104 protein-coding genes and 3 tRNA genes (2 of these 107 only partly in view) are annotated in these 112,398 nt (G+C 59.3%); 56 read left to right on the forward strand and 51 right to left on the reverse strand.

What is annotated here, in order from left to right:
- From ribB to rpiB, 6 genes are all read right to left on the reverse strand, one after another.
- Positions 1 to 320, reverse strand: partial view of a 3,4-dihydroxy-2-butanone-4-phosphate synthase gene (gene ribB / locus ACLIRY_RS02485; RefSeq protein WP_413203754.1) — the 5' end (the start) only. 799 nt of this gene lie to the left of the window's left edge; only the first 320 of its 1,119 coding nucleotides appear in the window; the start codon lies at positions 318 to 320; the stop codon falls past the left edge of the window.
- 46 nt (positions 321 to 366) lie between these two features.
- Positions 367 to 957 (reverse strand): riboflavin synthase, encoded by a 591-nt coding sequence (locus ACLIRY_RS02490; RefSeq protein ID WP_413203755.1) that lies wholly within the window; start codon positions 955 to 957, stop codon positions 367 to 369.
- Between the two features lie 7 nt (positions 958 to 964).
- Positions 965 to 2,086, reverse strand: a complete 1,122-nt coding sequence (gene ribD / locus ACLIRY_RS02495; protein WP_413204185.1) for a bifunctional diaminohydroxyphosphoribosylaminopyrimidine deaminase/5-amino-6-(5-phosphoribosylamino)uracil reductase RibD — start codon at positions 2,084 to 2,086, stop codon at positions 965 to 967.
- A 73-nt stretch (positions 2,087 to 2,159) separates the two neighbouring features.
- Positions 2,160 to 2,618, reverse strand: coding sequence for a transcriptional regulator NrdR (gene nrdR / locus ACLIRY_RS02500; RefSeq protein WP_413203756.1), 459 nt, complete (start codon positions 2,616 to 2,618; stop codon positions 2,160 to 2,162).
- Positions 2,619 to 2,789: 171 nt separating this feature from the next.
- Positions 2,790 to 4,082, reverse strand: coding sequence for a serine hydroxymethyltransferase (glyA, locus tag ACLIRY_RS02505; RefSeq protein WP_413203757.1), 1,293 nt, complete (start codon positions 4,080 to 4,082; stop codon positions 2,790 to 2,792).
- Between the two features lie 82 nt (positions 4,083 to 4,164).
- Complete coding sequence (rpiB, locus tag ACLIRY_RS02510) at positions 4,165 to 4,617, reverse strand: ribose 5-phosphate isomerase B (protein WP_413203758.1); 453 nt, start codon at positions 4,615 to 4,617, stop codon at positions 4,165 to 4,167.
- Positions 4,618 to 5,133: 516 nt separating this feature from the next.
- Here rpiB and ACLIRY_RS02515 point away from each other — a divergent pair.
- Positions 5,134 to 5,550: a MucR family transcriptional regulator gene (locus ACLIRY_RS02515; protein ID WP_413203759.1), complete on the forward strand. Its 417-nt coding sequence runs from the start codon at positions 5,134 to 5,136 to the stop codon at positions 5,548 to 5,550.
- Between the two features lie 302 nt (positions 5,551 to 5,852).
- Here the strand turns inward: ACLIRY_RS02515 and malQ are convergent, their stop codons facing one another.
- The 4 genes from malQ to ACLIRY_RS02535 all read right to left on the reverse strand — a co-directional run bounded on the left by malQ (position 5,853) and on the right by ACLIRY_RS02535 (position 15,719).
- Positions 5,853 to 8,060 (reverse strand): 4-alpha-glucanotransferase, encoded by a 2,208-nt coding sequence (gene malQ, locus ACLIRY_RS02520; RefSeq protein WP_413203760.1) that lies wholly within the window; start codon positions 8,058 to 8,060, stop codon positions 5,853 to 5,855.
- Between the two features lie 39 nt (positions 8,061 to 8,099).
- The gene (gene glgX / locus ACLIRY_RS02525) at positions 8,100 to 10,274 is read right to left on the reverse strand and encodes a glycogen debranching protein GlgX (protein WP_413203761.1); all 2,175 of its coding nucleotides are present in this window, start codon (positions 10,272 to 10,274) and stop codon (positions 8,100 to 8,102) included.
- A complete protein-coding gene (gene treS / locus ACLIRY_RS02530) occupies positions 10,274 to 13,606 on the reverse strand; it encodes a maltose alpha-D-glucosyltransferase (RefSeq protein WP_413203762.1) in 3,333 nt (1,110 codons plus the stop codon). The genes glgX and treS overlap by 1 nt, the downstream gene beginning before the upstream one ends.
- Positions 13,607 to 13,706: 100 nt before the next feature.
- Positions 13,707 to 15,719 (reverse strand): alpha-1,4-glucan--maltose-1-phosphate maltosyltransferase, encoded by a 2,013-nt coding sequence (locus ACLIRY_RS02535; RefSeq protein ID WP_413203763.1) that lies wholly within the window; start codon positions 15,717 to 15,719, stop codon positions 13,707 to 13,709.
- 605 nt (positions 15,720 to 16,324) lie between these two features.
- Here ACLIRY_RS02535 and ACLIRY_RS02540 point away from each other — a divergent pair.
- Positions 16,325 to 17,095, forward strand: coding sequence for a PhoH family protein (locus tag ACLIRY_RS02540; RefSeq protein ID WP_413203764.1), 771 nt, complete (start codon positions 16,325 to 16,327; stop codon positions 17,093 to 17,095).
- A 96-nt stretch (positions 17,096 to 17,191) separates the two neighbouring features.
- Here ACLIRY_RS02540 and ACLIRY_RS02545 read toward each other — a convergent pair whose 3' ends face one another.
- The gene (locus ACLIRY_RS02545; protein ID WP_413203765.1) at positions 17,192 to 18,019 is read right to left on the reverse strand and encodes an MBL fold metallo-hydrolase; all 828 of its coding nucleotides are present in this window, start codon (positions 18,017 to 18,019) and stop codon (positions 17,192 to 17,194) included.
- Positions 18,020 to 18,175: 156 nt separating this feature from the next.
- Entirely contained in the window at positions 18,176 to 18,913 is a 738-nt protein-coding gene (locus ACLIRY_RS02550; RefSeq protein ID WP_413203766.1) for an S-adenosyl-l-methionine hydroxide adenosyltransferase family protein, read from the reverse strand.
- 120 nt (positions 18,914 to 19,033) lie between these two features.
- Here ACLIRY_RS02550 and ACLIRY_RS02555 point away from each other — a divergent pair, with 120 nt between their 5' ends.
- Both ACLIRY_RS02555 and ACLIRY_RS02560 read left to right on the forward strand, forming a co-directional pair.
- The gene (locus ACLIRY_RS02555; RefSeq protein ID WP_413203767.1) at positions 19,034 to 20,299 is read left to right on the forward strand and encodes an MFS transporter; all 1,266 of its coding nucleotides are present in this window, start codon (positions 19,034 to 19,036) and stop codon (positions 20,297 to 20,299) included.
- Positions 20,300 to 20,347: 48 nt separating this feature from the next.
- Positions 20,348 to 21,517: a M20 aminoacylase family protein gene (locus ACLIRY_RS02560; protein WP_413203768.1), complete on the forward strand. Its 1,170-nt coding sequence runs from the start codon at positions 20,348 to 20,350 to the stop codon at positions 21,515 to 21,517.
- Between the two features lie 4 nt (positions 21,518 to 21,521).
- On the opposite strand, the gene ACLIRY_RS02565 is transcribed toward ACLIRY_RS02560, so the two are convergent.
- The 5 genes from ACLIRY_RS02565 to ACLIRY_RS02585 all read right to left on the reverse strand — a co-directional run bounded on the left by ACLIRY_RS02565 (position 21,522) and on the right by ACLIRY_RS02585 (position 27,829).
- A complete protein-coding gene (locus ACLIRY_RS02565) occupies positions 21,522 to 22,820 on the reverse strand; it encodes an MFS transporter (RefSeq protein ID WP_413203769.1) in 1,299 nt (432 codons plus the stop codon).
- Between the two features lie 48 nt (positions 22,821 to 22,868).
- A complete protein-coding gene (gene glpX / locus ACLIRY_RS02570) occupies positions 22,869 to 23,894 on the reverse strand; it encodes a class II fructose-bisphosphatase (protein ID WP_413203770.1) in 1,026 nt (341 codons plus the stop codon).
- 92 nt (positions 23,895 to 23,986) lie between these two features.
- Complete coding sequence (locus tag ACLIRY_RS02575; RefSeq protein ID WP_413203771.1) at positions 23,987 to 25,297, reverse strand: homoserine dehydrogenase; 1,311 nt, start codon at positions 25,295 to 25,297, stop codon at positions 23,987 to 23,989.
- Positions 25,294 to 26,520: an LL-diaminopimelate aminotransferase gene (locus tag ACLIRY_RS02580; protein WP_413203772.1), complete on the reverse strand. Its 1,227-nt coding sequence runs from the start codon at positions 26,518 to 26,520 to the stop codon at positions 25,294 to 25,296. The genes ACLIRY_RS02575 and ACLIRY_RS02580 overlap by 4 nt, the downstream gene beginning before the upstream one ends.
- Positions 26,521 to 26,914: 394 nt before the next feature.
- Positions 26,915 to 27,829, reverse strand: coding sequence for an OmpA family protein (locus tag ACLIRY_RS02585; protein WP_413203773.1), 915 nt, complete (start codon positions 27,827 to 27,829; stop codon positions 26,915 to 26,917).
- 637 nt (positions 27,830 to 28,466) lie between these two features.
- On the opposite strand from ACLIRY_RS02585, the gene ACLIRY_RS02590 reads away from it, so the two are divergent.
- The 5 genes from ACLIRY_RS02590 to ACLIRY_RS02610 all read left to right on the forward strand — a co-directional run bounded on the left by ACLIRY_RS02590 (position 28,467) and on the right by ACLIRY_RS02610 (position 32,975).
- Positions 28,467 to 30,266 (forward strand): PHA/PHB synthase family protein, encoded by a 1,800-nt coding sequence (locus ACLIRY_RS02590; protein WP_413203774.1) that lies wholly within the window; start codon positions 28,467 to 28,469, stop codon positions 30,264 to 30,266.
- 152 nt (positions 30,267 to 30,418) lie between these two features.
- The gene (locus tag ACLIRY_RS02595) at positions 30,419 to 30,772 is read left to right on the forward strand and encodes a hypothetical protein (protein WP_413203775.1); all 354 of its coding nucleotides are present in this window, start codon (positions 30,419 to 30,421) and stop codon (positions 30,770 to 30,772) included.
- Positions 30,773 to 30,933: 161 nt separating this feature from the next.
- Complete coding sequence (locus tag ACLIRY_RS02600; RefSeq protein WP_413203776.1) at positions 30,934 to 31,488, forward strand: hypothetical protein; 555 nt, start codon at positions 30,934 to 30,936, stop codon at positions 31,486 to 31,488.
- Between the two features lie 521 nt (positions 31,489 to 32,009).
- Positions 32,010 to 32,588, forward strand: coding sequence for a YcjF family protein (locus tag ACLIRY_RS02605; protein ID WP_413203777.1), 579 nt, complete (start codon positions 32,010 to 32,012; stop codon positions 32,586 to 32,588).
- A 210-nt stretch (positions 32,589 to 32,798) separates the two neighbouring features.
- Entirely contained in the window at positions 32,799 to 32,975 is a 177-nt protein-coding gene (locus ACLIRY_RS02610; RefSeq protein ID WP_413203778.1) for a hypothetical protein, read from the forward strand.
- Positions 32,976 to 33,524: 549 nt separating this feature from the next.
- Here ACLIRY_RS02610 and ACLIRY_RS02615 read toward each other — a convergent pair.
- The 3 genes from ACLIRY_RS02615 to ACLIRY_RS02625 all read right to left on the reverse strand — a co-directional run bounded on the left by ACLIRY_RS02615 (position 33,525) and on the right by ACLIRY_RS02625 (position 37,419).
- Entirely contained in the window at positions 33,525 to 33,947 is a 423-nt protein-coding gene (locus ACLIRY_RS02615) for a DUF2141 domain-containing protein (protein WP_413203779.1), read from the reverse strand.
- A 718-nt stretch (positions 33,948 to 34,665) separates the two neighbouring features.
- Complete coding sequence (locus ACLIRY_RS02620) at positions 34,666 to 35,595, reverse strand: exopolyphosphatase (RefSeq protein ID WP_413203780.1); 930 nt, start codon at positions 35,593 to 35,595, stop codon at positions 34,666 to 34,668.
- Between the two features lie 882 nt (positions 35,596 to 36,477).
- Positions 36,478 to 37,419: a DUF1289 domain-containing protein gene (locus ACLIRY_RS02625; protein ID WP_413203781.1), complete on the reverse strand. Its 942-nt coding sequence runs from the start codon at positions 37,417 to 37,419 to the stop codon at positions 36,478 to 36,480.
- A gap of 234 nt (positions 37,420 to 37,653) precedes the next feature.
- Between ACLIRY_RS02625 and ACLIRY_RS02630 the strand changes: the two genes are divergently transcribed.
- The 3 genes from ACLIRY_RS02630 (at position 37,654) to ACLIRY_RS02640 (ending at position 41,140) form a co-directional block, all read left to right on the forward strand.
- The gene (locus ACLIRY_RS02630) at positions 37,654 to 38,691 is read left to right on the forward strand and encodes a cysteine synthase A (protein WP_413203782.1); all 1,038 of its coding nucleotides are present in this window, start codon (positions 37,654 to 37,656) and stop codon (positions 38,689 to 38,691) included.
- Positions 38,692 to 38,714: 23 nt separating this feature from the next.
- Positions 38,715 to 39,569, forward strand: a complete 855-nt coding sequence (locus ACLIRY_RS02635) for a sulfurtransferase (protein WP_413203783.1) — start codon at positions 38,715 to 38,717, stop codon at positions 39,567 to 39,569.
- A gap of 494 nt (positions 39,570 to 40,063) precedes the next feature.
- The gene (locus ACLIRY_RS02640; RefSeq protein ID WP_413203784.1) at positions 40,064 to 41,140 is read left to right on the forward strand and encodes a glycosyltransferase family 4 protein; all 1,077 of its coding nucleotides are present in this window, start codon (positions 40,064 to 40,066) and stop codon (positions 41,138 to 41,140) included.
- Positions 41,141 to 41,346: 206 nt separating this feature from the next.
- On the opposite strand, the gene ACLIRY_RS02645 is transcribed toward ACLIRY_RS02640, so the two are convergent.
- Complete coding sequence (locus tag ACLIRY_RS02645) at positions 41,347 to 41,643, reverse strand: hypothetical protein (RefSeq protein ID WP_413203785.1); 297 nt, start codon at positions 41,641 to 41,643, stop codon at positions 41,347 to 41,349.
- A 410-nt stretch (positions 41,644 to 42,053) separates the two neighbouring features.
- Here ACLIRY_RS02645 and metC point away from each other — a divergent pair, with 410 nt between their 5' ends.
- From metC to ACLIRY_RS02660, 3 genes are all read left to right on the forward strand, one after another.
- The gene (metC, locus tag ACLIRY_RS02650; protein ID WP_413203786.1) at positions 42,054 to 43,223 is read left to right on the forward strand and encodes a cystathionine beta-lyase; all 1,170 of its coding nucleotides are present in this window, start codon (positions 42,054 to 42,056) and stop codon (positions 43,221 to 43,223) included.
- A gap of 4 nt (positions 43,224 to 43,227) precedes the next feature.
- Positions 43,228 to 43,680: a phosphoribosyl-AMP cyclohydrolase gene (gene hisI, locus ACLIRY_RS02655; RefSeq protein ID WP_413203787.1), complete on the forward strand. Its 453-nt coding sequence runs from the start codon at positions 43,228 to 43,230 to the stop codon at positions 43,678 to 43,680.
- Between the two features lie 108 nt (positions 43,681 to 43,788).
- Complete coding sequence (locus ACLIRY_RS02660) at positions 43,789 to 44,880, forward strand: CobW family GTP-binding protein (RefSeq protein WP_413203788.1); 1,092 nt, start codon at positions 43,789 to 43,791, stop codon at positions 44,878 to 44,880.
- A gap of 292 nt (positions 44,881 to 45,172) precedes the next feature.
- Here the strand turns inward: ACLIRY_RS02660 and ACLIRY_RS02665 are convergent, their stop codons facing one another.
- Entirely contained in the window at positions 45,173 to 46,162 is a 990-nt protein-coding gene (locus ACLIRY_RS02665; RefSeq protein WP_413203789.1) for a nucleoside recognition protein, read from the reverse strand.
- Positions 46,163 to 46,305: 143 nt separating this feature from the next.
- Between ACLIRY_RS02665 and ACLIRY_RS02670 the strand changes: the two genes are divergently transcribed.
- The gene (locus ACLIRY_RS02670) at positions 46,306 to 46,770 is read left to right on the forward strand and encodes an Lrp/AsnC family transcriptional regulator (RefSeq protein ID WP_413203790.1); all 465 of its coding nucleotides are present in this window, start codon (positions 46,306 to 46,308) and stop codon (positions 46,768 to 46,770) included.
- Here the strand turns inward: ACLIRY_RS02670 and ACLIRY_RS02675 are convergent.
- The gene (locus ACLIRY_RS02675) at positions 46,762 to 47,652 is read right to left on the reverse strand and encodes an urea carboxylase-associated family protein (RefSeq protein ID WP_413203791.1); all 891 of its coding nucleotides are present in this window, start codon (positions 47,650 to 47,652) and stop codon (positions 46,762 to 46,764) included. The genes ACLIRY_RS02670 and ACLIRY_RS02675 overlap by 9 nt on opposite strands.
- Positions 47,653 to 47,926: 274 nt before the next feature.
- Positions 47,927 to 49,042 carry an acetoin utilization protein AcuC gene (locus ACLIRY_RS02680; RefSeq protein ID WP_413203792.1) on the reverse strand — a complete coding sequence of 372 codons (1,116 nt, stop codon included), beginning with the start codon at positions 49,040 to 49,042 and terminating at the stop codon, positions 47,927 to 47,929.
- Between the two features lie 164 nt (positions 49,043 to 49,206).
- On the opposite strand from ACLIRY_RS02680, the gene ACLIRY_RS02685 reads away from it, so the two are divergent.
- Both ACLIRY_RS02685 and ACLIRY_RS02690 read left to right on the forward strand, forming a co-directional pair.
- Positions 49,207 to 50,115: a PRC-barrel domain-containing protein gene (locus tag ACLIRY_RS02685; protein ID WP_413203793.1), complete on the forward strand. Its 909-nt coding sequence runs from the start codon at positions 49,207 to 49,209 to the stop codon at positions 50,113 to 50,115.
- A gap of 139 nt (positions 50,116 to 50,254) precedes the next feature.
- Positions 50,255 to 51,502, forward strand: coding sequence for a class I SAM-dependent methyltransferase (locus tag ACLIRY_RS02690; protein WP_413203794.1), 1,248 nt, complete (start codon positions 50,255 to 50,257; stop codon positions 51,500 to 51,502).
- An 86-nt stretch (positions 51,503 to 51,588) separates the two neighbouring features.
- On the opposite strand, the gene ACLIRY_RS02695 is transcribed toward ACLIRY_RS02690, so the two are convergent.
- Genes ACLIRY_RS02695 through ACLIRY_RS02705 form a run of 3 tightly spaced genes read right to left on the reverse strand, consistent with a single transcriptional unit; the run spans position 51,589 to position 53,841 of the window.
- The gene (locus ACLIRY_RS02695; RefSeq protein ID WP_413203795.1) at positions 51,589 to 52,392 is read right to left on the reverse strand and encodes a metal ABC transporter permease; all 804 of its coding nucleotides are present in this window, start codon (positions 52,390 to 52,392) and stop codon (positions 51,589 to 51,591) included.
- Complete coding sequence (locus ACLIRY_RS02700) at positions 52,382 to 53,293, reverse strand: ATP-binding cassette domain-containing protein (protein ID WP_413203796.1); 912 nt, start codon at positions 53,291 to 53,293, stop codon at positions 52,382 to 52,384. Before ACLIRY_RS02700 ends, ACLIRY_RS02695 begins: the two co-directional genes overlap by 11 nt.
- Positions 53,290 to 53,841: a Fur family transcriptional regulator gene (locus ACLIRY_RS02705; RefSeq protein WP_413203797.1), complete on the reverse strand. Its 552-nt coding sequence runs from the start codon at positions 53,839 to 53,841 to the stop codon at positions 53,290 to 53,292. Before ACLIRY_RS02705 ends, ACLIRY_RS02700 begins: the two co-directional genes overlap by 4 nt.
- 110 nt (positions 53,842 to 53,951) lie before the next feature.
- On the opposite strand from ACLIRY_RS02705, the gene ACLIRY_RS02710 reads away from it, so the two are divergent.
- Positions 53,952 to 54,959 carry a zinc ABC transporter substrate-binding protein gene (locus ACLIRY_RS02710; RefSeq protein WP_413203798.1) on the forward strand — a complete coding sequence of 336 codons (1,008 nt, stop codon included), beginning with the start codon at positions 53,952 to 53,954 and terminating at the stop codon, positions 54,957 to 54,959.
- A 50-nt stretch (positions 54,960 to 55,009) separates the two neighbouring features.
- On the opposite strand, the gene ACLIRY_RS02715 is transcribed toward ACLIRY_RS02710, so the two are convergent.
- Positions 55,010 to 55,219: a dodecin gene (locus ACLIRY_RS02715; protein WP_413203799.1), complete on the reverse strand. Its 210-nt coding sequence runs from the start codon at positions 55,217 to 55,219 to the stop codon at positions 55,010 to 55,012.
- A gap of 112 nt (positions 55,220 to 55,331) precedes the next feature.
- On the opposite strand from ACLIRY_RS02715, the gene ACLIRY_RS02720 reads away from it, so the two are divergent.
- The 7 genes from ACLIRY_RS02720 to ACLIRY_RS02750 all read left to right on the forward strand — a co-directional run bounded on the left by ACLIRY_RS02720 (position 55,332) and on the right by ACLIRY_RS02750 (position 61,642).
- Positions 55,332 to 55,715: a RidA family protein gene (locus ACLIRY_RS02720; RefSeq protein WP_413203800.1), complete on the forward strand. Its 384-nt coding sequence runs from the start codon at positions 55,332 to 55,334 to the stop codon at positions 55,713 to 55,715.
- 156 nt (positions 55,716 to 55,871) lie between these two features.
- Positions 55,872 to 56,126, forward strand: a complete 255-nt coding sequence (locus ACLIRY_RS02725; protein WP_413203801.1) for a glutaredoxin domain-containing protein — start codon at positions 55,872 to 55,874, stop codon at positions 56,124 to 56,126.
- A 456-nt stretch (positions 56,127 to 56,582) separates the two neighbouring features.
- Positions 56,583 to 58,262 (forward strand): 2-isopropylmalate synthase, encoded by a 1,680-nt coding sequence (leuA, locus tag ACLIRY_RS02730; RefSeq protein WP_413203802.1) that lies wholly within the window; start codon positions 56,583 to 56,585, stop codon positions 58,260 to 58,262.
- A 92-nt stretch (positions 58,263 to 58,354) separates the two neighbouring features.
- Positions 58,355 to 59,539 carry an OpgC domain-containing protein gene (gene opgC, locus ACLIRY_RS02735; RefSeq protein ID WP_413203803.1) on the forward strand — a complete coding sequence of 395 codons (1,185 nt, stop codon included), beginning with the start codon at positions 58,355 to 58,357 and terminating at the stop codon, positions 59,537 to 59,539.
- Between the two features lie 85 nt (positions 59,540 to 59,624).
- Entirely contained in the window at positions 59,625 to 60,176 is a 552-nt protein-coding gene (locus ACLIRY_RS02740) for an N-acetyltransferase family protein (RefSeq protein ID WP_413203804.1), read from the forward strand.
- 427 nt (positions 60,177 to 60,603) lie between these two features.
- Entirely contained in the window at positions 60,604 to 61,017 is a 414-nt protein-coding gene (locus ACLIRY_RS02745) for a DUF2000 domain-containing protein (protein ID WP_413203805.1), read from the forward strand.
- 13 nt (positions 61,018 to 61,030) lie between these two features.
- Positions 61,031 to 61,642 (forward strand): LysE family translocator, encoded by a 612-nt coding sequence (locus tag ACLIRY_RS02750; protein ID WP_413203806.1) that lies wholly within the window; start codon positions 61,031 to 61,033, stop codon positions 61,640 to 61,642.
- Between the two features lie 12 nt (positions 61,643 to 61,654).
- On the opposite strand, the gene ACLIRY_RS02755 is transcribed toward ACLIRY_RS02750, so the two are convergent.
- From ACLIRY_RS02755 to ACLIRY_RS02775, 5 genes are all read right to left on the reverse strand, one after another.
- Positions 61,655 to 62,455 (reverse strand): helix-turn-helix domain-containing protein, encoded by an 801-nt coding sequence (locus ACLIRY_RS02755; protein WP_413203807.1) that lies wholly within the window; start codon positions 62,453 to 62,455, stop codon positions 61,655 to 61,657.
- A 497-nt stretch (positions 62,456 to 62,952) separates the two neighbouring features.
- A tRNA-Arg gene (locus ACLIRY_RS02760) sits at positions 62,953 to 63,029 on the reverse strand.
- 54 nt (positions 63,030 to 63,083) lie between these two features.
- The gene (locus ACLIRY_RS02765; RefSeq protein ID WP_413203808.1) at positions 63,084 to 63,380 is read right to left on the reverse strand and encodes an ETC complex I subunit; all 297 of its coding nucleotides are present in this window, start codon (positions 63,378 to 63,380) and stop codon (positions 63,084 to 63,086) included.
- 70 nt (positions 63,381 to 63,450) lie between these two features.
- A tRNA-Pro gene (locus ACLIRY_RS02770) sits at positions 63,451 to 63,527 on the reverse strand.
- 114 nt (positions 63,528 to 63,641) lie between these two features.
- Positions 63,642 to 64,151, reverse strand: a complete 510-nt coding sequence (locus ACLIRY_RS02775; protein WP_413203809.1) for a DUF192 domain-containing protein — start codon at positions 64,149 to 64,151, stop codon at positions 63,642 to 63,644.
- Positions 64,152 to 64,605: 454 nt separating this feature from the next.
- On the opposite strand from ACLIRY_RS02775, the gene ACLIRY_RS02780 reads away from it, so the two are divergent.
- On the forward strand, positions 64,606 to 65,442 hold the full coding sequence (locus ACLIRY_RS02780; RefSeq protein WP_413203810.1) for an ABC transporter ATP-binding protein: 837 nt from the start codon (positions 64,606 to 64,608) through the stop codon (positions 65,440 to 65,442).
- On the forward strand, positions 65,439 to 66,185 hold the full coding sequence (locus tag ACLIRY_RS02785; protein WP_413203811.1) for an ABC transporter permease: 747 nt from the start codon (positions 65,439 to 65,441) through the stop codon (positions 66,183 to 66,185). The genes ACLIRY_RS02780 and ACLIRY_RS02785 overlap by 4 nt, the downstream gene beginning before the upstream one ends.
- Positions 66,186 to 66,385: 200 nt before the next feature.
- Here ACLIRY_RS02785 and ACLIRY_RS02790 read toward each other — a convergent pair whose 3' ends face one another.
- Both ACLIRY_RS02790 and ACLIRY_RS02795 read right to left on the reverse strand, forming a co-directional pair.
- Positions 66,386 to 67,459, reverse strand: a complete 1,074-nt coding sequence (locus tag ACLIRY_RS02790; protein WP_413203812.1) for an OmpA family protein — start codon at positions 67,457 to 67,459, stop codon at positions 66,386 to 66,388.
- Positions 67,456 to 67,902: a FecR domain-containing protein gene (locus tag ACLIRY_RS02795; RefSeq protein WP_413203813.1), complete on the reverse strand. Its 447-nt coding sequence runs from the start codon at positions 67,900 to 67,902 to the stop codon at positions 67,456 to 67,458. The genes ACLIRY_RS02790 and ACLIRY_RS02795 overlap by 4 nt, the downstream gene beginning before the upstream one ends.
- Positions 67,903 to 68,105: 203 nt before the next feature.
- Between ACLIRY_RS02795 and ACLIRY_RS02800 the strand changes: the two genes are divergently transcribed.
- The 14 genes from ACLIRY_RS02800 (at position 68,106) to ACLIRY_RS02865 (ending at position 80,492) form a co-directional block, all read left to right on the forward strand.
- Positions 68,106 to 69,068: an ABC transporter substrate-binding protein gene (locus ACLIRY_RS02800; RefSeq protein WP_413203814.1), complete on the forward strand. Its 963-nt coding sequence runs from the start codon at positions 68,106 to 68,108 to the stop codon at positions 69,066 to 69,068.
- A 126-nt stretch (positions 69,069 to 69,194) separates the two neighbouring features.
- Entirely contained in the window at positions 69,195 to 69,674 is a 480-nt protein-coding gene (locus tag ACLIRY_RS02805) for a Na+/H+ antiporter subunit E (protein WP_413203815.1), read from the forward strand.
- A 3-nt stretch (positions 69,675 to 69,677) separates the two neighbouring features.
- Complete coding sequence (locus tag ACLIRY_RS02810; protein ID WP_413203816.1) at positions 69,678 to 69,968, forward strand: monovalent cation/H+ antiporter complex subunit F; 291 nt, start codon at positions 69,678 to 69,680, stop codon at positions 69,966 to 69,968.
- Positions 69,969 to 69,989: 21 nt separating this feature from the next.
- The gene (gene mnhG, locus ACLIRY_RS02815; protein WP_413203817.1) at positions 69,990 to 70,385 is read left to right on the forward strand and encodes a monovalent cation/H(+) antiporter subunit G; all 396 of its coding nucleotides are present in this window, start codon (positions 69,990 to 69,992) and stop codon (positions 70,383 to 70,385) included.
- The gene (locus ACLIRY_RS02820; RefSeq protein ID WP_413203818.1) at positions 70,382 to 70,987 is read left to right on the forward strand and encodes a DUF4040 domain-containing protein; all 606 of its coding nucleotides are present in this window, start codon (positions 70,382 to 70,384) and stop codon (positions 70,985 to 70,987) included. The genes mnhG and ACLIRY_RS02820 overlap by 4 nt, the downstream gene beginning before the upstream one ends.
- Positions 70,987 to 71,403 carry a Na(+)/H(+) antiporter subunit B gene (locus tag ACLIRY_RS02825; RefSeq protein WP_413203819.1) on the forward strand — a complete coding sequence of 139 codons (417 nt, stop codon included), beginning with the start codon at positions 70,987 to 70,989 and terminating at the stop codon, positions 71,401 to 71,403. Before ACLIRY_RS02820 ends, ACLIRY_RS02825 begins: the two co-directional genes overlap by 1 nt.
- The gene (locus tag ACLIRY_RS02830) at positions 71,400 to 71,768 is read left to right on the forward strand and encodes a cation:proton antiporter subunit C (RefSeq protein WP_413203820.1); all 369 of its coding nucleotides are present in this window, start codon (positions 71,400 to 71,402) and stop codon (positions 71,766 to 71,768) included. The genes ACLIRY_RS02825 and ACLIRY_RS02830 overlap by 4 nt, the downstream gene beginning before the upstream one ends.
- Positions 71,765 to 73,261, forward strand: coding sequence for a monovalent cation/H+ antiporter subunit D family protein (locus ACLIRY_RS02835; RefSeq protein WP_413203821.1), 1,497 nt, complete (start codon positions 71,765 to 71,767; stop codon positions 73,259 to 73,261). The genes ACLIRY_RS02830 and ACLIRY_RS02835 overlap by 4 nt, the downstream gene beginning before the upstream one ends.
- Entirely contained in the window at positions 73,258 to 74,769 is a 1,512-nt protein-coding gene (locus ACLIRY_RS02840; protein ID WP_413203822.1) for a monovalent cation/H+ antiporter subunit D family protein, read from the forward strand. Before ACLIRY_RS02835 ends, ACLIRY_RS02840 begins: the two co-directional genes overlap by 4 nt.
- On the forward strand, positions 74,766 to 75,050 hold the full coding sequence (locus tag ACLIRY_RS02845) for a hypothetical protein (RefSeq protein ID WP_413203823.1): 285 nt from the start codon (positions 74,766 to 74,768) through the stop codon (positions 75,048 to 75,050). The genes ACLIRY_RS02840 and ACLIRY_RS02845 overlap by 4 nt, the downstream gene beginning before the upstream one ends.
- The gene (locus ACLIRY_RS02850; RefSeq protein WP_413203824.1) at positions 75,040 to 76,731 is read left to right on the forward strand and encodes a Na(+)/H(+) antiporter subunit D; all 1,692 of its coding nucleotides are present in this window, start codon (positions 75,040 to 75,042) and stop codon (positions 76,729 to 76,731) included. Before ACLIRY_RS02845 ends, ACLIRY_RS02850 begins: the two co-directional genes overlap by 11 nt.
- Before the next feature lie 559 nt (positions 76,732 to 77,290).
- On the forward strand, positions 77,291 to 78,277 hold the full coding sequence (locus ACLIRY_RS02855; protein ID WP_413203825.1) for a TRAP transporter substrate-binding protein: 987 nt from the start codon (positions 77,291 to 77,293) through the stop codon (positions 78,275 to 78,277).
- A gap of 152 nt (positions 78,278 to 78,429) precedes the next feature.
- Entirely contained in the window at positions 78,430 to 79,128 is a 699-nt protein-coding gene (locus tag ACLIRY_RS02860; protein ID WP_413203826.1) for a TRAP transporter small permease, read from the forward strand.
- Positions 79,125 to 80,492 (forward strand): TRAP transporter large permease, encoded by a 1,368-nt coding sequence (locus ACLIRY_RS02865; RefSeq protein ID WP_413203827.1) that lies wholly within the window; start codon positions 79,125 to 79,127, stop codon positions 80,490 to 80,492. The genes ACLIRY_RS02860 and ACLIRY_RS02865 overlap by 4 nt, the downstream gene beginning before the upstream one ends.
- A 288-nt stretch (positions 80,493 to 80,780) precedes the next feature.
- Here the strand turns inward: ACLIRY_RS02865 and ACLIRY_RS02870 are convergent, their stop codons facing one another.
- Entirely contained in the window at positions 80,781 to 81,203 is a 423-nt protein-coding gene (locus ACLIRY_RS02870; RefSeq protein WP_413203828.1) for a hypothetical protein, read from the reverse strand.
- A gap of 425 nt (positions 81,204 to 81,628) precedes the next feature.
- Between ACLIRY_RS02870 and ACLIRY_RS02875 the strand changes: the two genes are divergently transcribed.
- Positions 81,629 to 82,696, forward strand: a complete 1,068-nt coding sequence (locus ACLIRY_RS02875) for a ChaN family lipoprotein (protein ID WP_413203829.1) — start codon at positions 81,629 to 81,631, stop codon at positions 82,694 to 82,696.
- Here the strand turns inward: ACLIRY_RS02875 and ACLIRY_RS02880 are convergent.
- Complete coding sequence (locus tag ACLIRY_RS02880) at positions 82,677 to 83,300, reverse strand: Panacea domain-containing protein (RefSeq protein ID WP_413203830.1); 624 nt, start codon at positions 83,298 to 83,300, stop codon at positions 82,677 to 82,679. The genes ACLIRY_RS02875 and ACLIRY_RS02880 overlap by 20 nt on opposite strands.
- 205 nt (positions 83,301 to 83,505) lie before the next feature.
- Here ACLIRY_RS02880 and ACLIRY_RS02885 point away from each other — a divergent pair, with 205 nt between their 5' ends.
- The 3 genes from ACLIRY_RS02885 to ACLIRY_RS02895 all read left to right on the forward strand — a co-directional run bounded on the left by ACLIRY_RS02885 (position 83,506) and on the right by ACLIRY_RS02895 (position 87,421).
- Positions 83,506 to 86,769 carry a YdbH domain-containing protein gene (locus tag ACLIRY_RS02885; RefSeq protein WP_413203831.1) on the forward strand — a complete coding sequence of 1,088 codons (3,264 nt, stop codon included), beginning with the start codon at positions 83,506 to 83,508 and terminating at the stop codon, positions 86,767 to 86,769.
- A 103-nt stretch (positions 86,770 to 86,872) separates the two neighbouring features.
- A complete protein-coding gene (locus ACLIRY_RS02890) occupies positions 86,873 to 87,088 on the forward strand; it encodes a YnbE family lipoprotein (RefSeq protein ID WP_413203832.1) in 216 nt (71 codons plus the stop codon).
- Between the two features lie 27 nt (positions 87,089 to 87,115).
- The gene (locus ACLIRY_RS02895; RefSeq protein WP_413203833.1) at positions 87,116 to 87,421 is read left to right on the forward strand and encodes a DUF1318 domain-containing protein; all 306 of its coding nucleotides are present in this window, start codon (positions 87,116 to 87,118) and stop codon (positions 87,419 to 87,421) included.
- A 353-nt stretch (positions 87,422 to 87,774) separates the two neighbouring features.
- Here ACLIRY_RS02895 and ACLIRY_RS02900 read toward each other — a convergent pair whose 3' ends face one another.
- A complete protein-coding gene (locus ACLIRY_RS02900; RefSeq protein WP_413203834.1) occupies positions 87,775 to 88,185 on the reverse strand; it encodes an MAPEG family protein in 411 nt (136 codons plus the stop codon).
- A 118-nt stretch (positions 88,186 to 88,303) separates the two neighbouring features.
- Between ACLIRY_RS02900 and ACLIRY_RS02905 the strand changes: the two genes are divergently transcribed.
- Positions 88,304 to 88,927: a TetR/AcrR family transcriptional regulator gene (locus ACLIRY_RS02905; RefSeq protein ID WP_413203835.1), complete on the forward strand. Its 624-nt coding sequence runs from the start codon at positions 88,304 to 88,306 to the stop codon at positions 88,925 to 88,927.
- Between the two features lie 482 nt (positions 88,928 to 89,409).
- On the opposite strand, the gene recJ is transcribed toward ACLIRY_RS02905, so the two are convergent.
- The 3 genes from recJ to ACLIRY_RS02920 all read right to left on the reverse strand — a co-directional run bounded on the left by recJ (position 89,410) and on the right by ACLIRY_RS02920 (position 94,481).
- Complete coding sequence (recJ, locus tag ACLIRY_RS02910; RefSeq protein WP_413203836.1) at positions 89,410 to 91,212, reverse strand: single-stranded-DNA-specific exonuclease RecJ; 1,803 nt, start codon at positions 91,210 to 91,212, stop codon at positions 89,410 to 89,412.
- Positions 91,213 to 91,537: 325 nt separating this feature from the next.
- Entirely contained in the window at positions 91,538 to 93,622 is a 2,085-nt protein-coding gene (locus ACLIRY_RS02915) for a methyl-accepting chemotaxis protein (protein WP_413203837.1), read from the reverse strand.
- Positions 93,623 to 93,926: 304 nt separating this feature from the next.
- Positions 93,927 to 94,481 (reverse strand): RBBP9/YdeN family alpha/beta hydrolase, encoded by a 555-nt coding sequence (locus ACLIRY_RS02920; RefSeq protein WP_413203838.1) that lies wholly within the window; start codon positions 94,479 to 94,481, stop codon positions 93,927 to 93,929.
- 358 nt (positions 94,482 to 94,839) lie between these two features.
- Between ACLIRY_RS02920 and ACLIRY_RS02925 the strand changes: the two genes are divergently transcribed.
- From ACLIRY_RS02925 to ACLIRY_RS02935, 3 genes are all read left to right on the forward strand, one after another.
- On the forward strand, positions 94,840 to 95,094 hold the full coding sequence (locus ACLIRY_RS02925) for a hypothetical protein (protein ID WP_413203839.1): 255 nt from the start codon (positions 94,840 to 94,842) through the stop codon (positions 95,092 to 95,094).
- A 524-nt stretch (positions 95,095 to 95,618) separates the two neighbouring features.
- On the forward strand, positions 95,619 to 96,665 hold the full coding sequence (gene dusA, locus ACLIRY_RS02930) for a tRNA dihydrouridine(20/20a) synthase DusA (protein WP_413204186.1): 1,047 nt from the start codon (positions 95,619 to 95,621) through the stop codon (positions 96,663 to 96,665).
- A gap of 49 nt (positions 96,666 to 96,714) precedes the next feature.
- Entirely contained in the window at positions 96,715 to 97,149 is a 435-nt protein-coding gene (locus tag ACLIRY_RS02935) for a bacteriohemerythrin (protein WP_413203840.1), read from the forward strand.
- A 220-nt stretch (positions 97,150 to 97,369) separates the two neighbouring features.
- On the opposite strand, the gene ACLIRY_RS02940 is transcribed toward ACLIRY_RS02935, so the two are convergent.
- Both ACLIRY_RS02940 and ACLIRY_RS02945 read right to left on the reverse strand, forming a co-directional pair.
- A complete protein-coding gene (locus tag ACLIRY_RS02940) occupies positions 97,370 to 98,161 on the reverse strand; it encodes an enoyl-CoA hydratase/isomerase family protein (RefSeq protein WP_413203841.1) in 792 nt (263 codons plus the stop codon).
- Positions 98,158 to 98,898, reverse strand: coding sequence for an NAD(P)H-dependent oxidoreductase (locus tag ACLIRY_RS02945; protein ID WP_413203842.1), 741 nt, complete (start codon positions 98,896 to 98,898; stop codon positions 98,158 to 98,160). Before ACLIRY_RS02945 ends, ACLIRY_RS02940 begins: the two co-directional genes overlap by 4 nt.
- Positions 98,899 to 99,999: 1,101 nt before the next feature.
- Here ACLIRY_RS02945 and ACLIRY_RS02950 point away from each other — a divergent pair.
- The 3 genes from ACLIRY_RS02950 to ACLIRY_RS02960 all read left to right on the forward strand — a co-directional run bounded on the left by ACLIRY_RS02950 (position 100,000) and on the right by ACLIRY_RS02960 (position 101,045).
- A tRNA-Glu gene (locus ACLIRY_RS02950) sits at positions 100,000 to 100,075 on the forward strand.
- Between the two features lie 190 nt (positions 100,076 to 100,265).
- Positions 100,266 to 100,595, forward strand: a complete 330-nt coding sequence (locus tag ACLIRY_RS02955; RefSeq protein WP_413203843.1) for a hypothetical protein — start codon at positions 100,266 to 100,268, stop codon at positions 100,593 to 100,595.
- 30 nt (positions 100,596 to 100,625) lie between these two features.
- Positions 100,626 to 101,045, forward strand: a complete 420-nt coding sequence (locus tag ACLIRY_RS02960) for an EAL domain-containing protein (RefSeq protein WP_413203844.1) — start codon at positions 100,626 to 100,628, stop codon at positions 101,043 to 101,045.
- A gap of 205 nt (positions 101,046 to 101,250) precedes the next feature.
- Here ACLIRY_RS02960 and ACLIRY_RS02965 read toward each other — a convergent pair whose 3' ends face one another.
- Complete coding sequence (locus tag ACLIRY_RS02965) at positions 101,251 to 101,832, reverse strand: hypothetical protein (RefSeq protein WP_413203845.1); 582 nt, start codon at positions 101,830 to 101,832, stop codon at positions 101,251 to 101,253.
- Between the two features lie 408 nt (positions 101,833 to 102,240).
- On the opposite strand from ACLIRY_RS02965, the gene ACLIRY_RS02970 reads away from it, so the two are divergent.
- Positions 102,241 to 103,920, forward strand: a complete 1,680-nt coding sequence (locus ACLIRY_RS02970) for an ABC transporter substrate-binding protein (RefSeq protein WP_413203846.1) — start codon at positions 102,241 to 102,243, stop codon at positions 103,918 to 103,920.
- 23 nt (positions 103,921 to 103,943) lie between these two features.
- Here ACLIRY_RS02970 and ACLIRY_RS02975 read toward each other — a convergent pair whose 3' ends face one another.
- Positions 103,944 to 104,318, reverse strand: a complete 375-nt coding sequence (locus ACLIRY_RS02975; protein ID WP_413203847.1) for a flagellar basal body rod C-terminal domain-containing protein — start codon at positions 104,316 to 104,318, stop codon at positions 103,944 to 103,946.
- An 11-nt stretch (positions 104,319 to 104,329) separates the two neighbouring features.
- Positions 104,330 to 104,767 (reverse strand): hypothetical protein, encoded by a 438-nt coding sequence (locus tag ACLIRY_RS02980; protein ID WP_413203848.1) that lies wholly within the window; start codon positions 104,765 to 104,767, stop codon positions 104,330 to 104,332.
- A gap of 558 nt (positions 104,768 to 105,325) precedes the next feature.
- Here ACLIRY_RS02980 and ACLIRY_RS02985 point away from each other — a divergent pair.
- Entirely contained in the window at positions 105,326 to 105,850 is a 525-nt protein-coding gene (locus tag ACLIRY_RS02985) for a glycine cleavage system protein R (protein WP_413203849.1), read from the forward strand.
- Positions 105,851 to 106,459: 609 nt separating this feature from the next.
- Here ACLIRY_RS02985 and ACLIRY_RS02990 read toward each other — a convergent pair.
- Positions 106,460 to 107,227, reverse strand: coding sequence for a Crp/Fnr family transcriptional regulator (locus ACLIRY_RS02990; protein ID WP_413204187.1), 768 nt, complete (start codon positions 107,225 to 107,227; stop codon positions 106,460 to 106,462).
- Between the two features lie 156 nt (positions 107,228 to 107,383).
- The gene (locus ACLIRY_RS02995) at positions 107,384 to 107,989 is read right to left on the reverse strand and encodes a TetR/AcrR family transcriptional regulator (RefSeq protein ID WP_413203850.1); all 606 of its coding nucleotides are present in this window, start codon (positions 107,987 to 107,989) and stop codon (positions 107,384 to 107,386) included.
- Positions 107,990 to 108,156: 167 nt separating this feature from the next.
- Here ACLIRY_RS02995 and ACLIRY_RS03000 point away from each other — a divergent pair, with 167 nt between their 5' ends.
- Positions 108,157 to 108,621, forward strand: coding sequence for a PaaI family thioesterase (locus tag ACLIRY_RS03000; protein WP_413203851.1), 465 nt, complete (start codon positions 108,157 to 108,159; stop codon positions 108,619 to 108,621).
- Between the two features lie 166 nt (positions 108,622 to 108,787).
- Here ACLIRY_RS03000 and ACLIRY_RS03005 read toward each other — a convergent pair whose 3' ends face one another.
- From ACLIRY_RS03005 to ACLIRY_RS03015, 3 genes are all read right to left on the reverse strand, one after another.
- Complete coding sequence (locus ACLIRY_RS03005) at positions 108,788 to 109,342, reverse strand: two-component system response regulator (protein ID WP_413203852.1); 555 nt, start codon at positions 109,340 to 109,342, stop codon at positions 108,788 to 108,790.
- Positions 109,343 to 109,524: 182 nt separating this feature from the next.
- Entirely contained in the window at positions 109,525 to 110,430 is a 906-nt protein-coding gene (locus ACLIRY_RS03010) for a hydroxymethylglutaryl-CoA lyase (RefSeq protein WP_413203853.1), read from the reverse strand.
- Positions 110,430 to 112,398: the 3' portion of an acetyl-CoA carboxylase biotin carboxylase subunit gene (locus tag ACLIRY_RS03015; protein ID WP_413203854.1), read on the reverse strand. 23 nt of this gene lie beyond the right edge of the window; only the last 1,969 of its 1,992 coding nucleotides appear in the window; the start codon falls outside the window, past its right edge; it ends in the stop codon at positions 110,430 to 110,432. Before ACLIRY_RS03015 ends, ACLIRY_RS03010 begins: the two co-directional genes overlap by 1 nt.

Below are 112,398 nucleotides of genomic sequence, written 5' to 3' on the forward strand. Positions count from 1 at the left end.
TCAGCCGCAGAAATCCCTGTGGTCACTCCTTCCTTGGCCTCAATGCTCACCGTAAAGGCCGTGGAATGCCGCGAGGTGTTCTGTTGGGACATCAGAGGCAGATTCAACGCCTTGCAGCGGTCTGCCGTCATGGCCAGGCAGATCAATCCCCGGCCGTGTTTGGCCATGAAATTGATGGTCTCCGGGGTGGCCATCTGGGCAGGAATGATCAGGTCGCCCTCGTTTTCCCGATCTTCGTCGTCGACCAGGATGAATATGCGTCCCTCGCGGGCGTCCTCAATGATCTCTTCCGGCTTGGCCAGATATTCGCGGTACGGCACGGCGGTTATCCCGTTCTGTTTCTTCGGCGACGGATCGACTGTCCGATCAATCGTCGGGGTTCATCAGGCGCGCCACGTAGCGGGCCAGCATATCGATTTCCAGATTCACCTTGGATCCGGGCTTCAGGGACCCAAATGTGGTTACCTCGAAGGTATGAGGGATGATATTCACCCCAAAGACGGCCCCCTCGACCTCGTTGACCGTCAGGGACACCCCGTCGATGGCAACGGATCCCTTGGACGCGATATATTTCTTCAACTCTTCGGGCACTTGAAAGCGGACGCGGTGACTTTCCCCGTCCGGTGTGATGTCGAGAACCTCACCCACACCGTCCACATGACCGGAAACGATATGCCCACCCAGTTCATCCCCCAGCGCCAGCGCCCGCTCGAAGTTGACCGGCGAACCCGCCACCCAGGATCCGAGGGTTGTCTTGGAGAGAGTTTCACCAGAAGCCTGGACGGTGAACCACCCTGCTCCCTTCTCGACAACCGTCAGGCAGCAACCACAGCAAGCGATAGAGGCGCCAATGGCAACCTCGTCCATGTCGTAGCTGCTGTTGAAGGTGAAACGGGTATCGCCATCCTTGGCGATCTCCTTCACGGACCCCAGGTCGGTGATGATGCCGGTGAACATGGACCTTTTACTCCGTCTCCGAAAGGGAAAACTCGATAGGGGAAAGGGGGGCCGACGCCGCAAAATGCTCCACCAGATCCCCCCCCGCGACACAGCGGGCGCGGGCGGAGAATTGGGCGGAATCCCCCAAATGGTCAACCCCGAAAGCGGCAATGGCCCCCTTCCCGTCACTGCCGATCACCAGGGGCGCCCGGAACCAGACCAAATGATCGACCAGTCCGGCAGCAAGAAAAGCCCCGGCAAGGTCGCCTCCCCCTTCGACCAGAAGGCGCGTAACGCCCTGGTCTGCCAGGGCCGACAGCGCGGCGTCCACCCGGGGCCGCCCCACGTCATCCCCAGCCACAGAGAGCACTCGAGCCCCCTTTTTTTCCAGGTTGGAACGGCGATGCACCGACGCCTCAGGCCCGGTCACGACCCAGAGCGGGATCCGGTCGGCGGACCGGACCAGGGCTCCATTCACAGGTATACGGGCATGGCTGTCAAAAACCACCCGAACGGGCGAACGGTCCTCCAACCCCGGCAATCGACAAGTGAGCGTAGGATCATCGGCGAGCACGGTACCGACACCCACGGCGATGGCATCATGGGTTGCCCGCAAACGGTGCCCCCGCTGCCGGGCCTCGGGGCCAGTAATCCATTGGCTATGCCCCGTCGCCGTAGCGATGCGCCCGTCAAGGGATGTTGCTGTCTTCAGGGTCACCAGAGGGCGCCCCTTGATCCGGCATAACAGGAACCCTTGGTTCAAATCCCTGGCTTCCGCCTCCCTCACGCCGGTGCGAACTTCAATGCCAGCCGCCCTCAGCCGGGCAAGACCCTGGCCCGAAACCCTCTCATCCGGATCAATCAGCGCCACGACGACCCGGAACACACCTGCATCGATCAGGGCATCGGCGCAAGGCGGGGTCTGTCCATAGTGGCTGCAGGGTTCCAGCGTAACATGGGCCGTAGCCCCCCTTGCCAGCGGACCGGCTTGGTCCAGAGCTTCTCGCTCCGCGTGAGGCCGCCCGCCAGGTTGAGTCCAGCCCCGTCCCACGACCCGACCGTCTGGGGAGACCAGAACGCAGCCCACCGAAGGGTTGGGCCAGACTCGACCAAGTCCCCGGGCAGCCAAACCCAAGGCCACACCCATCCAGTCTTCGTCCGTCGGTCCCTCGATTCGTCCATAAGGGGAAGCCACGCCGCTTGGTCCTATCACCCCAAGGCTATTCCGTCAGGCCACCCAGGGTTTCGACGAATTCCTCGAAATCCTTGGCCTCGCGGAAATTTTTATAAACCGAAGCAAAGCGTACATAGGCCACAGGATCCAGCCCACCCAGGCTTTCCATGACCATTTCACCAATGAACTTGGAATTGATCTCCGTCTCGCCAGAGCTCTCGAGCCGACGCTGGATGCCACTGACAATCCGCTCGATCCGCTCCTCGTCAACGGGCCGCTTACGACAGGCAATTCGGATGGACCGAGCCAACTTCTCCCGATCAAAGGGAGAGCGCTGCCCATTCTTCTTAACGACGACCAGATCCCGAAGTTGAACCCGCTCGAAGGTGGTGAAGCGCGATCCGCAAGCGGGGCAGAACCGCCGTCTACGAATAGCGGCATTGTCCTCCGTTGGGCGCGAGTCCTTCACCTGGGTATCACCATTGCCGCAGAACGGACATCGCATGGGTCGGACCTTTGTATTGATTTTGGACAGAAGGGAGGAGTGGAAACGCGACCTCCACTATTCCTTGTCCCTGTTATTCTGAGTGTGGGGCGTCAACGGAACAACCGGTTCCCTCTTTTCCTCGCCCCACACCGCACATGATATCACATCCCATATCGGGAATCGGGTGACTTATAGCTCACCATATATGGGAAAGCGACCGCAAAGGGCCTCAACTTTTTCCCGAACGGCGGTTTCAACCGCACCATTGTCTTCCGGATTCACAGCCAATCCATCAAGCACTTCAACGACCATTTCGCCAACTTGGGTGAACTCCTCCGCGCCGAAGCCCCGGGTGGTGCCTGCGGGGGTTCCCACGCGAATACCAGAGGTCACCGAGGGCTTTTCCGGATCGAAGGGAATGCCGTTCTTGTTTGTGGTAATACCCGCATTCTCCAAACTGCGTTCGGCGACATTCCCGGTCAGCTTCTTAGGCCGCAGATCGACCAGCGCCACATGGGTGTCCGTGCCACCGGACACGATGTCCAATCCGCCTTTGGCCAAGGTGTCCGCCAGAATTTTGGCATTGGACACAACGGTTTCAGCGTAAACCTTGAACTCTGGCTTCAGAGCTTCACCGAATGCCACGGCTTTGGCCGCAATGATATGCATCAGCGGACCACCCTGCAGGCCCGGGAAGACCGCTGAGTTGATTTTCTTACCCAGATCCGGATTGTTGGACAGCACCATGCCCCCCCGGGGACCACGCAGGGTCTTGTGGGTGGTGGTCGTCACAATGTCGGCGAACGGCAGCGGGCTGGGGTGCACACCGGCGGCGACCAGACCGGCGAAATGGGCCATATCGACCATCAGAAGGGCGCCCACCTTGTCGGCAATCTCGCGGAACTTCTGGAAGTCGATATGCCTGGGATAGGCAGACCCGCCGGCAATAATCAGCTTGGGTTTGTGCTCGGTGGCCAGGGCCTCGACTTCGTCAAAGTCGATCTGAGCATCCTGCTGGCGCACACCATACTGGATGGCGTTGAACCATTTCCCGGACATGGCGGGCTTGGCGCCATGGGTCAGGTGACCGCCTGCAGCCAAGCTCATGCCCAGGATGGTGTCGCCAGGCTGGACCAGGGCCAACATCACCGCCCCATTGGCCTGAGCGCCTGAATGGGGCTGAACATTGACGAATTCGCATCCGAACAATTTCTTGGCGCGGGAAATGGCCAGATCTTCGGCCAAATCCACTTCCTCGCACCCACCATAGTAGCGGCGACCGGAATAGCCCTCGGCATATTTGTTTGTCAGAACACTGCCCGAGGCCTCAAGCACCGCCTTGGAAACAATGTTCTCCGACGCAATCAGCTCGACCTGCCTTTGCTGACGGGACAACTCACCTTTTAGGGCGGCGCTCAAGTCGGGATCGCTTTCAGCGACGGAGGAAGAAAAAAATCCGGTCCAGGGTGTATAGGCGCTCATGGCTGTTCATCCATTACTGTCTGGTGGGCCGCCGGGGAGCGGCTAGAAGCTGCATGCAAACAGGGGGGGCGGGTGGAGAGCCTCAGCTCAACTTGGCCAAGCGTCGTCCATGGCGGCCGCCCTCAAATTCCGTATTCAGAAAAATATCGACGCAGTCCTTGGCGATTTCTGGACCTGTCGTCCGTCCACCAAGAACCAAAACATTGGCGTCGTTATGCTCGCGGCAGAGGCGCGCGCCATAGGCATCGTGCACCAGCGCGCCCCGCATGTCCCGGTGCCGGTTGACGGCAATGGAAATACCTATCCCTGTACCGCACATCAAGATTCCACGTTCGGCCTTCCCCTCACGTAAGACCTGAGCCAAGGCATCGGCGTAATCAGGATAGTCCACCGACTCCGTTCCATGCGTCCCAAGGTCGATCACCTCGATTCCCTTGGTCTTCAAGTGGGTCGCAATCAGAGATTTCATGTCTAGAGCACCGTGATCGCATGCCAGTGCAACGACGCGAATGGGAAAAGAGGCCTCTTGGATCATGAAAATGCCTTATCCTAGTGCAGCACATTATCTCGCCTATCCACGCGGGAGACGGATCTTGGCCCATCTGCCACGGGGACGCGGATTGTATCGCCCGTTCTTGCGAACATGAAGGGGGTCTTACCACGGCTCGAAAAGTTTTCCAACTGCAGCCATGACCTCCCTATTTCCCTTAAGATTCTTCTGGATCGCAGCGAAATACATGGCCCCTTATTTACTTCTGCATCCAGCGATGCCTTTTCCCCTAGTCGTGGAGTACGCGGAACCCTGTCAAGGCCACACAACAACCTAATGTCTGTATGTCTATTGTTAGTTCTATGGGAATCCTTAAGTAGAAATTACTGAATTGGCAGGAGGGACAATTGACAGGACTAAAAACTTGGTGCAAACATCAAACACCTAGTCAATTAATCAATGGTCCAACCCACAAGGACGCTGATTAGGGCAGGGCAATCAAGGAGAGTGACTTTCTTTCTTCGCCCCGAGGGACAGAGCAACAAAGAGACAACGAAACCGATGCATGATATCAATGAAGCCTTGAGCAAGGACGATATTTTGAAGCTCGCCGTGAATGTTGTGTCGGCCTATGTGAGTCAGAACTCCGTACCGGCCAGCCAAATTCCCGAGCTGATCCAGACAACGTTCCGGACACTGAACGCACTGGAACCCGATGCTGCGGAAGCAAAAACTGAAACGCTTAAGCCTGCAGTTTCAGTCAAAAAATCCATTACACCGGAATATTTGATCTGCTTGGAAGACGGTAAAAAGCTAAAGATGCTTAAACGCCATCTTCGGACCAATTATGATCTCACTCCGGAAGAATATCGGGCAAAGTGGAGCCTTCCCAGCGACTACCCGATGGTAGCGCCCAACTACGCGGCACAACGGTCTGAATTTGCCAAGAAAATTGGGCTCGGTCGCAAGAGCCACTAGAGAGCTCCGAGATAAGGCACTCTAATAGCCAGCTTCTTGGATCAACCTAACAAACAAAAGGCCACCCCCGTTTGAGGTGGCCTTTTGTTTGTTATTTCCAACGGCAAGCGACAGTGACTCGTCTTTTTTAGGCGATAGCCAAGCCCATTTGGGGGAAAATGCCCCCAAACCCCCATTTCTCTTTTAAAAATAAGAGCCCGGGGTCTGGGGCCTTTCGGCCCCAGTGGGGGACTGGGCAAAGCCCCGTGACGGGAAAACATCCCCTGTCGTGTACACGATTACGTCCAATACTGACGTTTTCCTTACGCTCGTTCGCCTTCAGGCCCACGACCAAAGTGGGCCTGAATTTGCGCGATCCGGGTTAGACGCTCATCTGATTCCAGGGATTCCACCGTTAGGGGAACCCGAAGACGCCAATTCGGGTGCTCGTCAACGGTGCCCGGCAGGTTCGCCTGTTCCCGCATTTCCAAGACATCCTCCAACTGGGTCAGGGCCAGGATGCTTGGCGTCCGAGCCAGCCATTGGGTAACCGCAGGCACCAATTCCGGTGGCGGCTCAAAGCCTTCCATCGGCGTTAAGGGCGTCCCCTGACCGGCCAAGGCCTCGGCAATCCGGGGGCGGTCTCCGTGGCGCGCCCATCCTTCCGCGTCCCGAGAGGCATCATTGGGCCACAGTTGCAATCGGTTCTTCCAAGCCAAATCCCGACCATCCCAATAGCCACAGAGGGTAGGCAAGTCATGGGTTGAGGCCGCGACCATCGCCAGCCGGGGATAGGATTCCGGTGGTGTCAAAGCTCCCCCTTCCCCCCGTTCGAAGAAAAACAGACGATAGGACAGGATCCCGGTTTCCGCCATGCGGTCCCGGAATCCGTTGGGGACGGTTCCCAAGTCCTCGCCAATGACAAGGCACCGCTGACGGTGGCTTTCCAAGGCGAGGATCGCGATGAGATCCTCCATGGGCATGCTCAGATAAAACCCTTCGTACCCCTCCATGCCATTGGGCACACAGAACAGACGCATCAACCCCAGAACATGATCGATGCGCACGGCTCCAGCATGACGCATATTGGCGCGAATCAGGTCAACGAAAGGTTGGTAGGCCTGTGCTCGCAAACGCGCCGGGTGGAAGGGGGGAAAGCCCCAGTTCTGCCCCTTGGCGTTCAATGGATCCGGCGGAGCGCCCACACTGATTCCTTCGGCCATCAGGTCCCCGAGAATCCAGGAATCGGCCCCTGTCGGGTCCGCACCCAAAGCCAAATCCCGGTAGAGTCCCAAGGTCTGTCCGGACCGAGCACAGGCGCTCGCCACCAGCGAGAGCTGGCGGTCAGCCTCGAATTGGCACCATCGATAAAAGGTCAGGCGGTCGGCATTTTCTTGGGAGAAGGCCGTACAGGCGGCACTTCTGGCGTCATGAAACGCCTCTGGCCAGCTCCGCCAGGACCATGCGCCCTCTTTGCCGTGGACCTCGGACAGGGCCTCGAACAGGGCGAAGCGACGCAGGGGTTCTCCCCCTTCCTTGACAAAAGCGCTAAAGGCCAGCCCCCGGGCGGTGCGACGCCCCAGGTGCTTGACCAGGAAGACTTGAAACAGCGCTTCAAGGGCTGACCATTTATGGGAGGCGACCCCCTCCAGATCGACATAATCCGGTTCCCGCAAGGCCCCCAAGTCCTGCTCCAGGGCACCGACTCCCTGGGCGTCCGGATATTCCGGCACATCGGAGATGGCGATGTACAAAGGGTTGAGGAACAGGCGGGAATTGGGGGAATAAGGGCTGGCATGGTTTGGCCGGGCGCGGAAGAGTGCATGCAAGGGATTGATCCCCAGGGTGCCCCCCCCTTGACGTCCAACGGTCCGAGCCAGGGCCGCAAGCGCGCCGAAATCCCCGATCCCCCAATCGGTCTCCGAGCGCAAACCATGAACTTGAGCCGACATCCCCCAGATTCGAGGCCCATCTTTTGCCTCCCATCCTTCAGGAAGCCAGCAAGTGGAGGGGGCGACGATCAGGGGGATCATGACCGGATCACGCCCCGGAGCGCTAATCTGGAGTTGGTGGTATCCGGGCTTTGGGGCCAGGGGAATATCCAACAGACGACGGCGGCGCCCCCCTTCGCCTTCCTCAATGACCGTCAGGGCTTCCAGATCGAAGACACCTTTTTCTTCGACGCCCCCGGTCTCCGCCTCGGGGAAAATCGTCCATTCTCCTCGACCCTCCGTCTCAGGCCAAACGATGGGCAGGGAGATGGGATCACCGGTCAGGACATGAACGAGACAGGGGGGCAGCGGAGCACCCCAGGAGTCCTCTTCGATCCGGTTCAGAGCCTCGGCAATGGCCCCCTCATCCCTATTCAATGGGACCCCCAGAGCCGAGAGTCCCGCCCGCAAGGCATGGTCAGGCGTCGTCATCAAGGCGCCAAAAGCATCGTGATAGCTGTCGATCAGACCGACCCGTTCCGCCAGTTCCCGCAAGGGATCACCCGCTCCTTGGACATCACCGTCCCATCCATCGGTCATGGTGCCCCCTCCCCTCCCCGTCACAAATACAAACTATCATTACAACTTTGCCTTTCCCCAGGGTCCCACCGGCTGCTCGTCCCCGGACCCCGGTTCCCGACGGAACAGACAAACCGAGCGACTGTCCATCACGTAAACCTCTCCATCCGCCGGGGGTGGGGCGGTTTCCGCTCCAGGACAGGCCGTATCGAGCAAGGGTGCCCAATAGGTGCCCGCATCAATGCTGGGCAGAACCAAGTCAACGGGGTCTTCGCGGGCGTTCATCGCCATCAGGAAACTATGGTCTGCCTCTGGCTCTCCCATGGCGGTCAAGAAATACTCCCCCGCCTCTCCCCGGATCAGGAAAGCCAAGAAACGGTGGTTCGGATCGTCCCAATCACTGTCACTCCGTTCCGTGCCATCCGGCTTCAGCCAAGTGATGTCCTTGATCTCCGTTCCCCTCAGTGGCGCCCCGTGGAAAAAGCGATTGCGGCGAAAGACCATGTGGGAGCGACGCAGGCGAATCAACCAGCGCACAAGGTGCAATAACTCGCGCCCTTCGGTCGAAATGGCCCCCCAATTGATCCAGGAGACTTCGTTATCCTGGCAATAGGGGTTGTTGTTGCCCTTCTGGCTCCGCCCGAACTCATCCCCGGCGACCAGCATGGGCACCCCTTGGGAGAGCAACAGAGTGGTTAGAAAGTTACGGACCTGCCGCTGACGTAGAGCCCGGATTTCGGGGTCGCTTGTCGGCCCCTCCTCCCCATGATTCCAAGAAATGTTATTGTCTGTTCCGTCCCTGTTGTCCTCCCCATTGGCGATATTATGCTTGCCATTGTAGGAGACGAGATCGGCCAGGGTGAAACCGTCGTGGGCAGTGACGAAATTGACACTGGCCCAGGGGCAACGCCCCTTGCGATCGAACAGATCCGAGGAGCCGGTCAGCCGTGTGGCCAATTCCGGCACCTGCGCCCCATCCCCCTTCCAGAACTTCCGAACCGTATCTCGGTACCGGTCGTTCCACTCGGCGAATCCCGGTGGGAATCCTCCAACGCGATAGCCCCCCTCCCCCAGATCCCAGGGTTCGGCAATCATCTTGGCAGTGGAGAGGATGGGATCCTGCCGAATGGTTTCCATGAAGACCGAATGGGGGTCGAAGGCGCCGTGGTCCCGGGCCAGGGTTGTCGCCAGATCAAAGCGAAACCCATCGACATGCATCTCCTCCACCCAATAACGCAGGGAATCCATAACCAATTGCAGGACCCGGGGATGGCGCATATTCAGCGAATTGCCGCAACCGGTACTGTCCGAATAATAGCGTTTGTCTTCGGCCAGACGGTAATAACTGGCGTTGTCAATGCCCCGGAAGGACAGGGTTGGCCCCAGGTGGTTGCCTTCGGCAGTATGGTTGTATACCACATCCAGAATGACCTCGATCCCCGCGTCATGCATGACTTGGACGAAGGTCTTGAACTCCCCCAGTTTACCACTCGCCAGATAGGCGGGATTGGGGGCGAAATATCCAAGGGAGCTGTATCCCCAATAGTTCGACAACCCCTTCCTGGCGAGGAACCGGTCGTTGATGAAGGCTTGGATGGGTAACAATTCCACTGCGGTGATGCCCAGGGCCTTCAGGTATTTGACCACCGCTTGGGTGGACATGCCCGCAAAGCTTCCTCGAATGTCCTTGGGAACTTCGGGATTGCGGATCGTGAACCCCTTGGTGTGCAGCTCGTAAATGATGCTTTCATGCCAGGGTGTATTGGGTCGGCGGTCGTCCCCCCAGGTGAACGCCGTATCCACCACCACGCATTTGGGCATGAACCGGGCGTTATCCCGGGTGTCGAAGGTCAGGTCTTCCCGCGCCGCACCCACATGATAGGCATAATGGGCATCCGTCCATTCCAACCGTCCCGACCAGGACTTCGCATAGGGGTCGAGCACCAGCTTATTGGCATTGAAGCGATGACCATCCTCGGGTGCATAGGGGCCGTGGACCCGGTAGCCATACCGCTGGCCCGGTCGGACATCGGGCAAATAGCCGTGCCAAATCTCGTCGGTATATTCGGGCAGGGGAACCCGGGCCACCTCCGCCCCATGGTCCCCATCGAAAAGGCAGAGCTCCACCTTTTCCGCGTTCTCCGAGAAGAGGGCAAAATTGACGCCCCGCCCATCCCAAGTGGCCCCCAGGGGATAGGCGCAACCGGGCCAAACCCGGTGCGGGAAACGGCCCATCAGGCGATCCCCTCTCCACTTTGCCCGTCTTCGCCATCCTCATCCAGGGGCCAGTCGACAAGGCGGGCCACTCCCTGAATGGGAATATGCAACCAAGTCGGTCGGTTCGCCGCCTCGTAGGCCACCTCGTACAGAGCCTTCTCCAAAGTAAAGAGGGCAAGCATCCCTTCCAGGGACTCGGCTTCATGGGGAACAGAGGGGCAAGCGGCGATCCCCAGACCATAGCCCACCATGAAGGCCTGGAGACACCCCGCTTCCCATTGGGCAGCCAGCCCCGCCAGATCGACACGGCTTTCCCCGTGGGTTTCCAGGTTGGCGGCAACTGCGGCGCAGGCCACGTAATTGAACGAGCGGACCATCCCCGCCACGTCCTTCAGCGGAGATTGCTTGGCCCGTCGCTCCGACAGCCCGCGGATGGGCTCTCCTTCGAAGTCCAGGATTTGGAAGTCGTCCTTGACCACGACGACCTGCCCCAGGTGCAAATCTCCATGGTATCGGGTTTTCACCAGCCCTTCGGGCAATGGAATCGGCGTTTCGATCAGAGCATCGACGGCTTGCCATTGGTCAACCATCGCCGTCACCTTCCCAACCATGTCAGCGGGAAGCGTCGGCAAGGCACGGATCAAAGCAGCGCGGGCCTGGATGGACTGACTGCGGATCTGGCTCCGCCAGAATTCCATGTCCGCCTCGGTCACCGGTTCGGGGGCGAAGGCAGGGTCGGTGGTCTCCATGGCCAGGGCCTGGTGCAATTCCGCAACCCGTCGCCCCAGGGTCTCGGCCAGTGAAAAGGCCAATCCATGGGGAGAGGTTTCGGTATCGAAGGGAAAGGCGTTCTCCTCATCATAGTTGACCAGGGTCCGTTCCTCGAGGAAACGCTTCAGATAATCCATGAAGTATTCCCAGCCATCCCCCTGATTTCGAACGAAACCTTGAAGAACAGCCAGGGCCGTTTCATGGCCATTGGCATCCACCAACTCCATGGACCCCAACAGCGGAGGCGCGTTCTCGAACCCGGCCACATCCGTCAGGAAGCGGCCAATTTCCACCTCGGGATGGGTGCCCGCCTCAATCCGACGATAGACCTTCAACACCATGTCCGGTCCAACGAGCATAGAAGTATTGGATTGCTCTCGCCCCAACCGTTCGACAAGGTCTGATCCAGGAATCTCATATTCTTCCAGCGCCCTCGTGGGGGTAAAGCGCATCTGCCCGCCCCCTTGAGTGGGGACAACCAGACCATCGGCCATGGCGCGTACGACGGCTGCGGAAAAGCCCGTGCCGGCCATAGCGTCGTGCAGGGCGCCCACCCGATTGAAGCGGCGGACCCGTCCCAAGGTGAAGGGCAGCACACTCGGGAGGGGATCCTCCTCTTTGCTTTCCCAGCTCACCTCCAGGGGCATTTGATAGGATTGGCCTCCCTCTCCACCCTTGAACTCCGCCTTCAGCAGGGTGATCAGCCAGCCCATCTCTCCCCCATTGGGCAGAATCGCCTGATCGATGCTATCGACCCGGTCAACCGTGAATTCCTTACCGCTAAACCAACGTTGATTGGCCAGGAAGTCGGGCAAAATATCGTGGGAGAGGCGCTTGGCGTTGTCGTCCTTGGACAGGCTCGCCCACCCTTCGGACAGGACCAGGGTTTGAAGTTCGGGCAAGGCATTCACATAGGGTTCGTGCCAGCTCGGCCCTTCTTCCCCCTGGGTCAGGTGGAACCAGTAGAAACCATAGGCCTGCAAGGTGATGAAGTAGTTCAGTTCCCCGATGGGAGGAAAAGGGCTGTTGCCCAACATCTCCACGGGCACCCGCCCGACGAACTCAGACAAGTCGAGTTCCACCGGCTGGGAGGCCCGGGACAGGTTCGCCACGCAAAGGATCACTTCCCCATCGTATTCCCGCAGATAAGCCAGCACCTTACGATTGCCGGGGTAAAGGAAACGCAGGACTCCCCGACCAAAGGACTGGTGGCGCTTGCGCACGGCGATCAGACGACGCATCCAGTTGAGCAACGAGGAAGCGGACCGGCTTTGGGCCTCCACATTGACTGCGTTATAGCCATAGACGGCGTCCATGATCGCGGGCAGATAGAGCGACGCCGGATCGGCCCGGGAAAAGCCGCCATTTCGGTCCGGAGACCATTGCATGGGGGTCCGCACCCCATCCCGGTCGCCCAGGAAAATGTTGTCCCCCATGCCGATTTCGTCACCGTAATAGACAATAGGGGTGCCGGGCATGGACATGAGCAGACTGTTCATCAGTTCGATCTTGCGCCGGTCGTTCTCCAGCAGGGGAGCAAGACGGCGACGAATGCCCACGTTGATCCGCGCCCGGGGATCAACAGCATAGAAGTTATACATGTAGTCCCGCTCACGGTCGGTGACCATTTCAAGCGTCAGTTCGTCGTGATTGCGCAGGAAGATCGCCCATTGGTTGGACTCGGGGATCTCCGGGGTCTGGCGCATGATATCTGTGATGGGATGGCGGTCTTCCTGGGCGAGGGCCATGTACATGCGGGGCATGACCGGGAAGTGAAACGCCATGTGGCATTCTTCACCATTGCCGTCCCCGAAGTACTCCCGCACATCCTCGGGCCATTGATTGGCTTCGGCCAGCAGCATACGGCCCTGGAAGTGCGCATCGAGCCAAGCCCGCAGACGTTTCAGGATCAAATGGGTTTCCGGCAAGTTCTCATTGTTCGTCCCTTCCCGCTCGACCAGATAGGGAATGGCGTCCAAACGCATGCCGTCCACGCCGCAGTCCAACCAGAATTTCATCACCTTGGTGATCTCGTCGAAGACCCGGGGATTGTCCCAGTTCAGGTCCGGCTGGTGACTGAAGAAGCGGTGCCAGTAATAGGCCTTGGCCACCGGATCCCAGGCCCAATTGGAGGCCTCCGTATCAGTGAAGATGATCCGGGTGTCCTGATATTTCTGGTCCGTTTCCGACCAGACGTACATATTGCGCGCGGCACTGCCGGGCTTGGCCTCCCGGGACTTTTCGAACCATTTGTGCTGGTCGCTGGTGTGGTTGATGACCAGTTCTGTAATCACCTTGAGGCCCCGATCGTGGGCAGCTTTCACGAACTGGCGGAAGTCCCGCATATTGCCATAACGCCCATGGATCGACCGATAATCGGCGATGTCATAGCCATCATCCCGGAGGGGAGAGGGGTAAAAGGGCAGAATCCAAACGGCGGTCACCCCCAGGTCTGACAGATAATCCAGCTTGTCCGTGAGACCGGCGAAATCGCCGAAACCATCTCCGTTCGAATCGAAGAAGGCCTTCACATGAAGCTGGTAGATGATGGCATCCTTGTACCAAAGGGGATCATTCATGGCTGGGACCTGAAAGCTACGGGGAGATGGAAGAAACGGGGCGGAGTCGGCATTGGCATGGGGGCTTTTCGCCCTCTAAAATCATAGGATAACGCGGAAATCATAGGGTAACGCGGAAGATGGCGGCAGGATTAACATCCGGGTCAAAGCGCCAGTGATGGGCGCTGCCTGTCCACTCCAGATGGGACCCCGACAGCAGTTCTTCCACATGGAAGGGTTGATCATCGCGGAGTCCCATTTCGAACAGTGGCAACCAAAGCAGTCCTTCCTGGACGGCGTGGGGATCCAGGTTCACGGCCACAAGGATGATATTGGACCGATCCTCTGTCGCCTTCCAATAGAACAGAATCTGGTCGCTATCTGCCCTCAGGAAGTTCAGATTGGTGAATTCGTGGAGGGCCGGATTCTCGTTGCGGATCCAATTCACCTTTGCGATGAAATCCTTGATATTGCCCGGTCGATTCCAATCCCAGACCTTGAAGTCGTACTTCTCGGAATTGTTGTACTCCTCCTTTCCCGGCACCGGATCGTTCTCGCACAACTCATAGCCGTTGTAGATGCCGTAGACACCTGACAAGGTGGCCGCCAGAACCAACCGCGACATGAAGGCCGGACGCCCCCCCGTTTGCAGATGGAAAGGCAGGATATCGGGCGTATTGGCGAAGAAGTTGACACGCATGTATTCGGCGCAATCGGTGGTCGTCAGTTCCGTCAGGTATTCGGTGAAATCGGCTTTGGTAATCCGCCAGGTGAAATAGCTGTAAGATTGGGTGAAGCCCACCTTGGCCAACATTTTCATCATGGGGGGACGGGTGAAGGCCTCGGCCAGGAAGATGGCTTCCGGATGCTCGGCCTTGATGGCGCCGATCACCCATTCCCAGAAGGGGATGGGCTTTGTATGCGGGTTGTCGATGCGAAAGACCGTAACGCCCTGGTCCGCCCAGAACTTAAAGACCCGGTACAGCTCCATCCAAAGGGCATCCTGATGGTCACCCCAGAACTCCACATTGACGATATCCTGGTACTTTTTTGGGGGGTTTTCGGCGTATTTGATGGTGCCGTCTGGCCGAAATTTGAACCAGTCCGGATGATCCTTGATCCAGGGGTGATCAGGGGCGCATTGGATGGCAATATCCAGCGCCACATCCATTCCCAGTTCCTTGGCCCGGCCCACCAGATGGCGGAAATCCTCCAAACTGCCCAGTTCCGGATGAACGGCCATATGCCCCCCCTCCTCCGCACCGATAGCATAGGGGCTTCCGGGGTCATGGGGGCCTGCATTCAGGCTGTTGTTGGGGCCCTTGCGGTGCATCCGCCCGATGGGATGGATCGGCACGAAATAGAGCGTATCAAAGCCCATGGTCCGCACGTCAGGCAGACGGGCCTCGCAATCCTTGAAAGTGCCCCATTGGCCCGGAACCCCGCTTTGGGAGCGGGGAAACATCTCGTACCAAGCGGCAAAGCGCGCGCTGGGGGGGTCAACGATCACCTCGAAGACAGGGTCCTGGACCACCGCCTTGGAGCGATCCGGATTGCGCATCATCACCGCATGGACTTTCTCCGACAGCAACACCGTGGCCCGACCGCCTCCGCTTTCCAGGGCCTTGGCGTCGGCCAGATAGCGGGCGAGCATGTCCCGATCCGGACCGGTTGCGCGCGACAGGGCGGACTCCAGCAGGTGCATGCCTTCTATGGCTTCCAGGCTCACGTCCTGCCCGGCATCCCTCTTCACGGTCATCTCGTGGCGCCAGGAGCCCCAATCGTCGCCCCAGGCCTCCACGGCGTATTCCACCCGCCCCAGGGTTTCCCCTGGGACAAAGGTCACAGCCCACTGGGCGAGACCATGATTGATGGGTTCAAGGGGGATCTCGGACCAGATCTGGCTGCCTTTCAGGCGCCACTTGACCACGGCACGCAGGGCGCCATGCCCTTCCCTGAAAATCACCGCAGACAGGGCAATGGGCTCGCCCACCACCCGTTTGATTGGGTAGCGCCCGCCATCCACGGCGGGCCGGACATCTTCAATCACAATGTACTTGCTGACGGTGGTCATCCCGGGGGGCATTGGTCTTCCGTTCGTTAACATTTCCAGAAAAGGGCGGAACCAAGGCATAAGACGCAGACAAGCACCCAGAAAAGGGTGCGGCCCAGCGTTAAAGAACACAAAAGCTTCCCCAACGGCGGGTGCTCTCCCAACGGTAGGTCAGCAGGGTTTGTATCGCAACGCCGTAAGTCGGGATGGGTTCCCAATTGGGAAAAAGGTTTCGTGACCAAATGGCCCTTAGGGGCGAATATGGTAGACATAGACGCAAGTCAGCACAACAGGCTTCCATATATGGTAGGTGTGAGAATCCAATCACACAAAAAAAATAGGTGACTCCCTCGGAAAAGCTGGTACCGTTTTTTTGCAGATGCGCAGTTTGGTTCCCCGCAGTTTGATTCCCCAGTGGGAGAAATGGACATGGCGGCTTACAAAGGGATGTGGATGCACCGGGGTCTTCGTCCGGCAACCACAACCAGCGCTCCACCGCCACAAGCACCGGCTTCCACGGCAGGCATGGACACCACCCCTCCGCGCATCGCATCCCGGCGCTTCGCGTCTTCTGTGAACCGCCGTCTCCCCAGCCCCTACAGACGCTTCCCTTTTGGAAGCGTTTTTTTATGCCCGATTCCGTGGGGGTCCCCCGTTCGATGACTCCGACCCGAGGAGAAGCCATCATGGCTAAACGTTCCCGCGCCGTCGCCGTCGCCTTTCCAACAAACCGTAGCTCTCACCGTCAGACGCCCAGTATGGAGGAACGCAGATCCGCTCCGCTTCACCCCCTGGGAGTCGGGTGGGACCCCATTGACGAGCGCCGCGACCAGAGCTTCAAGCGCAAGGTCCGCCCCCATAACGAGAACCAACGCGCGTTGATGGAAGCCATGGCCGAGACCACCTTGACTCTGGCTGTTGGTCCGGCAGGAACGGGCAAGACCTACCTGGCCATCGCTGCGGCCGTTGATGCCCTGGAAGCCGGCCAGATCGACCGGGTCATCCTATCGCGTCCCGCTGTCGAGGCCGGAGAGAACCTGGGCTACCTGCCCGGCACCCTGGAAGACAAGCTGCTGCCCTATCTGCGGCCTCTGTATGATGCCCTGTCAGACCGCCTGGGCGGGAAGCGCCTGAAAGGCTATTTGGCCGATGGCACCATCGAGATCGCCCCCATCGCCTACATGCGGGGCCGGACTCTGAATAACAGCTTCGTGGTCATCGACGAGGCCCAGAACTGCACCTACGGCCAAATCAAGATGCTTTTGACCCGCCTGGGCTGGCATTCCCGAATGGTCATAACCGGTGACCCCGATCAGTCCGACCTGCTCCCCGGAGTCTCCGGTCTGGCCGACATCGCCAATCGCCTGAGCGCCCTGGAGGAAATTTCCGTCGTCCGACTGACTCAACAAGACGTCGTCCGCCACCCCATCGTGGCCTGTATGCTCCAGGTGTTGTAACCCCCACCCCCGATTCCGACAGGCGAAAGACCCAGAAACGAGAAAGCCCCAGACTTCAGTCCGGGGCTTTTCCACAATCTGTCCATGAGGTCGGTGTTACCCCTCCAGATCAATCACCATGCCATCGCGGGCGACCATGCAGCCCTCCCAGGTCGCCTTGGCCGTCTTCTCCAAGTGCTCCATGAAAGAATCATCGTGGTCGGGATCATGGTGGAAAATAACCAGATTGGACGCACCAGCCGCCTTGCAGAGACGCATCCCCTCTTCCCAGGTGGAATGGCCCCAACCGACCTTGGCGGGAAATTCCTCTTCGGTATAGGTGCTGTCGTAGATGACGTAATCCGCCCCTTCAATCAGGGAGAGGATATTCTCGTCCGGTTTTCCCACCACATGCTCCGTATCGGTGATGTAGCAGAGCGAATGCCCCTGATAATCAATGCGATAGCCCGTGGCGCCGTTTGGGTGATTGAGAGGCGTTGTTCGCACTTTGATATCTTCGAACAGGGTAAAACCCGCCCCAGCCTCGAAATCGACGAAGGTTTTTTGGGAGTGGAGGTTGGCCAGAGGCACGGGAAACATGGGATCCGACATCTGGCTGGCCAGAAGATTTTCAATCCCACCATTGCCATGCAAATGGCCCGCATAGACATCCAGCTTCACGTTAGGGTTATAAGCTGGCGTAAAAAAGGGAAAGCCAAAGATGTGGTCCCAATGGGTATGGGTCATCAAAAGGGCGAAGTGATCCACCCCTTTGTTGTCGGGTGAGGCCCCCAAATTCCGCAACCCGGTCCCGGCGTCAAGAACGACATGGCGACCATCCAACACAACCTGAATACAGCTCGTGTTGCCACCATATTGCACATGGTTGGGAGACGGACAGGCAATGCTGCCCCGTACTCCCCAAAACTTTATAAAACGGCTCATCCGCACGGAATTCCCGAACAGCTGGTCTCCGACCGCGAAGGATACACGGACGGACTGACAGTATTAACCGCCATACTACCGCTAAATTGCCGCCCAAAATACTGATTTTTTTCGCCAATCGAGATCGTTTCTCCGATGCCCCTCCCATGGAACCCTTTAAACTCCTGTGACATCGATAGGACTCCCCGGTTTTAAACCTAGACTTTCATCTGCCCTTCCTTGGTTGACGGCAACCTCAATCAGACCATTGGAGTTCACATGGTGGAAGGCGCTTCCGACCGGGGCTTCACCAAAGGTGCGCAAACGGGGCAACAGCCTACCCGCAGCGCGGATTACCGCGCCTTCGGGTAGGGCCGCAGCTCTCAGCCCCGTCATAGCGTTGCCGTAGCCGTCCATGTAGACGACCTCCGCCAGGTCGTCTGGCCACTCCACTCGATCGAGGCTCTCTGGCACCAGGGAAACTATCCCTTCGGGTAGGTGGCCTCGGGCCAAGTCAGCCGCAGCTGGAGCAAAAATATCCCGACCATGGAAACAAGCCGAGGCCGTGGCGGGCGGATCGGGCAAACGCCAGGCCCGAACCTCTCTGGCCCGCCGGACCAAAGGCGCGAACAAGCCATTGTCCGGCCCCACCAGCCAAAGGCCATCTACCTGGACCAGAATCCCGGCCCGATCCGTGCCCACGCCCGGATCAACCACACCGACGACGATTGCAGGGCGGGGTAGGACTCCCAAATGGGCAGCCAGAACATAGGCCGAGGGTTTGGGTTGGAATCGGGGCAAGTCCGTGAACAGGTCGACGACCACGGCCTCCGGTGCCTGTTGTGCCAGGACAGCGCGCATTTGCCCCATATAGGGGCCTGTGGATCCGAAGTCGGTGGCGAGCGCAATCAGCATCGGATGTCTTCCTTTCCCCATCGGAGCTGGTTAGCTTAAGGTTCAGGATGCTGAACCGAAACACAAGATTGCCTTCCCATTCCATATTTCCCCCATCCCCTGCCCCGAATGGTACTTCCCATGAGCGCGACCGGCCCAGAAACCCGGGACCCCCCTTTGATGACAGCCCTGCGGGTCTTTCTGCCCTTTGCTGCAGGGTATTATCTTTCCTATGTTTTTCGCACGGTCAACGCGGCTATTGCGCCCAATCTGGTAGCCGACCTCGCCCTGGACCCTGCGGCCCTGGGATTGCTGGGAAGCGCCTATTTCTTCTCCTTCGCCGGCTTTCAAATTCCCTTAGGGGTCATGCTTGATCGCTTTGGTCCCCGGCGGATCCTGGCAGCCCTCCTGGTGCTCGCTGCCCTTGGGTCCTGGGCGTTTTCCCGGGCAGAGACCCTGGAAGGCCTGATTCTGGCCCGCTTGTTGGTCGGCCTGGGTGTTTCTGCCTGCCTGATGGCCTCCTTCAAAGCCTTCGTTCTCTGGTTCCCCAGGCAGCGCCTGCCCATGATCAACGGATTCGCCATGGCCGCAGGGGGATTGGGCGCCTTGTCGGCGACCGCCCCGGCGGAGGCCTTGGCCGCTGCCCTGGGCTGGAGAAGTATATTTTCGGGGTTGGCCCTCCTCACCCTGACCATTTCCCTGATCGTCCTGCTGATTGTCCCGGACCGAAAATCCGACCATGCCCCCGAATCGCTGTCCACGGCCCTGCGTGCCCTGCGCAACGTGGTTTCCTCGCAGATATTCTGGACCATCACGCCCCTTGCCGTCGCCTCGCAGGCGGCCATGATGTCGCTTCAGACCCTCTGGGCCGGCCCCTGGCTGACCAGCGTTGCGGGTTTGGAGCCAAGGGAAGCCGCCGGGGTCCTGTTCTGGGTCGCCGTGGCCATGGTCGGTGGGTTCCTGGGTCTGGGCACCCTGGCCGAGCGGTTGAGTCGTCGGGGTATCCCCCCCTTGGCCGTGGCCGTGACCGGAGCAACCATTTTCATGGCCGTCCAGGCAGGCCTGCTGTTTCAACCTTCGGGATTTTTGGGGGTTACCCTCTGGGTTCTCTTTGGCTTTTTTGGGACCACGGGAATCCTGTTCTACGCTGTCCTTTCACAGGCCTTTCCCATCCATCTGGCCGGTCGGGTCAATGCGGGAATCAACGTCCTGGTCTTCATCAGCGCCTTCGCTGCCCAAGCGGGGGTCGGTTTTATTATCAAGGCCTTCCCCGCACCGGAAGGGACAACTTACGCCCCCATGGGCTTTGCCTTGGGCATGGGACTGCTCTTGGTCCTCCAGGTTCTGGCCCTGGGTTGGATGACCGTCTCACGGCAAGCGCTTGGCGCGGACGCGCGACTTCCCTAAATTGGTGATATGCTCCCCTCACGTTCACTGTCCTAGGAATTCTGCGCCATGACTTCCGTCCCCACCGACCTGCTTCAGGATCTGACTCTGCTGACGGACCGCATGACCGCTTGGCGTCGAGACATCCACGGCCATCCGGAACTCGCCTACAAGGAGCACCGGACGGCGGCCCGGGTGGCGGAATTGCTGCGGGAATTCGGTTTCGACGAGGTCACCGAGGGCGTGGGTGGGACTGGTGTGGTGGGGCTTCTCCGACAGGGAGATGGCCCCATGCTGGGTCTGCGCGCGGACATGGATGCCCTGCCCATCGAAGAATTGAACGACTTCGACCACCGCAGCCAGAACAGCGGCGTGATGCATGCCTGCGGCCATGACGGCCATACGGCCATGCTGCTGGGTGCAGCCCTGTCCACGGCCCGAAACCGGCGGTTCAAGGGCTCCGTCGCCTTCATCTTCCAACCGGCCGAGGAGGGATTGGCCGGGGCCAAGGCGATGATCGACGACGGCCTGTTCGAGCGCTGGCCGGTGGAAGCTGTTTACGGCCTGCACAATCTACCCGGCCTGCCTGCGGGGCAGATCGCCGTCTCCCCGGGTCCCCAGTTGGCGGCAGCCGATAAATTGCTGATCGAAATCCGCGCCAAGGGCGGCCATGCTGCGGCCCCGGATCTGGGACGGGACCCTGTTCTGGCAGGAAGCGCAGCCGTCCAGGCCCTGCAACAAATCGTCTCCCGCAACCTGTCACCGGCGGAAACCGCCGTCATTTCAGTAACCTGCTTCAACGCGGGCGAGACCTTCAACGTCATCCCGGACAACGCCATGCTCAAAGGAACTGTGCGCTATTTCACGCCGGAAACCGGCGACATGGTCCGCAATCGTATCGTAGAGGTTCTGGAGGGCGTGGCACTGGCCCAGGATGTATCCATCACCTTGGACCTTCAGCGGGGATATCCTCCCACCATCAACAGTGTGGCCGAAGCCGATTTCGCCCGCTCCGTCGCCACTGCAGTTCTGGGGGAGGACAATGCGCCCGCGCAGACTCCGCGCATGTTCGCCGAAGATTTCTCCTTCATGCTTCAGGTGAAACCTGGCGCCTATGGCTTTATCGGCAATGGAGGAAGTCCCGGGCTGCACAATGCCCGCTACGATTTCAACGACGAGATCCTCCCCGTCGGTGCGGCCTACTTTCGCGGCTTGGTGGAAACGGCCCTAAAAGCCTGAAAGATCAAACTTTTACAGAGTCTTTTTTCCACAGGGGATAGCAACCGACCAACCCTAAAATCGGCCCTGGCAGCAACACCCAGGCCACCGATGCGCCCAGGGAGGAGACCAAGGCCGTGGTCAGGGCAATGGCCACCACCGTAATGGTAAACCCGATGGAATTTTGAATCGCCAAGGCTCCCCCCACCAAATGGGGCGGGCAAGCCTTCGCCGATAACGCCGAAAACTGAGGCGAATCCGCCGGAATACTGATCCCCCAGACCAGAAGAAGCAGGGCCAGCCCGAGGGGCGGCAGGACATCGCCGAACAGTGCAAAGAGAAGACAGCTCAAGCCGGAAACGGACAGGGCCACTGCGGCGACCCGGGCACCGCCCACACGGCGGGAGATCATGCCCCCCAGAAAACACCCAACGGCACCGATGGCGATAACCGCGAAGGACAAGCCCGAAACACCCAACCAAGCGAGACTCGGATCCTCCGCCGCCCGAATCACCAACAGGGGCAACAAGGTCCAGAACGCATAAAGCTCCCACATATGCCCGAAATAGCCCAGGGCCGCCGCCCGAAAGCGGGGGATTCCAAAGGCAGTGATCACCTCCAACCGTGGTGTGCCGGGCGCTTTCTTCACCTGGCGTAGATGGGGGCCCTCTCCAAGCCACCCCACCATCCCCGCAGCGCAAAGCGCCAGGATCGAGGAGGCCAGGATCACCCAGCGCCAGGAAAAATCCGCGCCCAAAAGACGGTTCAAATGGGGTAAGGCCGTCCCAAGAACCAGCATGCCCACCAGCAGGGCGAGCGCAGATCCGGCCCGGTCCGGCGCCCAAGAAACAATCAGCTTCATCCCTAGCGGATAGATTCCAGCAAGGCAGATACCGACAAGGAAGCGGAGAAGCAGGCCGCTGGCCATGCCATCGGACCCGAGAGCGAACAGAGCGTTGCACAGGGCGCCGACCAGAGCGCTCCCCGCAAACAGTTTCGCCGCAGACACCCGATCGGCAAGCCCCGACAGAGCGACAAAAAGGGTTCCCAGGATGAAGCCAAGCTGAACGGCGTTGGTCAACCAGCCGATGTCAGAGGCCCCCAGATCCCAGGCCCGCATCAGGTCATCGGTGGCGCTATTGGCGCTGAACCAAAGGGAGGAGCCGAACAACTCGGCAATCGCAATCACCCAAACCGGATCGACCAGGGGGCTGGATTGCTCTTTTCCCTGCTGCCCCAAGGGTCCATCCAACTGGCCCACCATATGCCCCCTCCCCATCTGTTTGATCTCATTGACCAAACAGATGGGGGCTTGGGAGTCCATGCGCCAGCCTTTCAGGACCCGATCACGACCAAGGTCGAAGGTCCGCCCCTATTCGGTTTCGCTTCGGGTGAAGTCGTGGCGGGTGTTGATCAGTCGGACCGTTCCAGTCCGCGAGCGCATGACAATGGTTGAGGTCTGGGCGCTGGTTGCCTGTAAACGCACCCCGCGCAGCAAGGCCCCGTCGGTTACGCCGGTCGCGGAGAACAGGGCCTCGTTGGGCACCATATCGGCCATGGTCAGGATCCGGCTCGGGTCCTTGATCTCCATCTTGGCGATTGCCGCCCGGTCGTCATCATTGCGGGGCATCAGCCGCCCTTGCAGAAAACCGCCCAGACAGCGCAGTCCCGCAGCCGCCAGAACCCCTTCGGTCGCACCGCCGGAGCCCATGTACATATCCACACCGGATTCCGCTAGAGCGACGGAAACGGCCCCGGACACGTCTCCGTCAGAAATCAGCGTGATCCGTGCTCCCACCTCGCGGATCTCAGCGATCAGATCCTCGTTCCTCGGTCGGTCCAGGACACAGACCAACAGAGCCTCCACGGGAACCCCCTTGGCCTTCGCCACGGCACGGACGTTCTCTGTGACGGAAGCATCCAGGCTGACGGCCCCTTCCGGTACGCCGGGGCCAACGGCGATCTTGTCCATGTAAATCGGGGGAACGGCCAGCAGTCCGCCTTCCAGGGCAACCGCCATACAGGCTGCAGCATTGGGGGCCCCCATCGCGCAAATGGTCGCCCCTTCCAAGGGGGTCAACCCCACATCGACCCGACGGCCCGTACCGTCGCCCACAGCCTCCCCAATGTGGAACAACCCCTCGCTGGGGTCAATCTCACCCCCTAAGGTGACCTTGCCGGTCATCGGGACGGTCGCAAGAGCCACACGCATGGCCGTTGACGCAGCCAGATCTGCGGCCCGCTCGTCTCCCCGTCCCATGTACCGCGCCGCAGCCAAGGCGGCCGCCTCGGTTACGCGGGCCACGTCCAGGGCCAAGTTTCGATCCAAGGCCTGGGCAACGGCAGGGTCTTCCAGGGGATCCATCATGGTCTTCTGTTCCAGGGTCTGTGAAGGCATGGGGGTGTGCCTTTTCTGCTTCGCTCTCTTGGCGAGGGTGGCCGGGGCGAGGGTGGGCGGGGCGAGGGTAGGCGGCGACTGGAGACGAACGCTCAGAAGGTCTCGATCCGGATAACCCGGGGCGGTTCGACCATGGCGTCGATGGCGCCGATCCGCTCCAGCGCGCGGGTCATGGCCCCCTCTTCCGTATCATGCAGGGTCATGACCACCGGAACGGTTTCGCCGGGATCCCGGGCACGCTGGACGATGGTCTCCATGGAGACCTTCTCGTCACGCAGGGCGGCGGCAACCTCGGCGAAGACACCCGGCCGGTCGACCACCATCAAACGCACGTAATAGCGCCCCACATGGCCCTCGGGCTTTTCCTTCGGCAGGGCTTTCAAGTCTCCCACAGGAACACCGAACACGGGAGTGATATTCCCCCGGGCGATGTCCACCAGATCCGCCACCACCGCCGATGCGGTGGGACCGGCGCCCGCACCGCGTCCTTCAAAAACACTGCGGCCAACGAAATCGCCTTCGGTCACCACGGCGTTATAGACACCGTCCACATGGGCCAGGGGCGCATTCAGCGGGACCATCACCGGCGAAACCCGCTGTTCGATACCACCGCCCGCCCGCCGATGAGCCATACCCAACAGCTTGATGCGGTACCCCAATTCATTGGCGAAATCGATATCCAATGCGGAAATATGGCGGATGCCCTGGATGCTCAGGGCCTCCAGATCGACCGGCACCCGATAGGCCAAACTCACCAGAATGGCGAGCTTATGGGCGGCGTCAATTCCATCGATATCGAAGGTGGGGTCCGCCTCGGCATAGCCCAGTTCCTGGGCCTCGGACAGCACGTCCTCGAAATCCCGCCCGGTCTCGCGCATGGTCGTCAGGATATAGTTGCAGGTCCCGTTCAAGATTCCGTGCAGGGCATGGATGTCGTTGGCCGCCAACCCTTCCCGCATGGCCTTGATAATGGGGATACCGCCGGCCACCGCAGCCTCATAAAGCAAGCCCAGGCCCTGTGCCTCGGCCTGTTCCGCCAGGGTCGCGCCATGGTGGGCGAGCAGGGCCTTGTTGGCGGTCACCACATGGCGCCCGGAGGCCAGAGCCGCCTCGCAGACGGCTTTGGCCGGACCATCGGAGCCACCAATCAGCTCCACCACCACGTCGACATCGGCGGTCTTTGCCATCTCCACAGGGTCGTCGAACCAGGCAAAAGAGGACAAATCAACGCCCCGATCCCGAGTCCGATCCCGGGCCGAGACTGCAGACACCACCAGGGGCCGCCCGGCCCGGGCGGTCAACAGGGTAGCCTGATCGGCCAGGACACGCAGGGTCCCAGCTCCAACAGTTCCCAAACCGGCGATGGCGACTTTCAGGGGAGGCAGATCTCGGGCAGCGTTCATTCGACTTTACTCTTGCTTTCTGGGTCGGCCGCAGACAGGGCCTCCAGGGGTTCGGCCATGAAGGCCTTGATGTTCCGCACGGCTTGGCGGATGCGGTGTTTGTTCTCAACCAGCGCGATACGCACATGCTGGTCCCCATGTTCACCGAAACCGACACCCGGCGCCACGGCGACCTGGGCTTCGCGCATCAGCAGCTTGGAAAACTCCAGCGACCCCAGATGGGCATAGGCCTTGGGGAGGGGGGCCCAGGCAAACATGGTGGCCGGCGGAGAGGGCACATCCCACCCTGCCTGGGCCAACCCATCAATCATCACGTCTCGGCGGGCCTTGTACAAGGCCCGGATTTCCGCCACGCAGTCCTGGGGACCGTTCAGAGCCGCCGTCGCGGCAACCTGGATGGGGGTAAAGGCACCGTAGTCCAGATAGGACTTGATCCGTGTCAAGGCGCTGATCAAATGCCTGTTTCCTGCGGCGAAACCAATGCGCCAGCCGGGCATGGAGTAGGTCTTGGACAATGAGGTAAACTCGATGCAGACGTCCTTTGCGCCGGGCACCTGTAACACAGACGGTGGGGGCGTATCGTTGAAATAGATCTCGGAATAGGCGAGGTCGGATAGAATCCAGATGCCATGGTGGCGGCAAAAATCAACCACCTGTCCGTAGAAATCCAGGTCCGCCACATAGGCCGTGGGGTTGGAGGGGAAGTTCAGCAAGACGGCCACCGGCTTGGGTACGGAATGGCGCACACCCCGCTCCAGGGCCTCCATGAACTCCGGCCCCGGCTTGGCCGGAACATGGCGAACGGACCCACCGGCAATAATAAAGCCGAAGGCATGAATCGGGTAGCTGGGGTTCGGGGCCAGAACGATATCGCCCGGGCTGGTAATCGCCTGGGCCAGGTTGGCCAGACCTTCCTTAGAGCCCAAGGTGACGACCATCTCGCTTTCCGGGTCCAGATCCACATTGAACCGACGGGCATAATAGTTGGTCATCGCCTTACGCAGTCCGGGAATTCCCCTGGACATGGAATAGCGGTGGGCACGCGGGTTGGAGGCCGCCTCGCAAAGCTTTTCGACAATATGCTGGGGCGTGGGCTGGTCAGGGTTGCCCATTCCAAGGTCGATGATGTCCTCTCCAGCGGCTCGAGCGCGTGCCTTCATTGCGTTCACTTCGGCGAAGACATAGGGAGGAAGGCGCTTGATCCGGTAGAAATCGTTCTGCATCGCTTGCGGGTCCATAAAGGGGGCTGAGGTGGAAAACCTCGGTACGGCACCAATGCCGGTGAATCGAGTCCGATTCATGGCGCTCGTCACCCAAGGGGGTCCTCTTTTATCCCGTCCCGCCACAAGACGCGACGAAAACCCGACAAGACCCAGCCAAAGTCAGGGCGATTTGCGCTGGTTACTTTTGATAGGTAAGTTTGTCGCCATCTGTCCCAGCTCACATTGGAGCCGGAACAAAAGGGGAGGCCATCGGACTCTTCCCAACCGAACCATAGGCAATGTAAGCCGGTCCGATGTCGACAAACGGCAGTCCAAGACCTGTCAATCACCACCCCGGGGAGACTCCCTGCGAAGAACGCACCCCTCAAGGTTGGCCGAATAAAGAGGAGACGAGTTAGTAGTCCAGGAAAACCTCGGTTCGCCGGTTAAAGGCCTCTCCCGAGGGCATGACCTCCTGGTATTCCTTCTGTTCATCGGCAACACCGCCGACGAAAATCTGACCACCAGGAACACCGGCGTTCATCAGGGCCCGGGCAACAGAATCAGCTCGCTGGGCAGAGACACGTAAATTGACCAGGGTATGATGAGACGGATCCATGTCTGCGGTCCGGCTGGAAGAATGGCCAATCACGCGCAACACGCCCCCATATTGACGCTGGTAGGCAGCGATCTCACGGACAACGCTCAGATCATTGCTATCCAACCGCGCCGAACTGGCAGCAAAATAGATCACCCCAACCTTGGAAGACACACCCACGCCAATACCGTTATATTCGGACAGGGGACGGGGTCCAGGGGACGCCATCATGTCCCGACCTGATATATAGCCAAGCGCCTGCTGGTGGACACCAGAGCCGTCTATAACCGTGGTGCCTCCAGCAACGGGTCCCGGAATGGTCCCTGTCATGGGCGGAACCGTGGGCGACGTCACAACACGCGGGCTCGTCGGCGCCATGGGAGTGCCCGCAGTAATATTCGAACCCACCGTGGTCGGTGGTGCAGTCGACTCTGGGCCGGGTCCGCTGATTTCCTGGGACGCGCGGCGCGTGCCATCCTGCGCATAGCGGGCCGCCTGCCGGTCAGCAACCAATCCCTGGGTAACGCTGCTCAGTTCCTCTGTGGTCGGCGGCATCGGTCGTTGGTCAGGCACCTTGTTCACATCGGGAAAATCACCCGCAGCGGTGTCGGCGTTTTGAGCCGCAGGACTTCCGGAAGAGGAACATCCTCCGAGTACAGCCGTCCCCAGCATTAACAGCCCCGCCACCGCGATGGACATCGCCGTTTTCGAAACACCCGAGTCCTGTCGCATGCTTTCCGATTTCCCTCGCCTCATGACCCTAAAAAACTCCCCGAGTTTCGCTTTTCCGGCTCTCCCATGGAAGCGGTGTAGCAGGTCCAGCCGCCCATTTGAACCGAAACCCCTTGTATGCCAACCATTTTAATCGATTTGACCCTTAACACATTCCTGATGAATACGGTATAGCCTAGATGGCGCTTGGGATGGCGAGCGGTCCCCAAAGCCGCGTCATAGTGGAATGTTGTAGTATTTTGGGCCCAAAGTACGTGAACGACTGCCCAAAGCTTGTGCAGATTGAGGTGATGGCTCGTTTCGATCACCTTAGGGACGGTTTCAATCACCTTCGGCGGAAGGAATCCGGTTCTTCAATGAAGCCCAATTTGACGCAATTGATCACCGGTCGCGACGGTCGTTACACCCCAAATCCCCGTCCACGAATCAGCTGGAGGGTGGATGCTATTCCTCATCGTCACCGTCCATACCCCGGTCCTTTCGCCTGGGCCGAACGCGAACCCTGGGTCGAGGCTCGTTCGATCCAGTTTCAATCAGCCGAGCGGCGGACAAGGCTTAAAAGTCGGTCCCCCGGATTCCCGGAGTAACGTTTCCCGGTGCCTGGGTGCCGCTCAATCCGATCAAGGACCCTCATACCATGGCCGATCATCAGGGCAGCGACCTCAAACTTCCCGACCCTTCGAAACTGGGCAAGACGATGGCGGACATCGCCGAAGTCAGTCAACGCCTCGTCACGGAATTCCTCTCCAATCAGGCCAGCCAATCCAGCGGGTCCATGGGCGACCCCACGAACATTGGCGGCGCCTTCTTCGAAATGACGACCCGAATGATGAGCGACCCCGGTCGTATCGTCGAAGCCAACATGACCCTTTGGCGGGATTACATGACGCTTTGGCAGAACGCAGCGGTTCGAATGATGGGGGGCGAGGCGCCGACCATCGTCCAGCCCGAACAGGGGGATAGACGCTTCAAAGACGACGCCTGGTCAGAGAACGAGGTTTTCGACTACATTAAACAAACCTACCTCCTTTCTTCCCGCTACATTCAACAGGTCGTCCACGGGACCGAAGGCCTGGACAAGCATACGGCGGAGAAAGTCGACTTTTACACCCGTCAGTTTGTCGACGCCATGGCGCCGTCCAACTTCATGGTGACCAACCCGGAAGTCATCCGTCAGACCATTGAAAGCGGCGGTGACAACTTGGTAAGAGGCCTGGAAAATCTGCTTCACGACTTGGAGCGGGGCAAGGGTCAACTTCGCATTTCGATGACTGACGAGAACGCCTTTGAGGTCGGGGTCAATGTTGCTACCACGCCAAGCAAGGTGGTGTATCGCAACGACTTGATGGAACTCCTGCAATACGAACCGAGCACCGAACAGGTCAACAAACGGGCCCTGCTGATTATTCCGCCCTGGATTAACAAGTTCTACATCCTCGACCTCCGTCCGAAGAACAGCTTCATTAAATGGGCTGTTGATCAGGGGCACACGGTCTTTGTCGTATCCTGGGTGAACCCTGATGCCTCCCTGGCCAAAAAGTCCTTCGAGAACTATATGCTTGAAGGCCCGCTTGCAGCCCTCGACGTGATCGAGAGTATCACCGGAGAAACCTCCACCAATGTTATCGGCTATTGTCTGGGCGGTACCCTGTTGGGGTGCACGCTGTCCTATCTGACCAGCAAAGGACAGGCTGGCCGCATCGCCTCGGCCACTCATTTCACCACCATGCTCGACTTCACGGATCCAGGAGAACTGGGTGTTTTTATCGACGACGACAGCCTGGATTACCTGGAAGAACAGATGAACAAGCGAGGTTATCTGGATGGTTCCGAAATGGCAGGGACCTTCAACCTCCTTCGGGCCAACGACCTGATCTGGTCCTTCGTGGTCAACAACTACCTGCTGGGCAAGGATCCCTTCCCTTTCGACCTGCTTTATTGGAATTCGGACAACACCAGGATGCCTGCAGCCATGCACAGCTTCTACCTGCGCAAGATGTATCAGGAGAATGCGGTGAAGGATCCCGGCGGGATTACCCTCGATGGCGTCCCCATTGACCTGAGCAAGGTGAAGACCCCTGCCTATTTCATCAGCGCCCGGGAGGATCATATCGCCCCTTGGAAATCGACCTTTGTCGGCTCCCAACTCTACTCCGGTCCGGTGAAATTCACGCTTTCTGCCTCCGGGCATATCGCCGGTGTTGTCAACCCCCCCGCCGCAAACAAATATTGCTTCTGGACCTACAATCGAAAGGTCAAAGATCCCGACGCATGGCTTCAAAAAGCCACCCAAACCGAGGGGTCTTGGTGGCCTGATTGGAACACTTGGGTCAGCAAATTCGCGGGTGGCCAAGTTCCAGCGCGTAAACCGGGAGACGCGGGCACCGAAGTGCTGTGCGACGGACCAGGTACCTATGTCAAAGTTCGGGTCGTTTAGATTAAACCGCCTTAAATCGAAATCGATTTAAGGCGGATAATTTGACCTACAATCCGTATACTTAGAGTATCGCATAGGGCGGAAATCCGGTTTCCACTTTGCCGCGCGACACTCCAGGTCTCTTCTGCTTTCTCCAATGAAGGACACCGCCCATGGCTCACCATTCCTTGCCCCGCATTCTGGCCGTGACTGTCCTCTCTCTGGCCATGACGCCCCTTTTCCAGACGGGCGCGGCCAGCGCACAAAGCCCCGAAGACCTGCTCGCCACCTACCAAACCAGATGCACCAGCGAAGCTCACCGGGAAGCAGCCCGAAAAGGTCCCCAGGAGGCCATGGACCACGGCACCCTCTGCGATGACTTGGCCAAGCGCATTCAAACCGGGTTGAAACGACAGGAAACCGGTGCGCAGGCGTCCCCTCTCGCACGTCCGAATCCGACGGTCTGGCCGGATTCAGGCCTTCCCCCCTCTCCGGGATCCCCCTTGCCCGTACCGAATCCCGAATAGTCCGCCGGGGGAGCATCCGTATCCGGTCGGGAAAATTTAACTTTTGGTAACCGCTTTTACAATAAGCTCGCCCCATATGGGTCTCCTGAAGCACGTCACGTTATGGTGCGTTAAGACGAGGCGTGAAATGGGATCGGTGAAACAATGGGGAGATGGGAACCATGCGTAGGACGAGCACCGAACTGTCCCAACCGGACGGACACCGATCCAGCCACCTTTCCTTTCGGGGATGGGCGTTCCTACTCATTGGCGCTGCCTTGGCTCTATCGGCTTGCGCTGGCAGTCCAGAATTCCGCGCTGTCACCGCAGATGGCCTGTCCGAGACAGCGACCGCTGGACGTGATGCACGGGATCGGGCTGAAGCCGTGGACCTTGCCCAAGGTGTCCTTCCACGGAAAGACTTGGCATTGGCCTATGTCTATCAAGAGCCCGGCATCCCACTGATCGATGAAAACCTCAGCCTGGACGGGGGTACCCCTGTGCCCTTGCGGGTCAATCAATATCGCGTTTGGGAACTGGAACCCGGAACCCATCTTCTCGAAGCCTGGAGGGGCAACCGCCGCTTAGGCAGTCGATCCCTTCGACTGCGACCCGGAGAAGTGATTTTCTTCAAGTTCGCAGTTAAGAACAACCTGGGCGGAAAACTCTACCTCGTCCAGGCGGGTGACCAAGAAGGTCGGATTTTTGTCCGCTCCGCCAATTTCGGCGCTCAATAGAGGGTCCCGCTCTTTCCATTGTCCATCTGCCTCCGGTCTTTCTTCGGACCGGAAAACCGATTCCCACGTTTCCGCTCGATATTTTAATCAAATCGCCAGAACCCAAGAGTTATGGTGATTTCCCCAAAAACTACCCGACGGTCAAAGGATAAAAGACCCCAGATATCAATATCTTGTTTCCCACTATTCCACCGTTTTTGTCCTCTAACTCACTTCTATTCGGCCATTAACAAACAACACCGCTTTATAAGAAAACCCAATGTGCGCGCGAGCCTCCTTGACTTTCTGGGACGGCACTGAAAAACTGTCAATACGTTTGGGTAGGGGTCTGTTTTCCTTTTTGAACCCTTCGGTCCTGATATGATGCAGGGCTTGTAAGCGCCCCTCACGCGTCTCCTGACCTCCGGCAGGAAGTCATTAGTCTTTCCTCCGAACAGCCGACTTGCAGGGGCGCGCCGCGCCATAAGCAAACCGGACGGCCCCCGTCCAGGAACCATATATTTAGAACAGGATCAGAAAACATGACCAAAAAGGCTGAAACCACCGCAGAAACACCCGCCGAGGACACAGCTTCTGAGGACACGAACACGAAGGAAACAACCATAGAGGAAGGCGCTCCCGCACTCACAGGGGATGAGCGACTGCACCAGGCCCAACGGTTGGTGCGCCGCGCCTCTGTCTGGGGCTTCGGCGCCGGCTGCATTCCCTTACCCCTGGTTGATCTCGCCACGGTGACCGGATTGCAATTGAAGATGATTTCCAATCTATCGAACCTCTACGGCATCCCATTCCGCGACCATACTGCGAAGAACATCGTGGCTGGACTTTTGGGTAGCATTCTACCAAAAACTCTCGCTACTGGCAGTGTTGGCTCCCTACTGAAGAGCGTTCCCCTGTTCGGGAGTGCCCTTGGCCTGCTGTCCATGCCCAGCTTCTCGTCTGCAGCGACCTACGCCATTGGACAGGTCTTCATCAAGCATATGGAATCCGGTGGCACTCTGTTGGATTTTGACGTGGACAAGATGCGCGGTTACTTCATCGCCGAGTTCGAAGCCCAAAAGGCAGAGACAACCAGCGAGCCAACCAAGGTCGCCAGTTAAATATCCAATGAAGGGCAGCCCCCTTCCCTTGTCCAGCTCCGCTTGACTCAATTTAGACTTGTGGTATGATCGTCCCATTGGCCCGGGTCTATGAACACCCGGGTCGACTCTCCTCTGCTATAGCGCGTGAGATCTAAGCTAAGGGCAAAAGATTTCGGCAAAGCCACCATTAGCTGTTCGTTGCCTCTTCCACGCATCAGGAGCCGATCCATGGGCCTCCCTCTTCTTGTCTATGTCTGCCTTTCGATCGTGATGGGGGTAATTGGTCGCAAAACGGCCATCGGTTTCGTTGGTTTTTTCATCCTCAGCTTGGTCATCACACCACTGGCGACCTGCATCATTTTGCTCATAACCTCCCCTCGCTCGGACCATCTGCCCCAACGCTGAAGCCCCCTTCCCATCCTCTCCGGTTTCCGGTCATCTTTCCGGCAGCCGACGGTTTCTTTGAGCCACCAGATAGCCCCCCTCTGCCTAGTGGGTTTTTTAGGTGGAACCTTGCTCTTTTGATTTTAATGTCGCGAGGATTGTAAGTGTGGGTCGGTCTTGTCACAAGCCGAACACGTCAATAGCGGCAAGGATTCTGTGGATGAGCCCCTTTCGTCGGTTGCCTCTACTGCAACCAATGGGGCTAACTTTTGTCGGCCTCGAGTATTTTGCGCAAAAATGACCACCGGTTTTGCATATGAAAATGCGATGAAACAAAATCTTAGGGCACTTTGTGTAATTAACGACACAGTTCACGACAGTGTCTGGTTTTTTTGAGCGATTGCCCAAACCCATTTGGGGGAAAATGCCCCCAAACCCCCATTTTTTCTTTAAGATGATAGATGCTTGTGGCGTTTCGACCCCAATGGGGGGAACGAACGGGGCAGAGCCCCATGACTGGAAAGCACCCCTACCGTATACCGTGATTTACGACAAACTCAATCAGGCAAGCTAATAGCGCATTTTCGCAATGATCAGCTTAGGCGCCCGACCAGTCACCGTCAGGGCCGCCTCCTCAAAGCTCGGCGGACCGAGAAGGACCTTAGCGTCACGGGAAAAGCCAAAGCCCTCCATGGGGAGACCCAACAAGCTTTGATCGAAAACTCCGTTATTGTTTTGATCGTGGAAGAACGCAATCGCATAGCGCCCTTCCGGCAGGTTGGTGAACAGGGCTTCAGTCTGATTGCCATGCGGGTGGACGGTGACCTTGCGAATCACCCCATCTCTCTTGGGAAACCGATCGGCTTGATCATAGAGAGCCAAGCGTACCACCCCATCGTCTGACTTCAATCCCGTAATCGCCACCACCAATGTGCTATCGCTCCGTCCAGCGAAGGCCACAGCGGAGTCTGCAAGTACTGACAGACAAAGCATGAGAGCTAAAGTAACGATCGATATCAGCTTTGAAACACGCATAGTTCCAAGACCTTCGCAGCATTTTTTCATCTAGGAGTAAGGCGTGGTAGCACCGTTCCTCCACCATGACAATACGGCAAGATTCAATGGAGCCATGTTTCTAATGCAAATCCCTTCAACCGAGAAAACACGAGAAAAATCAAAATCTTATTAAAATCTCAAACCACATCCACACGATACACGACAGTGTCTCGTGTTTTTTGGGCGATTGCCCAAGCCCATTTGCGGGTAAATGCCCCTAATCCCCCATTTTTCCTTTAGAAATAATGGCCTGGGGTCTGGGGCCTTTCGGGCCCCAGTGGAGGACGGGGCAAAGCCCCGTGACGGGACGACACCCCCTGTCGTGTACTGTGACGCGAGACTCGCCCCTTTTTGCAAGAGTCGCCATTTGTCTGTTTGAAGGCTTGCACGCGACCGTGAGGTATCTAATGCCCAGAAGACGATACAGATCTGGACTTGCCGTAGCCGCAATCGCAGCGTTCGGCGCTGGAGGTCAGACGCATCACCCAACCGTCCCCGTGGTCGCTACGCTCCCACTTAAAGGTCGCCCCGCACTTTTGACAAACTTGATCATTGGGCCGCAAAGTCCGACGGCCCCCTCCCTTTAAATGCCCGGCCACCGCAACGCGGCCCACCGTTCTAGGGTCTATGGATATTGGTTTGGCCATCTTCGCCCTCATCCATCGGCCGTGATGCTGGCGATCAATTCGGCGAGCACAGCTTCAGCCCTATCATTACTTACTTGGCAGGTTCCAGCAGCATCATGACCGCCCCCCCCATACTTGAGGGCCAAGGCTCCAACATTGGTCTGGGATGACCGATTCAGAATAGACTTACCGATTGCAAAGACCGTGTTTTGCCGGTCCCGGCCCCACATCACATGAATGGACATGCTGGCTTCAGGGAACAAAGCGTAAATCATGAACCGATTGCAGGCGTAGATTGGGTCCTCGCCCCGCAAGTCGAGAACCACCAAGTTGTCGTATACAGAAGTGTTTCGCACGATCTGATGTTCGGCCTTTTCCCTGTGCTCCAGGAACAGATGGACCCGTTCCTCCACATCGGGAAGGGACAAAATTTCATCAATGGTGTGGTGGCGGCAATAGACAATCAAATCCATCATCAATTGATAGTTCGAGATGGTGAAGTCCCTAAAACGCCCCAGCCCCGTGCGCGGATCCATCATGAAATTCAGTAGGGTCCAGCCATCCGGCGCCAGAATTTCTTCCTCCGAATACTGTGCAGAATCCGCTTTATCCACGGCCTCCATCAATTCATCTGAGACGTCGTGGAAACGCTCCTTGCCTCCGAAATAATCAAAGACAACACGAGCCGCAGAGGGGGCATTCGGGTCGATAATATGGTTTTCCTTGGGGCCAACGCGGACCGTTTCGGACAAATGGTGGTCGAAACACAGATGCACGCCATCCACATAGGGCAGGTTCGTGGTGATGTCCCGAGAAGAAATCTCGATTTTACCGTCCTGCATATCCTTGGGATGAACGAAGGTAATACCGTCGATCATATCCAAATCTCGCAGCAGCATCGCCGCCACCAAACCGTCGAAATCACTGCGCGTCACCAGCCGGTATTTCGGTTGATCCATCGCCCCCAACGTCCTCACCTACATTTGTTTCAACGACAGCACCCGCCATTCTTAGGCGACTCAGCCCCAAGGAAAGCGACACGCACGGATGCCATACTCTCTCGATAGGGATCCCAGACCGCCCCGAACACGACAACCTGCCCCTACCCGTCAGGGTATCGCGCCGTCGCCCGCCCCACAATGCCAGATTACGTCAGGGCCAGATTACCTCAGGACAGGCTTACCTCAGAACCAGAATTACGGCGGTCAGAAGAGGACGGTTCACTTACGAGACCATTTGTACCCGACGCGGGCTATTTTAGAATCGCCCATGGTCTCGATTGAAAACCCCCCAAATTCGCCGCATCATGCTATTGAAGGTTGGCAAGCGAACAGCGGCCTACCCTATCCCCCCGGGGAGGAATAGAGGGAAGCAGCAACGCCCAAACCAAATGCCTTGTGAAACAAAGGGGGTTATCGTGTGGCCTTTTGGCGCGCGCGGATCGTCATACAAGCGGTTCGACATTCAACCCGGTGACCAATTCACGAAAAGTGATGGGCGCTTCCATTCCATATGGATCGTCTTGCAAATCGTCGAGCTTCCGGATGTCCCCCCCCATGCCCGTTTATCGCGCCAAGGGGAAACGGCACGGGGAGGGTACCGGACCATATCGGTTTTAGCCCTCATGGACCCCTCTTTCTACCTGCGCATCCCGCGATAGCCGGTATGTGGATGATGGCTGGATGGCTGACTTTCACTGACCAAAACACCCTAGATCAAATGCTTAGAGTATCGCGTGGACCGGAAAACCGGTTCCCACTTTTCCTCTCGATACTCTAACCACCTCCAGCGGTCTCTTGATTCGGCTCGTCGCCTCTCTCAGTCACACGCCATAATCAGAGCTATTGAGCGGCAACCTTCGCCGAGGGAACAACCTCGGGAATCGCTTCAGACAAGGTCAGGGAGATCAACCGGTAGAGCGTTTCTGGAAGGTGCGAATCCGTATCGATTGCCGCCCCCTTGGCGATCAACTCGGGATCCAGGTGGCTATGGGGACCGACCGGTGTCTCCCCATCAATGGCCGGGATGGGGCTCCACACTTCAACTCGCCCCATGCGGGTCAGAAGGACACGATGAGGGGACGCCCTGCGTAGGGTGTCAAGGACTGTGCGGTCTTCACCAAGGACAGGCTTGCCCTTCTGCTGACGCAACAGGGCCACAAGCCCCGCCTCCTCCACCCGAACGCAATAATCGATATGCGGCAATCCCAACCCCAGGTCAAAGAGAACACCCTGCCGGTCTCCCGTCCGCAGTGCTTCCACGTCCGGCCCGATCTCGCTCAAGACGCGGCGGTTGGACATGGCCGCCTTCCGAGTATAAAGGCACAGATCAATCCGTCCAATCAGCCCTTTTGCGTTCGCTTGGCCGATCATCTTGATCTTCTGGGCGCCATGGTCCAGGACCACCCGGACGCCCCCCTGCCCCCCCCGGACTTCCCCGCCATATTCCCAAAGGCGCGCCGTCAACAAAGAGCCATCCTTCCCATTGAATTCGACCGCAGCGCCTGGCACGCCAATGGACCATTGGGCCTGGGCATCATCCAAAGATCCCAGGATGATCCGGTCCAGGGTTGCCATGGGATACCCGAGAACGGGGACGCCATATCCCGTTTCCTCGCGACGCTTGCGCAGAGCCCTGAAGGCGTCAAGCTTTTGTTCGCCATCGTAGGACGGCCAATCCTTGATCTCCGCAGCGGACCGGCCACAGCCTATGCAAAGGGAGCCGTCCGCGTTCATTTTACAAATTCCGATACAGGGGGAGGGCATGGGACCAAGCATGATCATTCCTTATAGAGGACGGCGCGAAAGGAGGACGCGCGAAAGCAGGGAGGGAGGAAGTGCCGTTGTTCGCTTTTCCTTGGCCGTCATATTGGGTTTACAGGGCCGCTTGCAAACCTTTCTCGACAAAAAGCACCCTGCCCCTTGATCCCGTACCCCAGATCGGGGGACAAAGACTCAATGGGCATCCATAAGCGAGGCCCTGAAATGGCAAAAACAGGAAGACGGGGCAAACGGCTCATGGATATACGGGACGGCTTTTTGGGCGCTATCGGTGGAACGCCCCTCATCCGGCTGGATTGGGCATCCCGCATGACCGGGCGAGAGATTCTCGGCAAGGCCGAATTCATGAACCCCGGCGGCTCGGTCAAGGATCGGGCGGCGCTCGCCATCATTCGCAATGCCCTGGACTCCGGCGCCTTGAAGCCGGGCGGTACGATCGTCGAAGGCACTGCGGGCAACACGGGTATCGGCCTGACCCTGGTGGCCAGCGCCATCGGCTGCAAGACCGTCATCGTCATGCCCGAGACCCAAAGCCAAGAAAAGAAGGATACATTGCGTCTGATTGGCGCCGACCTGCGTCTCGTCCCCGCCCTACCCTACAAGGACCCAGGCAACTACGTCCGGTATTCGGAGACCCTCGCAAAGGAACTGGGCGCCTTCTGGGCCAACCAGTTCGACAACACAGCCAACCGGGAGGGCCACCGGACCACCACCGGAGCGGAGATCCTCGCCCAAACGGAAGGCAAGTTAGATGCCTTCACCTGTGCCGTTGGCACCGGTGGAACGCTGACCGGAGTGGCCATGGCCCTGAAGGCCCATGACCCGGGCATTAAGGTGGTCCTGGCAGATCCCATGGGCTCTGCCCTCTATTCCTGGATCAAGACCGGCGAGCTCAAGTCCCAGGGTGACTCGGTCACCGAGGGGATCGGTCAGGGACGGATCACGGCGAACTTGGCGGACCTGACCGCAGATGATGCCGTCCAAGTCACCGACGAGGAGGCCCTGGAAGCGGTTTTCGCCATGGTCAAGGAAGACGGCTTGGTCCTGGGGGGGTCCGCGGGCGTGAACGTCGCAGCAGCCATGAAGGTTGCCCGAACCCTGCCTGAAGGCTCCCGGGTCGCAACCATCCTGTGCGATGGGGGGCAGCGCTACCAAAGCAAGCTATTCAATCCGATCTTCTTGAAGGAAAAGGGACTTCCCCTTCCCGACTGGCTCGACGGATCCTCTTCGCCCTCATCCAACCCCGCCCCTCCCCCCTCGCCTGATGTATCGTGACTGCTTAGCGGAAGGACTATTCAATGACCTATGCCAATCCCGACGCCCTGGTTTCCACCGCCTGGCTGGAGGAACACCTGAATGCGCCGGATGTCCGCATCGTCGACGCCACCTATTTTATGCCCACCTCCGGTCGTGACATGCGCGCGGAGTTCGAGGCCTCCCACATTCCCGGTGCCGTCCATTTCAACATCGACGAGGTGGCAGACAAAACGAAGGCCAAGTCCCATGCCCTGCCCACCGCCGAGATCTTCTCCTCGGCCTGCCGATCCCTGGGCCTGGGCGACGGCCAGCGGATCGTGGTCTATGACAAGAGCGGCGGCGCCATGGCCGCCTCTCGCGTCTGGTGGCTGATGCACCTCTTCGGCCACAAGGATGTATCCCTGCTCGACGGAGGCTTTGGCGCCTGGGTGTCCGAGGGGCGCCCCATTGACGACCTGCCCCGCCCGCCCAGCCGTCGCCATTTCACCCCTCGGGTCAACACCACTCTTGTGCGAGACGCCCAGCAGGTGCGCGCTACCCTCGGAAAATCGGGGGAACTGGTGGTGGACGCCCGCTCCCCGGGTCGCTTCAACGGCACCGATGCCGAACCCTGGGAGGTCGCCCGCGCCGGTCACATTCCCGGTAGCGTGAACCTGCCCTTCGGCGCGATCCAAACCAAAGAGCACGGCCGCTTTGCCGACGCTGAAACCATCAAAGCCACCTTCGAGCAGGCCGGGGTCGACCTGGACCGCCCGTTGATTGTCAGCTGTGGATCAGGTGTCACCGCCTGTGTGTTGGCCCTGGGGGCCTATCTGATCGGCAAGGAAGACGTGGCAATCTACGACGGTTCTTGGGTGGAATGGGCCAATCTAAGTGACTACCCCATCGAAAGATGACAAAGCCCGAAATTCGAACCAAATAGTAGAAACACCCCCTTGCCCTTCCCGTTTACGATCCCCACTTCTAATCCAGGAACTGGGTACAAACGGGTGGAAACTCCCGCACCAGACACCAACGGCATAACCGGCCCCATCCCGCCCAAGGATAAGAGAATGGCCGGGCAGGCGTTCCGCTTCCCCCCCGCCATGATAGCGGTGCGCCCATCCTGAAAGACCCGCCCCGAGCGGGTCTTTTTTCGTGCGCCAATACCGAACTGCAAAGGGTCACGGACCCTTTGATCCCATTGGTAAAAAACGAATGGGGGTTCCGGGGCCTCAGGCCCCGGTGGGGGGCGGGGCAAAGCCCCGCGTTTTTCAGTTTCTCAAAGAGACAGTGTATTACGAGAGTAAAACGGGGCCATCTTGACTCAAGCCGATCCAGTTCCACACGATGCTCAACCTGTTGACACTTTGATCTAGACATATAATTGAGAGAAGGAGGGGCTGCACCATTGCAGGTTCTATCAACCACGCACGAATTAGGCATCAACGGGGCCAGCTTGGCCATTCCCGAAATTGCGGCCCGCTTGACCACCCGAGGGGATCGGATTGACGTTCTGGTTCCCGAAGAGGTGACGGGACCGCTTCAAGGCCTGATCGAATCGGCTGGCGGGCGCGTCATCAGGGCGGCAAACATCAAAACAGGCTATGACGTAGCCCTCGTCAACACGATCCTGAACGCCCAGATGGTGTCATCCATGGCCCCCCATATGCCTGTTGTCTGGTATATCCATGAAGCGGAGGCGGGTTTCGATTGGCTGTTGAAGAACAGTGAAGGCGCTGCCGCCTTCCAGGCCGCCACCCATGTGATCCTGTACCATCCCCATTGCCGGGACACAGTTTTCGCCCCCTTTCTAAGGCACTTTCCCCAACATGCCGTCAGCATCATTCCATCGGGCGCGGACATCCCTCCTCCAGATGCTCCCGTACCCCGGGCGCATGAGAAAGATGGGCGGGGGATCCTTTTCGTTGGCACGCCTTATAGTCGCAAGCGTCCCGTGGACCTCATGAGCGCGTTCCTCGCCTTTTGCGATGGCGCTCCGCCCCTTCGGATCGTTGGTGACTCCAGCTATCTGGACCCGGACGCCCGCCCCCTTTTGAAACGGGCGCCCGACCGGTTCCAATTCCTGGGGGTCCTCGATTGGCCCGCGCTCCGCGCGGAATACGAGCGGGCAAGCATCCTCAGCCTCCCCTCCGGTTCGGAATCCATGGGGCGGGTGACCATGGAAGCGGCCTTACATGGCTGCGCCTTGGTCCTCTCGGACCTGCCCGTGCACAAGGGGGTTTGGCGCGATGGAAAGTCGGCCCTGCTCCACAGCGTTGGTGACCAGCCCAGCCTCGGCTTGGCCCTACGCCGACTTCTGGATCACCCAGAAGACCGGATCCGCTTAGCCGAAGCCGCCCGAATGGTGGCCCTGAATTATCCCAAAGAGCAGTCCTTGGACCGGGTTCTGATGGTTCTGGATCGGGTGACCCGCGCCCACCAACTCAGCCAACCGCGCTCCTCCGCCCAAAACGGGGTGCGATGAAATGGGCACCGGGCGGAAGGCAGGTTTCCCGCGTGAACCACATTTCACGTGACAGGCTCCAGAATGAAACGGGATCAGCTTGCGTCAAGCTGGCCCCGTTTCCCTCTCCTTCGATCAGTATTAGAGTATCTTCAAGGCCAAGTTTGGGCGCAAAGCGACCCAACTTGATCTCGGAGTACTCTAACGGACCAGTTGATCTCAGGGGCCTATCCCACGGCCTGGAAAGGTTCTGAACGCCCCTCAGAGTTCCCTTCCATACCGAGCCCGAACGCACCCGTACAGGCAATAGAGCCGTCGGGAAAACGCCAGCGCTTCTGGGCCGCACCACCCGATTGGGTGTGGTCGGTGTCTTCCATCAAACCACCAAAGCCAAGGGCAATTTCATCGGCGTGGGCGGCGACCGTCTCGGGCGCCATATCCCTTCGCCAGTTCGCGCCAAACCGTGTTGCCATCGTAAGCGTGAACAGGTTGAACGCGTGGTACGAAGTCGGTGTCACAGCCATCGTCCGAATCCTTGAGTTGTTGAGCCCAAAAAATCCAGACGCCTCCTCATTTCCTTTCCGACCGGGTTCCAGACGGTCTGCGAAACCCGCCGGTCGATGTTCAATCAGTGTCCCGAGGACCGAATTGGCTCCGGTTCGGTTGATCATTGTTGCGTCGCACAATACACAGGGAAGCCGGTTGGCACTATGAAAATGCGCCGCAAGATCGGAAAACCCTGTTCAGCGTGGCAGCGCGTGATATTTTAGACACAAAATCACGCCTTTGGCCCATCTCTAAGATTGTTTCGCGCCTGGGAATTCCCCATATGGCTTGGGAGTTTAGGCTCCCTTAGAGTTATCAATGGTCTTTTGGCGTTCGATTTCCTCTGGCCTTTTCCCCATCTGAGTCCCCTTTATCCCTTCGAGGCCCCATGAAAAAAGATACAGCGGTCACCCATGCCGGACGCGATCCCGCCCGTTTCGACGGGGTGGTCAACACGCCCGCCTACCGGGCGTCCACCGTGATCTTCCCCACGGTGGCGGACCTGAAGGCCGCCCATGGCAAGAAGTACGAGACGACATACTACGGTCGCTATGGCACCCCCACCACCCAGTCCTTGGAAGCGGCGGTGGCGGAGATCGAAGGCGCAACCCATTGCGCCGCTACCAGTTCAGGCATGGGCGCAATCGCGGGAGCACTCTTGAGCTTCCTGAAGGCCGGCGACCACCTGTTAATGGTCGACACGGTCTATTGGCCGACCCGGCGGTTCTGCAATGACTTCCTGAAGCGCTTTGGGGTGGAGACCACCTATTACGATCCCCTGATTGGAGCGGGAATCGCCGAATTGATGCGCCCCGAGACCAAAATCGTCTTCTGCGAGGCGCCGGGCTCCCAGACCTTCGAAATGCAGGATATCCCGGCCATCGCCGCCGCCGCCCACGCCGGTGGCGCGCTGGTTCTTCTGGACAACACCTGGGCTTCGCCCTTGTACTTCCAGCCTTTTGACAAGGGAGTGGACATCTCCATTCAGGCGGGGACCAAGTACATTGTCGGCCATTCCGATGCCATGCTTGGCACCATCTCCACGGTCGAAAAAGAGCAGTTCCTGACCATTAAGGACACCCTGGGCTCCTTCGGCTACGCCACGGGGTCGGAAGAGGCCTACCTGGGCCTGCGAGGCCTGCGCACCCTCTCGGCCCGCTTGGAGCGGCACCAGCGCTCGGCCCTGACCATCGCCCAATGGCTCCTGGACCAACCGGAGGTGGCGAAAGTCCTTTACCCCGCCCTGCCCGGCGATCCGGGCCATGCTATTTGGAAACGGGATTTCTCTGGTGCCTCCGGCCTGTTCGGCGTGCTTCTGAACCCGGCACCTGAGGAACGGGTCACCGCCATGCTGGACGGCATGACGCATTTCCTCATGGGGTATTCCTGGGGTGGCTACGAAAGCCTGATGATCCCCACCCATACCTCCATCGACCGCACGGCGACCCAATGGACCCACGATGGCCCCTCGGTCCGCCTGCACATTGGTCTGGAGGATCCGGAGGACCTGATCACCGATCTTCGTGCGGGATTTGATCGCCTGTCGGGGAAGGCCTGATCCCATGACGGAGGCGCCTCTGCCCGAAAAAAAACAGCCCAAAGCCCCCCTAAAGGATGATGCACCCGTCTGGTCTCTGGTCCGGTTCAACGGAGACGGTCTGGTCCCGGCCATCGCCCAGCGCCTGGAAACCGGCGAGGTCCTGATGATGGCCTGGATGAACCGGGAGGCCCTGGCCGAAACCCTGGCTACGGGAAAGGCCTGCTACTGGTCCCGTAGCCGGGGGAAACTCTGGCGCAAGGGGGAAAGCTCCGGCCAGAGCCAAACCGTAAAGTCGTTGCGACTGGACTGCGACGGAGACACCATCCTGCTGGTGGTGGAGCAGGACGGCGTCGCCTGCCACACAGGGCGGAGCAACTGCTTCTTCAACGAAGTGAACGCTTCAGGCGACATCAAGGTCATCGCCGAGCCCCTGGTGGATCCAGACGACCTGTATGGCACCGGAAGCAAGCATTAAGTCGTACTCGACTTCTTACCCATGTTTGGTTGGGATGAGGGGATGGAGAAGCGGTCCCCTTCCCCCGCATCGACGAAAACAAACCGCTCACAGATTGGATCCACACCCATGAGCCTCCTTCCCGTCACCGTTCTCACCGGCTTTCTGGGCGCGGGGAAATCCACCTTGCTGAACAAGCTGCTCCGGCACCCGGATATGGGGGAGACGGCGGTGATCATCAACGAGTTCGGTGAAGTGGGCCTGGACCACCTGCTGGTCAGGCGGGTGGACGAGGACGTGGTTCTGCTCAATTCGGGCTGTCTCTGCTGCACGGTGCGTAGCGACATGGTGGACGCCCTGCGCGAGTTGTTCCTGAAGCGGGTCCGCAACGAGGTTCCGGAATTCCAGCGGGTGGTGATAGAGACCACGGGCTTGGCCGACCCGGCACCGATCATCCACACCCTGATGACCGACCCCCTGGTGGGTGCCCATTTCCGCATGGACGGTGTGGTGACCTTGGTGGACGCGGTGAACGGTGACAACCAACTCGACCGCCAACGGGAGGCCGTAAAGCAAGCCGCGGTGGCCGATCGGATTGTGTTGACCAAAACGGATATCGCCACAACGGAAGCTGTCGAGGCCTTGCGCAACCGTCTCCACGCGCTCAATCCGGCGGCACCTCTCCTGGAAGCCGTCTCCGGCGAGATCGATCCATCGGCATTGATTGATTGCGGTCTGTTCACAACAGAGGACAAGGCGCCGGACGTAGCCCGTTGGCTGAACGAGGAAGCCTACGCGGAGAAGGCCGAGGAGGGTCATGGGCAGCATGACCACGATCATGGGCATCACCACCACGGCCATCACCACCACGACGTGAACCGACACGATTCCCACATTTCCTCTTTCTGCGTCACTGTCGACGACCCCATTGAATGGGAGCTCTTCGTCAGTGCCATGGAGCTGCTGATTTCCAGCAAGGGAGAGGACCTTTTGCGAGTCAAGGGCATCCTCAACGTAGTAGGGCAGGAGTACCCCATCGCGGTGCACGGCGTGCAGCATGTCTTTCACCCTCCGGTCCCCCTGCCCGAATGGCCGAGCACGGAGCGGGCTTCCAAAATCGTCTTCATCACCCGTGACCTGGACAAGGAGACCGTGGACAGCCTGCTTGGGGCCATTTTGAGCGGGCGGATGTCCATGGCCTCCGGCGTCGAACCAGCCTAGAGCATGTTGCGTGAATCACATTTCACGCAACATGCTCTGGAGCCTCTTCGAGGCCATGGTACATGACAGTCGGTACTTTCCAGTTACGGGGCTTTGCCCCGTCCCCCCCCCTTCTTTGGCGAGACTCGGGCCGAAAGGCCCCAGACCCCGGGATAAAGAAAAAGGGGGATTTGGGGGCATTGGCCCCCAAAATGGGCTTGGGAAATCGCCCAAAAAAGACGAGTCGCTGACGTGTACCCTGGGTCTTGGCCCAAGGTGATCTCGGAATACTCTAGCCGAATCTTGGGCATCGCTAAACGGTCACCACAGCACGTCCGTCCCGGGAAAAGAACACGCGATTCACCACACCTTGGGGAAGCAGGCCGTAGACCCGGGCCAACCCAGCGATAACGACCAGACTAAAAATCACCCGGAAGACCACAACACCGCTCCAATGGGCGCCAAGGGCCATGATAAACAGACTGTCTTCGATCAGGCTATGACAAAGGCCCAGCAGGCAGACGGAGAGGAACAGGTCCTTGCGGGGAATGGTTCCCGCTTGCCCTTCCTTGATAATCAAGGCACCGCCATAGGACAAACCCAGCAGAATGCCCACCATCGTCAGGGGCATGGCTCGGCCACCAATGCCCACGGCCCCTAGAACCGGAGCAAGCAGGTTGGTCAGCATGCGGGTCACACCGGTTTTGTCCATCACCCGCAGCAACAGAACCAATCCCACGACGATGGCCAGGATGATCCCCAGGGTATGTAGGCTGGCCAAGGCCCAGTCACCCCAGCCCTGTTCGGTGGCCGGAGCTCCGTTCCCGGACAGCAGGGTCAATGTCACGGGCTCCTGGAGCCAGTTCAAGCTCCGGTAGAACAGGTTCATCAGGGCGCCACAGGCCAGGGCGCCGAGAACCCGTAGCAGGGTCGAGAACACGAACCCCACCCCCGCCCGTTGGGAGACTCGTTGCTCCAGGGGGATGGAATGGGCAATCAAGACCATGGTTCCGATGATGGTCATCTGGGCGGTTGTCAGCGTGAGTTCAGGCAGGATTCCCAACAGAACCGCCGTCCCGCCGTAGATATTCACCAAAAGCACCGTGGCCCATACCAACCCCAGTTCCGAGGGAAGGCCGACCAGCGCCATCAGCGGCGCAAACACGCGGGCCAGGATGGGAAGGACACCCAGCTCGACGAGAATCCGCACGGCAACCATGACGGGGATCATGACCTTCGCCAGCGTCCAATAGACCCCCAGCCCCTCGATCAGGGTGGCACGAAGAAAACGGATCAGGGACATGGGAGACCTTTCAGAAAGCGGGACCAGAGAGCAGCGTTTCAAACCGGCGAAATCATAGATCCACTCCCTTGAAATAGGTGGTCAAAATCTCCGCCATGACGCACCATTTCACCACAAAATCCAATTCTATGGAGAAATCCTGCATGGATGCCTTGGACCGTCGTTTGCTGGACGCCTTGCAACGGGACGCCTCGGTGACAAACGCGTCCCTGGCCGAGCTCTGCGGCCTCTCGCCCTCAAGCTGTCTGCGGCGGGTCCAACGGTTGAAGGCAGAGGGATATCTGAGCGGCACGGTGGCCCTGGCCGACGCGGACCGCCTGGGACGGGGCTTGACGGCGATTGTCGAGGTCGTTCTGGAACTGCATGCCAAATCGAAGCGTGGAAAATTCCTCGAGGTCCTGGAGCGGGAGGCTTCGGTCACCCAGGCCTGGACGGTGACCGGTGATCCGGACATGGTGCTGATCCTGCGCTTGAAGGACATGAAGGAATATGCAGAACTGGTAAACCGGGTCTTCGACACGGATCCCAACGTTCTGCGCTTCCGCACGCTCTTCGTGATGAGCACCCATAAGGATACGACGGTTATCCCCACCGACGCCCTACCGTGATCCCCCCTCCTCCTTCGCCAGACCGGTCCCATGGGTGCGGTCATAGGCGGAAACAGGCGGAGAGGCCCACCCCTCCGGCAGCGCTGCGGGTTTCAGGATCTCCACCACCAGCGGATAACAGGCCGCAACGTCGGAGGAATGAACGGTGGAGCAATCCCCGCCAGGACAGGCAGACAAGTCGCCGAGCAAGTCGATTTCGGCGAATATCTCGAGGTAATCACCGGGGCGGACGGGGCTGGCCTTCATGAAGTACTGACCGGTATCCTTGAGGAATCCGGTACACATGAAGACATTGAGCACATCATGGACATGTCCCTCGGCCTCGGCAAGGGACAGACCGAGGTGCTCGGCCAAGGCCCGGGTCAGGTTGGAATGGCAGCAGTGGTGGTACTGGCCGCCATCGCTGAGCAGGGCATGGGTATAGGGGTCGCAGCGGGTGCCGATGACGTCATGGCAGGCGCCGCCAAAAGCGTCAAAGCCGTACCAGTCCAGCGTATCGTGAATGATGGTGGCCATGGGCCGAAGGTGGGGAAAGGACGAATAGAGCCGATCTCCCAAGCCCACATGGGTGCCGTTCAACGCACGGGTCTTGCCGGAATAAAAGCGCTCGGACAGGTCCTTGGCATTCCAGAGATTAAGGTCGCCCACCTGCGGTCCCTCGACGGAGCGAATCCGAAAGACATGGCCCGCAGGCACGGAGAAGCAGCGCGCGTCGCGAGGAGGGACCGTGACCGACTCGACGAGGGTCAGACTGTCACGAAGGCTGCGGTAGGCGGAGAGATCCGGCTGCGGCAGGGTTTCCGTGGGGTAACAGACGACAGGTGCGACAGCTTTACGGGCGGCAGCGTCAGCGGGTGGGGGGGTGAGTGGGGTGGGTTTCATACAGTCACATCCTAGTTGGTACTTACAGTGACTAGATCATATAGTTAGAGAGGAATGAGACGGAAAACCGCACACACTTTTCCTCATTCCGCTCTAGTTATACCCCGTCTTCTTGAAAGACCGAAAAATGCGGGGCATTGCCCCGCCCCCCAACCGGGGCCTGAGGCCCCGGACCCCCATTTGGGATCAAAGGGTTCGGGACCCTTTGCGGGTTTGGGCAGAGCCCAGAAACTGCGAAGCAGGTTTTCCGGATGTTCGGGGACACAGAGTATATCTAGGTTTTAGAGTGCTCCATCACCCTACCCACGACCTGCTTGACCTCATCCCGCACGGGTCCCGGATTGGGGGGATCAACCAGAGTGGTGAACCAATGGTCTGGCGGAGTCCGACCCCGCCGATGGTTCCAATGGAAGCCGCGCAACAGGGCCTCCGCCTCAAACGGCAGGTCTTGGGGAAAGGTCTGGCCCGTGGCCGTACCCCAGATCCCGGCCCAACAGCGGGCCACGGACCAGGGATTATACCCCCCTCCCCCCAGCAGGATCACCCGGGGCGCCAAGGGGATCAGGTTCGCCACCGCCCGCCACAGCGCCCCATTAGACAGCATCATCCGGGATTGGGGGTCATCGGCCAATCCATCCGCACCACATTGCACCACCAAAGCTTGGGGCCGCCAAGCCGTAACCAGGGGCACCACCGCATTGTCCATGACCCAGGCGTGTTCGCTGTCATTCAACTCCGTGGGCATGGGCAGGTTGCGGGCCCAGCCGCCGCCCCGGTCTGTTTCGGGACCCGTGCGTGGCCAGCGATCCCGTTCGTGGATGGACAGGACCAACACCCTCTGGTCCCCATGAAACGCATCCTGGACCCCGTCCCCATGGTGAGCGTCCAAGTCCACATAAGCAACGGGACCGATGCCCGCGTCCAACAGAGCCAGAATCCCGAGCACCGGGTCATTGAGGTAGCAAAAACCACTGGCCCGATCTGCTCGACCATGGTGCGTGCCACCTGCGGGATGGTGAACCAAACCACCCTGCCGCACAAGCTCCACCGCCTTGAGGGTTCCCCCGCAAGAGGTGGCCGGACGCCGATACATTTCCGGATAAATGGGATTGCCATTGACCCCGATATTATGACGCTCCCGAATGGCCTCCGGTACGGCCTGAGCGACCTCCGCAGCCTGCAAGGCCGCCACATAGGCCGGATCGTGAAAGCGGGCCAAGGCCTCCGGCGGAGCCTGGGGGCTCTCCACAAATTGGGACTCGGGCAACCACCCCAGTGCCCGGACCAGATCCATACAGGCGGAAACCCGGGGGATGCTCAGGGGGTGGGTCCTCCCATAGCGGGAGTCCCGGTAGATTTCATGGGCAATGAACAAGGGTGTCTTGAGCATATCCGTCCAGAAATGGGGAAGAGAAAGCCGTGTCGCAACAGATCGATTCACAGAGGATCGGAGCAGGCTTGGTCGAGCGGTCCCCTATCCGGCCTTAACTCCGCCTCGAACATGGGGCAGGATGTCGGTTCATTCCCATCCTATTCCAACAGGATCTCGGCTCCATGCGCCTTCCTCTCGCTTTTTTCCTCACCCTTCCCGCTCTGGCGTTTTCCGTTGTCGCCCCCGTCACGGCCCAAACGCCGGACGCCGAGCAGCCACCCGGCGCGGAGGATAGCTTGGACTCTCTGCCCTCCCTGGATGGTCCCATGTCCGTCCAGGACCTGTTGGGTTTGCCCGTGCGGACCTATGGCGGCGCGCCACCGGTCGCCGTGGTGGACGACCTACTGATCACCGCCGATGGTATGGTGGACAAGTTGGTACTGGACGATGGAACCTTCCTGCAGATGGGCTTGAACGGCAAGCGGGTAGCTTTGCCCTATACCGCCGCCATCGCCGTACCGGGGCCGGACGGCCGACCCGCCTATTTGCGGATCAACATCGCCAAGGCCTACGGACAAGTCATCAAGGAATTCCTCTATGAGCTGATCTCTCCCAAAGACTACGCCGTGAAGTCTATTATGGGCAGCCCCGTTTCCGCATCGGACGCTCCGGGAGCGGCCAGGCTGACCGGACTGACCGTCACCCAGCAGGGTCAGGTCACACAGGCGGAATTGGATCTGAACCCAGGCTCGACCCTCACCCCCTGGCCGGTCACCTTGCCCTTTTCGGACCTCAAGGTTTTCAGGCCCGGTCCCATGGAGCAAACGCGCCTGTCCACGCCCCTGACCCTCGACCAATTGCGGATCCACGGCGCGTCCAGCTCAAGTGGCATTACCGACCTCGTGACCACGCCAGCCGATCCGGCCACCCCACAGGGAACACCCCCGCAGGCAGCAGCTCCCTTTGAAAACGCCCCCCCTGTGACCGAGACACTGCCCTTGGACGCTCCCATCTCACCGCCGGGGTGGTCACCGGCTCCGGGGGTCCTCCTTCCCGAAACGCCTCCCTCGGACGTACCCCCCATGCGTTAACTGCAACGACGACGTGAAACCGTAAATTTCCATCTGGAAATCCATAGCAAGCCTTTAAACTGATCGGTCACATTCTTACATTAGGCAGGTTTAGGGAAGGGGACACCTCGCAACAATTCTTGGCGGGAGACCTAAAGCAATGTTCTTCGCGCGCTTTCTGAAAAACCGGCTGCGCGCCGGCCGTCTTGTCATCCGGGATGCCCATGGTGCCGCCCATGTCCTGGAAGGTCCCGAGCCCGGGCCGGACGTCGCAATTCACCTCACCGATCCCAAGCTCCACCACCGTTTGTTTCTGAGTCCTCACCTCGCCGTGGGGGAAGCCTATATGGACGGAACACTGGTTATCGAAAAAGGGGATCTGAGGAGCTTCATGGAGTTCCTGGGCCTCAATCTGGCGGCCATCGACAGCCAACCCTTGATGCGCCTGCGCCAAAGGATATCAACGGCCCTGCGCTGGGTGGACCAGTATAATCCCGTGGGGCGAGCCCAACGCAATGTCGCCCACCATTACGACCTGTCCGGCAAACTCTACGACCTGTTCCTGGACGAAGACCGCCAGTATTCTTGCGCCTACTACACCCCCGGAACCCACTCTCTGGAACAGGCCCAAGCGAACAAGAAGGCCTTGATTGCTGCCAAATTACTTTTGAAACCGGGTCAGCATGTCCTGGATATTGGCTGTGGGTGGGGCGGCATGGCCCTCTCCCTGGCCAAGGAGCATGATGTCCAAGTCACCGGTGTGACCCTGTCCAAGGAACAACTTGCCGTCGCCCAAGAGCGCGCTTGGAAGGCGGGGTTGGCCGATCGGGTCACCTTCCGCCTGCAGGATTACCGGGAACTGACCGAAACCTTCGACAGGGTCGTATCCGTGGGTATGCTGGAGCACGTCGGCGCGGGCCATCTGGAAGAATATTTCGCCAAGGTTCGCGATCTGCTCCACGAAGATGGCATCGCCCTGATTCACTCCATTGGCCGCATGGAGCCCCCGGGGTCGACAAATCCCTGGCTTCGGAAATACATTTTCCCCGGCGGCTACACACCGGCCCTCTCCGAAACCATGGCCGCCGTGGAAAAGGCGGGTAACCTCTACGTCACAGACGTGGAAATCCTGAGGCTTCACTACGCCCGAACCCTGGCGGCTTGGCACAAACGCTTCGTGGACCGGTCGGAGGAGGCAGAGGCCCTTTATGACATCCGTTTCCGCCGTATGTGGGAGTTCTATCTGTTGGGATGCGAGATCGCCTTTCACCATTGGAACCAGATGGTCTTCCACCTGCAGATCGCCCGACGGCAGGAGGCTGTGCCGCTGACCCGAGATTACTTACTGGACTCCCTGCCCAGGGATCCCGCTTCCAGCCATGGCCCGGACTGCCTGGCCGCTGAATAGACCGCATGCCACGCCAGGGCAATCCGCTACCGACCCCGCGCCCCCGCGCTTGCCCTGGCTTTCCTCCCGCTCATTCCTCAGGCCTCTCAGGATGCGCGCCAGATATGACGCATCCGACGCCCCAGGGCGACCAGGATAAACACCATCAAAGCGCCCACCACAATGGAGGGGCCTGCAGGTGTGTCCCACTCCAGGGAGCCGAACAGCCCCAGCCCCACGGCCAGGGCGCCCACCAGTCCGGCGCCGATGGCCATGGCTTCCGGTGTGCGCGCCCAGGCCCGGGCCGTTGCAGCGGGGATCAGCATCAGGGCCGTCACCAACAGCACGCCCACCACCTTCATAGCCAGAGCTACAACCAGGGCTACCAGGACCATCAGCACGAGCCGTAACTTGTCTGCGGGAATGCCTTCAGCCCGGGCCAGATCCTCGTCCACCGTCGCGGCCAACAGGGGCCGCCATAGTAGGGTGAGCAAACCCAGTTCCAAAGCCGCACCGCCCCAGATCCAGGCCAGATCGGTTCGGGACAGGGCCAGGACGTCGCCGAACAGCATCCCCATCAGATCCACCCGGATACCCATCAGCGCCACCAGGACCAGCCCCAGGGCCAGGGAGGAATGGGCCATCACCCCCAGGGCCGTATCCGCCCCCAGCGCCCGAGACCGGGTCATCCGGGCCAGAAGACCGGCAAGGACCAGTGTCACCATCACCACCCCCACCATGGGCGGCAGGGAAAGGGAAAAGCCGAAGGCCACCCCCAGCACCGCCCCATGGGCCATGGTGTCGCCGAAATAGGCCATGCGCCGCCAGGACACGAAACAGCCCAAAGGACCGGCCACCAGGGCGATTCCCAGTCCTCCCAGAAGAGCGCGGATCAGGAAGTCATCCAACATGGCCGGACTCCTCCTCTCGCTGGCCGAGGGCCGCAACCTCGCCTTGGGGGTGGGAATGGGAACAGGTGCGATGGACAGGGTCATGCCCGCAACCACCGGACACCCCAGACCCAACCCCAGACTCAGGCCCCGACTCAGATCCCGACTCCGACAGTGGATCGTGGGCGTGGTCGTGGTGGTGGGTATAGAGGGCAAAGGCCCGGGCCTGGGCGCCAAACAGGTCGTGGAACGCCGGATCCCCCGCGACCGCCTGGGGTGCCCCCGTGCAACAGACATGGCCGTTGATACAAAAGACCCGATCCGTCGATCCCATGACCACATGCAGATCGTGGGAGATCATCAGGACACCGCAATGGTGTTCCTTGCGCACCCGATCAATCAACTCGTACAGGGCCGCCTCCCCCAGGTGATCGACCCCTTGGGCCGGTTCGTCCAAGACCAGCAGGTCTGGCCGCCGGAGCAGGGCCCGGGCCAGGAGAACCCGCTGGAACTCCCCCCCCGACAGGCCGTCAACCGAGGCTCCAACCAGATGTTCAACCCCCGTTTCCGCAAGGGCCTCCCGCACCCTTTGGCGGGACGCCCGTTGGGTCAGGGTCATCAGGCGCCCCACGGTCAGGGGCAGCACCGGATCCACCTTCAACTTCTGGGGAACATAGCCCACCCGTAACCCCGGTGCCCAAGTCACCGAGCCCCGGGTCAGGGGCACGAGACCAAGAAGGGCCTTCACCAGCGTCGTTTTACCCGCCCCATTGGGACCGATCAGCGTGACCACTTCCCCCCGGTGGACGGACAGGGTGACGTCGCGCAGAACCTCTCGCCCGCCCAGGGTCACCGCCACATCCTGCAGAGTCGCCAGATGGTCACCGGTGGCGGTGGCAACCAATGCCTCAAGGGAGATCACGATGCCGCCTCCCCGGAGCGGCAATGAACACAAAGGCCCGGCACTTCGACGATCGCCGGTTCCGGCGCGAAATCAACGGCGATCGCCGCCTCCCTGAGGATGTGATTGACCCCTGTATCCGTCAGTTCCGTTACCGATCGGCAGCCCCGGCAAATGAGGAATTGGGCGCCATGGTCCTTCCGGGGATGGGCGCAGGCAACGAAGGCGTTCAGGCTGGTGATACGATGGACCAACCCCAGCTCCACCAGAAAATCCAAGGCCCGGTAGATGGACATGGGGGCCGGACGCGACTGGCCCGCTGCGGCAAGGCGCTCGATGATATCATAGGCCCCCAAGGCCCCATGGACCGAATCCCGCAGCAGAATCTCCAGCACTCGGGAACGCGCCGCCGTCAAACGGGCGCCCTTGTCCTCGCAGCGGGCCTTGGCCTCGGCCAACCCCCGGGTGAGGCAAGCCCCGTGGTCATGGCCCGGAGGGGGCGGCGCGGCCACAAAAGGCCGATCATCGGAAACCGGCGGAACCGGCTGCGTCGGGTCGGAAGGGGTCACGGAGCACCTTTTTCGTGATGTTATCACATAACTATCTTGAACAACGTTATAACGTATCATATAGAAGAGCGCCAGCGAAGCCTCCTTCTCCTTAGTCAAAAGGTCTCGACATGCTGTCCTTCCGCGCTCTCTCCCTTGCCACCCTGTCCGTCCTCGCGGCCCAACCGGCCCTCGCGGCGAAGGGAGGTGTTCCAACCGTGGTAGTGGATATCGCGCCGCTTCAAGGCTTGGTCGCATCCGTGATGGGGGACCTGGGCGAACCCCATCTGCTGATTCCCACCGGAGCGTCGCCCCATGACTACGCCCTGCGGCCCTCCGACTCCCAAAGCCTGAGCGGGGCCGATCTGGTGGTCTGGGTGGGTCCGGGGCTGTCTTCCTTCCTGGTCAAACCCCTGGAAACCCTGGCAAGCAAGGCCGAGTCCCTGGAAATGGAAGATGTGAAAGGGGTGACCCTCCTCCATTACCGCGACTTGGACGGCGAGGATGAGGACGACCATGATCATGATCATGAAGACCACGACCATGAAGACCATGCTGACAACGACCATGCCGAGGATCATGCGCAGGACGAAGGCCACGGCCACCACCACCATGTCGGTGATGTGGATCCCCACATGTGGTTGGCACCGGACAATGGGCTTGCGTTGATTTCAGCCGTTGAAACCGCCCTTTCGGATCTGGATCCGGCCCATGCGGCCACTTATGCCGCCAATGCCGAGTCCACGCGTGCCCGGATCAGCACGCTGAAGTCCTGGATGGAAGGTCAGCTCAAGCCCGTAGCAGACAAGCATTTCATGGTCTTCCACGACGCCTATCAATACCTTGAAACCCTTGGGGGCCCCAAGGCCGTGGGCGCACTCACCCTGTCGCCGGAGGTCGCCCCCGGCGCAAAGCACCTGTCCGAAATTCGCGAGCGTCTGTCGACGCAAGACGTGAGCTGTGTCTTCGCCGAGCCCCAGTTTCCCACGGCCCTGGTTGATCAGGTCATTGAGGGCACCAGTGCCCGGGGCGCGGTTCTCGACCCTCTGGGCGCCTCGATTCCCGTCGGTGCCGGGCATTACGAAGCCACCCTTCGGAATTTGACCGAAACCTTGGTGGATTGCCTGTCTGGAAAGTAATGAAGGCAGACAAACCCAGGACAATCGGGGTCCCCCGATTGTCCTGGGGGTCAGTCGTCCAGCCGGAAACCGGCCTGTATGGCCACCTGGTAGTGCTGGACCTGCCCCTCCTTGACCCAACCGCGAATCTCTTTGACCTCAAACCAATCGATATTGCGCACACTTTCACTGGCCTTGCCGATAGCCCCCTGAATGGCGCCCTCCACACTCTCTTTCGACGTGCCTACCAGATCGATTTTCTTGTACACATGGTCCGTCATGGATGCCTCCTGAGATGTCATAGTGTCGTGATGTCTTCACAAGAACGCCTGAGCATCCGGACCGGTTCCAAACAGGGACCGCATTTCATTCCCTTCAACGGATCAATGCATCATGTCGCGCAAGCTCATCTCCTCGGGTAGTGATTTCGAGAAAGTCGCCGGATACTCCCGCGCCGTCGTCGACGGCGATTGGGTCTTTGTCTCTGGCACCACCGGGTTCGACTACGACACCATGACCTTGCCCGAGAGTCTGGAGGATCAGACCCGGCAGTGCCTGAAAAACATCGCCAAGGCTCTGGAACAGGCCGGGTCATCCATGGCCGACGTGGTCCGCGCCTTCTACATCGTTACCCAGCGCGACTATGCCGCCATCGCCTTCCCCATTCTGGGAGAGACCTTCGGCGAGATCCGCCCTGCGGCAACCATGATCGTGGCCGACCTGATCGACGAGGCCATGAAGATCGAAATCCAAGTGACGGCCAAGAAGCGGGCATAAACGACCCAAATCTGGAATCCCGCCTTGCGGGGGGACGGATCGCCTTCGTATATAAGGAACCGTTCCCTTATGCGGACTTTGGCACTGTTTTGCCTGCCCCATTCACCCCCCCTTACTTCCTATCATGGACCCGCAACCGCGACCCAGGAGCCCACGATGGCCATCGAGATCTACACCAAGACCAATTGCATCTTCTGTCAGAAGGCCAAAGCTTGGTTTACCGAGCACAGTCTTCCCTATGAGGAGAACGATGTCTCCGACGTAGCTTCCTTCTCGGCCATGCAGGAGCGTATCCCCGGAGCCAAGACCGTCCCGCAGATTCTCATTGATGGCAATCTCATCGGCGGCTACGACACCCTGATGCAGTACGAACAGCCCATCTTGGAAAAGCTGAAAAAGACCTACGGTTGATGCAACGAAGGGAATCTGGCATTCGCACGGCTTCCCTTCATCTCTTGTTTCCTTGATTAGGACTTGACGGCGGGGCTACTCCCCGCCACCCTGCACAGACCATGACCCAGAACCGGACCATACTAGGCCTACGGCTACTCTGACCGCTCCGCCCCTTGAGGCGGCGCGGTTTCGTCAGTTGTCGCCCATTCAGGTCCGAGTGTCCAAATCATGGTTTCCACGTTTCCTTGTCAGTCCCACCCAAGCATCCCCCCTGTGAGCGTCCAATGCTCCCATCGCCCTGTCGCGTCGGGTCGGCTGAGTCCGGGGCCGGTCTTGCTTGCTCCTGGAGGTCGACTAATCGGCGGCCATCGGGTTCCCCAAGGCACCCCGGTGGTCGTAACACCCCAGGCCGACACCCCAAGAGACCCAACGACAGTACACAGAGATTTCGCGCGATAAGGAGCGCCCCTTCCGATGATGATCGATCCCTCCAAGAAATACCGACCCTTCACCCCGATGGCCTTGGACGACCGCACCTGGCCAAGCAAGACCATTACCAAGGCCCCCATCTGGTGCGCGGTCGACCTGCGCGATGGCAACCAAGCCCTGATCGAACCCATGGGTTCGGACCGCAAGGTCAAGATGTTCGAGTTGCTTTGTGGCATGGGCTACAAGGAAATCGAGGTGGGCTTTCCAGCGGCGAGCCAAACCGATTTCGACTTCCTGCGCAAATTGATCGACGATGGTCTGATTCCCGCAGACGTAACCATCCAGGTGCTCACCCAGGCCCGCGAGGAGCTGATCAAACGCACGTTCGAGGCCATCGACGGCGCCCCTTCGGCCATCGTCCACCTCTACAATTCGACCTCCACGCTCCAGCGCAAGGTGGTCTTCAACATGGAGAAACAGGGGATTACCCAGCTTGCCGTCCGGGGCGCCGAAATGGTTCGTGAAGGCGCCAGCAAGGTGACTTCCGGCACCAAGGTGCGCTACCAGTATTCCCCGGAAAGCTTCACGGGAACCGAAATGGACTATGCCGTGGAAATCTGCGCTGCGGTGATGGATGTCCTCGAGCCCACTGCGGCCAATCCGATCATCCTGAACCTGCCCGCCACGGTAGAGATGTCCTCTCCCAACGTACATGCTGACCAGATCGAATGGTTCGGTCGGAATCTGCCCAACCGGGATAGGGCGTTGATCAGCCTGCATCCCCACAACGACCGGGGCACCGCCGTGGCTGCCACCGAACTGGGGTTGATGGCTGGGGCCGACCGGGTCGAAGGCACCCTCTTCGGCAATGGGGAGCGCACCGGGAACGTCGATTTGATCACCCTGGGCCTGAACCTTTTCACCCAAGGCGTTGATCCGAAAATCGATTTCTCCGACATCAACCACATCGTCGACGTGGCTGAAGAGTGCAACCGCCTGCCGGTTCACGAGCGCCATCCCTATGCGGGTGAGTTGGTCTTCACCGCCTTCTCCGGCAGCCACCAGGATGCCATCAACAAGGGCCTGAAAGCCATCCGGGAGAGCAATGAAGGCATCTGGGAAGTTCCCTATCTGCCCATCGACCCGGAGGATCTGGGCCGCAGTTACGAGGCCGTGATCCGTGTCAACAGCCAGTCCGGCAAGGGTGGCGTGGCCTATATCATGGAGCGGGACTACGGCATCCGCATGCCCCGGGGCCTGCAGGTGGAATTTTCCAAGATCATCCAGCGGATCACCGACGAAACCGGTGAGGAAATCAACTCCAAGCGCATGATGAAGGCTTTCGAGGACACCTATCTGGGCTTCGACAAGCCCTATGCCTTCATCGAACACAGTTCCAAGCCGGACCCCGCTTCGCCCACCGACCGCATTCTGACGGCAACGGTGAAGATGAACGGCAAGGTCAAGGAGATCGCTGGACGGGGCACCGGTCCCATCGAAGCCCTGGGGGACGCCATCCGCAAGGATAGTGGTCTGCAGTTCACCATTGAGGATTACGAGGAGCATACCCTGCGCCCCGGCTCCGACGCTCAGGCGGTGGCTTTCATCAAGGCCTCCCTGCCCGACGGCACCTCCCGCTACGGGGTGGGCATCCATGCAAACTTCGTGGTGGCGTCGTTGAAGGCCGTCCTTTCGGCCGCCAATCATTTGGCCGAACAGGAATAGAAAAACGCGCCCCGATTCCGCCATGATCGGGTCCTAAACGGCAGGGGATCGGCACATACCGCCGGTCCCCTCCCTTTCTCAAGAGCACGCCCATGTCCCAGGGTCGGTTTGAAATCCTTGACGGATTTCGCGGGTATTTCCTGATTTTCATGGTGGTCACCCATTTCCAATACAGGGATGGATCCATCATCGGCCATTTGACCCACGGGTCCCTGGGCTACGTCCAGGATGCCCAGGGCTTCGTTTTTCTCTCTGGGCTGATCGTCGGATTGCACCATGCCCGGGGCTATCTGGCGGGCCGCGCCAAACGCACAGACGGCAAATTGCTGGGCCGGGCTTGGTTGCTTTACCGCTACAGCCTGGGGCTTTTGGCCCTCCTCTTCCTGCTGCCCCTCCTTTTTCCGCCTTTACAAGGGGGCTGGGAGCGCTTCTACGCGGATTTCTTCCGGGATCCGACAACCATTGGCCTCACAGCCCTGACCCTGTTGTACCAACCCACCTACATGGATATTCTTCCCCAGTATATGCTCTATTTGGTGGTATCTCCCCTACTGCTGCGGTTGGTACTTGGGGGGCGGACAACCTGGGTGGTCGCGGGCAGTGTCAGCATTTGGCTGGTGACGCAACTGGGTGCGCATGTGCCCGTCATCGCCGGATTGGAAGACACCGGTCGCCACTTGCTTGGGCCAAGCTTCATCACCCGAGCGGGCTTCAACCCCTTGGGCTGGCAATTGCTGTATGTTTCCGGTCTGGTCATCGGCGCAACCCTGGCTAAAGAGCCAAAGTCCCTCTGGTCCTGGTTTCCGGCAAAGGGCGGCGCCCCTCTGGCCGCATCGGGGGTCCTACTGGCCTATTTTCTGACCATGCGCCTGGGCCAATCCCTTGAGCTTCTGCCCCTGGAAGTCGTCCAGCCCTTCCAGCACCTGGACAACCGGATTACCCTCAGCGTGATCTATCCGATCAACTTCGCGGCCCTGGCCTATGCCGTGACCTGGGTCCTCTTGCACGGGGGACAGAGCGAGCGGTTGCCGATGCGTGCGTTGGAGAAGAGCCTCCGCGGGATATTCTCCCACCCCTTCCCCCGATTGCTTGGCCGCCATTCCCTGCGGGTGTACGCCTTCCACTTGGCCTTAGTTTTCACCATGTATGCTCTGGAAGACTCGATCGGTCCTTTCACCGAATGGAGCAAAACCTTTATAACGCTGGGAGGAGTCGCCTTGCTCCTCCTACCGCCCCTCCTGGTGGAGACTGGGAGAACAAAGGTCATCATATCATAGAACGGATTCTCTTTTTCCCACCATAGCCACAGGCCAATACTTCCTTCCGAACTCCGTGAAGAAAGCAAATCTCAAGGTCCCACCAATGAGCCAACTCACAATCCGTCCCGCTACCCTTGAGGATGTCCCCGCTATCCAGGCCATTTATGCCCCTTACGTGCAGGACTCCATGGCCACATTTGAGACCACACCGCCAGATGTGGACGAGATGCGGGGTCGAATCGCCGCCCTTCTGGATGGTGGCTATCCGGTTCTGGTGGCAGAGAGGGATGGACGGGTTGCGGGCTATGCCTATGCTGGCCCCTTCCACAAACGAGCCGCTTACCGACCCACCGTGGAAAACTCCGTCTATATCGACAGTTCGGTCCGGCGGGGCGGGCTGGGCCGTGCGCTTATGGAGCATCTGATCTCCGAGTCGGCCAAGCGCCAGTTCCGCCAGATGGTTGCGGTGATCACCAGCGGTCCAGACAGGTCTTCCGAAGCCTTCCACAGAAGCCTGGGATTCCAGGAAATGGGCAAGGTCTGCTCCGTGGGATGGAAGTTTGGCCGCTGGTTGGACATCGCCTACTACCAACTCTCCCTGGGCGAGGGAGATCAGGCTGGGCCATCGGAAACGGGGGTCGCGGCCCCCTATTAGAGCAAATTCCGAGTACTCTGAAAAAGAGCGCGACGGTCTGAACGCACGCCGTAGGCGTGACGATTTGCTTCAATGTCAGAGGTTTGGAGCACGTTGCGTGAATCACATTTCACGCAACGTGCTCTAAGAGCCCAACCCGAAATGACTCTCACTATTTCAACAACTTGGTCGTCATTCCCGCGTACGCGGGAATCCAGGGTGGGAAGAACCAGCGGCGGCGATTGACGCATCCTGACGCGCTAAGCGCCAATACCAGAGAAATCAACCCTGGATGCCCGTTTTCACGGGCATGACGGAAACCTTTGATTTCACGGCATGACTTTTGGGTTGGGCTCTAAGAGGCAGGACAGGGCAATTTCATTCAATACGGCCCGCCACCGCACAGCCAAGATGCCCCGGTCACCCAACTGAACCGAGGTCTCTGCCCATGTCGATCCGTTGCGCCTTTCTCATCGATCCCACCCTGCCCCTTGGGTTGATCGCGAATACGGCGGCCATTCTCTCCATGACCCTGGGACGGGATAGGCCCGAGTTGATCGGTCCGCCGGTGATCGATGGGGATGGGGAAGAGCACCCCGGTATCACCACCGTCGTCCTTCCCATGTTGGCCGCCGAGGCCCCGCTTATCGCCGAAACCCGCAGAAAAGCCCTCTCCCTGGAGAGCGGTCAATTGGGCCTGATCGACGTGACCGAAACCGCCCAGCGGGCCAAAGCCTACGGTGACTATCAGACCCGTATCCGCCAAACGGCGGAGAGGGAGTTGCGCTATCTGGGTCTCTGCCTGCATGGCCCCTCTGGTATCGTCCGCTCTCTGACCGGCACCCTCCCCCTGCTGCGGTAGGGAGACGAACCCCATGCCCTTCTTTGCCTCACCCCCCCTGATCCTATCCATGGGTCTCTTCGCCCTCGCAGCCTCCCTATCGCCGGGACCTGTCAACATTCTGTCCCTGTCCCATGGGGCGCGCCACGGATTCCGACCAGCTCTGCGCCATGTAACCGGCGCCACAATCGGGTTCATCCTCTTGCTTGTCCTTTGTGGTCTTGGGGTGACCCAGGCCGTAACCGCCCTGCCTTTCCTCGCCGACGGACTGCGCTGGGGTGGCGTGGCCTTTCTGCTGGTGATGGCCGGGCGTCTCTGGGGCGCTGTCCCCCTGGGATCGAAGACCGCGCCCCCACCGGAACGCCCTCCCTCTGTCTGGGCGGGCGCACTCCTGCAGTGGCTGAACCCGAAAGCCTGGATGGCCGCCCTGGCCGGCGTGGGCACCTTCGCCGCTGATGGCGACTGGGCAAGGATCGAGCTCTTCTGTGCCCTCTATTTCGGGATTTGCTATCTGTCTATCGGAGCCTGGGCTTACCTGGGGGCCAAGGCAACGAGCCTGATGAACACGCCCTCTCGAGTCCAGCTCTTCAACCGCCTCATGGCCTTGGCCTTAGCGGGAGGAGCCCTGGGGATGACCTTTGATTGACGGAACCGACGGCTACCCGGCGGCATACCGCCCGGGAGTCACGGCGAGCAAACGCTTGAAAACCCGCTGGAAATGGGCTTGGTCGGCAAACCCCATATCCAAGGCCACCTCGGCGATGGGACGCCCCCGGCGGAGCAACTCCTGCCCCTTCTGGACCCTGCGGTTGAGTTGATAGGCGTGGGGCGTCAGCCCATACCGCCGTTTGAAAGCCCGCACAAAGTGGGAAAGGGAAAGGCCAGACTCGGCCCGGATCTCCTCCAGGCGAAGGGGATCCCTATACCGGTCGGCAATCAGAGCCGCCGCCCGATCGAGTCCCAGACTGTACCTCTCATCGGGCGGAGGCGCCTCTCCCAAGGCGCCCTTGAGAGCGGAAAAAAAGGCCACCGCTGCCCCCTCTTTGGCCAGAGGATCCACGTTGACATCGGACAGCCCGTTCACCAGCCCGAACACAGCGGCATGGAGTCCGGGATCCTCGGAGGCGTTCGCGCCATGGGGCCGGAACGCCCCCTGTTCGCCCTGAACCTCGCCCAACCACTTGGGATCCACGTAGAGCATCCGATAGGACCAGAGACGGTCTTCCAGCGGATTACAGGCGTGGATTTCCTCTGGGTCGATAATGACGGTCGCCCCCCGGCCAAGGGTTCGGCGACTGCCGCCGATTCGATAGTCGGAGAGTCCGCCCGTAATCACACCGATGGAAAACGTTCGATGACCATGGGGAGCGTAACACACCCGCCGGGCATCAGTGGCCACGCGGGCCTCCAGATAGGGAAGCGCGGAATCTCGGACAAACTGGAGACCTGAGTTGATCATGGGGAGATGGACATCCAAAACCTTGGTCGGTCAAACCGCCACTGCGGCGCCATTCGCGACGGGAACCAGTTTACCGAATAGAAAGACAGCGCGCCATTCAGAGGGACAGACTTCTCCTCAGCACCCCGTGTCGCGACCTGGACCCCCCTCTTCAGAACGAATCGATGCGCGGCTCCGCCCATATACTGGTCATGGACGACCGCAGAAAAACCGAAATTTTATTTGGCAAACTGGCGGAGGGAGGGCGCGTGACTACGCCTCTCGCTATACAGCCTTGGGGAAGCTACTACGGTAAGCTGACCGATCAATTCGGAGTCCAGTGGATGTTGGACTGCCTTGTTTAGAGCATCGAGCGAAAAAGTAGGGACCGGTTTTCCCGTCACAGGGCTTTACCCCCAAATGGGTTTGGGCAATCGCCTAAAAAAAGGAGACACTGTCCTGTACCCTATCCGGCGACCATCGGCGATGTCAGACCCTGGAGGACAATTGGCGGTATTTGGTGCGTCCTGCAGGATTCGAACCTGCGACCGTCCGCTTAGAAGGCGGATGCTCTATCCAGCTGAGCTAAGGACGCCCAGGGGGCAGACGCGCCGACATTGCGACGCGTCTCATGTCACGGAAGAGAAAATCAGCCGATTTTCTTGAAAGCGAAATTGTCAGCGTAGGCTTTGGGTTTGATCTGGCGAGGGTTGGCCACGGTCACGGTGTATGTGATCCCCTCCCGCTTACAATAGGATTCGGCCTCGGCCCGGGTGGGGAACTTCAGGCGTACCTGGGTATCCATGTCGCCAGAACCGACCCAACCCATCAAAGCGTCGGTCACCTTGCGCTCTGTGGGTTCGAACTCAAGAACCCACTTATGGGTATTCCCCCGGCCGGACTGCATGGCCGTCTTGGCTGGCTGATAAATACGCGCCTTCGCCATCACTCACGCTCTCCCCTCTCGAGCACGGCCCAGGGGTAACGGGCCGCGCGATCATCACGCGGGACGAATCTGGTCGGGGCGAGAGGATTCGAACCTCCGGCTTCTAGCTCCCAAAGCTAGCGCTCTACCTGGCTGAGCTACGCCCCGAACTGGATCGACCAGAGTGCGCAAAGTATGGTCCCCGCACGCTGGGAGCAAGATAGAAATTCACCTTCTTTCCCTCAGCAGGACGGATTTTTTCCTAGACTGGCCGATTCCCGGTCATTTTTCCTCGTTCAGACCCGGGTAGAGGATCCGGTCCCCCTGCTCAAGGGATAGCAAACGGGCAGTCCCAGCGTTGATTTCCAGGACCCCCTTCGCCGGAAACCCAGACGAGATGTGAGTCAGATCATGGGGTTTCGTGTTGGCAACAACCTTCACGACATAGCCGTCGCCATCGACAAACAGCATGTCCAAGGGGATATAGGTATTCTTCATCCACATGGTCCGCTCGCCCGAGTTGGGCCAGAGGAAGAGCATACCCGCATCCGCAGCCAGCTCTTTCCGGTACATCAGCCCCAGGGAGCGCTGCTGCGCATCACTGGCAATTTCCACCACAAAGGGCACATGACGCCCATCGTCGGTGGCAATGATCACCTTGTCCTGGGGAAACATCCCTTGGGTACTGGGCAATGCTTCGACGGGGTCCGCAGCCCGAGCGGCTTCCCCCCCCCAGGACGCCAGAACCAACACCCCCAACCCCATCGCGATCAAAACGGCGCGTAAGCGCATGCCAAGTTCCCTTCATTTTCCATAAAATACCGTCTAAAAAATAACAAAATAAATACTCAAAGCGATGAACTATTTCCCGAATCTCTCGATTTTTTACTTGAAATCAAAAAAGCAAATCAATACCATTTACTCAGGCTGGCGCGATTAGAAAGACAGACCGGACATCTCCTTTCTTGTTAAGACAGTCAGCTTTTCTAGCCGGGAAATGCCCCTGACTGCCCCCAAAGTTTCCCGGTAGGACGGACGCCGCGTGGAGAGACCCATGCGGCGTTCTTCCGTTTACACCATCCGATACTGGTGGAAAAAAGAGGCCAAACCATGACCGAAAGCGTTTTTTGAGCCCGAAAGCCCATTCCTCCCTGAAAACATACAGGCCGGAAAAGCGGCGGGACATAATGCCTCCGGCCCGAAAAATCTTGTCTCCCTTGGGTTATGGGGCCTACAGAAAGTCCCTATGATCCGCCTCGACACCTCCCCCACTCCCCCCTCCCCCATGGGCTCCGCCAAGGGCCCTTCCGTTCACCTGCGCGTAGACCGACTGACCTATGGGGGCCACGACCTGTTCCGAGACCTCGCCATTGATTTCCCCGGCGGGGCCTGGAGTTGCATCCTGGGTCCCAGCGGCGTGGGCAAAAGCACCTTGCTGCGTCTGGCGGCGGGCTTGGAAACGGGGGGAGAGGTGGGCCCCAACACCTCTGCGACCCTGCCGGGCGGGGCCTCCCTCGCCGGGCACTTTGCCCATATGGCCCAAAGCGATGCCCTGCTGCCCTGGTTGAGCGTCCTCGACAATTGCCTGATCGGCCACCGTCTCCGGGGTAAGATCTCCGCAGGGGCGCGGAAGCGAGCCCTCTCCCTTCTGGACGACGTGGGCTTACTAAATCGGGCCAAGGACAGGCCGGGCACCTTGTCGGGGGGCATGCGCCAACGGGTCGCCCTGGTGCGGACCTTGGTGGAGGACCGGCCTGTGGTTCTGATGGACGAGCCCTTCAGTGCCCTGGACCCACCAACCCGCCTGCGCCTGGGAGACCTCGCCGCCCGACTGCTGGCCGGGCGAACGGTGTTGCTTGTCACCCACGATCCACTGGAAGCCCTGCGCCTAGGCCATCGGGTTCTGGTCCTGGGTGGCCGCCCCGCCTGTCCCGGTGACCCCATGATCCCCGAGGGACCGCCTCCCCGGGCCGTGGACGCGCCCACAGTAATCGCCCACCATGCCCCCCTCCTCACCCGTCTGTCCCAAGCCCTGGAGTTGGAAGACCTGTCGCCGGAAAGCGGAAAGGAGACACCCGCATGAAAGGCCGGATACTAACGGGTCTGCTGGTCATTGCGGCGCTCCTCACCCTCTGGCAGGGCGCCTACCATATGGCCGGGGAACGGGCGTACCTTCTGCCCTCACCCTGGATGACCTTGACCACCCTGATTGATCGGTGGGATCTCATCGCCCGCCATGCCTGGGTCACGGCTGTGGAAATTCTGCTGGGATTGGGGTTGGGTGCCCTGCTCGGGGGAACGGCTGCCTTGGTCATCGCCCTGTCTCCCCTGGCCCGGCGCATGCTCCTGCCCCTGCTGGTGGTCAGTCAGGCGGTGCCGGTCTTCGCCATTGCGCCGCTTCTTGTGCTGTGGCTGGGCTATGGCATGGCCAGCAAAGTGGGGATGGCAACCTTGATCATCTTCTTCCCCGTGACCGCCGCCTTTCTGGACGGCCTCCGTCGAGCCGACCCGGCTTGGCTGGACATGGCAAGCGCCATGGACGCGCCGCCCCTCGCGGTACTCTGGCAAATTCGCCTGCCCGCAGCCCTGCCCGCCCTGGCCTCGGGCCTCAGAGTCGCCACTGCCGTCGCCCCCATCGGCGCGATTGTTGGGGAATGGGTCGGCTCCAGCGCCGGACTCGGCTACCTGATGCTTCACGCCAATGCCCGCATGCAGGTATCCCTGATGTTCGCCGCACTGTTCGTGCTCGCCCTCTTTTCGGTCAGCCTTTACGCCCTGGTGGACCGGGGTCTCAGGGCGGCCATGCCCTGGCAGCGAGAGAGCTAGAGCATCGAGCGGAAAAGTGGGAACCGCTTTACAACAGGACACGACAGTGTTTCGTGCTTTTTGGGCGATTGCCCAAGCCCATTTGGGGGCAAATGCCCCCAAACCCCCTTTTTTTTTCTTCAAATAGGAGCCCGGGGTCTGGGGCCTTTAGGCTCCAATGGAGGACCGGGCGAAGCCCAGTCTCTCTCTCCTTCGGGACCCTACCGGACAATGACCTCAACCCGGCGATTCCGCGCCTCGTCCACATTGTCCGCGGTTGGAACGAGAAGCATGCTTTCACCAAACCCCCGCGTCGATATGTTCTCGCTGGCCAGCCCGTTCTCGACCAACAGGGCCTTCACCAACTCGGCGCGACGGGCGGAGAGGCGGGCATTGCCCCGGCTTCCCCCGACTCGATCCGTATGTCCCAAAACCTCGATTTCCCAAACGGGCCGACGCGCAGCATCCTCCACCATCGCGGGGATCAGCGCCTCCGACTCTTTGGTCAAAACCACGCCGCCCTGCTCGAAATACAAGAAAAATCGTTTGGGCGGAATAGGTTGTGCCGACAACGTCTCCCCCCAAATATCCTGAATATCCCGGTCCGTGAGGGCAAGAGATCGCATCGGCTCCTGATCTACGCCCCCCGAGGCCGCAGCTTCATTCGCCCGATTGAGGGTCTGCCCGGATGCGGTCCCGCCTTTGGGACTCACGACGACCTCTCCGACCCCCCCATCCAGGTCATGCAACAGGGTCACCACATCGGCCTGCAGGGTGGCGCGTGCCTCGGCGAGGGCCTTAAGAAAACCGTTCCGGCAGGCCGCGACCTCATCCACCTGAGAAGGAATCCTCTCCTCCAGCTCCTGGGCCCAGCACTCAAAGAACACCTGGGCCCGGGCACTCTCCACCGGAGCAAGAATCGCTCCCCCAAGCTCCAAGACATCGATCAACGCCGCCCGCTGCTGGGCTAGTTCCTTGGCCTCGTCAGGAGAAAAACGGCGATCTTCCACACGAACCGCCGCCGGGCGTTCCCCATTGGCCGCACTCCGGGCGAGTCGGACGAAGTCCGCCGCATCGGCCCAATCCCCCTCCGCTTTTTCCTTCGCGGCCAGGTCGACGTATCCCTCCTGTAAGGTCTTGTCGAACGGACCGCCTTCGTTCGGAAGCGCGCGTACGTCCTCCACGTCCCAAGTCGTCTGCCCGAGGGGATCCCCGGACGCCCCGCAGCCGGACAAAACAAGAACCACCGCGAGGGCGACCAGCGGAGCAGAGGAGATGCGAGCAAGAGTCGTCATTGCGAATCTCCCACGCGGACGACAAAACGGGTCCCCCGAATGCCGATCGTCGCCGCAGGTGTCACGATAGACGCGTTTTCCGGGTGAGATTTGACGATATCACCGGACACATAGGCCAGCAGCCCTGCAAAGAGCGACAAGCTCAACCCCTGCTCGTCTTCCACTGGGTCATAGGAAAATTCATCGACCGTCAGACGGGACGAAGCCCCCAGGGACAAGGTTGAATTATCGATGAATGTGACCCCCAAGCTGCTGCCATGACTGGTCGTAAGTGTGTCTTGCTCATAGACCCAGGCCCCCATGCCGACCAACTGGGGCCGTCCTTCGTGCAGCACCCAAACGTCACCGGACGCCGTTTTGACCTGTCCGATCGGACTTGACGCCCAAGATACCGACGCCACAATAAACCAGCACATCACTGTAAACCCGAGCCTGACAATCATGACCGCTCCATCCAATTCGATCTGATTTAATCTTAAGCATACAATCTATTCATCCCCTAGTACCGTCAAGCTTCACTGACCCCGGAATTACAACTTTTGGAAAGCGACAGCTTTCCTGAAAAGAAACTGGTCAAATCGTCGGCCCGGACCTACCTTTTTCGCCCGAACGCCGCGATGTTTCCCACGTGAAAGGGTTTTCCACCATGCGTCTCACCCGCGCCCTTACCTTTGCCTCAGCCCTGGTCGCCTCGGCGGTTGGTCTCTCCCTGCCGACTCAGGCAGAAGAATCCCACATAACCGTCCTTCTGGACTGGTTCGTGAACCCGGACCACGGCCCGCTGATCGTGGCCGAGGAACTGGGCTATTTCAAAGAGGTTGGCCTGGATGTTGAGTTGGTGGCCCCCGCCGACCCCAACGATCCACCCAAGCTGGTTGCGGCGGGCAAAGCGGAAATCGCCATCGGTTACCAACCCCAGCTCCATGTTCAGGTAGCCGAGGGTCTGCCGCTGGTCCGCTTTGGAACCCTGGTGGCCACACCGCTGAACTCGCTGGTGGCCCTGAAGGACGGCCCCATCAAAGATCTAAAGGACCTGAAGGGTAAGAAGGTGGGCTATTCGGTCGGAGGATTCGAGGATGCCCTGCTTGGGGCCATGCTCACCTCAGAAGGCTTGAGCCTGGACGACGTTGAACTGGTGAACGTGAACTTCTCCCTTTCCCCGGCGGTGATTTCCGGCCAGGTGGATGCGGTCATCGGTGCCTTCCGCAATTTCGAGTTAAACCAGATGGACATCGCAGGCCATCCCGGCGTGGCCTTCTATCCGGAGGAGCACGGTGTACCGGTCTATGACGAGTTGATCTTCATCACAGCAACCGACATGCGCGATGACCCCCGTTTGGCCGCTTTCCTCGCCGCAGTGGAGAAGGGCACCCATTACATCGTCAACCACCCTCAAAAGTCCTGGGACATCTTTCGGGGTCATTCCCCGGACTTGGACGATGAGTTAAACAAACGAGCTTGGTTCGCGACCATTCCCCGCTTCGATATGACCCCCGCCGCCTTGGATAGCGGTCGGTATGCCCGCTTTGCCGAGTTCCTCAAGACCCAGGGGCTGATCAAGGAAACACTGCCGGTCTCAAGCTACGCCATCGCCGTCGGTCAGGAGTGACCTGATGACGAGGTTTCACCAAAAGGCAACATCCGGCCTTTGCGAGGGGTTGTCGCCTTGACCGGCCCTTGCGTATAGTGCCGCCGATTCTTCCATAAATATGACAAATCCAGGGGGTATGGGGAGTTGATCCACGCATTCGCGCTTGGTGGCCTGCTCTATGTTTTATGGCTGCTGCTATCGGGCTATTGGACCGATCCGTTGCTGCTATCCCTGGGTCTTGGATCCGCGGTGCTCTGCGTCTTGACAGCCCTGCGTATGGGGATCGTTGACCGCGAAGGCGTCCCCATACGCCAGGCGGCGCGGGCCTTCACCTATTGGCCCTGGCTGGCTTGGCAGGTGGTCCTGTCCAACATCAGCGTGGCCAAGATCATCCTGAATCCTAAATTGCCCATCAGCCCCACCCTGGCCGTCGTGCCCTATACCCAGAAAACCGACCTGGGCCAGGTGATCTACGCCAATTCCATCACCCTGACCCCAGGCACCATCTCCGTCGACGTGGCAGGAGACGGCATTTTGGTTCATGCCCTGGAAGCCAGCGGCATCACCGACCTGGAGGAAGGGGAAATGGACCGGCGGGTCACGGCCTTCGAGGGGGAGCGCTAACCCATGTTCATTGCTGCTGCCTTGGCTATCCTGGCAACCATGGTTCTTGCCCTGGTCCGCGCCTTCATTGGCCCCTCGGTCTATGACCGAATCCTGGCCGTCAACGCCTTCGGTACCAAGACGGTGCTGCTCATTGCAGTTCTTGGTTACCTCACGGATCGCCCGGACTTTATCGACGTCGCCCTGGTCTATGCCCTGATCAATTTTGTCGGCACCATTGCGGTCATGAAGTTCCACAAGTACAGCAGCCTTGCCGGACCTCCGGCCGACCGCGACGATTTCGCGGACCTTTAAATCGGGGAGGGTCGACACTCCATGGAATTCGTCATCGATCTCATCAGTTGGGCCTTTATCCTCACCGGGGCGGGCTTTCTGATCACCGGGGGGATTGGCATCATCCGCATGCCCGATTTCTACACCCGGGTCCACGCCGCCAGCCTGATGGACACCATGGGCGCGGGAATGATCCTGGTTGGCCTAATCTTCCAGACGGGATTGACATTGGGATCGGTCAAGATCCTGCTGGTTCTACTGTTCTTGATTCTGACCGGCCCGGTGTCCACCCATGCCTTGGCCGGGGCGGCACTGACGGCGGGCCTGCGCCCCAAGAATACAGATGACCGCACTGGCGGCAAATTCGTCGGCCCGATCACCCATGTGGCCGAAAATTGCCCTCCCCATCCGGACCTGACCGGCGAGGACCACCGATGACCTTCGTTCAATTCATCGATATTGCCCTCTTCGCCTTCCTGGCAGCCACAGCCTTGGCCATGCTGCGCGCCAATTCCCTATTCGCGGCGGCCATGCTGTCCGGCATTTTCAGTCTGCTCTGCGCCGGACTGTATGAGGTCATGGACGCCGTCGACGTGGCTTTTACGGAAGCCGCGGTGGGTGCGGGCATCTCCACGGTGCTCTTCCTGGGCACTCTGGCGCTCACCAGCAGCCGGGCGAAACCCCAGCGAACCATCCATTGGCCGGCCATGTGCATGGTCCTGGTGACGGGCTCGGTGTTGATCTGGAGCACCCTGGACATGCCGCTTTATGGGGACCCCTCCGCGCCTATCCACCACCATGTGGCCGACCGCTACATCGAGGATAGTGCCGAGGAAGTCGGACCGCCCAACATCGTCACCAGCGTTCTGGCCAGCTACCGCGGGTTCGACACCATGGGCGAAACCACGGTGATCTTTACGGCGGGCATGGCCGTCCTGCTGCTGTTGGGAGGGCCGACCCTGATGGCTCCCTTCCGCCGCAAAGGGGAGCGAGGCGAGAAAACCGCCTCCAAGACCGATATTGGGAAGGGAGACGACTGATGCGCCATCATTCCGTCCTGCGCACCAGCGCCAAAATTCTTATCCCACCCATCCTGCTCTTTGCCCTTTATGTGCAATTCCATGGGGATTTCGGCCCAGGCGGGGGGTTTCAGGCTGGGGTCATTTTTGCCGTGGCCTTCATCCTCTATGCCCTGGTTTTCGGCCTGGACAAGGCCCGGCGCGTGGCACCGCCTGCCGTAACCCATTCGCTCTCGGCCCTGGGGGTGATGATTTACGCGGGCGTGGGATTCGAGAATGTGATGAGCGGCGGGAATTTCTTAGAATACAACGTCATGGCCCATGAGCACCACACAGCCCAACACTTGGGAATTTTCCTGGTCGAAATGGGCGTGGGCATCACCGTCTGCGCGGTCATGATCACCATTTTCTTCAGCTTTGCGGGGCGTGGACGATGACTTGGGAGGAGGTCGCCGGTCTGGCGAATTACTGGCTGTTCATCCTATTGATGATGATCGGCTTCTACATGGTCATTTCCCGCGGAAATCTGGTTAAAAAGATCGTCGGATTGAACATCTTCCAATCTGCGGTCTGCCTCTTCTACATCTCCATGGGCGTGGTCACAGATGGCACAGCGCCGATTCTGGACTCGCATTTCACCATCTATACCAACCCCTTGCCCAGTGTGTTGATCCTGACGGCCATCGTCGTGGGCGTGGCGACCACAGCGGTGGGGCTGGCTCTGGTGGTGCGCATCAAAGAAGCCTACGGCACCATTGAGGAAGATGAATTGCTCAAAATCGAAAGCGAGGATGGGGAATGATTGCGGATCAACTGCCCGCCTTGCAGGTGGCCCTTCCCCTGATCGCAGCGCCTTTCTGCGTCTTCCTTCGCCGTCCCCTGCCCGCTTGGGGTTGGGCCATGGCGGTTACCCTGGCCTGCTTGGGCATGGCCATCTCTCTGCTGATCACCGTCCTGCATGGCGAGCCCATTTCCTATCATGTGGGCGATTGGGATCCGCCCTGGGGGATCGAGTTGCGGGTCGATATGTTGACCGCCTTTGTCCTGGTGCTGGTCTCCGGCATTGGTGCCCTGGTCATGGCCTACGCAAGGGAGAGCGTCCAGGCGGAAATCCCCTCAGAACGTCATGCCTTGTTCTATGCCATGTATCTGCTGTGCCTGACGGGTCTGTTGGGCATGACGATCACAGGGGATGCCTTCAACCTGTTCGTCTTCCTGGAAATCTCCAGCCTGTCCACCTATGCCATGGTGGGTTTGGGCAAGGGGCGACAGGCCCTTTTGGCGGCCTATAACTACCTGATCCTGGGTACCGTCGGGGCCACCTTCTACGTGTTGGGCGTCGGTCTCCTCTACATGATCACCGGCACCCTGAACATGGCCGATCTGGCCGAGCGACTCCCCGCCGTCGCCAATACCCGCACCTTCGTCGCAGCCGCCGGGTTCCTGGCCGTTGGCCTGTCACTCAAGCTGGCCCTCTTCCCCCTGCACAAGTGGTTGCCCCCGGCCTATACCTACGCCCCCAGCGTCGTCACCGCTTTTCTGGCCTCTACGGCCACCAAGGTCTCTCTCTATGTTCTGATCCGCATCTTCGTCGAGGTTCTGGCCCCGGCCTTTCACGCAGCCCACCTGCCGGGCCCGCTCAGCGAAGGCGATGTGATCACCATGCTCGCGCTGGCGGCCATATTCAGCGGGTCTTTCGTTGCCATTTTCCAGCGCGACGCCAAGCGACTGCTGGCCTATTCCTCGGTGGCACAGATCGGCTACATGGTGCTGGGCGTCTCCATGCTGACGGTCACCGGTCTGTCCGCCGGACTTGTCCACATGTTCAACCACGCCATCATCAAGGCAACCCTGTTTCTGGCCGTCGGCTGCGTTTACCTGCGCATCGGTTCGGTCCAGATCAAGGACATGGCGGGGATGGGCAAGCGCATGCCCCTGACCATGGCCGCGTTTGTCCTGGGCGGGCTGTCCCTGATTGGCGTACCGGGAACCGCCGGTTTCGTCAGCAAGTGGCAATTGGTCATGGGTGCCTTCGAGAAAGGCTGGTGGTGGGCTGCCCTGCTCATCGGGTTGAGTTCCCTGCTCGCCGTGATCTATGTGTGGAAGGTGGTCGAGGTGGCCTACTTCAAGCCCGTGCCCAAGGGCGCCCCTCCAATCAAGGAAGCGCCCATTTCCATGTTGGTGCCGCTGGCCCTGATCGCCCTGTGTAACCTGTTCTTTGGCCTTCAAACGGAATGGAGCCTGGGTGTTGCCCGCGCCGCCGCGGCCAGTTTGCTGGGCGGAGGCTCGCCATGATCGACCTGCTCTGGATTATCCTGACCCCGCTGGTCGGCGCCCTGCTGATCGCCGCCACAGGACGCAGCCCCAATGTGCGCGAGACGGTCACCTTGCTCACGGCCGTGGCCACCTTTGCGCAAGTCGTTCCACTGACTCCCGATGTCCTGGACGGCGCCCGTCCGGCGCTGGAGATCCTCCCCGTGATGCCCGGTGTGCCCCTGGCCCTTCAGGTGGAACCGCTGGGCATGCTGTTTGCCTTGATCGCGTCGTTCCTGTGGATCGTGGCCAGCCTCTATTCCATCGGCTATATGCGGGGAAATAAAGAGCACCACCAGACCCGGTTCTACGTCTGCTTTGCGCTGGCCATTGCCTTCACCTTGGGAATCGCCTTCTCGGGCAATCTGTTCACCCTGTTCCTGTTCTACGAGGCCTTGACCCTATCGACCTATCCGCTGGTGACCCACAAGGGAGACCGGGCATCGATGAAGGCCGGGCGGGTTTACCTGGGGATCCTGCTCTCCACCTCCATTGGCCTGCTGCTGATTGGTATCCTTTGGACCTATTCGATCACCGGTCGGCTGGACTTCGTGCCCGGCGGTATCATGGAGGGCAAGATCGACGGACCCATGGTGGGGCTATTGCTGTTCTTGTTCATGTACGGCATCGGCAAGGCGGCCATGATGCCCATCCACCGCTGGTTGCCCGCTGCCATGGTCGCGCCGACCCCCGTCAGTGCCCTACTGCATGCCGTGGCGGTGGTGAAGGCGGGCGTTTTCACCGTGGTCAAGGTGATCGTCTATATCTTCGGCATTGATTTGCTGGCCAGGACCTCCTCGGCTCACTGGCTGCTCTATGTGTCCGGCGCGACGGTGATCATTGCCTCCGTCGTTGCCCTGCAGCAGGACAACCTGAAACGGCGCTTGGCCTATTCGACCATCAGTCAGCTCTCCTATGTGATTCTTGCGGCGGCCATCCTGACCCCCATCAGTGTTGTGGGCGCGGCCTTGCATATCGCCGCCCATGCCTTTGGCAAGATCACGCTCTTCTTTGCTGCGGGGTCGATCTACACGGCAGCCCATAAGACCAACGTCAGCCAGCTTGACGGTATTGGGCGGCGTATGCCCTGGACCATGGCGGCCTTCACCATCGGGTCCCTGTCCATGATCGGGGTCCCCCCCACGGCCGGGTTCCTGTCAAAATGGTACATGCTATCGGGCGCCATGTCGGCGCAGGCTTGGTTTGCTGTGGGCGTGCTGATCCTGTCCACCCTGTTGAACGCCGGGTACTTCCTGCCCATCGTCTATGCCGCCTTCCTCAAGCCCGAGAAAACCAAAGAAGACGAGCATGGTGGGGGTCATGAACAGGACGGGAATCATGGACACCGCTCCCACGACCATGACCATGGGGAAGCGCCCCTTCCCATCGTGATTGCCCTTTGCATCACGGCCCTGGGCACAATCGCCTTGTTCTTCCTGCCCGGCCTGCCCCTGGAGCTGGCCCAGGACTTGGTTGGAGGCACGCCATGAGCGTCGAAATCCCTAACGGCCCCATCGAGCCGATCGCCGATCCGAAGCCCCATTGGCTAACCACTCCAGAGACCATTCGCAAACTATGGTTTATTGGCCTTGGAATCCTGGCGCTCACCGTCATTGCCGAGCCCTTCGTCCATATGCATCCCCATTTTGGCTTCGACGGCTGGTTCGCCTTCAATGCTTGGTTTGGCTTCCTGACCTGCGTGGGCATGGTCGTATTTGCCAAGATCTTGGGGATCTTTCTGAAGCGCAAGGACACCTACTATGATCATTGAAGCCCTGCCTCCGGCGCTCATCATGATCCTGGCGGGGTTGGTCCTGCCTCTGTTCTCCGAACAGGCCCGTAAACCGATCGCCGTGCTCTCGCCCCTGGTCGCCCTTTGGGCTGTTTGGCAGATCCCGAACGGGCCGATGATGTTCGCTCCCTTCCTCGACTACACGCTGATTCCGGTAAAAGGGGACAGCGTTGGCCGCCTCTTCGCCACGGTCTTTACCTTGATGGGGTTCGCCGGCGGCGTCTTCGCCCTGAAGCAGCCCCGGGTGATGGAGCTTTCCGCAGCGTTGATCTACTCCGGCGGCGCGGTGGGCTGCGCCTTCGCCGGTGATCTCATCACCCTGTTCATTTTTTGGGAGATTATGGCCCTTGCCTCGACAGCGGTGATCTGGGCCTCGGACCAGAGTGGCGCCAAGTCTGCGGGCTTCCGCTATGTACTCGTCCATTTGTTTGGCGGCGTTGTGCTGATGGCGGGCATTACCGCCCATGTGCTCACGACCGGTTCCGTCGAATTCGTGGCCATGAAGGCCGATAGTGTCGGCACCTGGCTGATCCTGATCGGCTTCCTGGTCAACGCGGGCGCCCCCCCCTTTTCCGCCTGGCTGGCCGACGCCTATCCGGAAGGATCCTTCTCGGGCACGGTCTTCCTGTCGGCCTTCACCACCAAAACGGCGGTCATGGTATTGCTGAAAGGGTTTCCAGGGGAAAGCATCCTGATCTGGGTGGGCCTGTATATGGTCTTCTACGGGATCATCTACGCCCTGCTTGAAAATGACATGCGGCGGATCCTGTCCTATTCCATCATCAACCAGGTCGGCTTCATGGTCTGTGGTATTGGCATCGGCACGGACATGGCCCTGAACGGCGCCGCCGCCCATGCCTTCGCCCATATCATCTACAAGGGTTTGTTGCTGATGAGTGCCGGTTCGGTCTTGATGATGACCGGGGGGCGGCGCAAGTGCACCGACTTGGGCGGCCTGTTCCAGACCATGCCCCTGACCACCATCTGCGGCACCATCGGTGCCTTTGCCATCTCTGCCTTTCCCCTGACCAGCGGCTTCGTCACCAAATCGATGATCGCCCAAGGGGCGGCGGACGAGCATATGGTCTTCGTCTGGTCCTGCCTGGCTGCAGCCAGCGCAGGGGTCTTCCTGCACGCGGGCATCAAATTCCCCTGGTTTGTTTTCTTCCAGAAGGACCGGGGTCTGCGCCCCTCAGACCCCCCCGGGAACATGCGTTTGGCCATGATCTTCATGTCTGCCCTGTGCATTGGCATCGGCATTTGGCCCGAACCCCTCTACGCCATTCTGCCCTTCAAGGTGGATTACGCCGCCTATACGGGCGCCCATCTGGTCAGCCAGTTGCAACTGCTGCTCTTCGCCGGGCTCGCCTTCTTCGTCATGCTGCCCCTGATGAAGCGGACAGAGACCATCAGTCTGGACTTCGACTGGTTCTATCGGCGCTTTGTCGTCGCCATCGCCGGTGAATTCCGGACCCGAGGGGGAGCCTTTCGCCACAACATCCTGGGTTACGCCTCCAGTGGGATCGAAAAACTGATTCTGCGTCTGGAAAAAACCCATGGTCCCAAGGGACTGCTCGGGCGCCCCTGGTCGACAAGCTTGTCTGTGCTGTCCGTGACCGTGTTGTTGTGTGTCTACCTGCTGCTATACTACAGCCACTAAACCAAGGCAGGGTACGCGACCGTGTCTCGTCTTTTTTGGGCAATAGCCCAAGCCCGTTTGGGGGCAAATGCCCCCAAACCCCCTTTTTTTTATCCCAGTGGGGGACGCCCCGTAACTGGAAAGCACCGACTGTCGTGTACCTTAAAACCGAGGAGACCTAGGCCGATAGGCCTTTGGTATCCCGGCCTGAATGAAAGCGATTCCGGTGAAGAAAGGCCTATAGGACCTTGATGTCCTATAGGCCTTTTCCATTTTTGGAAAACGAAAAACCAATAATATAGACATGAACTGCAATTCAGGACTTTCTAATTCTTTGGAAAATCTCTAATTCTCTGACATATCAATGAATTCCCGCAACGCGGCATCACTTTCTCGTCAGACTGTCTTTTCGTTTGCACAATTTCCTCCATTGAAGTTGGTAAAACGGTTGCCAACCCTCACGGAACCAGTGGTATTCTCACCTTCCCCCGAAAAGAGGGTGGCGTATCAACGGACAGAGATCCGGCATGCGTGAAGAATAAAAATTACATTCCAAGCGATCCTAGGAGAGGAATATATCATGCGTAGCGTTTTCACAGCCCTGACGGCGATTGGTTTGATGATCGGCGGCGCGGCCGCAGCCAACGCCGAACCAATCACCATTAAGTTTTCCCATGTCGTCGCCGATACCACCCCAAAGGGCGTAGGCGCACTGCACTTCAAGGCATGCGCCGAGGAGAAGCTGGGCGACAAAGTTAATGTCGAGGTTTATCCGAACAGTCAGTTGTTTAATGACGACAACGTGCTGGAAGCCATGTTGCTGGGTGACGTTCAGCTGGCCGCCCCATCCCTGTCGAAATTCAACAAATACACCAAGAAACTGAATATTTTCGACCTCCCCTTCCTGTTCGACGACTTGGAAGCCGCCGAAAGATTCCAGAAGTCCGAAGCGGGTCAAGCCTTGCTCACCTCCATGCAGGACAAGGGTGTTCTGGGACTGGGATACCTGCATAACGGCATGAAGCAGCTGTCCGCCAACAAGCCGCTGAGGGTTCCGGCCGATGCCGCTGGCCTGAAGTTCCGGATCCAATCCTCGGACGTGCTGGCCGCCCAGTTCGAAGCCCTGGATGCCGTGCCGGTCAAGAAGCCTTTCTCTGAAGTCTTCATGCTGCTGCAGACCAATGCCATTGATGGTGCGGAAAACCCCTGGTCCAACATCTTCACCCAGAAGTTTTTCGAAGTGCAGAAGTACATTACTGAGTCCAACCATGGTCTCCTCGACTACCTGCTCGTGACCAGCGATGATTTCTGGAACAGCCTGCCAGACGACATTCGTCCGGTGCTGGATGACTGCATCGACGAATCCCTCAAGGTCGCCAATGATAGCGCCCTGAAGATCGCCATGGAGCAGCGCCAGAAGATCATCGACTCTGGTGAGTCCGAAGTCCTGCAACTGACCCCCGAGGAGAAGGCCCAATGGCGCGAAGCTATGAAGCCGGTCTGGGCCAAGTTCCAGGATGATATCGGCGCTGACCTGATCGAAGCCGCTCAGGCCGCGAACAACTAAGGGATTTTTGGCTCGATCCCGTCTCCTCCCCCGGACATCCGGAGCAGTTCCCGAATGGTCTCCTTGGCCGGGGAAGCTGAACCTGAAAATGGGATCGAGCCACTTTTCCTGCCATGTTCAGCGCACCCCGGACGACAGGACTCAAAGAAACCATGAACAGAAAACTTATTCTCGGGGGCTTGCTCCTGGCATCTTTGTACGCCTTGGGCTCAGCCCTTATACCCATTGGATCCTTGAAGTCGGGAACCAAACTTCTGCAAGGCTATGTTGTCATCGGCTGTTGGCTGGCCTATGCGGCGTTCAGCTTTCCCGAAGCCTTTAAAAAAATCGAAGAGGCGGTCATTTCCGCCCTTTTGGCGGGAACCACGCTCCTGGTCTTCTACGAGGTGGTGATGCGCTATGTGTTCAACACAGGGGTATCCTGGATTCAGGAGGTCACCCTCTTGGCCTCGGGTGCCATGGTCTTGTTGGGCATGTCCTATGGCATCAAGGTGGGCAGTCACATCGGCGTAGATGCTTTCGTCCGCCTCCTTCCCAGCAATGGACGACGTCAGGTAACTCTGGTTGCCGTCGTTCTTTGCCTCTTCTACTGCTCCCTGTTCCTCGTCGGGGGCTGGGCCTATACCAGCAAGCTCTTCAAGATCGGCATCGAAATGCAGGACATTGCCCTGCCCAAATGGAGCGCCTTCAGTCTGCTGATGATTGGCATGGCGCTGATGGTGGCACGGCTCTCTGAACTACTGCTGTCCCTCGCCAAGGGCGAGACAGATAGCTTCAGTTTGGCCGATGAAGCCAAGGACGCCCTGGAACTGACCGGTACGCCGCCCAACACCAAGGAGTCCCAGGCATGACAGCGACGGCGCTCTTCCTCCTATTGTTTCTGTTCATGTTCATGGGCATGCCCATTGCCATCGCCCTGGGCCTGTCCTCAATCATGACCATTCTTTTGTTCACCAATGACACCTTGGCCACCACGGCCCTGAAGCTGTTCGAGGCGAACACGGGCCATTACACGCTGCTGGCCATTCCCTTCTTCATCCTGTCTTCCCAATTTCTATCCACCGGCGGCGTGGCCCGGCGTCTGATCCGCTTTGCCGTCGCCTCGGTTGGTTTCATCCGGGGAGGCATGGCCATGGCTTCGGTCATGGCTTGTATGTTGTTCGCCGCTGTCTCCGGATCCTCTCCGGCCACGGTGGCGGCCATTGGCGGAATCGTCATTGGCGGCATGGTGAAATCCGGCTTCCCCAAAAGCTTTGCTGCAGGCGTCATCGCCAATGCGGGAACTCTGGGGATCCTGATTCCTCCCAGCATTGTGATGCTGGTCTATTCAGCGGCCACAGATGTCTCCGCCGCCCGGATGTTCATGGCGGGCGTGATCCCGGGCATCGGGATCGGCATTGTCCTGATGGTGGCCATCTACATCTTCGCCACGGTCAAAAACCTACCCCGCCAGCCCTTCGCCGGGTTCGCGGAGGTCACGCGCGCGGGTCTATCGGCCTCGGGCGGCATTTTCATGATCTTCCTGGTTCTGGGCATCATCTACGGCGGTGTCGCAAGCCCCACGGAAGCCGCAGCCCTGTCGGCCGTTTACTCCTATTTCATCGCCATTTTCCTCTATCGGGACATGGGTCCGCTCAAGAAGGTGGAGGGCAAGAGTATCGGCCCGGCGGACTACCTGCTGGCCCTACCCCGGTCCGTCCTGGATCCCGAAGTGCGCCACGTCCTTCTGGATGCGGCGAAAGTCAGCATCATGCTGCTGTTCATCATTACCAATGCCATGCTGTTTGCCCATGTTCTGACGGCGGCGCAAATCCCGCAAACCATCGCTGGGGCGATCACGGACATGGGCCTGCCCCCCTGGGGGTTCCTGATCGTAGTGAACATCCTGTTGCTGATCGCGGGCAACTTCATGGAGCCCTCGGCCATCCTGCTGATCATGGCTCCGATCCTGCTCCCCATCGCGCTGACCCTAGGCATCGATCCGGTACACTTCGGCATCGTGATGGTGGTGAACATGGAAATCGGCATGATCACACCACCGGTGGGCCTGAACCTGTTCGTCACCGCAGGCATCACCAACCAGAGCATCATGTGGGTGGTCAAAGCCGCCCTGCCGTGGTTGCTCATCCTGCTCGCCTGCCTTCTGGTCATCACCTATGTGCCGGAAATCTCGCTTTTCCTGCCCAACACCATGATGGGTGCGTCCACCTATTGATCCCATCCAATACACCAAGAAAAAGCCCCGGACGCAGAACGCGTCCGGGGCTTTTTCTTGGTATTAAACAATCCTACATAGAGTTCTTTCGAGGCCAAGTTGGGCCAAGAAGCACTGTACACGATAGTGACCCGTCTTTTTTGGGCGATTGCCCAAGCCCATTTAAGGGTAAATGCCCCCAAACCCCCATTTTTCTTTTACAAATAAGAGCCCGGGGTCTGGGGCCTTGCGGCCCCCGTGGGGGGGCGTGCCCCCTCACGGGCGGAGCCCAGACTCATTCTCGAACCATCACTGTCCTGCGGCTGGCAGGGCTGGTGCGCCCGGTAGCGGGACGGCTTGATATACCGTACAGTTCGAGTAACCATCATTCTTGAAATGGTAGGTATTCACCGGATTGGCCTTACCCAATGGGTCATAAAGGTTAAACCCCCGCTTGGCGATGCCGGAAACAGTCACGCCCCCCGGGTTTCCCTTGCCCCCATATCCGATATAAAGTCCGTCCTTGAAAACCTGATTGAACTGCCCCTTGCGACAGAGCTTTGATAACTCCGGCATGAGCGTTCCGACTTTCCAGTAAGGTGCGGTACTCGCCCCATATTGGATCGCCTTGTTCAAGGCAAAGGCCGACGGCCCTTGAAGGGAACAGGCCGCCAACACGGCGACCACCGCCAAGGTCCGGTTGCCGACATCCCATAGCCTGTTCGCTTTCATGAAACCCTTTCGGTTCACTGGATACCTTCCCTTACCGAGAGTAAGGCCCTCGCCCTCCGCCAAGCAAGGGGAAACAACCGGACGATCATGGACCAGAGGGCTATCCGCGTTTTCAATACACGGATATATGGACAGAAGGCCCGTCAGTTCCAATACTTCACCTTTCCTAGAGTGGGATTTCGTCAGGTTGAACACGGTACACGACTAGGGGTATTTTCAGTCACGGGGTTTTGCCCGGGCCCCCACCGGGGCCGAAAAGCCCCAGCCCCCGGGATAAAAAAAGAGGGGGTTGGGGGCATTTGCCGCCAAATGGGCTTGGGCTATCGCCCAAAAAAGACGAGACACGGTCGTGTACAGTGAGGTTGAATCGGGCCCCTGCTCTAGCGTCGAAGCCAGCCCCCTTTCAGGAAGAACGGATCGATATAATGCAAAGTTTAAGCCGTGTTTGCGCCATAACAGCCCTGTTCTTTCTCACTTCACCGACCCATGCGATATCAGCGCCCCAAGAGCCCCCGCCCCTGGTCGGTCATCTGGACGCCGACAATCCCTTGGTCGGCCGGATTTTCGACGGAGGGACAGGGGCAGAGGTCCCCTTGGACGAAGCCCTGAACCGCGCCCGGCGCAGCGAAGTCATCCTTCTTGGGGAACGTCATGACAACCCTGATCACCATGCCCTTCAGGCCTATGCCTTAGGAGAGCTCATCGCCTCCGGACGACGTCCCGCCCTGGTTTTCGAAATGATCGATGGCGATCAAGGGGAAGCCCTGGACACCTGGCGGGCAGCGACGACCCCGGATACAGGGGATCTGAACGCGCTCCTGTCCTGGGAAAGTCGCGGCTGGCCCAGCTTTTCCTGGTACGAACCCTTGTTCGCCCAAGCCTTGAAGGAAAACCTGCCGATCTTTCCCGGCAATCCTCCCCGCACCCAAGTCCACGCCATCTCCCTGGGAGAGACCCCGGACTCTGTTACGACCCTGGGCCTGCTGGACAATCCCCTGCCTGATCCCCTGGCATCGGATCTCCTGGACACCCTACGAGACAGCCATTGTGGCATGATTCCCGAGAGCGACCTTTCCCCCATCGCCCTTGCTCAAAGGGCCAAGGACGCGACCATGGCTCAAGCCGTCGTCGCGGCCCTGACGGGCGGAGCCGAGAGTGTGATGATCATCACCGGTTCCGAACATGCCCGGACGGACCGGGGAGTTCCCTTCTATCTCCCAAAAGGTCTCTCTCACCTCTCCATCGCTTTCGTGGAGGCGTTCGAAGGAGAGACCGATCCCCTCGCCTATGGGGAAGCTAAAGTCGTAACCGATGGCACGCCACCCTACGACCTGCTGTGGTTCACCCCCCGGATCGAGCGTCGTGACCCCTGCGAAGGTTTGGCGGAGCATTTCAAGGACCAAGAGGAGGCCACCCCTCCCCCAAATGATGAGAGCCAGACCAGATCGGCGCCGCAGAGGGAGAGCATTCCCGCTAATCCTCCCCATCCGTGACCGATTTGCGCGTTTTCGGCGTCCAAGGGAGGACATTCACCGGTTTGCCACTTTGTGAGCGCATGACTCGGGGGCGAATGACCGTTTCGATGGCCGGCGCATCCGCACTATGGGCGGTGTTGCGATGATCCCCCTTGGGCGAACGCAACCCCGGTGCCCGGTCGGGCCGGATGTTTCCATAGAAAGCCACCATGGACTCGATGGTAATGACGCTGCGCGGGTCGGCGTCCAGGGCATCGGCATAGGGGGGGTGTTTGCGAATGACTTTGCTGAGGTGTTCAGCGGAATGAACGCCAAACCGACGCCAAATGCTGTCCAGGAACTGCTCGGCCAGGGGGGGAACTTTTTCGTCGGAAATCCAGGGCCGTTCGTTCTCGAAAGCCCGATAGATATTGGGTTCCAGGGGGCCTGCCGGGTCAGCAATGAAAACCGCAGGGGCCAATAACCGCCCATGGTTGGCCACGGCAAAATAGGCCTGGGCCAAATACATCAACCGGTGCAGCTTCTGCGGCTGCAGGTATTCTCTCTCGTTCAAGGCCTTATCCTGGAACCATTTGGCCTCGTCGAAGGTACTATCCAGCAAAGGGGGGCGCATGGACGTCATGGATCGCGCTCCAAATTTGATCCGATCAGGTCAGCAATCATCAGGAAACGGGATCCTTGAGCGGTTCCCTCCACTCCCTTACCCTTAAGGAAAGGCGCGATCAATGAGGCCGCGTCGGTCCGCCTCCTCCTCCGCGCGGCAGTGCGCGAAGGCTTCCTCAGCATAGCGCAATGGAAAGTCCAACCCCAATGCCTTTCAGCCCCAAATGGATCGGACCACATATCCCATGACCCGCCGGGGACGCTTGCTCCTGGGAGGCCTCCTGGCCCCTCCCCTCCTTCTCACCATCGGGCTGCTCCTTGCCATCCCGATGCGAATCCCCTTGGCCGAGTGGCTATTGCGCAGCCAATTGCCCTCTCTTGGCTTGCCGCAGGTCGAAGGCAAAGTGAGAGAGCTGTCGCTCCATCAACTGGTGATTGAAGATCTACTAGTAGAGAAGGAGCAGGCCTGGGTCAAACGCGTGACGGCCACCTATTCCCTGCGCGACCTGCTGGCGGGCCGCATGAAAGACCTCATTTTGGAGGAACCGACCCTCCTTGGCTCCCTGGAGGGGGCGCATCCCCGCTTTCCCCTGCTGGAGACCTTGCTCGAAGGCGAAGACAGCGGAGCAACCGGTGGCAGCACCCCGCCACTGGATCGCTTGGAAGCACGGGATGCCCGGATCATTCTCGATACCCTGCGGGGACCCATAACCGTAACCAGCGACGCCCTGTTCTCGCCCCGGAAGGGAGTTGACGAAGACGGATGGTCCATAATCCTGAAGGGCGCGGCCACCGGTCCAGGCCTGGACGCAACGGGTCATGCGGAGGCCGAGGTGTCACCGGAAGGAGCGATCCGAACCGCCTCTGGCGGCCTGACTGGGCGGTTGACCCATTTCGCCATCGACGGCTTGGTCGAAGGCCTGACCCTGGCAGCGGACGTGACCGGCTCTTTCAACGGCACGACCCTGCGGGCAGAGAGTACCGGCCTGACCCTCCAAGTCGGAGCCTTGGCCCCGGAGGTCCTTGACACCCTACCTGAGCCGACCAGGGAGATCCTGTCCGCCCCCCTATCCTTGGGTCTGGGGGACAAATCGCACCCCACAGTTTTGGCCTTACAAATGACGGACCGAAACGAACCGGCCGAACTTTCTGGCCCCCTCTCCCTGGGCATCGGTAATGGGCGGATGTCCATTACGGGTTTGGTCGACCTGACCCTTCCCGACGCCCTGGGTCCCCCAAACCTCGCCCGGCTCTCGGGAACGGCGAAGGGGACCGCAAGGGTGACTGCGCTTCCCATCTCCGGTTGGGTCGAAAGGATGGATGGGACCCTCGGCCTATCCCTCGCCCTGGACGGCGCCGGTGGTGCGACCCTGGACGTGGATGAGGGCGGCAGAGTTCAAGTCGAAGGGGTAGCCCCCTCCTTTGCCCAGATTCTGGACGTCCTCGGTCCCCATGACCGCCTGAGCCTGACCCTGGTCGACGGCCCAATCCACCTGAGCCGTACCGCCGCTGGGCGCATCGAAACGACCGGTGCTCTAACCCTTCGCCCGCAAGCCGAGGGGCCGGGACAGGTTACCCTCTCCCTTGACGGTCTGGCCCTGCCCGAGGGGGACCCACGCAAGGGAACCGTGAAAGGCGGGCGCATCACCGTCACGGATTTGGCCCCGCCAGAGATCACCGGCCTGTCGGGAAGTGTCACCCTGTCCAAGGGCGTCTGGTCTGCCTCCGAGGCCTCCGCCCAGGTGAGCGGCGAGCTAACGGCGGCGACCTATTCCACCGAAGCCCTCTCCCTCAGCGGCCTTCACCAGACCGGAACGGCCCTCTTCCATTGGGACTCCGCCTCCAATCTCCTAACCGCTGACGCCTTGGACAGCACCCTATCTCTGGAGACCCTCAATCGGGGGAACCAAGCCCTGCGAGGGCTGAGGCTCGATTGGCAGGGCCCCCTTTCCCTCGAGGTGGACTCCGGCTTGCTGCGGGGCCAACCGGAGCAGTTGACCCTCACCCTCGCCGAAGGAGCCCTTGAGGACGGAGTAACCTTGACCGCACCCCTGTCCCTTTCCCTTTCGGCTCCCACAACCCTGTCGGCACGCACTGACACGGGCCAAGTCACCCTGGCGAAGACTCCATTCGCCCCCACCACCCTGGCCCTCAAAGTGAACGGGGAGGCCCTGACGGCCGCAGACCTCTCCATGACGGTTTCAGGCCTTTGGCCACCGGGTCCTGACACTCCTTTGTCCTTGGAGCTGGGCGACGGCGCCCTGCAAGGTTTCGGCCTTTCTGCCCGGGCGCTCGCGGGCCGTTTTTCGTTGGAACAGGGCGGTCCCAGGGGCAGCCTGAATGCCCTGGTCGACACACTCCCCGGCGAGGTGACGGCGGCGAAAGGAGCCCGCCCCCTCGCCCTGGACCTCTCCCTCTCGCACCCGGAGCCGGGGGCCGACACCAAACATTTTCCCCTCCGCGCCCGCCTGACCGATCCCAAGAAGCGCCTGTCCATCGGCCTGGAAGGGTGGACCACAGCGACCCTGGCGGAGGGTCGCCTGCGGGTGGCTGCTCGCCCCGTGGCCTTCGCTCCGGACGGCCTCCAGCCCGCCGCACTCCATTCCGCCTTAAGCGAGGTCGCCAAACAGGTCACCGGCACCTTGGCTCTGAAGGGAACACTCTCCTGGCGGGGAAGTACCCTTTCGCCGGATCTCTCCATTCTGGCAAAGGATGTGACCGCCACCTTGGGAGACGTTCCCATGGAAGAAATCAACGGTGTCATCCGCCTCACCCAGTTTTGGCCACCGCGCGGCCCGACTCAGGAGATCAGCGTTGGGACCGTCACCCTCGGTCTGCCATTGGGCAATGCGCTGATCCGCTACACCCTGGATGGCAAAGGCCATCTGATCATAGAAACTGCGTCCCTGGATCTGGCTGGAGGCAGTGTGACGACGGGAAACGTAATCGTCCCCCTAAAAGGCGGCCAAATCCTCGTTCCCTTGGAGGTCAAAGCCGTTGCCTTGGACCAGTTGGCGGGCCTGACCAACCTGGATGGCCTGGCCGCCTCTGGCCGTTTGGGGGGGCGTATTCCCCTAAGAATAGAACCCGAGGGTACCATTTGGGTGGACAAGGCGACCCTGGACACAGAAGCCCCAGGACACCTCAGCTACCACCCACCGAAATCACCTGAGGTCCTGGCCGCTGGCAACCAGGGGGTCTTGTTGCTCCTGCTGGCCCTGGACGACTTCCAGTATGAGCATCTGAAGTTGACCCTGGACGGAGACTCCTCCGGAGAGTTGACCATCGGTATCAACCTTTTGGGGGCTAATCCGGATCTCTATGACGGCTATCCTGTGGATCTGCATGTCAACTTGACGGGCGCGCTGACGGAACTGATCCGGAAGAACCTGCGCACCTATACCCTCCCCAGCCGGATCCAGGAGAATCTGCAGCAGTTCATGAACAGCCTGGGTTACACCGGCGCCACTGCCCCCACCGTTCCGTGAGAGGAGACATCACATCGTCAACACAACGCCATAATTCCTTGTTTTTCTTGAACGGTCGGAGCAGTCTGCCAGTTCCACCACGGTTTTCCAGGAGGACAGATCCATGATGAAGGGCCCCAAGTTCACCGGCGCCCCAGTAGCCTTCGCGGTTCCGGTCTTTTTGGTCCTTGGCCTGGGTGCCTGCCAACCCACTGTCAAGGTGGAAGCGCCAGACAAACCTATCCGCATTGACCTGAACGTGAACATCCAACAGGACGTGCGCATTCGACTGGAAAAGAGCGTGGAAGATCTCCACCAGCAGAACCCCAACATTTTCTGACGGTGGATAAGGGAAGGACTTTATGTCATGACACGATTCTCGAAGGTTTTGAGGGGCTTGGCCCTGGGCGCAACCCTGACCCTTGCCGCCGTTGCGCCCGCCCTGGCTATGAGTCTGGAAGAAGCCCGGTCACAAAATCTTGTCTGCGAGGCCGCCGATGGCCTGATTCGGGCCACGGGCGGCGGTGGTGATGTGCAGGCCCTGGTGAACAGCACCAATGCCCAGCGCATGCAGGTTTATCAGGCCTCCGCCTCCAAGGAAGGCGTGCCGGTCATCCAAATCCAGGCGGTCAGTGGCGAACAACTCCGCCAGAAATACAGGCCCTGTAACTAGAGTCTGTTCCTACCGGAAAACAACGCTTCAGGTCGCGCCCGAGAGCGATGGATCACAGTACACGACAGTGTCTCTTGTTTTTTGGGCGATAGCCCAAGCCCATTTGGGGGCCAATGCCCCCAACCCCCCATTTCTCTTTTATCAATAAGAGCCCGGGATCTAGGGCCTTTCGGCCAGTAAATGGCTGGGGGTCTGGGGCCTTCCGGCCCCAGTGGGGGACGGGGCAAAGCCCCGTGACGGGAAAAAAGTACCGACTGTCGTGTACCCTGGCGATAGATGTGCATCAACGTTCCAAGCTCCGGTAGACATCGTCGTTTGGGGCGATGCAGGAGCAGGCGACCTCAGCGGTCGCCCTATGACCCAAGAAGGATCGCACATCCCAAGGTCAACTCACAGGCGAATCCGATCAGGAATGCTGCGGTCCGGAACGGAATGGGAAAGCCCGCTATGGTCCCAAGCGCATGGGCCAAACGGGTGAAAAAGTAGACGCGACACGCCCCAACAGCGACCGCAGACGGGCCGATCGCATGAACGGCAAGGACCAACGGCGCAAAAAGCACCAAATTCTCGACAGCATTGGCATGGGCTTGAACGGCCCGCACCGCCCAAGGGGCGCGCTGTGGTGGGTCCGGCAACGGGAACCAAGACCAATTTGGTGGTCCAACCTCTCGGAAGCGATTGCCGACGTAGGGAATCCAGAGACCTCCGGTCAGCAGGACCGTGGCGGCGAGCCAGAACAGCTCTGGCGATTCGGTGTTCATCATGCGAAACCCTCACTCGTTTGACTGGTTCTTCCCGGTAAGGCGTGTTTTGACATGCGCTCGCCAAAGCCGACCATATTTTGTACAATGACGCACAATATTAGAAAGGGGCAAGGATTTTATGCAAGTTCGCACAAAACAAACCAGTCGAGCTGGCCGCCCGAGAAAGTTTGATGAGGCCGAGGCTCTCGGGAAAATGTCACGCCACCTCTGGACGACCGGTTTATCCGGGACGTCACTCGACGGTATCGCCCGTTCAGCCGGGCTCAACCGGCCCAGTCTCGCAGCCGCCTTCGGTGACAAGAACGCGATCTATGCGCAAGCGGCTTCAAGCTATGCCGCCATGATGGATGATCAGATCGGACGCGCGCTGGCAGCCGATAACTTGCAAAGCGCGCTTCTCGCAGCGTTCGAGCTGGCGATCGACATTTATACGACCGAAGGCCCAGACGGATGTTTCGTGATCTGCACGGCGCCAGCGGATGCGCAGACCAATCCGGTTTGCTCAACTGTCTTGAATCAGTCTCTCGAAGCCATAGACACCCTGTTCCTGAGACGTTTGGAAAAGGAACAATGCGGCGCGGCGTCCAGCCATGTTGACCTGGCGGCGCTCGCTGCGCTTCTTGGCGCCACGCTCAATAGTCTTGCATTGCGCGCTCGAGCGAACTGGAGCAGGGAAAAAATGAGGCAGTTGTCTATCGGAGCCGTTAATCTGGTTATGACCATGCTAGATCACCCCCCTTAAATCGGAATCGATTTAGAGCGGATAATTTAGTCTAGAATCATATGGTTACAGCATCTTGTAAAAAAAGTCCGAAAGCGCTAAGGTCTGCATGTTTCTCTGTGCGGCTCCGAAGTTAAACATACCCCGCCCCCAACCGGCCCCTAAGACCCCGGATCCCCATTCGTTTTTTGACCAATGGGATCAAAGGGTCCGTGACCCTTTGCGGGTCTGGGCAGGGCCCAGAAACTGCGAAGCAGGTTTTCCGGATTTTCGAGGATCCAGAGTATAACACGTTGCTTTACTTCGTCACTCCCGTGAAAACTGGGATCCAGCGTTGATTTCGGTGTCGTCAGTGGAGCGTGCTCAGATAGCATCAACCGCATAGGTTCGTTGTCCCCACCCTGGAGTCCCGCATGCGCGGGAATGACGACAAAAGAGTTTTTCCGCACCCTGCTCGATTAAAATCCTCTCGCCACTTCAGAAGCGAGGTGAAGGCCTTCAGTCTACGTCATACCTCCCCCAACGCTCGCGACATCATCAATTACCATCATGACATTGTCCCGGCCCTGGAAGGTATCCAACCGCAGGGTTCCTGCGATGTGCAACGAGGCCCCGCGCGAGTTCAGCAGGGCGTGACCCATTTCCGAATCTGCCGCCTTGAAGGCCATGGCCTTGAGTGAGCCCCCGGAAGGGCCGTTCAGGAAGCATCGGATATGGCCCATGCCGACGACATCCACCTTCCCCACCCGGGCATTGGCAACGGCGAAGCGGGGCTCCGGATTGCCTGAGCCATAGGGCCCCGCTTGGCTCAGGGATCGCACCAGAGTCGCATTCGCGCCGCGGATATCCAGGGCACCATCCACCTCCAGGGTAGCCACGATCCCCCCCGCCTCGATCTGGGCCTTCAGGCGCTCTCCCAGGAACGCCTTGAATTCATCCAGTCGCTCTTCGAACAGACTGAAGCCCGCCGCCATGGCATGACCACCGCCGGCTTCCAATAGGCCCGCCTCACGGGCGGCAATCACCACTCGTCCCAGATCCACACCTGTCACCGACCGCCCCGACCCCTTGGCCATCCCCCCCTCAAGAGAGAGTGCGAGGGCCGGCAGGGCATAGCGCTCCTTCAGGCGACTGGCGACAATCCCCACCACACCGGGATGCCAATTCCGACCCGACGCGAAAACCATAGGAAGGCTGTCCGGAGCCGCAGCTTCCACCTGTTCGATGGCCTGAAACAGGACTTCTGCCTCGATCTCCTTGCGCGCACCGTTATACCCATCCAATTCGTTGGCCATGACCCGGCAGGCCTCCAGGTCATCACAGACCAAAAGTTCGGCCCCCAGGGCAGCCCGGCCCACCCGGCCCCCGGCGTTCACCCTTGGCCCCAGCATGAAGCCCAGGTGGAAGGCATCGATGGCCTCGCGCACGCCCGCGACCTCGGCCAGGGCAGCGATACCCGCATTCGAGCGGGAGGCAATCACCTTGAGCCCCTGACGCACCAGCGCCCGGTTCACACCCACCAAAGGCACCATGTCACAGACCGTTCCCAGGGCTACCAAGTCGAGCAATCCCATCAGGTCCGGTGGCCGACGCCCCGTTTCCTTGTACCAACCGGAATCCCGAAGACTCCGGTTCACCGCCACGGCCAACAGGAAGACCACCCCCACGGCTGCCAAATAGGTATGGGGGGTGATCTCGTCCAGACGTTTGGGATTGACCACAGCCACGGCCCTGGGCAGCTCCGTGCGGGCTTCATGGTGATCGCAGACGACGATATCCAACCCCGCCTCGGCTGCCTCGGCCAGGGGAGCGAAGGCGCTGATCCCACAGTCCACGGTCACCACCACTTGGGCGCCTGCGGCTCCCAAGCGCTTCAGGGCCGGCGCATTAGGGCCATAGCCCTCCTCCACCCGATCGGGGATATGCACATGGACCGGCACCCCCAGGGCGCGGAAGAAACGATGTAACACCGCCGTGGAGGTCGCTCCATCCACGTCGTAGTCACCGAAGATGCCAATCCCCTCTCCCGCCCGAATGGCTGAGACCAGCCGGTCCACGGCCTTGTCCATATCCAGAAGGTGGGACGGGTCGGGCAATTGGTCCCGCAAGGTCGGCGTCAGAAAAGCCTCTGCGGTTTCCACGATCACGCCCCGTCCGGACATAACCCGGCCAACCACTTCGGGCAGACTGAGGCGCTGGCTGATAGCCAAAGCCTGCCGGTCGTCCCCGGGGCGTTGGACCCAGCGACGTCCTCCAAAGGACCGGCCAACACCGAGGAAGCTGTTTTCGATCATAAGCTCTGTCATGGGGGGACAGTAAAACAATGCTGGCGGAGGCGGAAGCAAAATGGAATTGAGGGGAGGAAGACCGCACCGCCAGAAACCGTTCAGAGCCCCCACCGACACGCACAGCCCAGGGTGCACGACAGTCGGTTCTTTCCCGTCAAGGGGCTTTGCCCCATCCCCCACCGGGGCCGAAAGGCCCAGGCCCCGGACATTTATTGACCGAAAGCCCCCAGACCTCGATCAAAAAAGGGGCGGTTGGAGGCATTTGCCTCAAATGGGCTTGGGAATGGCCCAAAAAACACGAGACACTGTCGTGTGCCGTGCTCACAGCCATGTGGTCGGGCCGCTACCGCACCTTGTAGTTTTGCACCAGTAGATCCAAACCATGGGCCAACCGAGTCAGTTCACCGGACGCCGCAGAGGTTTCCGTTGCCTGCCCTGCTGTTTCATGGGCAATTTCTGCGATGGCTTCCACGGCATGTTTCATGACCTTGGCGTTGTCCTTGGTTTGGCTCACGTCATTGGCCACTTGGCGGGCAGCCTCTGCCACATGCTCCACATTGTTCCCAATTTCGCTGGTGGCGGCACCTTGCTGTTCAACCTCATGGGCGATAGAGGCGGCGATCTCGTCAATGCGATAGATGGTCTGGTTGATCCCGCCCATTTCCCCATGAACTTTGCCCAGGGACGCACCGACTGCTTCCATATCAGTTACCGACAGGGCCACCTGCTCCTGAACGGCATGGATCCGGTTGGTGATATCCTCCGTCGCGCGGGAGGATTGGTTGGCCAAGTTCTTGACCTCATTGGCCACCACGGCAAATCCCTTGCCCGCATCCCCTGCCCGGGCCGCTTCAATCGTAGCGTTCAAGGCCAGCAAATTGGTCTGCTCGGCAATGTCACTGATGGCCGAGATCACCTCGCTGATCTCCTTGGCTGCCTGGGATAGCGCACTGATCGATTCCTTGGCTTCTGCCATTTCCGCCATGGCGCCATTGATGGCCGCATTCGCGGTATCGGCGCCCTGACGAGCCCGATGAGCCACTTCGGAAGATTGTCCGGCATGGTTGGCCACCTCCCGGATAGAGGCATTCAACTCTTCAGCCGCCGCCGCGACGGTTTCTGCGTTGGCGGACAACTGGGTGGCGATGGAGGACAGGTCGTTGATCGACGTGGTCACATGCGTGACCGCTTGGTTGGCCTGACCACTTTCGCCGTTCATCCGCTCCGCATGACGGCTCAATTCCACCGATGCAGCGTTCAGTTCTTCCGCTGAGGCGGCGATCGCCGTTCCTGCTTCCGTCACCTCCCCTAACCCTTTCTGGAAATTGCCCAGCAACCCATTCAAGGATACGGCCATTTGGCCGACTTCGTCTTTGGTGGTCACAGAAGCCCGAACGGTTAAATCCCCGTCTCCGGCGGATGTCATGGCCCGCTTCATTTCCGGCAGAGGTTTGGTGATGGCCCGGCTGATCAGGATAGCCAACCCACCCCCAAGAATCAGGGCGCCCACGGCAAGAAAGGACGTAATCAGAATAGTGCGCTGAATGGACGCCACCGCGATCGGCCCGGCCTCATCCTGGCGGGCCTTCGCGTTCAATTTATTTTTCTCGATCTCGTTGGCCATCTGAGGGCCGATCTTTTCCAATACATCGGCTACAAGGGCATTCTGCTTTACAATCACCGTATGAATAGCCTCAAAGCCCTCCAGATACCTATCCTGGAGTACCTTGCCTTCATTGGCCATCTCCAAACGTTTAGGGCTGGATATTCCTTTCACCAACAACTGAAAACTACTCTCGATTGCACTCATTTCGCGCTTTGCTTTTGGGAACAACACTTCATCCCGACCATCCAAATACTTAGTAACCTGCAAACGCGCGAGAAGTAATTGACGGATCAACATACCTGCGTAATAGGCGTCTTTTATTTCGCCATCATTGTACGCCCTATTCATGAGCTTTCGGACGCTCTCGAGCATTCCATCACCCGTGCTCGCCATGTCCTTTTGAATTTTGTCACGCTTATCTTGCAGGGCAACGACCTGCTCAAATGCTTCTTGATAGGCCTTCACATCCGCGAGCAAGCGATCAAGGAGACCACTCTGTTCCTCAGTCAAGGCCACGGCACGGGCGTCCTGTATCAAGGCTTCTGTGGCCTTCGCCCTTGTACTGACCATCTCGATCGAATCCGCACTTCTACGAATAAGGAAGTCCTTCACTCCCATACGAGCCATCAGCATATTGGCTTGAATGCGGCCAACGTCATTGGTTTCCTGGGATATGCTGCGGTACCCGGTAAAAAGATCACCAATAGAAGTTAGAGAAAGTAGACCCACCCCCCCCATGACAATCTGTAAAAGAAGAACAGAGCCGAATCCCAGCCAAATTTTCTTGGAAACGGATAGATTGCCCAAGGGAAAACCCTCCACTTGAAAGAACCGCTATAGAACAGCACGCGACACAGATGAACAATGACATCAGACAGGAGAGACTGCCTCGCTTTCGCGCTTCACAAAGCACTACAACCAAAGATAAATCCAAAACAATCAAAGGCTTTAATGCTCATCTAGCGGATGATTTTTTATCTTAAACGCAACGGATTAGAATGAAAACAAGTAATACATAAAATTCTCATGGGAAAATCTTGGGCCAACCCCAAGCACTAGAACTCCTCGAAAATTCAATAGACTCTGGACCACCCAAGGGTCTTACTCAGTTAGCGGCACCTCACCCTCAACCATTAAGAGCAACCAGTAAACCCATGAGCAGGCGCTCTCCCAAAGGCCAAGGACCATGGCCAGAATCGCCATTGATATGCCCCACGTCTCCGGCATTCTCGAAACGGCTTCCCCAGGCGGAAGCGAACTCATGCCCCCGCGCCAGGGAGCAATAGGGATCACTTTTGCTCCCCACAACCATGGCCGGAAACGGCAGAGCCTCCATGGGAATGGGCGCGAAGGAACGGATCGCCTCGGGCGCCGTCTCCGCCTCCACATCCGGCGGAGCGACCAGAAGCGCTCCGGCCACGCGGGACAGTTCCTCGCTTCCGGCACGCAAGGTCCAATGGGACACCAAAATACACCCAAGACTATGGGCTACGAGAATCACAGGTGGCCGAGCATGTTCCAACGCCATGGAAAGCCCTCCCATCCATTCGACAAGATCAGGCTTCTCCCAGTCGCGTTGCTCGACGCGAATACCACCAGGCAGATCCTGCTCCCACAGGGTTTGCCAATGATCTGGACCGGAATTGCGCCAGCCCGGGATAAAAAGGGGAGTTACTGTCATCGGGATGTCCGTTTCTGCAGCTCTGCCAAAACCTATGGGATCACCCGACACAAGTCAGAAGCGGCCCCAAACCAGATCCAATATCTTGATATCGTAACCCATCCTAACAAAAATGCCGCAAAGCAGCGTAAGGACCACGGTTCGACCCCGAGAATCCTTATGTTGGAGCCATATCGTATCGCATCCCCAATCACTTCGCCAACCCAAGGCTGCCTGAAAATCAAAATCGTATAGGAAAATCGGCGTGACTTCGGCGTTATGCTCCAAATCCATAACGATTTTGCTTGATACGGCGCTCCGGACCGCTAGCATGACACTTGGAAAAAGAAAGTCAGTCGCGTAAAGAGGAATGAATTTCATGACCGCCAGCCTGGACTCTCTGTCCAAAGCGGAACACAAGGTGATAGAAGATCTCTTCCAGCAGGAGATCACCGGCAAACCCGTAGATATATCCAAGCGATTGGCGCAATCCCTCATGGAAAAAGGCCTCGTCGAAGAAACGGTCTTTATTACCGGCTACAAGCCCACCGGCCCCCTGACGCGCGACGCCTTCCGCCTCACGCCCATTGGACATTTTCTCTATTGCCAGTGGTTCGATCGACAGGTCACCTGAGCCCGTTTCCGGCATAGCAAATTCCTGCTCGATTCATGCCGGGCGGATCATTGCGCACCTAAACGATGACAGCCGCACCAAGAACCGTCCACAGGTAGATGGTGATAAATAGGGCGACCAGAGCCAGGAATTCGCGGACGAAGACTAACATTGACATTGGGACCTCCTGGATCACATCCCTCCCCGGCATCGCCAACCGAAGAAGCAAAACTGTGATCGGTTCGAGTTAGCTCGGAACATCCACCCTGTTCACAGGGATCTCCAGCACGGACTTGCTTCCAGAGAACGGGATCGATATTCTCGTTTCATTCACATCGACAAAAAGAACATAAGGAGAACGACACGTCAAGAATCGGCGTGCCTCCTTGTTCTTTTTTTGTTCCAATGCCATTTTCCCGCCCCTGCCGCAGGAGACCTTTGCCTTGAATGCGCCCCGGTTCACCCCGTCCCTGCCCTTGACCACTGTGCCAGGGCCATACCGGCGTCTGTCCGGATCCAGGGAATTGCCCTCGGCGGGGGATGGGGTGGACAGACGCCTGTCCGTGGCTCCCATGATGGACTGGACGGACCGACACGACCGCTGGTTCCTGCGACAGATATCCCGCCATGTCTTGCTTTATACGGAAATGGTCACAGCCCCGGCCTTGATCCGTGGAGACCCGGCCCGGCATCTCGACTACCATCCGGACGAGCACCCCATCGCACTTCAGCTCGGCGGCGGAGACCCTGGGGAGCTGGCGCAGGCCACGCGGATTGCCCGAGATTGGGAATATGACGAAATCAACCTGAACCTGGGCTGCCCCTCCGACCGGGTAAGCAGCGGTCGGTTCGGTGCCTGCCTGATGGCTGAACCCAATCTGGTGGCCGACTGCCTCTCGGCCATGCGCGCCGAAACATCGATACCCATCACGGTCAAACATCGGATCGGAATCGATGACCTGGACAGTTACGATCACCTGACCTCTTTTGTCGACACCTTGGCGCGGGCTGGAACCCGGGTCTTTATCGTCCATGCCCGCAAGGCTTGGTTGACGGGCCTGAGCCCCAAGGAAAACCGTGAGGTTCCCCCTCTGCGCCATGATGTCGTTCACCGCCTCAAGGCCGATTTTCCAACATTGGAAATCCTGTTGAACGGCGGCATTCACGACATCCCTTCGGCCCTGCCCCATATCGGCCCCACCGACGGGGTCATGATTGGCCGTGCAGCTTACGAAACGCCCTATATCCTTGCCCAAGCTGATCACCTGATCTTTGGCGACCCTACGCCACCGCCCAGCCGCCATGACGTGGCACGCGCCCTCGCCCCTTATCTGGAGGACCTGCTCGCCCGGGGGGAGCCGATCAAAAGACTTACCCGGCATGTTCTTGGGTTGTTTCACGGTCTCCCCGGAGCCCGGGCTTGGCGACGTCACCTTGGGGAGCAAGCCCCTCGCCCAGGGGCAACGGTCCAGGTGCTCCTTGATGCCCTGGCCCTGGTTCCGGACCCCACCAGGGAAGACGACAAACCGGAACCGCCAGAGCGAAATCCTGACCAAAAAAAAACCAATATTTCCCATTCTGAGGTATTGTGAAATTCAAAAAGGTGAGGCAACGGTTTTCAACGAAAGAGCATGAGGGACTATGAGCCGGATCGTCTGGCGGGATCAAATGAGCATCGGCATCCGGGAAATCGACGACGATCACCGGGCATTGCTCGACCTTATCAATCAAATGGGCGATCTCGCGCAGCCTGAGACACTGGATCGCGCCAAAATGGCTGACTGTTTACTACGACTCATTCGCTATACGCGCGATCATTTCAATCGGGAAGAACAGTTAATGGCCAGTGTCCACTTTCCGGGCATAGCCAAACATCAAAAATTCCATGATACCTTCGCGGAGAGCATTCTCTCCCAATCTCAGCGCTTCGTGGATAACCCAGAAGCGGTGACAGCCTGCTCGGTTCACGCCATTCTTTCCGACTGGGTGCTGCGCCATGTGGTTGGCGCCGACAGGGATATCATCCCCCACTTGGGCACCCAGATTCCCGTCAATACTGTCCAGTGGACGCCTTAGAGTGAAACGGGATCAGCGTGAGTCAAGCTGCCCCGTTTCACTCTAGTTATACAGTGCTTCCTCGAACATCCGGAAAACCTGCTTCGCAGTTTCTGGGCTCCGCCCAGACCCGCAAAGGGTCGACGGACCCTTTGATCCCGAATGGTGGGTTGGAAGAAGATACTCCAGGACAGGTGATCCCAAGTTGTTTCGTCGCCCCCCGACCAGGGCCTATCCCTTTTTATGCACCTGTGAAACCGGCTCGGCGCTTTTCCAGAAAGGCGGCATTGCCCTCAGCAAAGTCCGCCGTTTCGGTCAGTAATAGGAAGGAGCGCTTCTCCGCATCAAGTTGCTCCGCCAGGGTCGCGCGGAAGGAGGCCTCCATAAGACGGCGGGTGGCGCCGAATGCCTTGGTTGGCCCTGCGGCAAGGCGCTCGACAAGGCCCAAGGCCTCACTCTCCAGCATCTCCCGGGGCACCACCCGGTTGACCAACCCCCAGTCCAAGGCCTGATCCGCCTTCACCGGTTCATTGAGCAGAACCAGCTCCATGGACCGACGCAAACCAATCAACCGGGGTAGAAAAAATGTGCCTGACCCGTCGGGAGAGGCCCCAATCGCCGAATAGGCCAGGACCATTTTCACGTCCTCCGACGCCACGGCCAGATCACAGGCCAGGGCCAAGCTCATTCCAGCCCCTGCCACGGGACCTTGCAGAGCTGCCACCAGTGGAGCATTGATTGAACGCAGAGTCAAAATGGCCTCGTGAAAGGGATCGAGCAGCCCGCCCACCGTCTCGGCAATGGGCTTTCCCTCTTCACGGAAAGAGGCGACATCCCCTCCGGCCATAAAGGCGCGGCCCTCGCCACTGACCAGAACGGCTCGCACGGTCGGATCCTTGGCGATATCCCGGGCGGCCACAAGAAACGCATCAGCCATATCCCGGTTCAAGGCATTCAAGACTTCGGGCCGGTTCAGGCGCAAGCGAACCACGGACCCAGAGCGTTCAACGATCAGGGGAGTACAATCGGTCATGGCGTCGTTTCCTCCACATGTGTCTTTCTAGGGGGGGGCCGGGGCGCGAAGGTATCGTCGAATTTTGAAAGATCGGGCATAGGCAGGACAGGGCGCTCCTTCAAGGTTCGCGCTACCTCCGCCAAGTCACCCAGCAAGGCCTGCCGGTCCGGCTCTGCCACATAGGGCACATGATAGGCAATAAAGGGCTCCAGCACCTCCAACCCCACATACCCGAGGGTACCTTGGAAAAAATGCCGCATCATGCCCATGGTCAGTTCTCCATGCAGGGCATCGGGACCGAACATGTGATCGCGTCCCCCCAGGCTGAAGGCCGCGAAGGCTCTTTTCCCCGCCAACCCTCCCCGTTCATAAACGCGCTTCCCCCCATAGAAGGGGCCGGACAAAAAGACCCGCTCAATCCATCCCTTGAGGATGGCCGGAACCCCAAACCATTGCAGGGGAAAGGTGAAGACCAGCAGATCTGCAGACAGCACCTTGTCGACCTCGGCCAGGATATCCGGAGCCAGAGTTCGGTTTGCGAAACCGTGGCGCTGCTCCATGGCATAGGTCAGATGATCAACCGCTTTCCGCTCCCCGAAATCTGCACTCGACATCACCGGGTTAAAACCCATGGCATACAGATCGGACTGGATGACCTCCGCTCCTGCCTCGGAAAAGGTCTGTCGCAGGACATCCCGCATGGCAGCGACAAAGGAGTCCCGTTCCGAATGGGCATGAATGATGTGAATGCGCATAGGATCCCCCTTGCACGCAAAGACTGAAGGATCAGAAGCACAAAGCTGTTTCCCGCGAGCCGATCAGTTTTCGACTCAGCCGGGCGGCACGACGCCTCGTCCATTCGTACTGTCGTCGGGTTGCCTTGCAGCGCAACTTGACCTCGAAGATACTCTAAAATCACTATCCTGAGAGTAAAACTGGGCCAGCTTGACTCAAACGGATCCAGTTTCACTCTAGAGCACCGCTCCAAACGAAAGCCCAAACTCAAGTTTGAAGGGCAACACTCCTGAAGCATAGCCCATCGCCCACCAGCATTCCATACCGTATGGAATGGAAACTCTAGTGCCCCCGCAGCAATGGAAAGCTGGGCATGCATTTTTCGCACGTGCGAAAGAAAGCCAGGGCAATGTAATGTTCTTTCACGAAATTCGATCGTCCGCACAGCATCAGGAGAGAAACCTATGTTCTATTATGGCACCTTGGAGAGCGGCTCTCATGCTGTCCTTTATCAAAGGGCCCGAAAAGCCCGCGCCGTGTATTTGGCAAATTTGTTGCGTTCCATGGCCCATCGGGTGGGTGACTTATTCAGCCAAGCCGCCCATCGCAGCGCCGCCACACACGGATAAGAAACCTGCAGTTCGCCTGACAGCATGCAGAATCAAAATACGACAACGGGCGGGGACCTATGATCCTCGCCCGTTGCTGTTTTGGCAGCGCCCCCTGCCTCCAACAACGACCCAAACAGTCCAGGAATGACTCAGCATCCACCACAGCATACGACAGCGTCTCGTAATTCTTGGGCGATTGCCCAAGCCCATTTGGGGGCAAATGCCCCCAAACCCCCATTTTTTCTTTAAAAAATTAAATGCCTGAGGCCCCAGTGGGGGACGGCGCAAAGCCCCGCGACGGGAAAACGCCGACTCTCGTGTACCGTGAGCATCCACAACCCAGGCCACCCAAAGTAAACTCATCCAGACCAACTCCCGCCTTTTGTAAAATTCTTATTGACCTCCGAAGCCCCATACTCTAACAAGCGCATCTCGCGTGTGACGGAACGTTACACACAAGAGGTGCCTACCACGTTTGCAGGTCTGGAAATCATCCATCAGGCCCACAGCGTCCCCATCGTCTAGCGGTCCAGGACATCACCCTTTCACGGTGAAGACACGGGTTCGAGTCCCGTTGGGGATGCCATTTTCCTTTGAAAAGGCACCAACTCCTCAATAAGGGGAGAGATCAGAAGATCGATTCAAGATCTGCCCATACCTCCATGAGATGTATCCATCCAAAAACACACTTGCTCTCTGTACCTCTGTGACGTGATCCCCACGTCTACGCGAGTGGTTTTCATTTATCTTTCAAAACCCTCACCACCCCCTACAGCTTGGCTTTCAACGTCACGGCCCACTACCCGAAAAGCCCGAAGGACTTGCAAGGCAAGACCGTGGGAATCGGAGAAGGCTTCGATGCCCGATCCCTTTTCCAGGCCCAATTTCCAGACATCAACTTTATCGAAGTGAAGAGCGTTACAGAGGGACTGCGTCAGATGTCCTCCAATCGGATCGACGCATATTTTGACAGCCTCGCGGTCATTTCCAACAGCTTGGACAATAATCCGATGCCGAACGTTGGTCTGGCCCTGGGTCACGGGGCTGGTGTTTTCACCAAGGACGGAGGTGGCGGGACAGCGGTCTCGATATCACCATCGCAGTGAATATCTCCGCCGATAATTTAAAACAAACTGATGACCGATGCCGTCAAGTCCGTAGAAATCCTGACGTGCCTCCGCTTGAAGGGGTTCGAGCTCAGTATCGATGATTTTGGAACGGGGCACTCCTCCCTCGCTCAATTGAAACGGATCCCCTTCACCGAACTGAAAGTGGACCAATCTTTTGTCCGGGGCGCAGCCCAGGATGAAACCGCCTATTCCATCCTGGATACCTCCCTCTCCCTCTCCCTGGCCCGACGCCTGAACCTGCATACCGTTGCCGAAGGCGTGGAAACTCGAGAGGATTGGGACATGGTCGCAAGCCTGGGTGTGGATCTGATCCAGAGATACTACGTCAGCCGCTCCATTGTCGGCGATCAGATCCCCGTTTGGCTCGCAGAATGGCAGCGGACACCTCCCATCCGAGGCACCGCTTCCTCCCTTAGCGAAGCCTAAAGTGAAACTGGGCCAGCTTGTCTCAAGCTGATCCAGTTTCACTCTAAAGGAAAAAATGGGGGTTTGGGGGCATTTGCCCCCAAATGGGCTTGGGCAATCGCCCAAAAAATGCCAGACACTATCGTGTGACGTGGTTTCGTATATCAGGCAAGAAGCTCTAGACTTCCCCCAAAGCCATCCCTTGGAAGGACCTATTCCCTTCAGGTCAAGAGGAAAGGGGCTGGCCAAAGACCATGTCGTCCGCCACGATCAAGGCCAGGAAGGCTTCGCATGCCGGATCGCCGATCCAGGCCTGACAGATTTCCCGGGCGCGCTCCAGGCTTTCCGCCCGGCACAGCATCAGATAGTGCCCCTCGCCCAAGGCAAGCATTTCATGGCCCCGCCACCCCGACCAACTGGACAGGCTTTCCCGAACCATCGTGTCGTGGGCGGCCACCATATCGGCTTCCGTCACCCCGCTCTTGAGGTGGAATCGGGCGATTTCCACACCTTCGGACAGACTGTCCCGCGCCACATAATGCCCCATATGGCGCAGAACGTCGATGGTGGCTCGAAACGGCGCGAAAGCCGGATCCTCGGCAACGATCCGTCCTGCTTCCCGGGCATGGGCACCATCGCGCCAGACGACATGATCGACCCGCTCCAGGCCACCTTCCCCCCGCAAGGGAGTCCAGGACAGGAATCCGGGCAAAGCAGCCACAAGGGCCCTGGCCTGGGAAAGGGCCGTGTCGGCCAAGGCAGCCTCCTTGACGCGGTAAGATACAATTTCATGGCAAGGGGTGGTCATCTTGGTTTTCCTTTTGGTTCATCGAAGTCGACGACCGGAACATTACCCCCCCCTCCCGCCAGTTTCTGTCAGGAGCCAGTTCATACAAGCAATAGAGAGACGACTGGACACAATGAAATGGAAAAAAATATCAACTTAAAGAAGAAAAACAGACCCAAATACCCCGTAGCAAAATAGGAAATACCCCATTATCCTTGGGTCTCCGTTTCGGTGGCCCCCACCACCGCGCTTAAGGAAGAGTGATGCTCATTGGGTTCCCGGTAATCTTACCCTCGACATCTCCCTCTCCTAAACCCATGGTGGCGTGATATGTCGGGTCTGTTTCCCCTATCCTGGTTCCTCGGTCCCCTCTTCCGACCTCCTCCCCACTCTGAGGAAGCAACATCGGGCGGCCTCCTCCTCCGCCGCTTGAGCCTTATCGCGCTGCTAAGTCTCTCACCGCTGACCGGGGTACTCGCCGCCCAGGTCAGCCGGACCGGGGAAGAGAATCCTCTCACCCCTGTCCGAGTTCAACTGAAGTGGTACCACCAATTCCAATTCGCAGGCTTCTATGCCGCCCAGACCAAAGGCTATTTCTCCGAAGCCGGACTGGATGTGACGTTGATGGAAGGCGGTCCATCCACCAATCCGGCGCAAACGGTAGCCGAAGGCAACGCGGATTTCGGGATCGGGACCTCCACTCTGGTGCTTGATTATGCCAAGGGAATGCCCCTAGTGGCCGTTGCTTCTTTTTTCCAGCACTCCCCCTTCATCATCCTCGCCCGACGGGACAAAGGCATCGAAACCGTCAAGGATCTGGAGTGGCGCACTGTCATGATCGAGCCCCATTCGGACGAAATCATGGCCTACCTGATCACTGCGGGAGTGGACTTGGAAACGGTCACCTTCGTTCCCCATTCTGGAACCGTTACGGAACTGGCCGAGGATCGTGTGGACGCCATGACCGCCTACCTGTCCACGGAACCTTTCCTCGCAACCCGGGCAGGGATACCTTACGAGACCTTCGATCCGAAAAACCTGGGGATTGATTTCTATGGGGACACCCTCTTCACCACCCGGAAGCTGGCTGACAGGAATCCGGCTCTGGTCACGGCCATGCGAGACGCCCTGATCAAGGGATGGCAATATGCCCTGGCCCATCCCGATGAAATCGTATCGCTGATCAGCGAAACCCTTGCCCCACGCCTGGACCGGGTCGCCCTCGGGGTAGAAGCCCAGATCTATCCTGGCCTGTTCAACCAGGATATTGTCGACATTGGCTATATGAGCGCCAAACGCTGGCGCCACATCGCCGATACCTTCGCCAAAGTGGGGATGATCGACAGACCTGTTTCGTTGGATTCCTTTCTCTTTCAGGCTTCCGACCCCTTGCCCTCCTGGATTGAGCAAACCCTGATTACAGGCCTTGTCGCCCTCGTTCTGGGACTGGGCTTCACCCTGCGTATCGTTCACATCAATGGAAAACTCAAACGCAGCTTTCAGACCCTGGACCAGCAAAAGCGCCAGCTTGAAGAGGCTAATGGCGAACTGGCCCGCCTATCGACAACGGACTCTCTGACGGGTTTGGCCAATCGACGCCATTTTGACGACCATCTGGCTCGGGAATACGCCCTGGCGCGGCGGTCCGGCCTGCCCCTGACCCTGGTCATGATCGATGTGGACTACTTCAAAAGCTACAACGACCTCTATGGCCATCAAGCAGGGGACGCCCGCCTGAAGGATATCGCTGACGTACTTCGCCGGATGTGCAAACGGGAAGGCGACCTCCCTGCCCGCTACGGGGGTGAGGAATTCGCCCTGGTCTACCCCCAGATGGACGAAGCCACGGCCCTACACCAAGCAGAGGCCACCCTGGCCGCCATCCATGCCTTGGCCTTGCCCCATGAGGGCTCCCCCTTTGGCCTGCTTACCGTAACAGCCGGCGTCAGCACGCTTTTTTGTGGATCGGGTCAATCGGAAGGAAACCTGTCCATGACCGACCTGATCGCCCAAGCCGACCTTGCCCTCTATCAAGCCAAAAAAGCGGGACGCAACCAAGCGGGCGTCCATGGAAAGGCTGTCGAGGGGCATGAACGGGAAGATCAGTAAGTGGACAGTATCCCAAAAGACCCTCAGGACAAGATATCCAGAGTGTCCTTGGACATCTCCTCCTGTGTCCGAATGACCGAAGTCGCAGCCTTATAGGCCTGACTCGACGTTTTAAGGTCCACAATATTGCCCGCCACATCCACATTAGGCGTGGCCCGAACGTCTCCTTCACCATTGGGCAAGGGCACATAGGCTGGATCAATGGGGGAGACGACAGCACGGGTCCCAGGCGCGTTGGAGACTTGGTTCGCCCTGAGAGGCCGGTAACCATCGTAGCCCTCCCCCTTTGCCGGTAGGGCCGCATCCGAACGCTGGTTAACCAGGTTGCTGGCTGCCACATTGGTCCGGGTTTCCGCCGCTTTCAGGCCGGAGACGGCGACACTCAAACCGAAATCCATATGCCTTCTCCCTAATAATAGCGGTTGAGGGTACCGCCGACGAGCTTTTCACCGGTAAATCGGGCGGCGATAACGCGCATATTCGCTTCGTAAATCGATGTTCCCCTCTCGCTGGCTTTGGGAACGGTTCCCATGCCTCTCATCGCTGCGTGGGATTGCTCTGCGAAGAGGACCTGAGAGAATGCGTTGGACGTCTTAATGCGCCCGATCCGGATAGGCTCTTCACCCAAGGGAACGATGGGGCGGCCTCGTCCCTGTCCGTCACCCGTCCCCCATTCATCGTTCCGCAGCCCCTCATCCTGGGGACCGACATGAGCCGACGCGCCGGTTTCAAGGATCGGAGAAAAGGATTCGGAGGCCGAAGTCGCACGAAGTCCGTCCCCATACCGTGTGTTGGTAACGGCGGAGAAAGAAGTCGTTGTTCCTGTCACCTTGGGGGTGACCGACATCGTCCAGATCCTCTCTTTACCTAGAACCCCAGCGGGTCAGTCGTTATTTGCGAGCCAGCAGACCGCGCTTCCTATGGTCCGTCAACGCCCAGCGACATAGAGAAACCCAACGGCGATAGTCCAATGCGTCAAGCGCCCCTGATTATTTATAAAAGAAATCCATCTCCAAGGGAATGGTTTCCAAAAAACCGTCTGACACCAAACTCAAGGGCATAAAATCCAACACGGGCATAAACCGCCCATTGTGACCACTCCTCCAATATAGACCAATTGGAAGAATTTTTCCAAGAAATACGAAATATACCCCGCCCCCCACCGGGGCCTGAGGCCCCGGCCCCCCATTGGGGATCAAAGGGTCCGCGACCCTTTGCGGGTCTGGGCGGAGCCCAGAAACTGCGAAGCAGGTTTTCCGGATGTTCGAAGAAACGGTGTATATTCGGAATGAGGCTCCATCCTTTCTCACCCCTTGATCCTGGAAGCCATTCGCGGGACAACGGAGTCCAAGCGGGATCTCGTCATCCCAACGGGGTTTCACCCAGGATTTCAGGAGAGTCTTCCATGGCCAACATCCTTCGTATTGCCCTATCCTGCCCCGACCGGACGGGCCTCGTCGCCGCCGTGAGCGGGCGCCTTTTCGACCTGGGCGCCAATCTGGGCGACACCTCCTTCGCCACCCTGGGCAGCACAGCGGAGTTCACCATCGTTTGCAGCATGCCCGAAAGCGTCACCGTTGAGGAAACGCGCGAGGCCCTGGCCGCTCTGCCGGAGCTGAAAGACGCCGATCTTTGGGTCGGCCGCCCCAAGGATGAAGCCTCTCCCCCCCAAGGAAACAAGGTCACCCATAGCATCGTCGTATCCGGTGGAGACCGCCCGGGCCTTGTCACCCGCCTAGCGGAAGCCTTCGGCGACTATGGGGCCAGCATCGTGCGCCTGACATCTGAACGGTTGGACGACGTCGAGGGCTTTCGTTACCTCGTCCGAATCGAGACGCGGATTCCCAAGGAAAAGGAAATGACCTGCCTCGCCACCGTAAAAAACACATCGGAAGAAATGGGGCTCGCCTGCTCTTTCAAAAGTCTCTGAAAATCAAAAAAAAGGCGCCCAGCAGGTGCCCTGCCCTCGTGATTTATGGATGCCTCGGAGCACTCAAGATCAAATCACGGGACAAGACCCTAGAGGGACCGTTGCGGGGCTTTGCCGCCCCCACCGGGGCCTGAGGCCCCGGACCCCCATTCCTTTTTTACCAATGGGATCAAAGGGTCCACGACCCTTTGCGGGTCTGGGCAGAGCCCAGGCTCTCCAGAGCCGATTTTCCGGATTTTCTGAGATCAAATAGCCAGAGCATCAAGCGGAAAAGTGGGCACCGGTTTTCCGGTCCACTCGATGCTCAACCTGTTCACTCTAGATAAAATTACCCGCCTTAAATCGATTTAAGGCGGGTAATTTTATCTAGAGTGAAAAAGGGGCGGCGGACGGACGCGCCCCGTAAATTGGCCGCCCACCGCCCCCGCGTGTAACCCAGTCCAAAGACCGGACTTGCACGCGATATTGAGACGATAGTCGGATAGACCTTTTGGCGCATTGATACAGAGCAGAAACGCGATGCAAGTTCGCATGGCTGTACCGTGATTTTCGCGTAAACCGGCGAATGCCTGCTGAACGGCACCATGCTGCCAAGAAAATGGACCTATTCTATTCCCCGGCAATTTCCCTCAGGGCACGGTCATCGCAGACGAAGGTATTAACCTTCCGCTCGACGATGATTTGAGAGCGTTTTAATTCCGCAATCATGCGGCTCGCCGTCTCTGTCGTCACCCCCAACATGGCCCCCAGATCCTCCCGACTGAACAGCTCGCAAACCTCTGCACCATCGGCCTCAGGCAATCGAGGCAGCTGCAACAGCATCCGGGCAACGCGGGTTCGGGCGCTACCGGTTGACAGACCTGTCAACCAATCATCGGCCTGCTTCACTGACTGGTGCCAACGCCCCATCAATTGACCGTGTAAGCGGGGTGTTTCCTGACTCAGTCTGGTTACGATATCAACGGGAATTCGGCATACCAGGGAGGGGCGCAGGGCAACAGCCGTATGTTCGTATTCTTCCTGAAGGGTCGCCTCCAATCCAAGAGTGTCCCCCGGCCGCAACAAACGCACAATACGCTGGGAACCGTCTCCCAGGTATTGGAGCAGCTTTACGAGCCCGGACCGCAAAGTGATCACCGCCCTTGCCCGATCCCCTGCGTTATACAAAACGCCTCCCGCTTCAAAGAGGATTTCGTCGATGGGCATATGGATGAGACTAAAGTCTTTTTCTTCCAGGTCGGCGAACAGTGCCAACTCCCGAATACCACACCCCTTGCAATCCGGCTGCCCTTTCCAGGCGGCTTCAATTCGACTTCGTCTCACCGCGACCTCTTCTTCAGTGAATGGCGCGGACCACCCCAGGTCTTCCCAAGTCATCTTCCCCATCCAGTTTCCAAGGGCGCTCCATAAGGTGTGACCCCTTATTCGTCCCCAGCCCACCGAGTGGCGTGATGGTGGAGCGCAACAGTAAAAAGGTCAATCACCATACTCGGTTATATGGAGGTGTGTGACTTGAACCACCACGGGAATGCCCTATTGCCCAATGGGCTCCCTTGTGGTTCGTAGCAACATATCGACAGCGTCCTCGGCGAGTTTGTCCATGGCCGCCGTCCCATCCTGCGGTGGAGTAACCAAGGCTTGGCCGAAGAGCAGAGAATAAAGGTACCAAGCCCGGGTCCGAGCCAAGTCCGGTTCCATGCCCGCCGCAATAAACAGGGCAATCACCCGCGCCGAACGCTCTGCGTCCACCTGCTCCACCGCGGCTGCGGCCTGAAGGTCGTTGCGGGCCCAATCACGGATCGCCAACTCTGTCGCAAGACCCCGCTGGTTCGGATTCCCCAATTGGCGCAGAAGCAAGCGGATCAATCCATCCCGGGGCGTCTCCCCCTCCTTCGGTTCGGTCACCGCGCGAACGGCAGCGATCCGCCCGTCCCGCCAGTCATCCAGCAGACGGGACAGAAGATCGGCCCGGTCCTTGAAATGCCAATAGAACCCCCCCTTCGTCACCCCGAGTTCCTTGGCCAAGACCTCCACGCGCACGGCGGAAATCCCGTCTTGGGCCATGGCCCGAAGGGCAGCCTTAATCCAGGCGGAAGCCCCATCGCCCTTGGTTGAGGCTTTTTGGTCGGAATGAGTCATGGACAGGTGGACCGGAAAACAGGAATTGACGGAGAACAATGGAGTCCATACCATACCGTATGGAATGCGCCTTAGCGAGCCTGGAATCATGTTTTTCCTTGGAAAGACGGCAGAGGCGACCGAAGCACAAGCCAAACACGGATAAAGTGACCGGAGCAGAGCCCCTCATGACCTTCATACCCAAAGACCCACATTTTGAAGCGAGGGTTCGTGCCAGCTTTGCGCGCCAAACGATTAACAAGGCCCTGGGTTGTGAATTGACATCCGTCGGTCCGGGGACCTGCGTTGTCCGCCTGCCCCACAATCCGACACTCTGCCAACAGCATGGCTACATGCATGCGGGGATCACCACAACCATTGCCGATACCGCAGCAGGTTATGCGGCCTTCAGCCTCATGCCTGCGGACAGCGATGTCGTTTCGGTAGAGTTCAAAATAAATCTGATGGCCCCTGCGGTGGGCGAGGTTTTCGAAGCCCGGGCCAAAGTGGACCGTCCCGGCAGAAGCCTGACCGTGGTCCGCTCTGAGGTCGTAGCGATCACCGGAGAGAAAGAAACGACTGTGGCCTTGATGCAAGCCACCATGATTTGTTTGCCCAGCGCGCCAGCCAAAACGGCCACGAAGGCACTCTAAAATCTATATATATACACCGTTTCCTCGAACATCCGGAAAACCTGCTTCGCAGTTTCTGGGCTCCGCCCAGACCCGCAAAGGGTCGCAAACCCTTTGATCCCCAATGGGGGGCCGGGGCCTCAGGCCCCGGTTGAGGGCGGGGCAAAGCCTCGCGTTTTTCGGTTTTTCAAGGAGACAGAGTTTCACTCTCATCTTCTTTTCCACCTTCCTCATCCGACTTGGCCTTGGCAGGCTGTTGGATGCGGCGATTCGGTCCGGAGAAATCCACCTGACGGCGGCGACGGTCAGGACCGAAATAGTCAGCCGTGCGGACAAAGGACCGAGGGGCATCGAGAACGGCGAAAAGTCGGGCCGACAGACCGGAGGCGGAAACAGGCTTGGCCATGAATTCGTTGACCCCCGCGTTGCGGGCCTGACTCAGACTATCCCGATCGGCCCGGGCGGCCACCAGAATAACCGGAGTATAGGCTTCTCGTCCGCCAACGACCATCCGCAGATACCGGGTGAACCCGGCTCCGCTCATGGGCTTCAGGGCGGAATCCACAAGCAGAACATCGGGGCGGCCATTGGCTTCTATCCAGGCCATGGCCTCCTCACCGGTGGCCATGTCAACAACCCGGGCAATGCCGATGGTCTTCAGGAGGGAAACGAGGAACTGTCGGGAGTATTCATTAGAATCCAAGACGAGGACGCCAAGATCCCGATCCTTCAAGGCCACCATGCCCGCCCATTCCTTCCCGTGTACACCAAAGTGGCAAGGCAGCGCCTCCCACGACTTCACCCCTCAGCCTACACTGCACCTCCTCCACACCGCAATGCGCCAAAAATGAAACGTTCCCGCATTAAATTGCCCATGTGCCCAAAATGATCCCCACACCCTCAGTGAAGAGAACACGGCTGGGCTCATTCTTCCTTCGCCGCAAAGACCCGGGCCACGCGAGAGGCGGGGTCCCGGCCCAGGGTGGCGGAGATAGCGGCACCGGCAGCGCACAGCTTGTCCAGGTCGACGCCGCTGTGGATCCCCATCCCATTCAGCATATAGACCACATCCTCTGTCGCCACATTGCCCGTAGCCCCCTTGGCATAGGGGCAGCCACCCAATCCGGAAACGGAGCTGTCGACGACGGACACCCCCAACCGCAGGACCTCCAGCAGGTTGGCGAGCGCCATGCCGTAGGTATCGTGAAAATGAGCTGCCAGCCGCCCCAAGGGTATCCGCTCGGCCACAGCCTCCACCATGGCGCGGGCCTTAAGCGGCGTTCCCACGCCAATGGTATCGCCCAGGCTCACCTCGTAGCAGCCCATGGCGTCCAGGGCCTCTGCGACCTCCGCGACCTTGGCGATGGGAACCGCGCCCTCATAGGGGCAACCGAGCACGCAAGACACATAACCGCGCACGGCCAGACCATGGTCCTTCGCCTTTTCCGTGACCTCAGCGAGACGATCCAGACTTTCGGCGATGGAGCAGTTGATGTTCTTTTTGGAAAAGGCCTCGGAAGCGGCAGCAAAGACAGCAATTTCCTCCACCTGGGGCGCGGCCAGGGCTGCATCCAACCCCTTGAGATTCGGCACAAGCACGGGATAGCGGGTCCCAGAACGACGGATGATCCGGCGCAACACGTCCTCGGTGTTCGCCATCTGGGGCACCCACTTCGGGCTAACGAAACTGCCCGCCTCAATCGTGGACAGACCGGCCTCGGACAGGGCTTCGATCAGGGCCACCTTGGCCGCCAGGGGCACGACATCCTTCTCGTTCTGCAAGCCGTCCCGGGGACCGACCTCGACGATGCGTACGCTTTCGGGGAGCATCAGGCGTCCTCCATCACGATCAATGCGGCGCCGTCATCCACCTGGTCTCCGGCACCGAAACAGACGTCCTTGACCACACCGTCAGCGGGGGCCGCGATCGTGGTTTCCATCTTCATGGCCTCCAGCACCAGCAGGGCCTGCCCCTTGGTGACGGTATCGCCCGCCGCGACCATCACCTGGACGACCTTGCCGGGCATGGGGGCCGTCAATCCGCCACCCGCATCGGCCTCGACCTCTCCAACCGCAGAGACCACACCCAGAACATGCTGTTTGCCCTTGGTGAGCACCACGAGATCCTCCCCAAGACGGACCACCGTGGCACGTCGCGCCAGACCGGAGATTTCCGCCGAAAGACCGCCATCTGCCTCCAGTTCACCCCGGACGCCGACACGGTCCCCATCGGGCAGGTCCACTTCAAAGCCATCACGGCGGTAATGGACCACGACGCGAACCGTTTCGCCTCCGTCTTTCAAATCGATGGCATGGTGATTGTCGTCGTTCAGCCGCCATCCGTTCGCCAGCGACCAGGGGGAAAAGGGGTCGCCGGAGTTCACAGCCCGGCTCGCCGCTTCGGCCCGCTCGGTCAGCACCAAGTACAGGGCGGCCAGGGTCAGCACCTCCCCATCCGCAGGCTGGCGATCGGGAAACAGGGTCTCCTCATGGGTTTCGATGAAACGGGTGCTCACGCCCCCTTCGGCGAAATCCGCATTAGCGGCAACGGCGCCAAGAAACTCCAGGTTGGTGGAGACCCCAGCGACCTTGTAATCGGCGAGCGCTGCACGCAGGCGCCGCAGGGCAGCAGCCCGGTCCCGATCCCAGACGATGAGCTTGGCAATCATCGGATCGTAGAAAATGGAGACCGAATCTCCCTGGGCCACCCCCGTATCGACCCGCACATGGGGACCTTCCATGGGCTGGCCCAAGTGAACCAGCTTGCCCGTGGAGGGGGCAAAGTCGCGGGCGGGATCCTCGGCATACACCCGGGCCTCGAAGGCATGGCCCTGTGGGGAGAGATCGGCCTGGGTCAGCGGCAAAGGATCGCCAGCGGCCACAAGAAGCTGCCATTCCACAAGATCCTGCCCCGTAATCATTTCCGTAACCGGATGTTCCACTTGAAGACGGGTGTTCATCTCAATGAAATAAAAGGCATTATCCTGATAGAGGAACTCAACGGTTCCCGCTCCCACATAGCCAATGGCCTTGGCCGCAGCGACCCCCGCAGCGCCCATCTCGGCCCTTAGTTTCGGATCCAGACCGGGTGCGGGAGCCTCCTCGATCACCTTCTGGTGGCGGCGCTGGACGGAACAATCCCGTTCAAACAGATGGACCACATTGCCCTGGGTGTCGGCGAAGACCTGGATCTCCACATGCCGTGGGTTATCCAGATATTTCTCGATCAACATGGTATCGTCCCCGAAGGCATTTTTCGCCTCCCGCCGGGCGGCGGCGAGGGCCGCGTCGAACTCCCCCTCGGCCCGGACGACGCGCATCCCCTTGCCGCCACCGCCTGCGCTGGCTTTTACGAGCACTGGAAAGCCGATGCGCTTGGCCTCATTGAGAAGTGTGACGTCGTCCTGGTCGTCCCCATGATAGCCGGGAACCAGGGGCACTTTTGCCGCCTCCATCAGGCGCTTGGACTCGCTTTTGGAGCCCATGGAGACAATCGCCTCCGGCGGCGGCCCCATGAAGACCACGCCTTCAGCGGCACAAGCCCGCGCGAAAGCCGCGTTTTCCGACAAAAACCCATACCCCGGGTGGATGGCCTGGGCACCGGTCAGTTTGGCGGCCTCCAGGATCCTCGCGCCGATCAGATAGCTTTCCGCAGCCGGAGCCGGACCGATGCGCACGGCCTCGTCACAGGCCAGGACGTGCTGGGCGCCCGCATCGGCGTCGGAGAACACGGCCACGGTCTTGATACCCATGCGGCGCGCGGTGCGCGCCACCCGGCAAGCAATTTCGCCCCGGTTG

The organism is Rhodospirillum sp. A1_3_36 (assembly GCF_047263945.1).
In the GTDB taxonomy this organism is placed as follows: domain Bacteria; phylum Pseudomonadota; class Alphaproteobacteria; order Rhodospirillales; family Rhodospirillaceae; genus Rhodospirillum.

What these genes read in the sequence shown, in the direction of transcription:
- recJ (WP_413203836.1), bottom strand. Translation starts at nt 91,212, where the DNA reads ATGACAGAGCTTATGATCGAAAACAGCTTCCTCGGTGTTGGCCGGTCC.
- ACLIRY_RS02775 (WP_413203809.1), bottom strand. Translation starts at nt 64,151, where the DNA reads ATGCGCTTACGCGCCGTTTTGATCGCGATGGGGTTGGGGGTGTTGGTT.
- ACLIRY_RS02545 (WP_413203765.1), bottom strand. Translation starts at nt 18,019, where the DNA reads ATGAGCCGTTTTATAAAGTTTTGGGGAGTACGGGGCAGCATTGCCTGT.
- ACLIRY_RS02995 (WP_413203850.1), bottom strand. Translation starts at nt 107,989, where the DNA reads ATGACTCATTCCGACCAAAAAGCCTCAACCAAGGGCGATGGGGCTTCC.
- ACLIRY_RS02835 (WP_413203821.1), top strand. Translation starts at nt 71,765, where the DNA reads ATGATTGCGGATCAACTGCCCGCCTTGCAGGTGGCCCTTCCCCTGATC.
- rpiB (WP_413203758.1), bottom strand. Translation starts at nt 4,617, where the DNA reads ATGATCCAAGAGGCCTCTTTTCCCATTCGCGTCGTTGCACTGGCATGC.
- ACLIRY_RS02920 (WP_413203838.1), bottom strand. Translation starts at nt 94,481, where the DNA reads ATGACAGTAACTCCCCTTTTTATCCCGGGCTGGCGCAATTCCGGTCCA.
- ACLIRY_RS02825 (WP_413203819.1), top strand. Translation starts at nt 70,987, where the DNA reads ATGCGCCATCATTCCGTCCTGCGCACCAGCGCCAAAATTCTTATCCCA.
- ribD (WP_413204185.1), bottom strand. Translation starts at nt 2,086, where the DNA reads ATGGGTGTGGCCTTGGGTTTGGCTGCCCGGGGACTTGGTCGAGTCTGG.
- ACLIRY_RS02980 (WP_413203848.1), bottom strand. Translation starts at nt 104,767, where the DNA reads ATGTCGGTCACCCCCAAGGTGACAGGAACAACGACTTCTTTCTCCGCC.
- ACLIRY_RS02610 (WP_413203778.1), top strand. Translation starts at nt 32,799, where the DNA reads ATGGGCCTCCCTCTTCTTGTCTATGTCTGCCTTTCGATCGTGATGGGG.
- nrdR (WP_413203756.1), bottom strand. Translation starts at nt 2,618, where the DNA reads ATGCGATGTCCGTTCTGCGGCAATGGTGATACCCAGGTGAAGGACTCG.
- opgC (WP_413203803.1), top strand. Translation starts at nt 58,355, where the DNA reads ATGTCCCAGGGTCGGTTTGAAATCCTTGACGGATTTCGCGGGTATTTC.
- ACLIRY_RS02630 (WP_413203782.1), top strand. Translation starts at nt 37,654, where the DNA reads ATGGATATACGGGACGGCTTTTTGGGCGCTATCGGTGGAACGCCCCTC.
- ACLIRY_RS02620 (WP_413203780.1), bottom strand. Translation starts at nt 35,595, where the DNA reads ATGGATCAACCGAAATACCGGCTGGTGACGCGCAGTGATTTCGACGGT.
- ACLIRY_RS02785 (WP_413203811.1), top strand. Translation starts at nt 65,439, where the DNA reads ATGAAAGGCCGGATACTAACGGGTCTGCTGGTCATTGCGGCGCTCCTC.
- ACLIRY_RS02615 (WP_413203779.1), bottom strand. Translation starts at nt 33,947, where the DNA reads ATGCTTTGTCTGTCAGTACTTGCAGACTCCGCTGTGGCCTTCGCTGGA.
- ACLIRY_RS02670 (WP_413203790.1), top strand. Translation starts at nt 46,306, where the DNA reads ATGGATGCCTTGGACCGTCGTTTGCTGGACGCCTTGCAACGGGACGCC.
- ACLIRY_RS02560 (WP_413203768.1), top strand. Translation starts at nt 20,348, where the DNA reads ATGACTTCCGTCCCCACCGACCTGCTTCAGGATCTGACTCTGCTGACG.
- ACLIRY_RS02550 (WP_413203766.1), bottom strand. Translation starts at nt 18,913, where the DNA reads ATGCTGATTGCGCTCGCCACCGACTTCGGATCCACAGGCCCCTATATG.
- ACLIRY_RS02845 (WP_413203823.1), top strand. Translation starts at nt 74,766, where the DNA reads ATGAGCGTCGAAATCCCTAACGGCCCCATCGAGCCGATCGCCGATCCG.
- ACLIRY_RS02935 (WP_413203840.1), top strand. Translation starts at nt 96,715, where the DNA reads ATGAGCCGGATCGTCTGGCGGGATCAAATGAGCATCGGCATCCGGGAA.
- ACLIRY_RS02580 (WP_413203772.1), bottom strand. Translation starts at nt 26,520, where the DNA reads ATGCAGAACGATTTCTACCGGATCAAGCGCCTTCCTCCCTATGTCTTC.
- ACLIRY_RS02585 (WP_413203773.1), bottom strand. Translation starts at nt 27,829, where the DNA reads ATGCGACAGGACTCGGGTGTTTCGAAAACGGCGATGTCCATCGCGGTG.
- ACLIRY_RS02750 (WP_413203806.1), top strand. Translation starts at nt 61,031, where the DNA reads ATGCCCTTCTTTGCCTCACCCCCCCTGATCCTATCCATGGGTCTCTTC.
- ACLIRY_RS02540 (WP_413203764.1), top strand. Translation starts at nt 16,325, where the DNA reads ATGGCTAAACGTTCCCGCGCCGTCGCCGTCGCCTTTCCAACAAACCGT.
- ACLIRY_RS02600 (WP_413203776.1), top strand. Translation starts at nt 30,934, where the DNA reads ATGCGTAGGACGAGCACCGAACTGTCCCAACCGGACGGACACCGATCC.
- ACLIRY_RS02745 (WP_413203805.1), top strand. Translation starts at nt 60,604, where the DNA reads ATGTCGATCCGTTGCGCCTTTCTCATCGATCCCACCCTGCCCCTTGGG.
- leuA (WP_413203802.1), top strand. Translation starts at nt 56,583, where the DNA reads ATGATGATCGATCCCTCCAAGAAATACCGACCCTTCACCCCGATGGCC.
- ACLIRY_RS02975 (WP_413203847.1), bottom strand. Translation starts at nt 104,318, where the DNA reads ATGGATTTCGGTTTGAGTGTCGCCGTCTCCGGCCTGAAAGCGGCGGAA.
- ACLIRY_RS02965 (WP_413203845.1), bottom strand. Translation starts at nt 101,832, where the DNA reads ATGACCACCCCTTGCCATGAAATTGTATCTTACCGCGTCAAGGAGGCT.
- ACLIRY_RS02685 (WP_413203793.1), top strand. Translation starts at nt 49,207, where the DNA reads ATGCGCCTTCCTCTCGCTTTTTTCCTCACCCTTCCCGCTCTGGCGTTT.
- ACLIRY_RS02490 (WP_413203755.1), bottom strand. Translation starts at nt 957, where the DNA reads ATGTTCACCGGCATCATCACCGACCTGGGGTCCGTGAAGGAGATCGCC.
- ACLIRY_RS02940 (WP_413203841.1), bottom strand. Translation starts at nt 98,161, where the DNA reads ATGACCGATTGTACTCCCCTGATCGTTGAACGCTCTGGGTCCGTGGTT.
- ACLIRY_RS02925 (WP_413203839.1), top strand. Translation starts at nt 94,840, where the DNA reads ATGACCGCCAGCCTGGACTCTCTGTCCAAAGCGGAACACAAGGTGATA.
- ACLIRY_RS02575 (WP_413203771.1), bottom strand. Translation starts at nt 25,297, where the DNA reads ATGAACGCTGCCCGAGATCTGCCTCCCCTGAAAGTCGCCATCGCCGGT.
- ACLIRY_RS02645 (WP_413203785.1), bottom strand. Translation starts at nt 41,643, where the DNA reads ATGGCTGTGACACCGACTTCGTACCACGCGTTCAACCTGTTCACGCTT.
- ACLIRY_RS02810 (WP_413203816.1), top strand. Translation starts at nt 69,678, where the DNA reads ATGTTCATTGCTGCTGCCTTGGCTATCCTGGCAACCATGGTTCTTGCC.
- ACLIRY_RS02515 (WP_413203759.1), top strand. Translation starts at nt 5,134, where the DNA reads ATGCATGATATCAATGAAGCCTTGAGCAAGGACGATATTTTGAAGCTC.
- ACLIRY_RS02565 (WP_413203769.1), bottom strand. Translation starts at nt 22,820, where the DNA reads ATGGACTCCCAAGCCCCCATCTGTTTGGTCAATGAGATCAAACAGATG.
- ACLIRY_RS02795 (WP_413203813.1), bottom strand. Translation starts at nt 67,902, where the DNA reads ATGATTGTCAGGCTCGGGTTTACAGTGATGTGCTGGTTTATTGTGGCG.
- ACLIRY_RS02985 (WP_413203849.1), top strand. Translation starts at nt 105,326, where the DNA reads ATGGCCAACATCCTTCGTATTGCCCTATCCTGCCCCGACCGGACGGGC.
- ACLIRY_RS02755 (WP_413203807.1), bottom strand. Translation starts at nt 62,455, where the DNA reads ATGATCAACTCAGGTCTCCAGTTTGTCCGAGATTCCGCGCTTCCCTAT.
- ACLIRY_RS02555 (WP_413203767.1), top strand. Translation starts at nt 19,034, where the DNA reads ATGAGCGCGACCGGCCCAGAAACCCGGGACCCCCCTTTGATGACAGCC.
- ACLIRY_RS02880 (WP_413203830.1), bottom strand. Translation starts at nt 83,300, where the DNA reads ATGACGTCCATGCGCCCCCCTTTGCTGGATAGTACCTTCGACGAGGCC.
- ACLIRY_RS02800 (WP_413203814.1), top strand. Translation starts at nt 68,106, where the DNA reads ATGCGTCTCACCCGCGCCCTTACCTTTGCCTCAGCCCTGGTCGCCTCG.
- glyA (WP_413203757.1), bottom strand. Translation starts at nt 4,082, where the DNA reads ATGAGCGCCTATACACCCTGGACCGGATTTTTTTCTTCCTCCGTCGCT.
- ACLIRY_RS02830 (WP_413203820.1), top strand. Translation starts at nt 71,400, where the DNA reads ATGACTTGGGAGGAGGTCGCCGGTCTGGCGAATTACTGGCTGTTCATC.
- ACLIRY_RS02865 (WP_413203827.1), top strand. Translation starts at nt 79,125, where the DNA reads ATGACAGCGACGGCGCTCTTCCTCCTATTGTTTCTGTTCATGTTCATG.
- ACLIRY_RS02855 (WP_413203825.1), top strand. Translation starts at nt 77,291, where the DNA reads ATGCGTAGCGTTTTCACAGCCCTGACGGCGATTGGTTTGATGATCGGC.
- ACLIRY_RS02710 (WP_413203798.1), top strand. Translation starts at nt 53,952, where the DNA reads ATGCTGTCCTTCCGCGCTCTCTCCCTTGCCACCCTGTCCGTCCTCGCG.
- ACLIRY_RS02905 (WP_413203835.1), top strand. Translation starts at nt 88,304, where the DNA reads ATGCAAGTTCGCACAAAACAAACCAGTCGAGCTGGCCGCCCGAGAAAG.
- ACLIRY_RS02675 (WP_413203791.1), bottom strand. Translation starts at nt 47,652, where the DNA reads ATGAAACCCACCCCACTCACCCCCCCACCCGCTGACGCTGCCGCCCGT.
- ACLIRY_RS02625 (WP_413203781.1), bottom strand. Translation starts at nt 37,419, where the DNA reads ATGATCATGCTTGGTCCCATGCCCTCCCCCTGTATCGGAATTTGTAAA.
- ACLIRY_RS02740 (WP_413203804.1), top strand. Translation starts at nt 59,625, where the DNA reads ATGAGCCAACTCACAATCCGTCCCGCTACCCTTGAGGATGTCCCCGCT.
- ACLIRY_RS02725 (WP_413203801.1), top strand. Translation starts at nt 55,872, where the DNA reads ATGGCCATCGAGATCTACACCAAGACCAATTGCATCTTCTGTCAGAAG.
- hisI (WP_413203787.1), top strand. Translation starts at nt 43,228, where the DNA reads ATGACGGAGGCGCCTCTGCCCGAAAAAAAACAGCCCAAAGCCCCCCTA.
- metC (WP_413203786.1), top strand. Translation starts at nt 42,054, where the DNA reads ATGAAAAAAGATACAGCGGTCACCCATGCCGGACGCGATCCCGCCCGT.
- ACLIRY_RS02595 (WP_413203775.1), top strand. Translation starts at nt 30,419, where the DNA reads ATGGCTCACCATTCCTTGCCCCGCATTCTGGCCGTGACTGTCCTCTCT.
- ACLIRY_RS02590 (WP_413203774.1), top strand. Translation starts at nt 28,467, where the DNA reads ATGGCCGATCATCAGGGCAGCGACCTCAAACTTCCCGACCCTTCGAAA.
- ACLIRY_RS02990 (WP_413204187.1), bottom strand. Translation starts at nt 107,227, where the DNA reads ATGACTTGGGAAGACCTGGGGTGGTCCGCGCCATTCACTGAAGAAGAG.
- ACLIRY_RS02715 (WP_413203799.1), bottom strand. Translation starts at nt 55,219, where the DNA reads ATGACGGACCATGTGTACAAGAAAATCGATCTGGTAGGCACGTCGAAA.
- ACLIRY_RS03005 (WP_413203852.1), bottom strand. Translation starts at nt 109,342, where the DNA reads ATGGTGGCCTTGAAGGATCGGGATCTTGGCGTCCTCGTCTTGGATTCT.
- ACLIRY_RS02535 (WP_413203763.1), bottom strand. Translation starts at nt 15,719, where the DNA reads ATGCCTTGGTTCCGCCCTTTTCTGGAAATGTTAACGAACGGAAGACCA.
- ACLIRY_RS02680 (WP_413203792.1), bottom strand. Translation starts at nt 49,042, where the DNA reads ATGCTCAAGACACCCTTGTTCATTGCCCATGAAATCTACCGGGACTCC.
- malQ (WP_413203760.1), bottom strand. Translation starts at nt 8,060, where the DNA reads ATGACCGATGGATGGGACGGTGATGTCCAAGGAGCGGGTGATCCCTTG.
- ACLIRY_RS02885 (WP_413203831.1), top strand. Translation starts at nt 83,506, where the DNA reads ATGGATCGGACCACATATCCCATGACCCGCCGGGGACGCTTGCTCCTG.
- mnhG (WP_413203817.1), top strand. Translation starts at nt 69,990, where the DNA reads ATGGAATTCGTCATCGATCTCATCAGTTGGGCCTTTATCCTCACCGGG.
- ACLIRY_RS02605 (WP_413203777.1), top strand. Translation starts at nt 32,010, where the DNA reads ATGACCAAAAAGGCTGAAACCACCGCAGAAACACCCGCCGAGGACACA.
- ACLIRY_RS02765 (WP_413203808.1), bottom strand. Translation starts at nt 63,380, where the DNA reads ATGGCGAAGGCGCGTATTTATCAGCCAGCCAAGACGGCCATGCAGTCC.
- ACLIRY_RS02850 (WP_413203824.1), top strand. Translation starts at nt 75,040, where the DNA reads ATGATCATTGAAGCCCTGCCTCCGGCGCTCATCATGATCCTGGCGGGG.
- ACLIRY_RS02660 (WP_413203788.1), top strand. Translation starts at nt 43,789, where the DNA reads ATGAGCCTCCTTCCCGTCACCGTTCTCACCGGCTTTCTGGGCGCGGGG.
- ACLIRY_RS02945 (WP_413203842.1), bottom strand. Translation starts at nt 98,898, where the DNA reads ATGCGCATTCACATCATTCATGCCCATTCGGAACGGGACTCCTTTGTC.
- ACLIRY_RS02960 (WP_413203844.1), top strand. Translation starts at nt 100,626, where the DNA reads ATGACCGATGCCGTCAAGTCCGTAGAAATCCTGACGTGCCTCCGCTTG.
- ACLIRY_RS02690 (WP_413203794.1), top strand. Translation starts at nt 50,255, where the DNA reads ATGTTCTTCGCGCGCTTTCTGAAAAACCGGCTGCGCGCCGGCCGTCTT.
- ACLIRY_RS03000 (WP_413203851.1), top strand. Translation starts at nt 108,157, where the DNA reads ATGACCTTCATACCCAAAGACCCACATTTTGAAGCGAGGGTTCGTGCC.
- ACLIRY_RS02820 (WP_413203818.1), top strand. Translation starts at nt 70,382, where the DNA reads ATGACCTTCGTTCAATTCATCGATATTGCCCTCTTCGCCTTCCTGGCA.
- ACLIRY_RS02875 (WP_413203829.1), top strand. Translation starts at nt 81,629, where the DNA reads ATGCAAAGTTTAAGCCGTGTTTGCGCCATAACAGCCCTGTTCTTTCTC.
- ACLIRY_RS02665 (WP_413203789.1), bottom strand. Translation starts at nt 46,162, where the DNA reads ATGTCCCTGATCCGTTTTCTTCGTGCCACCCTGATCGAGGGGCTGGGG.
- ACLIRY_RS02890 (WP_413203832.1), top strand. Translation starts at nt 86,873, where the DNA reads ATGATGAAGGGCCCCAAGTTCACCGGCGCCCCAGTAGCCTTCGCGGTT.
- ACLIRY_RS03010 (WP_413203853.1), bottom strand. Translation starts at nt 110,430, where the DNA reads ATGCTCCCCGAAAGCGTACGCATCGTCGAGGTCGGTCCCCGGGACGGC.
- ACLIRY_RS02860 (WP_413203826.1), top strand. Translation starts at nt 78,430, where the DNA reads ATGAACAGAAAACTTATTCTCGGGGGCTTGCTCCTGGCATCTTTGTAC.
- ACLIRY_RS02895 (WP_413203833.1), top strand. Translation starts at nt 87,116, where the DNA reads ATGACACGATTCTCGAAGGTTTTGAGGGGCTTGGCCCTGGGCGCAACC.
- ACLIRY_RS02635 (WP_413203783.1), top strand. Translation starts at nt 38,715, where the DNA reads ATGACCTATGCCAATCCCGACGCCCTGGTTTCCACCGCCTGGCTGGAG.
- treS (WP_413203762.1), bottom strand. Translation starts at nt 13,606, where the DNA reads ATGAATGATCCCCTTTGGTACAAGGATGCCATCATCTACCAGCTTCAT.
- ACLIRY_RS02790 (WP_413203812.1), bottom strand. Translation starts at nt 67,459, where the DNA reads ATGACGACTCTTGCTCGCATCTCCTCTGCTCCGCTGGTCGCCCTCGCG.
- ACLIRY_RS02870 (WP_413203828.1), bottom strand. Translation starts at nt 81,203, where the DNA reads ATGAAAGCGAACAGGCTATGGGATGTCGGCAACCGGACCTTGGCGGTG.
- ACLIRY_RS02840 (WP_413203822.1), top strand. Translation starts at nt 73,258, where the DNA reads ATGATCGACCTGCTCTGGATTATCCTGACCCCGCTGGTCGGCGCCCTG.
- ACLIRY_RS02780 (WP_413203810.1), top strand. Translation starts at nt 64,606, where the DNA reads ATGATCCGCCTCGACACCTCCCCCACTCCCCCCTCCCCCATGGGCTCC.
- ACLIRY_RS02695 (WP_413203795.1), bottom strand. Translation starts at nt 52,392, where the DNA reads ATGTTGGATGACTTCCTGATCCGCGCTCTTCTGGGAGGACTGGGAATC.
- glgX (WP_413203761.1), bottom strand. Translation starts at nt 10,274, where the DNA reads ATGGGCCGTTTCCCGCACCGGGTTTGGCCCGGTTGCGCCTATCCCCTG.
- glpX (WP_413203770.1), bottom strand. Translation starts at nt 23,894, where the DNA reads ATGCCTTCACAGACCCTGGAACAGAAGACCATGATGGATCCCCTGGAA.
- ACLIRY_RS02900 (WP_413203834.1), bottom strand. Translation starts at nt 88,185, where the DNA reads ATGATGAACACCGAATCGCCAGAGCTGTTCTGGCTCGCCGCCACGGTC.
- ACLIRY_RS02720 (WP_413203800.1), top strand. Translation starts at nt 55,332, where the DNA reads ATGTCGCGCAAGCTCATCTCCTCGGGTAGTGATTTCGAGAAAGTCGCC.